Source organism: Mycobacterium sp. 852002-51163_SCH5372311 (assembly GCF_001667115.1).
In the GTDB taxonomy this organism is placed as follows: domain Bacteria; phylum Actinomycetota; class Actinomycetes; order Mycobacteriales; family Mycobacteriaceae; genus Mycobacterium.
In genome coordinates this window covers 1-115,343 of record NZ_LZIJ01000124.1, presented here as the reverse complement: position 1 = coordinate 115,343, position 115,343 = coordinate 1, and the positions used below count along the sequence as shown (strand labels likewise).

The window sequence follows — 115,343 nt, the reverse complement described above, 5'->3', positions numbered from 1 at the left end:
GCGATTCCATGCCGGCACTGCACCTGGTGCCGCTGACCGCTCTGCTGGACGTGCCGCCGGTACTGGCCACCGACGTGCTGCGCGGGCTGCGGATGGTCAAGGAGCCGGCTGAGATCGCCGCGTTGCGCAAGGCCGGTGCGGCCATCGATCGGGTGCATGCGCGGGTCCCGGAGTTTCTTCGGCCGGGCCGGTCGGAGGCCGAGGTTGCCGCCGACATCGCCGAAGCGATTGTCGCCGAAGGACATTCGGAGGTGGCATTCGTGATCGTCGGCTCCGGCCCGCATGGTGCGGATCCGCATCACGGGTATTCGGATCGTCAACTGCGAGTCGGTGACATCGTCGTCGTCGACATCGGCGGCGTCTATGAGCCCGGATACCATTCGGACTCGACGCGGACCTACAGCATCGGCGAACCCAATCATGATGTGACGCAGCAATATTCGTTACTGCAACGGGCGCAGCGGGCGGCTGTGGCCGCGGTACGTCCAGGCGTGACCGCCGAACAGGTCGACGCCGCGGCCCGCGACGTACTGGCTGAGGCGGGACTGGCCGAGTATTTCGTACACCGCACCGGGCACGGGATCGGGCTGTCGGTGCACGAGGAGCCCTATATCGTCGCCGGCAACGATTTGTCGCTGACCGAGGGCATGGCATTCTCCGTCGAACCAGGCATCTATTTCCCGGGTCGGTGGGGCGCGCGCATCGAGGACATTGTCATCGTGACGCAGGACGGCGCCCTTTCCGTCAACAACCGGCCGCACGAGCTAATTGTCGTATCCGCCAAGTAGGTTGGCGGAGTGTCAATCCTGGACCTAGCGCTGCTCCCCATCCGCATCGCGCGCCACATCGCCGACGCCCTCGTGCATCCCGCAGAGCGCCCTCCGGCGCCCCCGGCCGAGCTCGTCGTGGTCGACGGGATGCCCGAGGGCGCGCCGCCCGCCGCGCGACGGCCGGAGCCGGCACTACCCGCGCCAGCCGGATGGCCGTTCGGTGAGGACTTTCCGCGGACCTGCGGCGCCGGCCGCATAGCCCGTGGCGCCCTGTTTTGGACCGACTTTCTCTACGACGACCACGGTGCGACGGGAGTTCCGGTCGGGGACTTCAAGATTCAGGCGCCGCCGCGGGGCACATACATCTATCCGGACGGGCCAGCGGCCCGCAACGGTGCCGACATCTTCCGCGTCGCCATTGGGCTCACCGAAACGCACACTTGGTGGCGAATCGACTGGAACACACTGCTGCATGTCTCGGTGCCGATCGCGTTGTTCACCTTCGACACCGAGCGAGCGGCAACCACGTCCGGCGAGTGGCCGTTCGACGCCGGCATACGGTCGGCGGGTATTGATTTGGCGCTGCTGGTTTCGGGTAGCGGCGCTCGGCTGATGGATTTGACGACCCAGGTCGTGACGCCGGTCGAGCACAGCGTGGACATGCAATCGCGGACGTTTTTGGCGCAGGTGCCGAGGTCGCTTCTGGAACCGACCGGCAGCTGGACGGTGCGACTGGCCGCAGGGTTGGCCAACGGAGCCGGGGATGGATTCGCCGACGTGCCCGCCCTACACGGCGCGCTGCACGGACAGCCCAACGTCTACAACGTCGCATTTCGCACCAACGCGCAAGAACCGCCGCACTTGAACTTCTGGTCGGATTCCGCCCAAGCTGCGGCTCTGACCAAGGGCGATGTGTCGAAGTTCTCGGTTGCCGTGGAGTGGGATCGGCTGGCGGCCCGCGAAACAACTCCGGAGCCGGTGATCACCGGTCCGTCGACTCGGTGGTACGTGTCCTCAATCGAGCTCGGGCAGGGCGTCACCGCTGATGACATTTTGAGCACCAAACCGCAGTTCCTTGGCCGGGTGCAGCCCTATTCGGTATGCCTGCCGTCGACGTACACGCCTGGCCGTCCGCTGCCCTTGATCCTGCTCTTGCACTCGCTTGCACTTGGGCAAAACCAGTTCGCCGCGATCGATCCGCATTTGCTCAACGAAGTCTGCGAAGGACGCGACTCGGTAGTGGTCACGCCTCTGGCGCGGGGCCCGTCGACCTGGTACTTCGACACCGGGGAGCTTGACGTGTGGGAAGTGTGGGCTCGGGTGGCCGAGCAACTGGGGACCGACCCCAACCGCACTGTGGTCTCGGGTTATTCGATGGGCGGCTATGCCGCCTACAAGTTCGGGCTGACCTACCCGGAGGTGTTCGCGCAGGCCGTCGTGCTGGCCGGTCCGCCCGTATGCGGGGTGCGATTGATTCCGCACGTCGACATTCCCGCCGACCTCGACTTGGACTCACACTGCGCGCAGGAAGGCGATACGTGGAAGCTGCTGGTGAATGCCCGCTGGCTGCCGTATGTGATCGCCCACGGGTTGGTAGACGAGTTGGTGCCGTTCGCGTCGGCGGCCGAGCAGGTGCTCGAACTCGACCGGCTCGGCTACCGCCACCGGTTCACCGTTTACCCGTTGGAGGATCACATCGCCTGGGTGCTTCAGGACAAGTTCGAAGACCCGATCAAGCACATGGGAACCGGTCTGCGCCAAGCAGATCCGGGACACATCACCTTCGCCTGGTATCCGCAGCTGGTGCGGGCCGATCTTGGCATCGGGCCGGATCAAGTGTGGTGGCTGTCGGAACTGACCGCCGATGCGGCGGTGACAGCGCGGCGCGGCGCCATCGCGGAGGTCGACGCACGGTCGTATGCCCGGCCGGACCCGGCGCACACCATCCGGCATCGCCGCGGCTTCGTCCCGCACTTCGACCCGACCCCTGGGCTGTACAGCGAGCTGTTCTGGCAGGTGGGGCCACCGGTCGGTGCATTGCCGTATCTGACGCTGCGGCTCACCGGGGTCGCCAGCCTGGCAGTTGACGTCCAGCGCGCGGGGCTGGCGGCGTTGCCGTCGTCGACTATCACGGTGGCCGCCGACACCGCCACCCAGATCACGCTGAGGGCGCTTCCCCGCGGGGTCGAGGTACAAGTCGACGGCCAGCCCAGCGGCGCGACCGTCGCCCTGCCGGCCGGACACCACCAAATCAGGCTGGCCCTGGCGACGTGACTCAGCCGGCGTGGCTGCTTGCGGCGGAGCAGGCCTTGAACCAGGCGAGGTGGTAATTCGCTGTGGGCTTGTTACCGGCAATCAGAGCGTCGATGGCGGCAAGTAGTTGCCAATTGCCCACGTCGTGGGCATTTACGTGGTCGGGATAGGAGTCGAGGACGCGAGTGCTGATCGCGGCCAGATGCTCGTGCAGGAGTTCGACCTCGGAATCCAGCACTCCACTGCCAGTAGACGCCGCTTTGGCCAGCGTGTGGGCCAACCTGGGTAGTCCATCGCGCCACTGGGTTGCGTGGCCGAGCTCAGGGCCGAGTTCGTCGACCTCAGCTGCGCGCCGAGCTCGAAGCGAGGTGGGCACGGGTTCGTCTTCCTCCGGCACATGATGGATCGGGCTGTAGCCCGCAGCGACGGTGACTTCACCCAGCATGTTCTCCAAGGCGCCACGGCGCTTTGCCGGCGGCAGTAGCGTCACCGCAGCCGGCAGGTCGATTCCTGGGGGGATCCAGCCACTGGCCAGGTCGGTTGCCAGCACGGTTGTGTTGTCGGCGCGGTCTCCGGCCGCCCACGCCAGCCGCGGTTGTTGGCGAGCAACGACGGCCACCAGCCGCTCCAGTCGAGTGCGTGCTGTGGCATGGGCTGACGCTGCACCGGCGACCGCACCGCTGGCCGTCGCGACGGCAGCCTCAGTCGCCAAGTTCGATGCTGCGGGAGGCATTTTCGGCGTGGTTGACTGACGCATCACCGTGGGCTGACCAGTGCTGCCTTGCCCGGCCGACGGATGCACGGGCGCGGAGCCGGGTGTCGCCGAGGGAGCCGGCGAACTAGGAGGGGCGGGTGCTGTTGCGGCGGTTTGCATCGCCGGACGCAGGTCGGATGCATAGGCGGGCAGCGGACCCGGAGGCGCCGGGGGTGGGGCTACGGCTGGTGTGGCTGGCCCCGTGATGATCGGGGCCGCCGGAGATTCCAGAGCCGGTGCGTGCGCGACCGGCGGTGGCACCTCAAAAGCCTGGGCATGCGCGACGGCGGTCATTCCCGCAGATGGGGGTGTTGGTGGTGGCTGGGGGACCGGCGCCATGGTGTGCGACATCGGCGCTGGCGGCATTGCTTCTGGTGCTGCTGAGAAAGGCGCGCCCGCCTGAATCCCCTTGTCGAAGCTCTGGATTAAGTGCGTTGGGGAGGGGGGGGCGAGGGAGGAGGGTGGCGGGGTTGCGGCGGGTGCACCGGCTGTAGGCGGAACCGCAAACGCCGGCGATGGGGCGGTAGCGGCCTGCGGTAGCCGCGGCGTCGACATTGAGGGTGCTCCGAGCGCGCTGTGCGGAGACGCGAGTGCAGGCGCGACTGGCGCGAGATCTGGTCCTACTGGGTTGCCCAAATTGCGGGTAAGGGCCGCTGTGTGACCGGTTGCTGGTTGGGAAGGGACGGCCAAGACCGAGTTAGGACGGGTCGATGGCGCGAGATTCCTGGTAAGACCGGCCATTCCACTTTCTTGCGATGGCGGGCCAGAAGACTGCACGTGGCTGTCGGCGGGGGCTCCCATATTTCCTGTGAGGTTTGCGGTTGAACCGGGCTTGCTCAGCACTTTCCGTACCTCGCGATCGATGGAAGCGGGGTCGGGCTGTTGAAGCCAGTGGCGCAAGTCGAATCCTTGACCCTGCGCAACCTCACGCGCTGATTGACCGGTTCCCTCCTCATCGAGAACGCGCTGCATCGCATCAATGATTGCGCCTGCACAGCTTGCTGCTTTCCCGTTGGCTTGTCGCTGGTAGTCCGAAACTTTTGCAATAATATTGCCAAGTTTGATTTCCGCCGGCGCTTTCGAATTTTCAATATCTGTGATCTCCGCATTCCCTTTTACTGCCAACCCATAAAGTTCTTTTTGGAGGCTTGCAGCGCTACCGTATGCCGCGTCATAAGAAGATCTTTTTACGCCATTCTTATTGGCGATTTGCCAAGCCAGCAGTTCGCCGTGCACAAATGTGCTACGAAGGTCATCGGCGGTAATGCCCTCCTGGTGGGATAGAGGGCCTAACCTGGCATTCTCCAACTCCGAAGCGAATCTATGATATTCATTTTCGACGCTTTCGCGATGTTTCTTACCGCTGTCGATTACCGAGAGTGTCCCGTCGTCGGGCCATACATGACCCACCAGGAGAGCTGCCCACTTTCCGGGAGGCATGCCGGTCACTTGCAGAACCGTTCGACTGTTGAACTTGCATCGTCGGATGCTTGGAGCGCAGGCTGTAGCTCGGCATCTGAATTAGTAAGCCCACCCAAGTAGTTAATCACGAGTTCTTGGTACTGATTGGCCAACTTTCGGACGGCCGTCGCGAGTTCTGTTGGAGTAGCCGGTTCTTCTGACAACTTAGTCAGAAGATATCGACTACCAGCATCGAGTACCTGCCGCCCGCTCGTGGCGACTGCGAGGGCGGCAGTGGGGTCGCTGCCGCCATTTCGAGCTGAACTTAAAAGTAGGGCTCGGTGCACCTTGTCATATGAAGCGCAGACCTTCGTTTTTGCGTCGGCGATCTGTTGATCTGTGTAAGCCACGATGGGCGCGGCGCGAGAGGTGTCGTTAGCCGCTAGAGGACGAACCCACGCACCAATCGCGATACCGATCGCAATGAAAGACGCCGTCAGCGAGATAACAGCTAGCCAATGCAGTGGTCGCCTCCCCTGATCGGACGTTCCTTTCGGCCAAGGAGGTGGACCTGACGGCGCTGGAGGAAGACTCGACACGTCGTGGATCGTAGCGGGCAGCTGCAATCGCGGTAGTCACCCTTCGGCAGTGTGCCATCGAACTGTTTGCTCTGTCGTTCAGCACGAGCGCATCCGTCGAACGCAATTTCTCCAGATGCGAAATCGGTCTTAGCGACCCGAGCCAGCGTCGTCGTCGCGCTTATCCTCGGGCAACAAGATGCGCCGAGTCGCAACGGGCTTACCGTCCACGCGCTTGATCACCTCAGGCGTCGGCGGGGGTGTGGTGATCCGTCCCTGCACTGGCGCACCGTTTTTCACCGACGGGACAACGACGCGCTTCGTGTCGGCCTTCGGATCATTGCCCGGCCCAGCTCCAGCCATGCCCGGCGGCATGATCGGCATCGCGCCCATGCCACCCCGCGACGCGGTCTGCGGTTCCGGCGGGCTCGGTGCCGCCGGTGATGTCGTGTGCGATGAAGCAGGCAGAGTACCGGCGGATGAACCGGGCAGCGGAGTGAGCATTGCGGTTGGCGTCGTGGGACCGATACCGCCGCCACCACCAGAGCTGCCACCACCACCGAACTCCTCGCCACCACCGCCGGCCTCAAGCTCAGCGGGAATGGCCTCGCCTTCGGTCGCGGCTCCTCCGACGCCATGCTGCAGCGCGCCCATGCCCATTTGCATCGCCTGCTGTCCAGCCTGCGCGAGCTGCTGCGGAATCTGGCTCAGCGGTTGCAGCGCACCGCCGAGAGCGCCCGCGAAGCCACCGGCGATACCAGCCGCCATCTGCGGCATCTGCTGCAGCATCTGGGTCATCTCGCTTTGCCCGCCGACTCCGGCCAGCCGGGCGGATGACTGCTCTTCGTTGGCAGGGAATTTGGCGAGCGCGTCGGCAGCCTTGGCCTCGCGTTCGTCATGTCCCGCCAGAGCCGCCTGGTTGTCGCCGGGATCACCGCCGTTAGCGGCGATACCAAGAACCCTCAGCAGCTGGCTGATAGCCGACTGTCCCGTAGCTAACTGATCGGGCGTGATCACAGGTGGCGGCGGCATCCCACTGAGTCGTGCAAGCTGGTCGAGAACTATCCTCAGCCGTTCTTCGTCGCCGCCACTCATTGCGTCCTTCCCGACGCCACTGCGTCAACCGATACCGAAGCCCAGCCTCGCGCCGAAAGGTGATGACTGGCTGACCGAACACCGGCTGATGCTAGCGCCGATTGACCGTGCGGGTAATTCAGCGTTGCCACGACGGCGTGATCCGCATCAGGGAAGCGGAATCCGAACGGGGCCGGGGAGGGGAATTGGAAGAGACGGAAACGGGCTGGGAAGGCGAGGGAGCCCCGGGAAGGTAATGGGCGGCGGAAGTACGGGAAGCTGCAGCGCAGGCCATTGGTCACCGAAGCGTGACAAAACTTCCTGGTCGCCGATCTCCCTGTGCCATTCGAGACCGAACATCGGTCCCCATTGTCCGTCCACAAACCGAGGCCAGGACCGGACCAGCGGCGTGGTCTCTCCTGCCCGGTCGCTGTAGATCTCGACCGCCGGGAAATTCGTCACGATGCCACCAGCGACGGGACCCGACTCGGTGGGCGCAATGGCAATGCTGCCGTTCACGTCGAATGTGGTGGCCTTCGCGAGAGCTTCTCCACCCGGGGAGAATGGGTCGGCGGCGCTGTACTTGATCAAGACCGAGCCGTCGCTTTTCTGCACGGCCGATACGGAGGGGGTTCCTGCGCGAATCCCGCCGGTTTTGGTGTCGACCGATGGGTTCTGCCGGGTCACGATGATGCCGTTCTCGTAGTCGACAGTTATTGCGACCCTTGCTGACTCGGGTCCGGCCGTCGCAGAGAAGTCTCGGTTGTCGCCAAGGTTGTCGTGGCCGGGCGGCCAGTCGAACTGTGGATTCACCACAGATTCTCCAGGGATGAAGAGGTTTGTGCGGACCACGCCCTGGCCCGGCACTGGCGTGATGCGCTCGATAGCGATATTCGGCGGCACACCGCCGTTCTTCGGATCGTAGCTGTGTGAGTCGAGGGCCGCGGCAGTTTCCCAGTCGGTCGGCGACTTCGGCGGATGGCCGAAAACCTTTGTGAACGCCTCGATTTGATTCTTCTGTCGATTAACCTCGGGTTCGGCCCTAAATGGGGTTCCCGGAACGTCTAACGTCTGGATGATCTGGGGGTCATAGCCGTCGATGCGGAGTGTTGTCAGAGACGACTGCAAAGTGTCGGAGTATTTCGCGCGGATCGATTCCAGCTGCCCGACAGCATCTTCGGTGTCGCGAATGGCCTCGTGTTCATAGGCGGAATACCTTGCGTTCAGCTCGGACCTCTCAGCCGGGGTGAGGGGCATGTGCTGCTCAAGATCCCGCAACTGATCGAGCAGGTCGTCGATGTGCCGCAGCCGACTTCCAAGGGTCGCGATCTGCCCTGCTGCAAATCCCTGCGCCTCAGCCAGGACGCCGGCGATGTTTTCCAAATCGATTGCGATCCTGGGCAGTTGGCCCGCCTGCAGATGAAGTGATTGTCTAGCGCGCTCTACCTCGTCGGCATCGTTGATCGGGTGATCGCCGTTCTGGTGATTCCACGCGGCCTCAAAGTGGCGAAGCGCTTCTTCGAATTTGCTCTTGGCCTCGTCACCCGATTGCGCCGCGTTGAACAGCGCCTTGGCTATGCCGGAAATCTGCGCTGGACGGCCACTTTGAAGGCTAGCGTTGATCGCCCAGGGATCACCGTGGGCTTCGGCGATCAGATTCCGAATACTTATGTGTCGGAATCGTTGCATTGTCCCGCATGCAGCTTCGCGGCGTTGAGCTCATCCATCTCGGTGAACGCCGCGGCTGCAGCACGAACCTTGTTGCCGAGCGTGGCGAGCATTTCATGATGGGCCCGAAACGTTTTGACGTGTCGCGAGTGCGCTGCGCTGATCGCCTCGTGATAACGGTCGGCGGCAGCGAAATCGCCGAACATTCCCGATGACAAGGGCGCTCGCGACAGCTGGTCGGCTCCGTCTTGTGCATATCCACCTGCGCGGTGGGCTTGGTTCGCCCCCGAGTGCAGCCATTCGGTTTCGACAAACATCACTAGCCTTCCGGAGCTCTCGGCATTTCGATTCGCCACGGCGACAAGCGATCTAGCCGAGATGTCGCGCGTCAGCTGCCGGTGACGCTAAAGACAGGCGGTACGCGCGTCAATTCAGCAACGCACCCCGATACCGTGCTGTGGAGAAGTGAATTGCGCACGCAGTTGGTTACCGCTAGGTTGCGGCGCGATCCAAGGAACGCTGCGTCGCTAGATAGCCCTATTCAACGCGACCACGGTCAAGCAGATCCGACGAGCCCAACACCCGCTCGACGTGAACCTCGATGACCACCCGTCGCGGGTTCGGTCTCGGCGTGCGATAGCGCTGGGCGTAGCGCAGCTCGGCGTCGCGGACGGCGTCGACTTCACCGTTCACCTTGGCACGACCCTCCAGCGACAGCCACCGGGCGCCGTCGACTTGACTGAGCACCGCCACCCCGCCGCGCTCCGCATTGACCGCCTTTTGAGACCCGCCGGTGGTGATGACCCGTGCGATATGAGTCTTGGGGTCGAAGGTGAAACCCACCGCCACCACATGCGGCGAATTGTCGGCGCGCAGCGTCGTCAGCATCGCCAGATGGCGCTCGGAGAGAAAGGCAAGCGCGTCATCGGTGAGCCGGGTAGTGGTATTCGCCATCGCTCCCCACGCTAGCGCAGGTGATAATCGCAGCCGTGGACGACACGGGCGCTGGTCCGGTAGTAATTTTCGGCGGTCGCAGCGAGATCGGCATGGAGCTCGCTCGACGGCTGGCTCTCGGAGCAACTGTGGTGCTGGCGGCACGCAAAGCCGACCAGCTGGGTGAGCAAATCGACGCACTGCACGACGCCGGGGCAGCCAACGTGTACACGGTTGAGTTCGACGCCGACGATCTGGCTTCACACGGCCCGCTGGTCGCATCGATCGTCGCCGAACACGGCCCCATCGGCACCGCGGTACTGGCATTCGGGATCCTCGGCGACCAGGCTCGTGCCGAGACCGATGCCGCCCATGCCGTCGCCATCGTCCACACCGACTACGTTGCTCAAGTCAGCCTCCTCACCCATCTGGCCGCCGGAATGCGGACCGCAGGTCGCGGATCAATGGTGGTGTTCTCCTCGATCGCCGGGGCACGCGTGCGCCGCGCCAACTATGTCTACGGATCGGCCAAGGCCGGCCTGGACGGCTTCGCCAGCGGGTTGGCCGACGCGCTGCACGGCACCGGAGTGCGGTTAGTGCTCGCTCGGCCCGGATTCGTCATCGGGCGTATGACGGAGGGCATGGAGCCGGCGCCATTCTCCATAACGCCCGAGCGGGTGGCGAAAGCGACCGCGCGTGCGCTTGCCAAGGGACGGCGCACGGTGTGGATCCCATGGGCGTTGGGTCCCGCGTCTGCCGCAATGCGCCTGCTGCCGCAATTCGTCTGGCGCAGGATGCCGCGATGATCGTAGTGGTCGGTATCGGCGCCGACGGCATGGCCGGACTATCGACAACTTCGAGGTCTGAATTACAAAGAGCCACAGTTATTTATGGCTCGAAAAGACAACTCGACCTGCTCGACGACACCATAACGTGTCCTCGCCACGAGTGGCCCTCGCCCATGCTGCCGGCTTTGCAAACATTGAAAGCCGACGGCGACGACATCCACGTTGTGGCAAGCGGAGATCCGTTGCTGCACGGCATCGGCGGCACCCTGGTCCGCATGTTCGGAACCGGGAAAGTGACTGTGCTGCCGCATGTCTCGTCGGTGACGCTGGCGTGCGCCCGAATGGGCTGGACCGTCCACGACACCGAGGTGATCAGCCTGGTCACCGCGCAGCCGCACACCGCGGTTCGCCGCGGCGGGCAGGCGATCGTGCTGTCGCGCGACCGGACCACGCCGCAGGCACTGGCCGTGCTGCTCGACGCCCACGGGCGCGGTGATTCCGAGTTCACTGTGCTGGAACGGCTCGGCGGGCCGGCCGAACGCCGCCGCGACGGCCGGGCCCGAGACTGGGCCGCCGGCCCACGCGACGATCTCGACGATCTCAACGTGGTCGCCGTCCGCTACCTGCCCGACGAGCGCGCCTTCTCGTTGCCCGACGACGCCTTCGCCCACGACAGCCAGATCACCAAACACAGCATCCGGGCGGTGACTTTGTCGGCGTTGGACCCGCGGCCGGGACAGCGGCTGTGGGACGTCGGCGCCGGCTCAGGCAGCATCGCGGTCGAGTGGTGCCGAAGCTGGCGCAGCTGCACCGCGGTGGCGTTCGAACGCGACGAGCGACGCGCGCTGAACGTCGAGCTCAACGCCGCGCGGTACGGCGTCAACATCGACGTTCGCGGCAAGGCGCCGCACGCATTCGACGGTGCCGAAACGCCGTCGGCAATCTTCCTCGGCGGGGGTCTCACCCAGACCGGTCTTCTGGATGCCTGCCTCGACCACCTGGGTGACGGCGGGCGCCTGGTCGCCAACGCCGTCACTGCCGAATCGGAAGCTGTTCTGGTGCAGGCATACTCGAAGCACGGCGGTGAGTTGCGACGCTTCCAGCATTATCAGGGCGAGCCGCTGGGCGGCTTCACCGGCTGGCGTGCACAGCTTCCGATTACCCAGTGGGTGGTGACGACTCGGTGACCGTGTATTTCATCGGCGCGGGCCCGGGCGCCGCCGACCTGATCACCGTGCGCGGCCAACGGCTCTTGCAGAGGTGCCACGTCTGCCTGTATGCGGGATCGATCATGCCCGACGACCTACTCACGTACTGCCCATCCGATGCGAAGATCGTCGACACGGGTCCGCTCACGCTGGACCAGATCATCGGCGAGCTCGCCGACGCCGATGCCCGCGGTCACGATGTGGCGCGGCTGCATTCCGGGGATCCTTCGCTGTACAGCGCGTTGGCCGAGCAGTGCCGCCGACTCGACGCGCTAGGTGTCAGCTACGAGATCGTCCCGGGCGTACCGGCTTTCGCCGCGGCCGCCGCCGCGCTGAAACGCGAGCTGACCGTTCCGGCGATCGCGCAGACGGTGACATTGACCAGAATCTCGACCCTGTCGACACCTATGCCGTCCGGTGAAGACTTGGCCACCCTCGCGCGATCTGGCAGCACCCTGGTACTGCATCTGGCTGCTGCGCAGATCGACGTCATTGTCCCGCAACTGCTGGCCGGGGGCTACCGGTCCGAAACGCCCACGGCAGTAGTAGCTTTCGCGAGTTGGCCACAGCAGACCGTGTTGCGAGGCACGCTGGCCGACATCGCCGGCCAGATGCACGACGCGAACATCACCAAGACCGCCGTCATCGTCGTCGGGGAGGTGCTGGCCGCAGAGGGGTTCACCGACAGCTACCTGTACTCGGCGGCGCGGCGCAGCAGAGGGCCGCACTGATGCGGGTGCTGCTGCTCGGTGGTACTGCCGAGGCGCGAGCACTGGCTAATCGCTTGCACCCGCAGGTCGACGTCATCAGCTCGCTGGCCGGCCGCGTACCGGATCCGGCCCTGCCCGTTGGCGCCGTGCGCATCGGCGGGTTCGGGGGTGTCGAGGGCCTACGGAACTGGCTGCGGGACAAAGGCATCGACGCCGTCGTTGACGCCACCCACCCGTTCGCGGCAACCATGACCGCCCACGCCGCGCAGGTCTGCAATGAACTGGGAATCCCGCATCTGATCCTGGCCCGCCCGCCGTGGGAACCGGGCACCGCCATCGTCGTCGCATCCGACAGCCAGGCGGCAGAAACCGTTGCAAAGCAACGATATTCGCGGATATTTCTCACCACCGGCCGCTCCGGGGTCAAAGCGTTCGCCGGCAGCGAGGCGTGGTTTTTGATCCGCGTGGTCACCGCGCCGAACGCCGACTCGTTGCCGCGGCATCACCAGTTGCTGCTGTCCCGCGGGCCGTATCACTACGACGACGAGATCCAACTCTTCAGTGAGCACCGCATCGACGCGCTAGTCACCAAGAACAGTGGTGGCGACATGACCCGAGGCAAGCTGGATGCCGCTGCGGCGCTGGACATTCCGGTGGTGATGGTGGCGCGCCCGCCGTTGCCGGCCGGGGTAACAACGGTGGGAACCGTCGAAGACGCGGCCGAGTGGCTAGCGCGTCAGGGCTAACCGGCGGTCAGGTCGTCGCGATCGCTGTCGGCCAACAGCGCGTCACGGGCGCGGGCGACGCGGGATCGGATGGTGCCCACCGGGCAGCCGCACACCGCCGCAGCGTCGGCGTAGGACAGGCCCAGCAGCTGCGTGAGCAGCAGCGCCTCCCGTTGCTCGGTGATCAGACCGCCGATCATGGTGGTCACCTCGACCAGGTCTTCGAATCCCCGGGTGTGCCGAGCGACTTCGAGCACCCGTTCGGGATCGGTGCCGTGGGCGGTGCGGGGCCGCGACTGCGCGTGACGGATGTGATCGGCCACCACCCGCCGGGCGATGGCCAGTAGCCAGGTTCGGGCGCTCGAACGCCCGGAGAACCGCGGGATGGCGCCGATTGCCCGCAAGAATGTCTCTTGGGTCAGGTCGTCCGCATTGCCGACGTCCGACAGATAGGTGACAAATCGCCACACGTCTTGCTGCGTGGCTTTGATGAACGACTCGAGTGCCCGCTCGTTGCCGCGGGCTGCCGCCAGAGCCAGTGCGGTAACGGCCTCGTCGTCGCTCCGCGGGCTCATGACCATCCACCTTAAACGGGCGGGCGTGGTGAGTCTACGACTGGCTGTCGTAGCGATTGCTCAGGCCGAATTCATAGAAAGCCGTCAGGAACCAAATGACAACGCCCGCCGACCAGTAACGAAAGCACCACCTGGTTTTCGAGAGGGTAATCATGTCGCTGCGCGCTGTTGCCGAAGGATCGCGTCGATGACCGCACCGATCTGGATGGCTTTGCCGCCGGAGGTGCACTCAGCGCTGCTGAGTAGCGGGCCGGGCCCAGGCTCGTTACTGGCCGCAGCCAGCGCATGGACGTCGCTGGGCACCGAATACGCCGAGGCGGCGGATGAACTGACCGGATTGCTGGGTGCGGTGCAGGGCGGAGCATGGGACGGCCCCAGCGCGGAGCAATACGTGGCGGCGCACGGCCCCTACCTGGCCTGGCTGCTGGAGGGTGCCGCCAAGAGCACCACCGCGGCGACCCTGCACCAAACCGCGGCCGTCGCTTACACGACGGCGCTGGCCGCCATGCCGACGCTGGCCGAATTGGCGGCCAACCATGCCACCCATGCAGTCCTGGTGGCAACGAACTTCTTCGGCATCAACACCATTCCCATCGCCGTGAATGAAGCCGACTACGTGCGAATGTGGGTACAAGCCGCCGAGACCATGACCACGTACCAAGTGGTGAGCGGATCCGCGCTGGCTGCAGTCCCCGCGACAGCGCCCGCACCGCCGATCATCGCGCCCGGCGGAGAAGCTCAGGCAGCGGTAACGCAAGCGGCTGAGAATCCGCCGGCGACCTCATGGCAGGACCAGCTCGCGTCCTGGCTTTCGGACATCACCCAGAACATCCTTTGGCCCCTTGGGAAAGAGTTGTACCCAGATGGCTGGCCCATCCCGGCGGTTCCCTTTGCCAACGCGGTGTCCTCTTTTTTCATGCAAATTCCGGGCATGAGCCCAGCGCTGGCGACAGCGTTGGGCTGGTTCGTCTTTCACTCGTTGATGCTCGTCTGGCCGCTCGTGCAACTGATGCAGACAGCCCTGTTGCTGTCCCCGGTCCTGCTACTCGTCGCGGTTCCGGCAGTCGCTGCCGTAGGCGTGGGCGCCATTGTTGCCGGTGCCGCCGGTGCCGCCGGCATCGCGCTTCCGACCACCTTGCCGTCCGCAGCCCCAGCACCCGCGCCGACGGCTGCTGCGTCCGCTCCGACGCCGACCACGACCGCCGGAACGCCGGCACATACCACCAGCGCCAGTGTGTCCAGTGTCGCGCCGACTCCGGCCACCGCTTCCGGTGGCGGACCGGTCGGCGGCGGTCCGGACGTCGGCTTCGGGGGCGCTACGGATGGCGCCGGGGCCGGCATGGCCGACGCCCAATACGCGGTTGGCCTGGCGGGATTGTCATCGCGCAGCAGTGCCAGCAGTCGCACGCGCAATAAGTCGCAGGAGTCCGCGCCCGACGAGGCCGAAGAACCGGCCGCCACCGCGGCGTCGGCCCGTGAGCGGTTGCGCAGTCGTCGGCGTCGTGGGGCAGAGGCCAAAGATCACGCTTACCGCTACGAGTACATGGACCCCGACCCAGACGAATCGCCCCTGGCATCCGATGCGGGCGCGGGACCGGTTGGGTTTGCCGGCGCTGCCCCCAAGCCGGGATTTCAGCCTGCCGGACTGCTCACATTGGACGACGATGGCCTCAGCAGCGGGCCGAAGGCGCCGATGCTGCCGACCAGCTGGGGCGACGACACGCTCTAATGTGGACGTGTGACACGCCTGCTGGGGGCGGAATGCGTACCGCACGTCCACACTCGGCGACAACTGTTCGCGGCTGCTCTCTTGATTCCGCTGGCAGGTTGCGCGCGCCCCACCAGCGGTGTTCCCGCCGCGTCGACGACGCACGCCGCGCCGGCACCAGATCTGACCGGCCGCTTCGACCAGCTCGAGCGAAAGTACGGAGGTCGCCTCGGGGTGTATGTGCCCGCCGACGGTGCAGTCGCCGAGATCGCACACCGAGCCGACGAGCGATTCGCTTTCTGTTCCACCTTCAAGGCGCCCCTGGTTGCCGCGGTGCTGCAGCACAATCCACTGCCGCATCTGGACAAGGTCGTCACCTACACCCGTGACGACATCCGGTCGGTTTCGCCGGTGACCCAGCAACACGTCCAGACGGGAATGACCGTCAGGCAGCTGTGCGATGCCGCGATCCGCTACAGCGATGGCACAGCCGCCAATCTGCTGCTCGCCGAGCTCGGCGGGCCCGCCGCATTCACCGCGTACCTGCGCGGCCTGGGCGACAACGTGAGCCGACTGGACCAGGAGGAACCGGAGCTCAACCGCGACGCACCCGATGACGAGCGGGACACCACCACTCCGCGCGCGATCGCGATGGTCTTCCAAAAGCTCGTTCTTGGCGACGCGTTGCCGTCCGACAAACGGGCGCTGCTCACCGACTGGATGGCGCGCAGCACCACCGGCGCCAAACGAATCCGGGCCGGATTCCCCGCCGATTGGAAAGTGATCGACAAGACCGGATCGGGTGACTACGGCCGCACCAACGACGTTGCGGTCGTGTGGTCACCCGGCGGAGTGCCCCACGTCGTGGCGGTCATGTCCGACCGCATCAGTGGCGGCTATGAGGCTCCGTCCAATGACGCGTTCGTCGCCAACGCGGCCACGATCGTCGCGTCCGCGGTCGGCGGCTAGCCGGGATAGCGCCGCGGGGTGAAGACCCGGTCGCCGGAATCGGTTGAGTACCACTGGGTTTGCGACGATCCGATGATCAGCAGGCACCGCATGTCCACGTCGCATGGGTCCAGATCGGCGAGGCGCACCACACGGACGTCTTCGTCGGGGTCGGAATCCGCGCCTGTTACCGAGCGGCCGATGACCACGGGGGTACCGGGGTCGCGGTGGGCGAGCAGCGCGTCACGCATCGCACCCACCTGCCAGGTTCGCGACTTGGACGCCGGGTTGTAGATCGCCAGCACCAAATCCGTGGCGGCAGCGGCCTGCAGCCGCGCGGCGATCACCTCCCACGGCTTGAGCCGATCGGACAACGAGATCACCGCATAGTCGTGTCCCAGGGGAGCGCCGACCCGGCTCGCGACGGCCTGCGCCGCGGTCATCGCCGGAATGACCCTGATCTCTATGCCCGGCCACTGCTTGGCTTCCTCGAGGACGGCGGTGGCCATCGCGAACACCCCCGGGTCGCCCGACGACACCACCGCGACGGCGTGACCCTGTTCGGCGAGTGTGAAGGCCAGTCGCGCACGCGCGGGCTCGTCGGTGTTGTCGCTGGGATGGCGCCGCTGACCGTCCCGGGCCGGGATGCGGTCCAGGTAGCGGCCATAGCCGATCAGATCGGTGGCATCGGCCAGCTCGCGTCGGCTTTGCGGCGTCATCCAGTCGTGGTCGCCGGGTCCCAGGCCCACCACCGCGACCGTGCCGTTCAGCGCCCGCCGGCGCCGCTGCCTGCGACCGCCGGGCAGCATGGCCAGCGAGAAATACGGCACGCTGGTCTCGTCGACGTCGGCGGCGGCCAGCACCCGCTGCCCGGACGTGCTGGCCCGTTCCACATAGAAGGCGTCGCCAAGCTGGCCGGACGCCGAAAGTGCTTCGCGGACATTGTGATACGACCGGCCCAGTTTGAGTACCACGGCCGCGTCGGCATCGGCGAGCCGGCGGGTCAGCTCGTCGACCGGCAGTGTGCCCGGCAGCACGGACAGCACCTCGTCGCCGGCCACCAGCGGTGTGGCGACGGCAGCCGAGGCCGCGCTCACCGACGTCACTCCTGGCACGATCACCGCGTTGAACCGCTCGGTCAGCCGAGTGTGCAGATGCATGTAGGAGCTGTAGAACAGCGGGTCGCCCTCGGCGAGCAATGCCACATTGCGACCCGCGTCGAGGTGCGCGGCGATTCGCTCAGTGGCCTCGACATAGAAGTCGTCGAGCGCGCCGGCGTAGCCGCCCGGGTGGTCGGTGGTTTCGGTGGTCACCGGGTAGACGAGGTGTTCCTCGATCTGGCCGGGCCGCAGATACGGCTCGGCGATGCCGCGGGCGATGCTGCGACCGTGACGGGCGCTGTGGTAGGCCACCACGTCGGCCTCACCGATAACCCGGGCAGCCTTGACGGTCACCAACTCCGGGTCGCCAGGCCCCAGCCCGACCCCCCACAGCGTGCCCCGCTTCGTCATTCCTTGTCGGCCGCGATCGCGTTGACGGCGGCCGCGGCCATGGCGCTGCCCCCGCGGCGGCCCCGCACCACCAGATAGGACATCCCGCGCGGACGGTCCACGAGTTCCTGCTTGGACTGGGCGGACCCGATGAATCCGACCGGGCCGCCCAGCACCGCGGCCGGTGCCGGGAGGCCCCCGTCGACCAGTTCGAGCAGCCGGAACAGTGCGGTGGGCGCGTTGCCGATGGCCAGGACCGCGCCGGGCAGCCGGTCGGCCCACAGTTCCACGCCGGCCGCCGATCGGGTGGTCCGGCGGCGGGTGGCCAGCTCGGCCGCCCGCGGATCGGCGACCAGCGAGACCACCTGGTTGCCCGCGGGCAGCCGCGCGGTGGTGATGCCGGCGGCCACCATCGACGAATCACACAGCACCGGCGCGCCGTCGCGCAGGGCGGCGCCGGCCCGTGCCACGACGTCGTCGGTGTAGGCGATGTGCTCAGTCAAGTCGACCTGTCCGCAGGTGTGGATCAGCCGGACCACCACCCGCGCGACGTCGGCGGGAAAACGGGTCAAGTCGGCTTCGGCGCGGATGGTCGCGAACGACTGGCGGTAGATCTCGTCGGCGTCGCGGAGGTAGTCGAGCACTCGCCCACCTTAAGACCTGAGAAGCCGGTATCCCGTTCCGGTGGCCAGCAAGACCTCACCTGTCTGCGGGCTGCCGCAGGCCCGCTCGCAACCGACGAAGTGACGGTGCACCGGGTAAGCGGCGTCCAGCGATTCCGCCGCGTCGGCCCGCACGTCGGCGGCCGAGTGGACGCAACCGGGGCTGCCGGTGCAGGCGCTGACGTTCAGCCACGGGGAGTTCTCGTCGAACACCAGCCCCAGCGGAGCCAGCACCCGTAGTGCGGCGTCGGCGACGGGTTCATCGAGGTCGCACACCAGCACCGATCGCCACGGTGTGATAACCATCGGGGCGTCGATCGCAGCCAGGTACTCGGCGACGCGTGTGGACAGGACGCCCAACGGCACCGCGGCCCCCAGTGCGACGCGCCCGTCGTTTTGCTGGATCCAGCCGACCGGTGGCCGGGTGACCGTTGGAAACCGTGCACCCAGTGTGGTGGCGGGCAGCAATGCGGTAGGGTCGGCCAATTCTGTTACCCGCCAAGCGTTCCCGCGGATGTCGACGAATCGCAGCGCCACGCTTAACAGGGCATCGACGACGTCGTCAACCCGAACCCCGGTGTCCCGTCCGGCGAGGAGCAGCGCAACACCGTCTTGCAAAACGTGGACACCGACGTCCGCGCGGAGGCCGGACACGTCGGCTCGGCCGTCGTCGAAACTGAACCAGAACCGTCCGCCCAGCTCCGCCAGCCTGGGCTCGCCGCAGAGTGCCGCATCCAGCTCGCCGACCCACTCATGAATGTCGGGGCGCCTGCCGACTCGGCCGGACAGCGGCGACGCGACGATGTTGCGGACCCGCTCATGGGTCTCTGACGGCAGCAGCCCGGCCGCTGCTATCGCGTCAGCCGCCGCGGTGACGTCGGTGATGCCGCGCAGCTGGAGGTTGCCCCGGGCGGTCAGCTCCATGGTGCCCGTGGCCAACTCTCCCGAGACGCGGGCCAGGGTCGCCAGTTGCGTGGCGGTGACCATGCCGCCCGGCAATCGGATCCGCACCAACGCGCCGTCGGCGGCCTGGTGCACCTGCAGCGCACCAGGGCAGGCGTCGGTGTCGCGGGATCGGGGCATGGTTCACGGTACGTCGTGCGTGGATTTGACGACCACGGTGCGCAGCTAGAAGGGCGGCGGCTTGTTGCGTTCGGCGACGTGGGCGGCGTTGAGAGCGCGTTCGGCATCGATGCGTGACGCGCGGTCCTGTCGTCGGGTGCGCCGGCGGGTGGGCATCATCAAGCCCCGTAGTGCGGTCGGTTTCGCCGTTGCGGGAGTGAGCAATTCACCCGTGGGCACGCACAGACTCGGAAAGAACAGCCGGCTACCGGGGTGAGTGGTGTAGGTCTGGCCACTCGGCGAAGTCCAGACCACCCTGCCGTCAGGGCGTTGCTCGTCACGCCAGGCGGTCCAAAAAGTCTTGAGCAAGTGATGTTTTCGGCACAGGCACTTCAGGTTCGACGGGTGGGTCAGACCAAGCGGATAGGGGATCGTGTGGTCAACATCGCAGAACTCTGCGGGCTGGTCGCAATTGGGAAACCGGCAGTTCATGTCACGGCACCGCACGAACCTGTCCAGCGCCGCCGACGGACGATAGCCCGGCTCCGGTTCGACCCGGTTGCCCGGATGGATTATTGGCCTCAGCTGCGCGCCATCGCGGATCAGCTCTGCTAACAGGGGGGCGGGCACCATGCCACCGCCAGTGCTGATCAAGGCGGTGGGTTGCTTCTTGGGCGCCGCTGTTGGTGGTGCGGGCTCACTACGGGGTTCCGCTGCCGCTTCGCCCGACATTTGCGGATCGGGTTGCGCGCTTACCGCGGACGCCTCCGCGATCACGTGGACCATCACACTTTCTGCCCGCTGGTCGGGGCCGGGGCCGGCGACGCAGTCGGGGTCTCCGCAGTCACAGGCGAGCCGATCGGTCCCGGCCGCCAATGCTCCCAACGCATCGGCGCGGCGCTGCTTGAGGGTGCGCGGGTCGCGCTCGCAGACGTCTTGGGCCATCTGGGTGAGCCGCCTGTCGAGTATGGCCGCATCGGTGGCGTACAAGCGCCCCCACAGGCCGGCGGTCCCCGACTCGCCATCCGTCTGGTCGATGACGACCTCGCGGCCGCGGGCAGCGTCACGGGTGCGCCGCAACGCACCAGGGTCGTAGTAATCCACGACGGCGTCGATAGCCTGCGCGGTCTTGGTTGCCGATAGTGGGCCGAATCGGGCTGCGTCCTCGGCCAATGTCTTGTCGACCAACCGCATCGTCTCGGCGTCCTTGATCAGATCGGTGTGCCACACGATCATGCTCACCAGCCGGGCGCTGATTGCCCCCTCGGCGAAGAGCGCTGCCACTTTTGGTAGCCGATCCCGTAGTGCCACAGCCAGATACATCTGACTCGACGCCATACGGTGGCTGATGCCTTGGGCAGCGCCAACTTCAGCGGCCATGGCATCCCAGTTGTCGCACGACCAGTGGGCGCAGTCAGTGGGGCCGTCAGCGCGCCGACGTACCAGCTCGGCGACAGCTTCGAGCCTGCGCGCAGACGCAGCCGCCTCCGCCCTGGTCCACCAAGTGATCGCGGCGACCACCGCGGCATCGTCGGCGCCTGCCAGCGCCTCAACGCCAGGCCACGAGGTATCGCACATACGTTCGATCTTATCCGAGCCGGGGAACACCGGTGCGGGGTGAAGCCTGCGGTTGTGGAAAAACCCCCGACTGTGGATAAACCTCGCCTCGCCTCGCAAGCGCCAAGCACCAAGGGCCGACCCCAAGATTGAACGCCTGCCGTCCCGGGCACCCACGTGCCTGTGGAGACGATGGAGTATGCCCCAGGACGCTTGGCCGACGTTTTCGGCAATCAGACGCAGCCCACGATCCTGATCTGGCATGGCATGCAGACCAATGCCCGCGCCGCCGTCCGCCCCCTGGCGGGCTTGCTCGCCGACCGAGGCGCGGCCGTCGTGGCGCCGGACTGGAACTCCCATGCCGCCGACGGCGGCCGCGCGGATCTGCTGCGGTCGCTCGAGTTCACCCAAAGGCGTACCAGCGACAGTCTCACGCTCGTCGGGTGGTCGTTGGGAGGCGTCGCCGCCGCGCGTGTGACGCTTGACGCGGCGGACTTCGATGTCGCACTTGCCCATACGGTTTGCTTGTCCGGCGCCTTCATGGCCCCCGATCCGATTTCCGGACGGCTGGTGACCGACGGGCTGTCCGCCGAGCGCGTCGGTTCCCCTTTCACGCTGGTACACGGTCTCTCCGACGACGTGGTGCCGGCGACATCCAGCAGAGACTTCGCCGCCGCTCTCGAACGGATCGGATGGCCGGTGGACGTGGAAGAACTCGCGGCCGATCACGGGACGATCGCCGGTGCCGACTACGACCCGGTCGCAGATCGCTATGAGCCGGGCCAGAGCGACCAGGCACGAGCCGTGGCCGGCGAGGTCGCCGCTTTGATCACAGCCAAACTCGATCTCTGAGTCGCGCGCGCCCAATCGGCGTAACGTGCACGACATCGAGAGAGGTCGGGTGAAAGTCATGACGCAGCAACGCCAACTGCGAATCGCGATCATCGGGGCGGGGATGTCGGGCATATGCATGGCAGCCAAGCTGCAGGACGCCGGCATCGACTCGTTCACCATCTTCGAGAAGGCCGACGACGTCGGAGGCACCTGGCGCGACAACACGTATCCAGGACTCACCTGCGACGTCCCGTCGCGCTACTACTCCTATTCGTTTCGGCCGAACCCGAATTGGTCGCATTGGCTGCCGCCGGGTCCTGAGATCCAGGCCTACTTCCAGCAAGTGGCCGCCGAACGCGGCATCCGCAAGCACATCCGGTTCGGCACTGACGTCACCGCGGCCCGCTACGAAGACGGCCGGTGGCGGCTCACCACCCCCGACGGCGAGGAGACCTTCGACGTCCTGGTCACCGCAACCGGCGTGCTGCGGGTACCGCGTTACCCGGACATTCCCGGACGGGACACGTTTGCCGGTCCGGCCTTCCACTCGTCGCGCTGGGACCACTCGGTTTCGTTGCCGGACAAGAGGATCGGTTTGATCGGGACCGGGTCGACAGGCGTGCAGATCACCGCGGAGCTAGGCGGCAAGGTGCGCCAGCTTAAGGTTTTCCAGCGCACCGCGCAGTGGATCTACCCGATGCCGAACCCGCGCTATTCGAAGTTGGCTCAGGCGGCGCTGTCCCGGTGGCCGGGGCTGAACCGTCTGCCCTACCGCTTCTGGGGGTTCTTGATGCGGCACTGGTTCGGCCTCGCGCCGATCCGCCCGGGCTGGCAGCGCCGTCAGATCCAGGCCTGGTGTCGATGGAACCTGCGGCTGTCGGTGCGCGATCCGCAACTGCGGGCGAAGCTAACCCCCAATTACCAACCGATGTGCAAGCGTCAGGTGATGGCCGCGAATTTCTACCGTTCCGTGCAAAAGCCCGGCGTCGAGATCGTCACCGGCTCGATCGACCACATCGAGCCCCGCGGCATCGTCACCGCCGACGGCACGCTACACGAATTGGACCTGCTCGTCTTCGCCACCGGCTTTGATGCCCGAGCCTACGTGCGTCCGCTAAACGTGATCGGCGAGGGTGGGATCAGCCTGGACGAAGTTTGGGAGGACGGTCCTATGGCTTACCGGTCCGTCGCGGTGCCGGGATTCCCGAACCTGTTCATGATGATGGGCCCGCATTCGCCGATCGGTAATCAGTCGCTGGTTCCAATCGCCGAGGACCAGGCCAACTACGTGATGTGGTGGATCCAGCAGCTCCGTGATGGCCATGTGGTCGCCGCAGCGCCTACCGAAGCGGCCACCAAGCAATACAACGAAGATATGAAAGCAGCTATGCCGCAGACGATCTGGGTTACCGGCTGCAACAGCTGGTATCTCGGCAAGGATGGCCTGCCCGAGCTGTTCCCGTGGACGCCGGAGACCCATAGCGAGCTTTTGCGCCAACCCGAGCTCGACCATTTCGAAGTGCGCACCGCCTGAGAGACGTCCGGCAGCAAGGTGGCAGTGTGTGCCCGCCGAACGTGGGGGATATGCACGCGTTGCCAATGATTTTCATCCGCACCGCCCACGTTCGGCGAGTGAGCCAACTCGGAGGAGCTGGTTGCGCTTAGGACGTCCACGTTCCGATGCGTCGCGCATAGGCGGCTCGCTTGTCAGGCTGAAGGTCGCTGGTGCAGACACGATCCGTGCCCAGCGCTCGTCCCATCGCCTCCGCTATTGGTTGCGGCATGAGGCGTTGAGTCGTGAGGGCAATGCCGATCGAACGGGGAACGAACACACGGGATTTCGGCTTGGCGATCACACCGGCTATCGCCCGGGCGACGTCTTCCGGTTCGGCATTCTTGAAGCCCCTCGCGTGTCCGAAACCAGCTACCATCTCGGTATTGGTCAACGTAGGCATGATCACCGAGAAGTGCACCCCGCGTCCATGGTTTTCCAGTCGGAAGGCGTCGGTGTATCCGAGTACGGCATGCTTTGTGGCGCTATAGGTGGCCAGGCCTGCGCCCGGCAACACACTACCGATCGACCCGATGTTGACGATGTGACCGCGACCGCGGGGCAACATGCGTTGTGCTCCCAGTTTGGTACCCAGGATGACGCCGTAGATGTTGACGTCAAGCACCCTGTGGGTGACGGCGTCGGCCTCATCGACGGCGCTGCCCGCGGGCGCGATGCCCGCGTTGTTGACCAACACGTCGAGGGGACCCAGTTCGGTTTCGACGACGTCGAGGAAACCGGTATAGGACTCGCAATCCGTCACGTCCAACCGATGGCAAACCTTCAGCCCTAACCGCTCGCCTGACTCTTTGACGACAGCTTCGTCGATGTCTCCGATGGCGACCTTTGCGCCCAAACTTTCCAGAACCGTGGCCGTGGCCAGGCCGATCCCCCGAGCACCCCCGGTGATGGCGATTACTTTCCCCGAGATCTTCCCTGCGACGGACATGGCCCATAGCGTAAGCCGTCGATGCGGTACGAATGGTAGGTGGCTGAGCCTTCCATCCTGCTGTTGTCGACGTCCGACACCGACTTGATCAGCGCCCGGTCCAGCGGCAAGAACTACCGGTGGGCCAACCCGTCACGGCTGTCCGAAGACGAACTACCGGACCTGCTGACGGGCACCGCGATCGTGGTGGTGCGGATCCTCGGTGGCTACCGCGCCTGGCAAAGCGGTATCGACATGGTGCTCGCGAGCGGTGTACCGACCGTGCTGGTCAGCGGAGAACAAGCGGCCGACGCCGAGTTGACGGGACTGTCCACCCTCGCGGCCGGCATCGCCGTACAGGCCCACATCTACCTGGCCCACGGTGGCGTGGAAAACCTGCGACAGCTGCACGCCTTCTTGTCGGACACAGTGTTGATGACCGGTTTCGGTTTCACGCCACCGGTAGTGACTCCGACCTGGGGCGAGCTGGAGCGGCCGGGTACTGCGAAGACCGGCCCGACGATCGCCGTGCTGTACTACCGCGCGCAACACCTGGCCGGCAACACCGCCTATGTGGAAGCCCTGTGTCAGGCAATCGAAGGTTCCGGCGGGCGGGCGCTGCCGGTCTACTGCGCCTCGCTGCGTACCGCCGAACCAGAACTACTGCAACGCCTCGCCGACGCCGACGCCATGGTGGTTACCGTGCTCGCCGCCGGTGGCCTGAAGCCGGCGACCGCTTCGGCCGGCGGTGATGACGACAGTTGGAACGTCGAACACCTTGCGGCCCTTGATATTCCGATATTGCAGGGCCTGTGCTTGACCAGTCCCCGTGATCAGTGGCGCCACAATGACGACGGGCTCAGTCCGCTCGACGTGGCGAGTCAGGTCGCCGTACCCGAGTTCGACGGTCGCATCATCACAGTTCCGTTCTCGTTCAAGGAGATCGACGACGACGGGCTGATCTCCTATGTCGCCGACCCGGAGCGTTGCGCGCGGGTAGCCGGCCTGGCCGTGCGGCACGCACTCCTGCGCTACGTCGCGCCAGCAGACAAACGGGTGGCTCTGGTGTTCTCGGCCTACCCGACCAAGCATGCCCGCATCGGCAATGCGGTCGGACTGGACACCCCGGCCAGCGCCGTCGCGCTCCTGCGGGCGATGCGCGAGCGTGGATATCAGGTGGGCGATCTGCCCGGTGTGGATGCCTGCGACGGCGATGCACTGATCCATGCGCTGATCGAACGCGGGGGACAGGACCCGGACTGGCTCACCGAAGGGCAACTGGCCGGCAACCCGATCCGGGTGTCCGCCAACGACTATCGCGAGTGGTTCGCCACGCTGCCCGCCGAGCTCACCGATACGGTGACAGCACACTGGGGTCCCCCGCCGGGGGAGTTGTTCGTCGACCGCAGCAACGATCCCGACGGCGAAATCGTCATCGCCGCAATGCAAGCCGGCAATCTAGTGTTGATGGTGCAGCCACCGCGTGGTTTCGGCGAAAATCCCGTTGCCGTCTACCACGACCCCGATTTACCGCCCAGCCACCACTATCTGGCCGCCTATCATTGGCTGGACGCGGGTTTCGGGGCTCACGCCGTGCTTCATCTTGGCAAGCACGGCAACCTGGAATGGCTACCCGGAAAGACGCTCGGCATGTCGGCCGCCTGCGCCCCCGACGCCGCGCTGGGCAACCTGCCACTGATCTACCCCTTCCTGGTCAACGACCCTGGTGAAGGCACACAGGCTAAACGACGAGCACACGCGGTGCTCATCGATCACCTCATTCCGCCCATGGCCCGGGCCGAAACATACGGCGATATAGCCAGATTGGAACAACTGCTCGACGAGCATGCCAATGTCGCCGCGCTGGACCCCGGCAAATTGCCGGCCATCCGCCAGCAGATCTGGACGCTGATCCGGGCGGCCAAGATGGATCACGACCTCGGACTGACCGAGCGGCCGGAAGAGGACTCGTTCGACGAGATGATCCTGCATGTCGATGGCTGGCTGTGCGAGATCAAGGACGTCCAGATCCGCGACGGCCTGCACATCCTCGGCCAAACGCCTACGGGTGAGGATGAACTCGACCTGGTGCTGGCCATGCTGCGCGCCCGTCAGCTGTTCGGCGGCGAACTGGCTCTCCCGGGATTGCGGCAAGCACTGGGTCTGGCCGAGGACGGCACCGACGAACGGTCCTCGGTGGACGAAGCAGAGGCCGCGGCCCGGTCACTGGTCGCCGCGCTGCAGGCCAGCGGCTGGGATCCCGCCGCTGCCGACCGGCTCACCGACAACCCGGACGTTGCCGCGGTGCTGCGGTTCGCGGCCACTGAAGTGGTACCCAGGCTCGCCGGCACCGGTGCCGAAATCGAGCAGATCCTGAGGGCTTTGGATGGCCGGTTCATTTCTGCGGGACCATCGGGATCGCCGCTGCGGGGCCTGATCAATGTCTTGCCCACCGGACGCAACTTCTACTCCGTCGACCCCAAAGCGGTGCCGTCCCGGCTGGCCTGGGAAGCCGGTGCGGCACTGGCGGATTCGCTTTTGACCCGCTACCGCAGCGATCAGGGACAGTGGCCGCAGTCGGTCGGGCTTTCGGTGTGGGGCACCTCGGCGATGCGCACCGCGGGCGATGACATCGCCGAAGTGCTTGCGCTGCTGGGCGTTCGGCCGGTCTGGGACGATGCTTCACGACGGGTCGTCGGCCTGACACCGATTCCGCTGACCGAGCTAGGGCGCCCGCGCATCGATGTCACAGTGCGGATCTCGGGATTCTTCCGCGATGCCTTCCCGCATGTCGTAACGATGCTCGACGACGCGGTGCGGCTGGTCGCCGACCTCGACGAACCCGCCGAAGACAACTACATCCGCGCCCATGCCCAGGTCGACCTTGGTCAGCACGGCGACCAACGCCGCGCCACGACAAGGATTTTCGGTTCCAAGCCGGGTACCTATGGCGCCGGTCTGCTGCAGCTGATCGACAGCCGGAACTGGCGTGACGATGCCGATCTCGCCCAGGTGTACACGGCGTGGGGCGGATTTGCCTATGGCCGGGGCCTGGACGGTCGCGAAGCCGTCGATGACATGAATCGCCAGTACCGCCGGATCGCGGTGGCCGCCAAGAACACCGACACCCGCGAGCACGACATCGCCGACTCCGACGACTACTTCCAATACCACGGCGGCATGGTCGCCACGGTCCGAGCGCTGACCGGCCAAGCACCCGCCGCCTACATCGGCGACAACACCAGACCCGACGCGATCCGCACCCGCACCCTGTCCGAGGAGACCACCCGGGTGTTCAGAGCCCGTGTCGTCAATCCCCGCTGGATGGCCGCGATGCGGCGCCATGGCTACAAGGGTGCTTTCGAGATGGCGGCCACGGTCGACTACCTGTTCGGCTACGACGCGACGGCCGGGGTGATGGCCGACTGGATGTACGAACAGCTGACCGAGCGATACGTGCTGGATCCGGAGAACCGGAAGTTCATGGCCGAGTCCAACCCGTGGGCGCTGCACGGCATGGCCGAACGGCTGCTGGAGGCGGCCGGCCGCGGCATGTGGGCCGAACCTCAAGCGGACACCCTCGACGGGCTCCGCCAGGCGCTGCTGGAAACCGAAGGGGACCTCGAGGCCTAGTACCGCGAGCAGACGCAGAATCGCATTCCGAGAGCGTCTTCCGTGCGATTCTGCGTCTGCTCGCGGGTAACTGCGCGGTAGGTTGGCATCCGTGACACCAACTTTCGCCGACCTGGCCAAGGCGCAATACATCCTGCTGACCACCTTCACCAAGGACGGCCGACCGAAGCCGGTTCCGATCTGGGCGGCGGCCGACGGGGATCGCCTGCTCGTCATCACCGAGGCAAAGTCGTGGAAGGTCAAGCGAATCCGCAACACCCCGCGAGTCACGATGGCGGTCTGCGATATACGTGGTCGTCCGAAAAGCGAAGCCGTCGAAGGCACTGCGACCATCCTCGACAAGTCGCACAACGCCGCCGTCTACGACGCCATCGGCAAGCGGTACGGCATCGTGGGCAAGGTCTTCAACTTGTTCAGCAAGGTGCGCGGCGGCATGGAAAACAATGTGGGCCTTGAACTCAGAGTCGCCCAGCCTTAGGGCCGATGAGTACCGTTCTCGTCCCCATCCCAGACCGCGATTTCGACCCGACCGAGGTCGCGGTCAGTTGGCGCGTTCTTACCCGCAGCGGCCATCGGGTGATCTTTGCCACCCAAAGCGGTACACCCGGCGTGGCCGACGACATCATGGTGAGCGGTCGGGGTTTGGACATCTGGTCTCCGCTACCGGTAGTGGGGGCCATCCCGGTGCTGGGGCTGGCGCTACGGGCGAACAAGGACGGCCGCCGTGCGTACCGGGAGATGTTGGCATCAGCGGAGTTTCGCCATCCAGTCAGCTGGCAACAAGCCACGCTCGATGACGTCGACGCCTTGCTGCTCGCCGGCGGCCACCGCGCCCGCGGAATGCGCGCCTATATCGACAGCGACATACTGCACCGGCTCGTCGTGGACGCCTTTGCCCGCGGAATGGTCATCGGCGCGATTTGCCACGGGGTGCTGCTACTGGCTCGCAGTGTGGATCCCGCCACGGGACGCTCGGTGCTCTACGGACACAAGACCACGGCGTTGACCTGGGCGCTGGAACGCACCGCTTGGCGGCTCACCCGCATCACCCGGTTCTGGGACCGCGACTACTACCGCACCTACACCGAGGAGCCCGGCCAGCCGGACGGCTACATGTCCGTGCAGGCCGAAGTCACCCGCGCGCTGCGCAACCCCACCGATTTCTGCGACGTCGAGCGCGGATCATCCGGCTGGCGACTCAAGTCCTCCGGCATTGTGCGCGACACTTCGAGAGACTCACGGCCGGCATTCGTCGTCGACGACGGCAACTACGTGTCCGCACGCTGGCCGGGAGATACGCACACCTTCGCGACGGTCCTGTCGCGAAAGCTGCAGCAGGTGAAGTCAGCGCAGAGTTGAGACAGTGGTTTCCACCCAAAGGGAGTTTTCGGCATACGGCCCGTCGTATTGGACCGTGATCACGCTGTTCGTGATCGGCGCGGTGTTCCTGGTCTGGATTGGGCGTCGGCAGAGCGCATCGCAAGCTCGCGTCTTTGGCCGCGTCCTGGGCGGGCTCACCGCCGCGATATACGCTGCAGTGCTGATCTACTCGCTGATCCCGCCTGCCATCGACCGGTCGGTGCCGCTCCGTCTGACCGATCTGGCGACCGTCGCTGCCGCCTACGCACTGTGGTCGCAGCGGCACTGGGCTTTCGCGCTCACCTACTACTGGGGGCTGGTGCTGAGCAGCCAGGCGTTGATCTCGCCGGTTCTGAAGAGCCCGGATTTTCCCAATTACCAGTTTCTTGGTTTCTGGGCGATTCACCTGCTTGTCGTGTGGGCCGCGATCTACCTCACCTGGGGTCGAGGGATGCGGCCCGGATGGCGCAGTTACCGCGTCGCGGTCGTAGTCACGGCGGTGTGGGCAGCGACCACGTTCACGTTCAACAGCGTCGCCGGAACCAATTACGGCTTCCTCAATGAAAAACCCGCCACCGCGAGCCTGCTGGACATTATGGGCCCGTGGCCGGTGTATGTGCTTACCGCAGCCACCCTTCTCCTCATCGTGTGGGCCCTGATGACCTGGCCTTGGGAGCGGACACGGCGACACGACAAGGGGCGGCCACAGTCAGTCTGACGCCGCTATGAGCAGCGACGCCGGCCAACAAGCCGTTCACCGGACCACGTCGCCGCCCCCGGCTCCCAGGTGCTCGCCGAAGAACGCGAAGACGCGGCTCCACGCGTCTTCTGCCGCGTCCCGGTTGTAGCCGAACCCGGTGATGCGCAGCAGTGGCTGGGCCGGGAGCTGGTTGGCGAAGCTATGCCCGGCCTTGGGGTAGCTCTTGATATCGGCGGTGATGTTCTTGGCCTGCGTAACCTTGCGCAGTTTGTTGGCTGCCCCTAAACCGAGCGGGTCACGGCCGCCGAAGCTCGCCACAATCGGGCAGGCCCCGTCCAGCGTCTCGCTGAGGTTGCGCGGCAGCGGTGTGCCGTAGAACGGTGCGGAAGCACCGAACCCTTGAGGCGACATCACCAGCGCGAAGCCGCCGCCCATGCAGAACCCCGCGATACCAACCCGCCCGGTGCATTCCGGCATGCCCAGTAGGTGATCGCGTGCGGCAAGGACGTCGTCGAGCGCACGACCCCGCTTCGTCATCAGTTCGCGCATGACCCGCGTGACGCAGCGTCCGCGGCCACCGCGCGCGAACAGATTCGGAGTGAGCGCCACATAACCGCCGCGGGCGACGTGGTCGTTGATCGACTCTTTGTCCGGCCCGTAGCCGATCGCGTCGTGGATCACCACCACACCCGGCCAAGGGCCTTTACCCGGGGGAAGACTCAGCAACCCGTCGATCAATCCGTCGGGGGTATCGATCTCAATCGTCGTCATACCGTCATCTAACTGCAGCAGCGACGCGCGTCACCAGGGGAACTTGGGCTCGGCCCGCAGACGTTGGCGTCGTATGGTCCGGGGTTTGTTGCTTATCTACGTCGTCGTCGAGCTGGCGGCCATACTCGCGCTGTCGGCGACGGTCGGGTGGGGCTGGACCTTGCTGGCGCTTCTCGTCACCGCCGTTCTGGGCGTCGTGGTGTGGGTTCCGATGGCCGGGTGGCAGCTCGGCGCCCAGGTCGTGCAGCTGCGATCCGGGGTGAAGGAACCAGGCAGCGCCCTGAGCGACGGAGCGATGGTCAGCCTGGCGACGGTCCTGATTCTGGTGCCCGGACTGGTCACCACCGCCCTGGGAATCCTTTTGCTGGCGCCGCCGATCAGGACCCTCGCCCGGCCCGCGCTGGCCGCGATTGCGCTGCGCGGAGTCCAGCGCCGCATCCCATTGATCACCGACGTCCGGATGTTCGATGACGCCTCCGGCGCCACTGACCACCGCGACTACATCGACGGCGAGGTTGTCGACGTCAGGGACGTCGAGCCGGCGGTGCTACCGCCGGCGCAGGTCCGGGCCGCGCCCCACCAGCACGCCCCGTAGTTTTGCCGGTGTGACCGACATTTCCACCAAGCTGCTGGTCAACGGCCGGGTGCACAGCCCGAGCCATCCCGACGCCACCGCAATGGCGGTGCGCGGCGCGGTCGTGGCGTGGCTGGGCAGCGATGACGTCGGCCGTCGCCAATTCCCGGATGCCGACATCGAGGATCTCGGCGGCGGTTTTGTGGCGCCGGCCTTCGTCGACAGCCATATCCACCTGAGCGCCACCGGCCTGACCATCAGCGGGCTGGATCTGCGGCCGGCGAGGTCGCGCGCGCATTGCGTCCAGCTGATCGCCGAGCACGCGGCAGCGCACCCGCGTCAGCCGGTCTGGGGACATGGCTGGGATGAATCGGCGTGGCCCGAGAACGCCCCACCGAGCACCGCCGATTTGGACGCCGTCCTGGGTGACCGGCCCGCCTACCTGACCCGCATCGACGTGCACTCCGCGCTGGCATCAAGCGCGTTGCGCAACCGAGTCCACGGGTTGGCCGCGACAGCCGGTTATGACGCCGACCAGCCGCTCGTCGAAGATGCCCACCACCTGGCCCGAGCCGTCGCCCGGGACCTGCTGACGGCCGAGCAGCAGTCCGAGGCCAGAAGCGCAGCACTGCAAGCCGTCGCCGCAGCGGGCATCGTCGCGGTGCACGAATGCGCCGGCCCGGAGATCGCTGGGCTCGACGACTGGTTGCAGTTGCTCGCCCACGACCACGGCGTGGAGGTGATCGGCTACTGGGGAGAGGCGGTGACCACGCCCGCGCAGGCGCATGAACTATTGGCGCAGACCGGGGCCCGCGGGCTGGCAGGCGATCTGTTCATCGACGGTGCGCTCGGTTCGCGAACCGCATGGCTGCACGAGCCCTACACGGACGCGCCGAACTGCACAGGCACCTGCCGCCTCGAGCCGGACGCCGTTGAAGCGCACCTGCGCGCCTGCACCGAGGCGGAAGTGACCGCGGGTTTCCACGTCATCGGCGATGCCGCGGTCTCGGCGGCGGTCGCCGCTTTCGAACGCGTCGTGGCGGACCTCGGCGTGGCGGCCGTCGCCCGCTGCGGACACCGTCTGGAGCATCTGGAGATGGTTGATGCGGACCAGGCCGCAAAGCTTGGCGCGTGGGGTGTCATTGCCAGCGTGCAGCCCAATTTCGACGCCCTGTGGGGCGGTGGTGACGGCATGTACGCCCGTCGCCTCGGCACCGATCGAGGCAGCGAACTCAACCCGTTAGCGCTGTTAGCATCCCAAGGCGTGCCCCTCGCACTCGGTTCCGACGCCCCGGTGACGGGGATCGACCCGTGGGAAAGCGTGCGCGCGGCGGTCAATCACCGCACGCCGGGCAGTGCGATTTCGGCGCGGGCGGCGTTCGCGGCCGCCACCCGGGGCGGCTGGCGGGCCTGCGGGGTTCGGGACGGCAAGACCGGAACGCTGGTCCCTGGCGCGACGGCCTCGTATGCCGTGTGGGATGCCGGGGCCCTTGACGTGACCGCGCCGCACGATGCCGTCCAGCGTTGGTCCACCGATCCGCGTTCCCGGGTGCCCGCCTTGCCGCGGCTGGGCCCGACGGACGCGCTGCCGCGTTGCCGCCGAACAGTGCATCGGGGCGTTGTCATCCATGGCTAAGCACGTCCGGCGGAAACGCCCTGTCGAGCGCGACCAGGCTGTCCCCCCGGATAAAGATGAAGCGGTCATAGCCACTGCGGACGTCGGCGTGGCGACCGACGGGGCTGACCCCGAACCCATCGAGCACAGCGGCCCGGCCAACGCTGATGCTCCAGAGGCGCCGGCGCCTGACGAGAACCACGTCGACGAGGATGCGCATCCCCGCCGAACCCCTGCAGATCGAGTCCGCGCCGCGGCAGCAGCGCTGGGGCCGGCCGTGCAGGCCGCGCTGGTACCGCGGGTGCCGCGGCTGGTGGTCACCATCACAGCCGGGGCGTTGCTGTTCACCAGCTTTCCGACCACGAACTGGTGGTGGGCCGCCGTCGTCGCCTTCGCGCTGCTTTCCTGGGTGCTTACCCGGCCCGAGACGACGCTGGTAGGTGGGGCGGGCTACGGATTCCTGTTCGGGCTGACCTTCTATGTGCCGCTGCTGCCGTGGATAAGCCTGCTGGTGGGTGCCGTGCCCTGGCTTGCGTTGGCAACGGTTTCGGCGCTGTTTCCAGCCCTGTTCGGCTTGTTCGCTGTCGTGGTACGCAGGTTGCCCGGCTGGCCGTTGTGGTTTGCCGTGTTGTGGGCGGCGCAGGAGTGGTTGAAATCGACATTTCCGTTCGGCGGCTTTCCGTGGGGATCGGTTGCCTACGGCCAAGCCAGCGGTCCGTTGTTGCCGTTGGTCCAGGCCGGTGGCGTGCCGTTGCTCTCAACGGCGATCGTGCTGGTCGGATGCAGCCTCGCCGCGATCGCGCTGGAAATCGTGCTGTGGTTCAAATCCGGTGGCCAGCTACCCGGCCAGACGAACATGGCAGCCAGCAGCACCAGGCAGATACAGATTCCCGGCATCAGCACCGCGGGCGGCCGGTGGGGGGCGTGCGGCGTTCGGGTAACGCATCCGGCGATGAACCCACCGTCACCGTCGCTGTCGTCCAGGGCAACGTGCCGCGGCTCGGCCTCGACTTCAACGCACAGCGCCGCGCCGTACTGGACAACCACGTCCAGGAGACGCTGCGGCTGGCGGAGGACGTGCGTAGGGGCGCCGCGCCGCAGCCGCAATTCGTGATCTGGCCGGAGGACTCGTCCGACGTCGACCCGCTGCTCAACCCCGATGCCGGACAGCAGATCTCGGAGGCGGCCAGGGTGATCGGTGCGCCGATTCTCGTAGGCACCGTGCTCGACGTTCCAGACCGTCCGCAAGAAGCCCCCGAGTTCACCAACACGGTGATCGTCTGGAATCCGATGACCGGACCGGCCGACCGTCATGACAAAGAAATCGTGCAGCCATTCGGCGAATATCTGCCCATGCCGTGGCTCTTCCGGCATCTTTCCGGTTATGCCAACCGGGCCGGCCATTTTGTGCCGCGCACCAGCACCGATGTCGTGCAGATCGGCGGTGTGCCGGTCGGGGTCGCCACCTGCTGGGAAGTGATCTTCGACCGCGAGCCGCGAAAGGCGGTCCGCAACGGCGCCCAGCTGCTGGCCGTGCCCAGCAACAACGCCACCTTCAACCAGACGATGAGCGAACAACAGCTGGCCTTCGCCAAGGTCAGGGCCGTGGAGCATGACCGATACGTGATGGTCGCGGGCACTACCGGGATCAGCGCACTCATCGCCCCCGACGGCCGCGAATTGGCGCGGACAGATTTTTTTCAGCCGGCCTACCTGGACAATCAGGTACGCCTGAAGACCACGCTGACTCCGGCGACCCGGTGGGCTCCCATCTTGCAGTGGATCCTGGTCGGGGTGGCCGGAGCAGTCGTTCTGGTCGCAATACGGCACAATGGGTGGTTCCCGCGTCCGATTCGTCTCAGGTTGCGGTCCTCAGGCGAGTCTGACGACTCCGATGCCCGCCCGGGCGAGTCCGAGGACTCAGGTCCGTCGCCGCAGGCTGCCGCGGCGGACGAAGAAGATGCGCCCAACGCGGACATCCCGGACCTCACGGACGCTGCGCCCCCTGGGGCCGGTGATTACACTCCGCACCACACAAGCGGCGGACCGCCGCGTCATACACAGCGACACAAAGGAGCCTCATGACCACCGGCCAGCCGGGCAATCGTCCGAGCCAGCGCGTCCTGGTGATCATCCCCACGTTCAACGAGCGGGAGAACCTGCCGCTGATCCATCGGCGGCTCAGGGACGCATGCCCCGACGTGCACCTGCTCATCGTTGACGACAACAGCCCCGACGGGACCGGACAGCTCGCCGACGAGCTGGCGCAGGCTGAGCCCGGCCGCACCCACGTCATGCACCGCACAGTCAAGAACGGCCTGGGTGCGGCGTACCTCGAGGGATTCGCCTGGGGGATGAGTCGTGAGTACTCGGTGCTGGTCGAGATGGACGCCGACGGCAGCCATGCGCCCGAACAGCTGCACCGGCTGCTGGACGCCGTCGACACCGGAGCCGACCTGGCCATCGGTTCGCGCTATGTCGACGGAGGGACGGTGCGTAACTGGCCCTGGCGGCGGCTGGCCTTGTCCAAGACCGCCAACACCTATTCGCGCGTGGCGCTCGGAATCGGTGTGCACGACATCACCGCGGGCTACCGGGCATACCGCCGCGAGGTGCTGGAGGCTATCGACCTGGACACCGTCGACTCCAAGGGCTATTGCTTTCAGATCGAGATGACCTGGCGCACCGTGAACAACGGATTCCTCGTCGTCGAAGTGCCGATCACCTTCACCGAGCGCGAGTTCGGCGTGTCCAAAATGAGCGGATCCAATATCCGCGAGGCGCTTTTCAAAGTCACGCGGTGGGGCGTCGAGGGCAGACTCAACCGCGCACGGGCAGCGCGCGCCCAGACCCGTTAACCCGTCGGCCGGGCGCAACTACCCAGCGTCAGCCGCGCCGGCGCGACCTGATCAGTTCGAGGCGCTCTTTGAGCAGCTCTTCGAGTTCTTCGACCGTGCGGCGTTCCAGCAGCATGTCCCAGTGCGTGCGCGGAGGCTTGACCTTCTTCGGCTCGGGCAGGTCACCCTCGATCAAAGTGCCTTCCATGCCGTTGCGGCACAGCCAGGTGCCCGGGATGTCGGCGTCGTCGGCGAATGGAACCTCGAACTCCTCGCCGTTATCGGTGCGGTATCGGGCTATCTGACGCGGCGCCAGGTCATGGTTGCGGTCAGTCTCATAGCTCACGGCTCCGAGGCGACTGCCCCTCAGGACGCGATCTGCCATCGGCGTTACTCCTTTTGGTCCTGAGCTCTTGGGCTCGGGTAGTGGCGATTCTCTTCGCTTGGCAAACGTTGCGACGGGCGGCGCAGTTCCCGGGAGGGCGCCGGGCACGTGCGACGCGATCATTCGCGAACGCCAATGATACCGGGATCCGGGCCCGTGCCGGACTAATGTCGGCTGGCGTGACCCTTGCCAAGCGTCGCGCCAGGCCGCAACCGTGCCGCTGGTGTGGCAGGGACGTGACCGATACCGGGATGGGCCGGCGCCGCCAGTACTGCCGTCAGTCCTGCCGGCAGCGGGCCTATGAGCAGCGGGCCCTGATCAGCCGCGGTGGGACTGGCGGCTCGCTGGCGCTGCCCGCTGACGCGGTGGTGCTGTCGGCAGAGGACGCGGCTGACCTCTCAGACCGCGTTTACCAGGTGCGATGCGCGGCGGAGGATGTTGCGACCGCGCTCGACGAGGGAGCCGGGGCGACCGAATTGCGCGAATTGTGCGATGCCCTGGTCAAAGCTGCGAGGGCCGCCGACGGCTGGCGCCGGGTCGGCGTCTGACTCGGGTCGGCCGACCCGTAGAGACGCGCCCGACATGCGACTGACCATGGCCGACGGGTTCCCCGGTACAGTCGCGGCATGGGCGGCGGGTCCGGTGCAGCAGTCGCCGGACGGGAACCGCACACCTCGCCGTGTGAGCCGGTCGAGTCCTTCGCGTAGCAACTGGGAGTATCGGACGTTTTGAAATCGCGCCGGAGTTGGCCATACTCACCAGCGAGATTCTTGGGTCGGCGAGCAGCACGACAACATCCTTCGGGGTCCTTGTGGTCCGTGTGGTCCGTCGTGCGGCAAAACTTTGACTCGCGTGCGGCGGTTGAAGGCGGCCAACTTTTGGTTAACGGTTAGGCGAGGTTAGCGATGGGTGATCAACTCCAGCATGCGACCGAAGCGCTACGGAAAGCGCTGGTCCAGGTTGAACGCCTGAAGCGCACCAATCGTGCGCTGCTGGAGCGCTCGAGCGAGCCGATCGCGATCGTCGGAATGTCCTGCCGCTTTCCGGGTGGCGTGGACAGCCCGGAACGCCTCTGGGAAATGGTGGCCGACGGCCGCGACGTCATCAGCGAATTTCCGGCCGATCGTGGCTGGGACTTGGCCGGGTTGTTCGACCCGGACCCCGACGCCCGGCACAAAACCTACGCACGTACCGGGGGCTTCGTCGACGGGGTCGCCGACTTCGACGCGGCGTTCTTCGGTATTGCCCCCAGCGAGGCGCTGGCGATGGACCCTCAGCACAGGATGCTTCTGGAGCTGTCGTGGGAGGCATTGGAGCGGTCCGGGATTGATCCCAGCGGGCTGCGCGGGAGCGCGACCGGGGTCTTCGCGGGACTCATCGTCCAGGGCTACGGCATGTTGGCCGAGGAGATCGAGGGTTACCGGCTCACCGGCATGACGTCCAGCGTGGCTTCGGGGCGGGTGTCGTATGTGTTGGGGCTGGAGGGCCCGGCGGTGTCGGTGGATACGGCGTGTTCGTCGTCGTTGGTGGCGTTGCATATGGCGGTGCAGTCGCTGCGGTCGGGGGAGTGCGATCTGGCGCTGGCCGGCGGTGTCACCGTCAACGCCACCCCCGACATTTTCGTCGAGTTCAGCCGCATGCGTGGGTTATCCGCAGACGGCCGGTGCAAGGCATTCGCCGGCGCGGCCGACGGCACCGGATTCGCCGAGGGCGGCGGGATGCTCGTGGTGGAGCGGTTGTCGGATGCGCAGCGGTTGGGGCATCCGGTGTTGGCGGTGGTGCGTGGTTCGGCGGTAAATCAAGATGGTGCGTCGAATGGGTTGACGGCGCCGAATGGGCCTTCGCAGCAGCGGGTGGTGCGGGCGGCGTTGGCTAATGCGGGGCTTAGTGCGGCCGAGGTTGATGTGGTGGAGGGCCACGGGACCGGTACGACGTTGGGTGATCCGATTGAGGCGCAGGCGTTGTTGGCGACCTATGGGCAGGACCGCGGCGAGCCCGGAAAAGAGCCCCTGTGGTTGGGGTCGATCAAGTCGAATATGGGTCATACCCAGGCTGCGGCGGGGGTGGCCGGGGTGATCAAGATGGTGCAGGCGATGCGCCATGAGGTGTTGCCGGCGACGTTGCACGTGGATGTGCCGTCCCCGCATGTGGATTGGTCGGCGGGGTCGGTGGCGTTGTTGACCGAGGCGCGGCCTTGGCAGGGTGGTCGGCCGCGCAGGGCCGCGGTCTCGTCGTTCGGGATCAGCGGCACCAATGCGCACGTGATCGTGGAAGCGGCCCCGGCGCAGCAGCGCAACGCCCGCGAATCCGCCCTGCCGGTGGTGCCGTGGGTGATCACGGCGAAATCGTCGGCTGCGTTGCGGGCTCAGGCCGCGCGCTTGGCTGAGCATGTGCGTGCCGACGACGACCTGGACGTCGCCGATGTGGGGTGGACGTTGGCCGGCCGTGCGGTGTTCGAGCATCGGGCCGTCGTCGTCGGTGGCGACCGAGATCGGTTGCTGGCCGGGCTGGACGAGCTGGCCGCAGATGACTTGGGGGCCTTGACTTCCGGCGTTATTCGCGGCGATGCCCAGCCCGCCGGAAAAACGGTATTCGTCTTCCCCGGCCAGGGCTCGCAATGGCTGGGCATGGGCATCGAATTACTCGACACCGCACCGGTATTCGCGCAGCAGATCCAGGCCTGCGCCGACGCCTTCGCCGAATACGTGGATTGGTCGCTGACCGACGTCTTGCGCGGTGCTCCCGGCGCGCCGGGGCTGGATCGGGTGGACGTCGTGCAACCGGCGCTGTTCGCGGTCATGGTGTCGCTGGCCGAACTGTGGAAGTCGGTTGGGGTGCGGCCGGATGCCGTAATCGGGCATTCCCAAGGCGAAATCGCCGCCGCGTACGTCGCCGGTGCGCTGTCCCTGCGCGATGCCGCGCGGGTAGTGACGTTGCGCAGCAGACTGCTGTGCAACGTGGCCGGCCCCGGTGGCATGCTGTCCATCGCGTGCGGCGTCGAGCGGGTGCGGGAGTTGTTGGCGCCCTTCGCGGATCGGGTCGGTATCGCCGCCGTCAACGGCCGGGCCGCGGTGGTGGTGTCCGGTGAAACGGCTGCGCTGGACGAGCTGATCGAGGCTTGCGCCCGCCAGGAGTTGCGCACCCGCCGGATCGATGTGGACTACGCCTCGCATTCGGCCGAGGTCGAGGCGATCCGCGGTGAGCTCATCGATGTCCTGGCCGCCATCGAGCCGCGCCCCACACGTACCGCCTTCTTCTCGACCGTGACCGGAAGTCGCTTGGACACAGCCGAATTGGGCGCCGAATACTGGTACCGCAACATCCGCCAGACCGTCCAATTCGACCTGGCGGTACGCAGCGCGTGCGAGCACGGTTATCGCACCTTCATCGAATCCAGTCCCCATCCGGCGCTGATCGCCGGAATCGAGGACACCGCCAACGATTGCACCGGCAGCGCCGACGGCGACGCTCGAACCGGGGCCGCCATCGTCGTCCCCACTCTCGGCCGTGACGACGGCGGACTCGAGCGGTTCCTGACGTCGGCGGCCGCCGCCTTCGTGGCGGGGGTGAGCGTGGCATGGCGCGGCGTGCTCGACGGGGCGGGCTTTGTCGAGTTGCCGACGTATGCCTTTGACAAGCGGCGGTTTTGGCTCTCGGGCGAGGCAACGGCCGTCGACGCATCGAGCCTGGGTCTGGGCGCTGGCGAGCACCCGTTGCTCGGCGCTGTGATGGAGCTGCCCGCAACAGCCGGCGTCGTATTGACGGGCCGGCTGTCGCCGAGTGCGCAGGGATGGCTGGCCGATCACGCCGTATCGGGTGCGGTGGTGTTTCCCGGGACCGGCTTTGTCGAGTTGGCGATCCGCGCCGGCGATGAAGTCGGCTGCTCGGTGGTCGACGAGCTGACATTGCGGGCGCCGTTGATGCTGCCGGTGTCGGGATCCGTTGCGCTGCAGGTAGTAGTGGGCGCCGCCGACGAGGCGGGACAGCGCAGTGTCTCGATCTACTCCCGCTTCGAAGCGGATGCCGCGTGGGTCTGCCACGCCGAGGGCACCCTGACGTCCGGCTCGGTGGAGCCGGCGGTGGAGTTGTCGGTGTGGCCGCCGGCCGGCGCGGTGTCGGTAGACGTGACCGACGGCTACGAGCGGTTGGCCGCGCGCGGCTACGGATACGGCCCTGCGTTCCGCGGCCTGACCGCGATGTGGGCCCGCGGCGACGAGATGTTCGCTGAGGTAAGCCTCCCGGAGGCAGCCGGCGGCGTCGGTGGGTTCGGAATACACCCCGCACTGCTGGATGCGGCTTTGCACACAGCAGTGATAGCCAACCCGGACGCCGAGCTGGTCCTGCCGTTCTCCTGGCAGGGCGTGTCGTTGCACGCGGCGGGTGCATCGGAAGTGCGGGCGCGAATCGCGCCGTCGGGCCCTTCCGGGGTTCGCATCGAGTTAGCGGACCGGCTGGGGTTGCCGGTGCTGTCGGTGACTTCGATGGTGGCGCGTCCGGTGAGCGAGCAGCAGCTGCTGGCCTCGATGTCCGGCTCTGGGCCCGATCGGCTGTTCGAACTAATTTGGTTGCCCGCGTCGGTGACTCCGGGAACTGCCGCGTCTTCTCTCGAAGTGTTCGAATCCGTTGCAAGTGAAGCTGATCCGGTAGCAGACGCCTATGAGCGCACGCACCACGCTTTGGCCGCCGTGCAATCGTGGCTGACCGATCGGGACTCCGGGGTGCTGCTGGTGGCGACTCGGGGCGCCGTCGCGGCGGCGGGGGAGGACGTTACCGACCTGGGGGGCGCCGCGGTATGGGGCTTGGTGCGCTCCGCGCAGACTGAGCATCCGGGCCGCATCCTGCTGGTGGATTCCGATGCGCCGCTGGACGATCACGCCACCGCCGCGGCCCTGGCGGCCGGTGAGCCACAGGTGATACTGCGCGGCGGGCAGGTCTACACCGCGCGGGTGCGTGGCAGCCGCGCGGTCGACGGCATCCTGGTTCCCCCGGAGGACGTGCCGTGGCGGTTGGGTATAAGCAGCGCAGGCACTTTCGAGAACCTGCGGCTGGAACCGGTTCCCAACGCCGATGCGCCGTTGCAACCCGGGCAGGTCCGGGTGGCGCTGCGCGCCATCGCCGCGAACTTCCGCGACATCATGATCACCCTGGGCATGTTCACCCATGATGGGTTACTCGGCGGCGAAGGTGCCGGCGTCGTCGTCGAAGTGGGTCCCGGAGTCACCGAATTCGCGGTCGGCGATTCGGTGTACGGATTCTTCCCGGACGGCCACGGCACCCTGGTCGCCGGCGACGTCCGCATCCTGCAGCCGATGCCCGCCGACTGGTCCTACGCCGAAGCCGCCGCGATCTCAGCGGTTTTCACCACCGCGTACATGGCGTTCGTGCACCTCGCCGATGTCAAACCGGGGCAGCGAGTTTTGGTGCACGCCGCCGCGGGCGGGGTGGGCATGGCTGCCGTGCAGTTGGGGCGGCATCTGGGCTTGGAGATATTCGCCACCGCCAGTCGCGGCAAGTGGGACACCCTGCGGGCCATGGGGTTTGACGAGGATCACATCTCCGATTCACGCAGTCTGGAGTTCGAGGACAAGTTCCGTGCGGTCACCGGCGGGCGCGGTATGGACGTGATATTGGACTCGCTGGCAGGCGAATTCGTCGACGCGTCGTTGCGGCTGGTTGCGCCCGGCGGGTTGTTCCTGGAGATGGGCAAGACCGACATCCGCGACCCCGATGCGATCGCGCAGGAATACCCGGGTGTGCGATACCGCGCCTTCGACCTCTTCGAGCCCGGACGCCCGCGGATGCACCAGTGGATGCAGGATCTCGCGGAACTGTTCGATTCGGATGTGTTGCGCCCGTTGCCGGTGACGACGTTTGACATCCGGCGCGCCGAGGCGGCGTTGCGGTATCTGAGCCAGGCACGCCATATCGGCAAGGTCGTCATGACTTTTCCTGCTGACCAGGGCGGCGCGCTGGGCAACGGCACAGTGTTGATCACCGGCGGCACCGGTATGGCGGGTTCGGTGCTGGCCCGCCATGTGGTGGCGCATCACGGGGTGCGGCATCTGGTGCTGCTGGGCCGGCGCGGACTGGATGCGCCGGGGGCGCACGAACTTTCGGTTGAGCTGGGCGCTGCCGGGGCTCTGGTGCAAGTGGTGGCCTGCGATGCGGCCGATCGGGCGGCGCTGGCCAAGGTGATCGCCGATATCTCCGTGCAGCGCCCCCTCTCGGCGGTGATTCATGCCGCCGGGGTGCTCGACGACGCGGTAGTGACCTCGCTGACTCCCGAGCGGGTCGATGCGGTGTTGCGGGCCAAAGTGGATGCGGCATGGAACCTGCACGAGCTGACCCGCGGCCTGAATCTCTCGGCGTTTGTCATGTTTTCGTCGATGGCCGGCCTGGTGGGCTCGTCGGGACAGGCCAACTATGCGGCGGCCAACTCGTTCTTGGACGGCCTTGCCGCGCACCGGCGCGCACACCGGCTGCCCGCCGTGTCGCTGGCGTGGGGGCTGTGGGACCAGGCCAGCGCCATGACCGGAAGCCTGGACGCCGCCGACCTGGCCCGGCTGGGCCGCGATGGCATCCTGGCGCTGTCCTCCGGCGAGGCGATGGAACTCTTCGACACCGCGCTGATCGTCGACGAGCCGTTCCTGGCGCCGGCCCGAATCGATCTGGCCGCGTTGCGGTCTCACGCCATCGCCGTACCCCCGATGTTCAGCGATCTGGTCAACGCACCCGCCCGGCGCAGGGTCGACGACTCGCTGGCGGCAGCAAAATCCAAATCCGCTCTGGCGCACCGTCTGCACGGCCTGCCAGAAACCGAACAGCATGCTGTGGTGCTGGATCTGGTGCGCTCCCACATCGCCACGGTGCTGGGCACCGTCACCCCCGAGGCGATCGACCCGGACAAAGCGTTCCAGGACTTAGGGTTTGACTCGCTGACCGCGGTCGAAATGCGCAATCGGCTCAAAGCTGCTACCGGGCTTGCACTTTCACCGACGCTCATCTTCGACTACCCGACTCCCAACGGCCTGGCCTCCTACATGCGCGCCGAACTCGCGGGTGCCCCACAAGAAATCAAGCACACACCCGCCGTGCACGTCACAGGCGACGACCCGATCGTGATCGTCGGCATGTCCTGCCGCTACCCGGGCGGAGTGGAGTCCCCCGAAGACCTTTGGCAGATGCTGGCCGAGGGCCGTGACGTGCTCTCCGAATTCCCCGGCGACCGCGGCTGGAACCTGACCGACCTGTACAACCCGGATCCCGACGTTGCGGGCTCGTGCTACACCCGCAGTGGCGGCTTCGTCGACGGGGTCGCCGATTTCGACCCGGCGTTCTTCGGTATTGCGCCCAGTGAGGCGTTGGCGATGGACCCCCAACAACGCATGTTCCTCGAACTGTCGTGGGAGGCATTGGAACGGGCGGGCATTGATCCGAACCGGCTACGGGGCAGCGCCACCGGTGTGTTCGCCGGCGTGTATACCCAGGGCTACGGCATCGGTAATGAAGATGCCCTGAAGGCATTGGAAGGCTTCCGGCTGACCGGCCAGTCGACCAGCGTGGCTTCGGGGCGGGTGTCGTATGTGTTGGGGCTGGAGGGCCCGGCGGTGTCGGTGGATACGGCGTGTTCGTCGTCGTTGGTGGCGTTGCATATGGCGGTGCAGTCGCTGCGGTCGGGGGAGTGCGATCTGGCGCTGGCCGGCGGTGTCACCGTCAACGCCACCCCCGACATTTTCGTCGAGTTCAGCCGCATGCGTGGGTTATCCGCAGACGGCCGGTGCAAGGCATTCGCCGGCGCGGCCGACGGCACCGGATTCGCCGAGGGCGGCGGGATGCTCGTGGTGGAGCGGTTGTCGGATGCGCAGCGGTTGGGGCATCCGGTGTTGGCGGTGGTGCGTGGTTCGGCGGTAAATCAAGATGGTGCGTCGAATGGGTTGACGGCGCCGAATGGGCCTTCGCAGCAGCGGGTGGTGCGGGCGGCGTTGGCTAATGCGGGGCTTAGTGCGGCCGAGGTTGATGTGGTGGAGGGCCACGGGACCGGTACGACGTTGGGTGATCCGATTGAGGCGCAGGCGTTGTTGGCGACCTATGGGCAGGACCGCGGCGAGCCCGGAAAAGAGCCCCTGTGGTTGGGGTCGATCAAGTCGAATATGGGTCATACCCAGGCTGCGGCGGGGGTGGCCGGGGTGATCAAGATGGTGCAGGCGATGCGCCATGAGGTGTTGCCGGCGACGTTGCACGTGGATGTGCCGTCCCCGCATGTGGATTGGTCGGCGGGGTCGGTGGCGTTGTTGACCGAGGCGCGGCCTTGGCAGGGTGGTCGGCCGCGCAGGGCCGCGGTCTCGTCGTTTGGGATTAGTGGCACCAATGCGCATGTGATTGTGGAGTCTGCCCCGGTGCAGCCGGCGCGGCAGGTCGCTGCGGTGCGGCCGGTGGTGCCGTGGGTGATCTCGGCGAAGTCGGTTGCGGCGTTGGCGGGGCAGGCGTCGCGGTTGGCCGAGTATCTGCGCGCGCGTGATGAATTGGACATCGCGGATGTGGGCTGGTCGTTGGCGGGGCGTTCAGTGTTTGAGCATCGGGCGGTCGTGGTGGGTGCGGATCGGCAGCGGTTGCTGGCCGGGTTGGACGAGCTGGCCAACGATGATCTGGCTGGGTCGGTTATTCGTGGCTGCGCGACACCGGCCGGCAAGACGGTATTCGTCTTCCCTGGCCAGGGTGCCCAAATACTTGGCATGGGAAGGGATTTGCACGCCGTATACCCGGTGTTCGCCGAGGCGTTCGACACCGTCGTCGGCGAACTCGACCGGCACCTGTTGCGCCCCTTGCGGGACGTGGTGTGGGGCAGCGACGAAAACCTGCTGAATACAACCGAATTCGCCCAGCCCGCACTGTTCGCGATGGAAGTCGCGTTGTTCCGGCTGCTGGAATCGTGGGGTGTGCGACCCGATTTCGTGATGGGCCACTCGATCGGCGAGTTGTCGGCGGCGCATGTGGCGGGCGTCCTGTCGCTGGAAAACGCGGCCGTCCTGGTGGTCGCTCGCGGCCGCTTCATGCAGGCACTCCCGCCAGGTGGGGCGATGATTGCCGTCCAGGCCACCGAAGAAGAGGTGCGGCCGCTGCTGAGCGACGAAGTCGCCATCGCAGCCGTCAACGGCCCGGCATCGGTGGTTATTTCGGGCGCCGACGACGCCGTCGTCGCCGTCGCCACCAAGCTGCGGGCGGATGGCCGCAGGGTGCACCGCTTGGCGGTCTCCCATGCCTTCCATTCGCCGTTGATGGATCCGATGATCGATGAATTCGGAACCGTCGCTGCCAGTTTCGCCGTTGGTCAGTCCACGATTCCCATCGTGTCGAATGTCACGGGACAGCTGGCCGGCGAAGACTTCGCGTCCGCCGCGTATTGGAAGCGGCACGTGCGTGAGGCGGTTCGGTTCGCCGACAGTGTCCGCTTCGTACACGAGGCCGGCGGCAATCGCTTCCTCGAAGTCGGACCCGGCAGTGGCCTGATGGCCTCGCTCGACGAATCGCTGCCCGACGCTGCGGTCACGGCGATCTCCGCCCTGCGCAAGGACCGACCGGAACCGCTGACCCTGATTAGCGCTGTCGCGCAGGGGTTTGTCGCCGGCATGGACGTTGATTGGCGCGCCGCGCTGGGTCCGGCCAACTTCGTGGAGTTGCCGACGTATGCCTTTGAGCGGCGGCGGTTCTGGCTGTCGCCGTCCGAAGGCTCAAAAGCGAGCGCCGCGGGGCTGGGCCTTCAGGCCAGCGAGCATGCGCTGCTGGGCGCGGTGGTGGAATTGCCGGCCTCGGGCGGGGTGGTGCTGACGGGTCGACTGTCGCCCAGCGCCCAGGGCTGGCTCGCTGACCATGCTGTCGGTGGGGTCGTGTTGTTCCCCGGCGCAGGATTCGTGGAATTGGTCATCCGCGCCGGCGACGAAGTCGGTTGCGGCATTGTCGACGAGCTGAATCTGGCGGCGCCGTTGGTATTGCCCGCCGCGGGATGGGTGGCCATCCAGGTGGTGGTCGGCGGAGCAGACCAGACGGGTGCCCGGGCGGTGTCGGTGTTCTCGCGTGCCGAGACGGGTTCAGGCTGGCTGCTGCATGCCGAAGGTGCGCTGAGCGCGGGTTCGGTCGCGCCCGCCTCGGACCTGTCGGTGTGGCCCCCCGTGGGTGCGGTCGCGGTGGACGTCGGCGACGGATACGAGCGATTGGCCGAGCGCGGGTACGGGTATGGCCCGGCGTTCCGCGGTTTGACAAACATGTGGCGGCGCGGCGATGAAGTGTTCGCCGAAGTGGCCCTGCCGGAAGAAGCCGGGGTATCGGCGGCCGGGTTCGGAGTCCACCCGGTGGTGCTGGATGCCGCACTGCACGCGGTGATCCTGGCCGCCGAAGACGGCGGCACTGAAGGCACCGATGACGCAGAGGCGCCGGGCTCGGTGCTGGTGCCGTTCTCCTGGCAGGGCGTGTCATTGCATGCCGCCGGCGCATCGGCGCTGCGGGCCCGGATCGTGCGGACAACCCCGTCGGCGGTGTCGATCGAACTCGCCGACGGGTTGGGATTGCCCGTCCTGTCGGTGGCCTCCATGGTGGCCCGCCCGGTGACCGACCAGCAGCTGAAAGCGGCGCTGTCGGGTTCGGGTGGAGACCGGCTGTTCGAGGTGGTCTGGTCGCCGGCGCCAGCCAATTCAGACGGGGCCGCCGACGCCACCCCCGCGTACCACGTCTTCGAGTCCGAACCGGCGAACGGCGATCCGGTGACTGGTGTGCGGGCGGCGACAGCTGCAGCGCTGAGCGCCGTGCAATCCTGGCTGGCAGAACCACATTCGGGAACCTTGGTCGTACTCACCCGGGGTGCGGTTGCCCTACCGGGGGAGGACATCGCCGATCTGGCGGGCGCGGCGGTGTGGGGCTTGGTGCGGTCCGCGCAGACCGAGCACCCTGGCCATATCCTCTTGGTGGATTCCGATGCGCCACTTGACGATGCGGCAATAGCCGCGGCCTTTGGGGTGGGCGAGCCGCAGGTCGTGATGCGAGGCGGCCAACCGCACATCGCGCGGGTGCACGCCAGTCGTGCGGTGGACGGCGTGCTGGTGCCTCCGGACGGCCGTGCCTGGCGGCTGGGGATCACCGGCGCAGGCACGTTCGAGAATTTGCGGCTGGAGCCTGCACATGACGCGGAGGCGCCCTTGGCGCCGCGGCAGGTCCGCATCGAAACCCGGGCCATGGCAGCCAACTTCCGCGACGTCATGATAGCCCTGGGCCTCTACCCTGACCCGGCCGCCGCAATGGGCGTCGAGGCATCGGGCGTCGTCCTGGCAGTCCCAGAAATCAGTGAAACCGGGCCCGATGCAACCCGTTTCGCGGTCGGTGACCGTGTTGCAGGTCTGTTCCCGGACGGCACCGGCACCATCGCCACCACCGACGAACGGCTACTGCTAAAGGTTCCTGCGGAGTGGTCCGACACCGACGCCGCCACGGCACCCGTCGGTTTCGCGACGGCTCACTACGCACTCTCCACCCTGGCACAGGTGCAACCGGGTCAGCGGATCCTGGTGCATGCGGCGACCGGAGGGGTCGGGATGGCTGCCGTGCAGCTGGCACGACACCGGGGCCTCGAGGTGTTCGCCACCGCCAGCCGTGGCAAATGGGACACGTTGCGAGCCATGGGTTTTGACGAGGAACACATCGCGGATTCGCGCAGTCTGGAGTTCGAGGACAAGTTCCGTGCGGTCACCGGCGGTCGCGGCATGGACGTAATATTGGACTCGCTGTCAGGCGAATTCGTCGACGCGTCGCTGCGACTGGTCGCACGCGGCGGCGTGTTCCTGGAAATGGGCAAGACCGACATCCGCGAACCCGCTGAAGTCGCCGAAAATTACCCCGGCGTGCGTTACCGCGCCTTCGACCTCTTCGAGGCGGGACCGGACCACATCCAGCGGATGCTCACCGAACTGGCCGACATGTTCGACGCCGGAATCTTGCGGCCCTTGCCGGTGACCGCATTCGACATCCGCCGAGCCCCTGCGGCATTGCGGTATCTGAGCCAGGCGCGGCATGTGGGCAAGGTCGTGATGACCGTACCCGATAGCTGGGCGATCGGAACGGTCTTGATCACCGGCGGCACCGGCATGGCAGGGTCGGCGTTGGCCCGCCACGTGGTGGCGCGTCACGGCGTACGGCGTCTGGTGCTGGTGAGCCGTCGCGGCCCGGACGCGCCCGGGGCGCAGGAACTGGCGGCCGAACTCAGCGCTGCCGGTGCACAGGTGCAGCTGGTGGCCTGCGACGCCGCCGATCGTGAGGCGCTGGCCAAGGTGATCGCCGATATCCCGGTGCAGCATCCGCTGTCCGCTGTCATCCACGCTGCCGGAGCGCTCGACGACGCCGTGGTGACTTCGTTGACGCCGGAACGGATGGAGCTGGCGTTGCGGGCCAAGGTCGACGCGGCGTGGAACCTGCACGAGCTTACCCGGGACCTGGATGTCTCTGCGTTCGTGATGTTTTCGTCGATCGCGGGCCTGGCCGGCGCGGCCGGCCAGGGCAACTACGCCGCCGGCAACTCGTTCCTGGACGGGCTGGCAGCACACCGGCAAGCTCGCGGCCTGCCGGCGGTATCGCTCGGTTGGGGTCTGTGGGATCAGGCCAGCGCGATGACGGGTGGGTTGGAAACCGTCGACTTCGCCAGGCTGGCCCGGGACGGCATCGTGGCGATGTCATCGGATGAAGCCCTCCAATTGCTGGACACGGCAATGATTGTGGCTGAACCGTTCATGCTGCCGGCACGCATCGACCTGGTTGCGCTGCGCGCCAAATTCGACAGCGGGACGTTGCCGCCGATGTTCGTCGACTTGATCAATGCGCCGGCTCGGCGGCAGGTCGATGACTCATTGGCCGCCGCCAAGTCGAAATCGGCTCTGCTGCAACGCCTGGAGGGATTGCCGGAGGACGAGCAGCATGCGGTGCTGCTGGACCTGGTGCGTTCGCACATCGCGACCGTGCTGGGCAACACCACTCCCGAGGCCATCGATCCCGACCGGGCGTTCCAAGAGCTCGGCTTCGACTCGCTGACCGCAGTGGAAATGCGCAACCGGCTCAAAGCTGCTACCGGACTTGCGCTTTCGCCCACGCTCATCTTCGACTACCCCAACTCCGCCGCCCTGGCCGGTTACATGCATCAAGAACTGGTCGGCGACACGTCGCAACTCGCCCCGGCAGCAGCGCCCGGGGAAGCCGAAATCCAACGGGTGGTCGGGTCTATTCCGGTCAAGCGTCTGCGGCAGGCGGGCGTCCTTGAGTTGTTGCTCGCGTTGGCAGACGAGGCCGAGGGGCACGCCCAGGCCGGCGGATCGCGGCGAGGGGCTGAAGACGTCAAGGACATCAAGGACATCGCCGACATGGATCTCGACGATCTGGTCAACGCGGCGTTCATGGACGACGACGAGTAGGCATGGACAGCCAACAGCTACACGAGGTTACTCGGTGAGAATCGCGGTCACCGGGGCCAGCGGGGTGCTCGGCCGCGGCCTGGTCGCCCGGCTGCTCAGCCAGGGCCACCATGTCGCAGGAATCGCCCGCCATCGGCCCCGAAGTTGGCCGAGCACAGCCGAGTTCGTCGCCGCGGATATCCGCGACGCCGCCGCCGTCGCGCGCGCCGTCGCAGGCGCGGATGTCGTCGTGCACTGCGCCTGGGCGAGGAGTCCCGGACCAGACGAACGGATCAGCGAGAAAGTCAACCTCGAAGGCACCCAAAACGTCCTTGACGCGATGGCCGGCAGCGGGCGGATGGTGTTCGTCTCCTCAGCGCATGCTCTCGATCCAGCTGTAGCCGAAGGACGCTGCAAGGCCCGGGTGGAGAAGATGCTCGCCGACTCCGGCGCGCACTGGGTCGCGATCCGGCCCGCGCTCATCGTCGGCCGAAACGTCGACAACTGGGTCCGCCGGGCGTTGGCGTTGCCGGTGCTTCCCGACATCGACGGGGCCGCGGACCGCCCTGTGCAGGTCGTCCACCTCGACGACGCCCTTCGCCTGCTGACCCGCGCCGTCCTGAACCCCGAAACAAGCAGCGGTCCGGTCAATTTGGCTGCCCCCGGCGAGCTGACATTTCGCGAAATCGCCCGGGTACTCGGCCGTCCTGTCATGCCACTGGCGGCGGTGCCGTCAGGACTGCGACGACGGGTCACCTCCTTCGCCGAACTGGAACTGATACAAAGGGCCCCGGCGCTGGACACCGCGCGGCTGCGCGACGAGTGGGGATTCCGAACCGCCTGGAACGCCGATGAATCCGTGCAAGACTTCGCGCTGACGGTGCGTGGCCGCGTGACCGTCGGTCGACGGGTGGTGTCACTGCCGTGGCGCATGGCCAACATCTCGGATCTGCCCGCCCCCGATGCACCGGCCGACGACGGTGTGGTGCCCAGATTGGCGGGGCCAGAAGGGGTTAACGGAGAATTCGACACGCCCATCGATCCGCGCTTCCCCACCTATCTGGCGACCAATCTGTCGGAGGCGCTGCCCGGTCCCTTCTCGCCGTCGTCGGCGTCGGCGACCGTACGCGGCCTGCGGGCGGGCGGCGTGGCCATCGCCGAGCGCCTGCGTCCGGGCGGTGTGGTACAGCAGGAAATCGCGACGCGAACCGTTGCGGTGTTCGCCCATCGGCTTTACGGCGCAATCACCTCGGCGCATTTCATGGCCGAAACGGTGCCATTCGCCAAGCCCACGACGATCGTCAGCAACAGCGGATTTTTCGGCCCCAGCATGGCGTCGTTGCCGGTCTTCGGCGAGCATCGGCCGCTGTCCGAATCCGGGCGGGCGCGCAGACAACTGCGCACCCTCCGGAACATCGGGGTCTTCGGTGTCAACCTGGTGGGCCTGAGCGCCGGATCACCCCGTGACACCGAGGATTTCGTCGCCGACGTCGATCGCCTGGAGCAACTCGCCGGCGGCGACCTCACAGCACTCGACGATCGCCGCCTGCTCAGCCTGATCTTGTTGGCACGCGACCACGTCGTGCACGGATGGGTACTGGCGTCCGCGTCATTCATGCTGTGCGCAGCATTCAACGTGCTGTTGCGCGGCCTGTGCGGCCGAGACACCACGACGCCGGCAGGACCGGACTTGGTGAGTGCGCGGTCGGTGGAGGCGGTGCAGCGGTTGGTGGCTGCCGCGCAACGCGATCCGGGTGTGATGCGGCTGCTCGGCGAACCGGGGGAGCGCCTGGACAAGCTGGCGGTCGAGGCACCCGAGTTTCATGCCGCGGTACTGGCCGAGCTGGCGCTGATCGGTCATCGCGGTCCGGCGGAAGTCGAGATGCTGTCGACCAGCTACGCCGACGACCCCGAACTGCTGGTGCGGATGGTGGCCAAGGCATTGAGCGCGCCACCGGCACCGGAACCACGACACCCGGTGATTCCGTTGCGCGCCAAGCCCGTTGCGACGCTGGCCGCACGTCAGCTGCGCGACCGGGAAGCCCGTCGCGACAAGATGGTGCGCGCGATCTGGGTGCTACGCGGACTGCTGCGCGAATACGGACGCCGGTCGGCTGACGCCGGTGTCTTCGCCAAACCGGACGACGTGTTCTACCTGTTGGTCGACGAGCTGGACGAATTCGATCGGCTCCCAGCAGACGTCACTGAATTGGTGGCCCGCCGGCGTGTCGAACAACGCAGGCTGACCGCCGTCGTTCCCCCCACGGTATTCAGCGGAAGCTGGCAGCCGTCGATCCCGTCGTCGCCGGCGCTGACCGCCGGGGACACGCTGCGCGGTGTCGGCGTGTGCGGGGGCCGGGTACGCGGCCGGGTGCGGATCGTGCGGCCCGAGACCATCGACGACCTGCTGCCCGGCGAGATCCTCGTCGCCGAGGTCACCGATGTCGGATACACCGCCGCCTTCTGCTACGCGGCGGCCGTGGTGACCGAACTGGGCGGCCCGATGTCGCACGCCGCCGTGGTCGCGCGCGAGTTCGGGTTTCCGTGCGTGGTGGACGTGCAGGGAGCCACTCGGCACCTGCCACCGGGAGCGCTCATCGAGGTCGACGGCAGCACCGGCGAGATCCATGTGCTCGAACCGGCAGCTAGCGAGAACTCCCACAACTCCACGCTCAGCAGCTGAACGCGATGCCGACGCCGTCGGGTGGCGGCACCGACCGCAGGCAACCGAACGGCTCGATGCCGGCGCTGCTGAACCGCGCGGCCGACTGGTGGGCGTAGTTGACGCAGAAAACCCCGGCCCGATCGGCGCGGCAACGGTAGTCACCGAACGCCAGCGAGTCGCCGGCTGCCAATTGCGACCCGTCGCCGTACAGGAACGGGCCTGGATCGGCGCGCACCGACCCCACCTGCAGGATGATGCCGTCGAAGTCCACCCAGCCGCTCTTCCAGTCGCCGTACGCCGTCTCGGGTTTGGGCGGAGGACTGTTCAGGCTGATCAGGCAGGACAGCGTGCCGTCGGTGTGTTTGGAGTCCGTCATGCAGGTCACCGGCCGGCCCGTGTCGGATTGCCCCGATGGCAGAACGAACGCGATGTCGGTGCCGAGCTGGGTGCTGATGCCGGCCCGGCTCGCGCTGTGGTAACCGCCGGGGTCGACGGAATGACCAGCCTCGATCCAGGCAATGACGTCGGAGATCGGCGCTCCGGCGGCGGGTGCGGCCGATGGCGTCGCCGGTTTACTCGCCGTCCCGCTGGCGGAAGCCCTGGTAGGGGAAGTGGGAACGCTGGTTTGCGGCTGCCCGGAACGGTCGCCGACCGGGTGCGAGCATCCGGCAACCAGCAACGACAGTGCGACCAGCGCGGCGATCCGCATCCCGCCAGGCTAACCGCCGCGGGCGGATTTGCGGCGCTCCCGAACGCTTTGCATACGCAGTGTCGGCTACCGTCGGGGATATGCACGAGCGCACAGTCCGCGCACACACAGCGTCCGGCATCGTCGAAGGGTTCACCCGCGACGGCGTGAACCGATGGCGATCCATCCCCTACGCACGGCCACCGATCGGGCCGCTGCGACTCGCGGCGCCACAACCTGCCCAGCCCTGGTCCGGCGTTCGCCACTGCCACGGCTTCGGCAACTGCGCGCCCCAGCAACGCCGCTACACGATGCTCGGTGTGGGCAGGTACCAGCCGATGAGCGAGGACTGCCTGACCCTCAACGTGGTCACACCCGAAGCCACCGCCCGCGAACCCCTGCCGGTCATGGTCTTCATCCACGGCGGCGGGTATTTCCTGGGTAGCTCGGCAACACCGCTCTACGACGGTGCCGCGCTGGCCCGCCGCGGTTGTGTCTACGTGTCCGTGAACTACCGGCTCGGCGCGCTGGGATGTTTGGATCTGTCGTCGCTGTCAACACCGGAGATCACCTTCGACAGCAACTTGTACCTGCGGGATTTGGTGCTGGCGTTGCAGTGGGTCCGGGACAACATCGCGGGATTCGGCGGCGATCCGGACAATGTCACCATCTTCGGCGAGAGCGCGGGCGCGTGTATCACCGCCACGTTGCTGGCGGTGCCCGCCGCCAAAGGGCTATTCGCCCAGGCGATCTCGGAGAGCCCGGCGTCGGGACTGGTGCGGTCCAGAGAGATTGCGGCGGAGTTCGCGAACCGGTTCGCCGAGCTGCTCGGCGCGCGCAAGGACGACGCCGCCGACGTGCTGATGCGGGCATCCGCCGCGCAACTGGTGGAAGCGCAACACCGTCTGATCGACCAGGGCATGCAAAAGAGGTTGGGCGCCTTTCCGATTGGTCCCGTCTTCGGCGATGACATGCTGCCGATGGACCCGGTCGAGGCGATGCGCTCCGGAAGCGCGCACCCAGTACCGCTCATTGTGGGCACCAACGCCGAAGAGGGCCGGTTGTTCACCCGCTTCCTGCCAATGCTGCCGACCAACGAATCGATGGTCGAAGAACTGCTCGCCGACGCCGAACCCGATGCCCGCCAACGCATTACCGCCGCCTACCCGGATTACCCCGCGTCGTCGGCCTGCATCCAGCTCGGCGGTGACTTCGCCTTCAGCTCGGCGGCGTGGCAAATTGCCGAGGCGCACGGCGACCACGCGCCCACCTATCTGTATCGATATGACTACGCCCCGCGGACGTTGCGCTGGTCAGGGTTCGGAGCGACCCACGCCACCGAACTGTTCGCCGTCTTCGACATCTACCGCACCAGGTTCGGCGCGTTGCTCACCGCGGCGGCCGATCGGCGCACCGCGTTGCGGGTCAGCAATCAGGTACAGCGACGGTGGCAGGCGTTCAGCCGCACCGGGATTCCCGGCGACGACTGGCCGGCCTACACCCGAACCGACCGTGCCGTGATGGTTTTCGACCGCAAGTGCCGCGTCGAGTTCGACCCGCACCAGCACCGCCGGATGGCCTGGGACGGCTTCTCGCTGGCACGCTGATCCTCATGGCCCCCAGCCCCGAGCAAGACACCCACATCATCGAACGGCCGGGCGATCTCACCGCGCCATGGCTGACCACCACGATCGGCGCCGGAACCGTCGCCGATTTCGCCGTAGAGCGCATCGGCACCGGACAGATGAGCGAGTGCTACCGCGTCCTACTGACATATGCGGACCCACAAGCCGAACCGGGCCGTCCCGCGTCGGTAGTGCTGAAGGTCGCGGCAACCGACCCGGTGAGCCGGCAGACCGGCCTGGCTCTGGGCCTTTACGAGCGTGAAGTCCGCTTCTACCGCGACATCGCGCCACGGCTCTGCGGGCCGATAGCGCCGTGCTACCACGCGATGGTCGACGCGTCGACGGGCGCATTCGACTTGCTGCTCGGCGACGCCGGCCCGGCGGTCGTCGGCGACGAAATCGCCGGCGCCACAAACGAACAGGCGGCAATCGCCGTCGCCGAATTGGGCCGCTTGCACGGCCCGCTGCTGGGAGATGAGGCCCTGGCCGAAGCGCCGTGGCTCAACCGCGAGGCTCCACTGACCCAGGCGACGATCACTGCACTCTATGCCGGCTTCGTCGACCGCTACGCCGACCGGATCGCCCCGGCCCACCGCGTGGTGTGCGAAGCCCTGGTCGCCTCATTCGACGCGTACCTCGCGCAGGAGGCGGATCGTGCCGCTGAGGGCGGCGGCATGCAGGGCCTGGTGCACGGCGATTACCGGCTGGACAACATGCTGTTCGGCCAGGCGGGGGCTGACCGGGCGCTGACCGTGGTCGATTGGCAGACCGTTTCGTGGGGTCCGGCGCTGACCGACCTGGCGTACTTCTTGGGCTGCGCCCTGCCGACGCCGGATCGTCGCGAACAGCACGACACATTGCTGAGGGCCTATCACGAGCCGCTCGGTCCCGGCGCCCCGATCACGCTCGCCGACGTCCGCGAGGGAGTGCGGCGGCAGAGCTTTTTCGGGGTGATGATGGCGATCGTCTCGTCGATGCTGGTGGAACGCACCGATCGGGGCGACCGGATGTTCATGACGATGCTGCAACGGCACTGCGACCACGTGCTGGACACCGACGCGTTGGCAACTTTGCCTGCCCCGGCGGCACCGGAGCCGCTGCGGCCGTCGGAGGACGACGAACTCGCTCATACCGCGACGGCCGAGCCGCTGTGGAGCGAGAGCTGGTACGCCGACTTCGTCGATGCGGCACAGGGATTGGGTGGCTGGTTCCGGGTCGGGCTGGTCGCGAACCAGCAGATGGCGTGGGTGCACGCACTGCTGTGCGGACCCGACCTGCCGACCGTCGCGCTCGTGGAGGTCGAAGTCCCGCTGCCCGAAGACCCGTGGGTGCTGCGCGGAGGCGCCGTCGAAGTCGGCCACTCGGCCGGCTCGCCGCTGCGGACGTATCGCGTCGAACTGCGCGGACGGGGAGAGGCTTATCCCGACCCGTCGGCCTTACTGCGCGGCGAACCCGGCTCTCCCGTCGAGGTGGCCATGAATTTGGAGTGGATCACCGACGGCGTCCCGTACAAATACCGGGTGACCACACGCTACGAGATTCCGTGCATTGTCTCGGGGACAGTCACCGTCGACGACAAGACCTACCGCATCGACTCGGTTCCCGGACAGCGTGACCACTCCTGGGGAGTACGCGACTGGTGGAGCATGGACTGGATGTGGAGCGCGCTGCACCTGGACGACGGCAGCCATCTGCACGGGCTGCAGGTCAAGATTCCGAACACTCCCGCGATGGGCATCGGCTACTTACAGGCCCCCGACCGGCAGGTCGCCGAGCTGCAGACAGTGAACACTCGAGAAGCCTTCGGCGCCAACGGATTACCGCAACATACGACGCTGCATCTGGGCCCGAGCGGCGGCGCGGCGAATATCGACGCCGACATTGCCGTAGTCGCGCACGCGCCCGTGCTCCTGACGTCCATCGATGGACGGGTGAGCCACTTCCCGCGGGCCTGGGTCAGCGTCAGCACCGCGGACGGGCGCACCGGCGTCGGCTGGATGGAATGGAATCGCAACCAGACTTGAGCACATGTCCAAGACAGTCGTGGTGATGGGTGTCGCCGGCTCGGGCAAGTCGACGGTGGGTGCCGCTCTCGCGCGACGGCTTCGGGTGCCCTTCGTTGACGCCGACAGCCTGCACCCGCCGGCCAATATCGCGAAAATGACCGCGGGGCAACCGCTCGACGACGACGATCGCTACCCCTGGCTGGAACGGGTCGGTGACTGGCTGGCCGACCATGCCGACGGCGGCGTGGCGAGTTGTTCGGCGCTCAAACGCAAGTACCGCGACCAGCTGCGCCAGCACTGCGCGGGCACCCGGTTTCTGCACCTCAGCGGTTCTCCAGAGATGATTCAGCGCCGATTGGCTGGCAGACCAGACCATTTCATGCCTGCCGAGCTGCTGCGGTCGCAATTCGATGCCCTGGAACCGCTCGGTGAAGACGAGGCGGGGGTCACCGTCGATGCCGGCCTGGACGTTCAGTCCATCGTCGAGGCTTTCCCCGCCGGCGCCGCGCCGGATGCCGAACGCTAGCTAGCGCAAACGGCGCTTGACCTTACGCCGGAGTTTGCGGGTGCGGCCATCGCTGCCCACTTCGTCGATACGGTCCCGCGCGGCATCGGCCCATGCACTGCCACGCGCCACCGCCGTGTCGGCGAACTGGCTGCCCTGGTGGCGTGCGGTATCGGCGAGGTCCAGCCCGCGCTCGCGGGCAATCTCGGCGAGGTCCAGCCCGCGTTCCCTGGCGGCTTCGGCCAGGTCCAGCCCGCGTTCCCGGGTGGTTTCGGCGAGGTCCAGGCCACGCTCCCGGGCGGTACGGGCCAGCTTCTTGGAGCGCTTGCGTGCTTTCTTGGCCAGCGGCGCGCTGCGTTCGGCGGCGGTGCTGGCCAGTTCGCGGCCACGTTCGAGCGCGGCTTCGGCGTACGGCGCGCTGCGTTCGGCTGCGGTGCTGGCCAGTTCGCGGCCACGCTCGAGCGCGGCTTCGGCATATGGCGCGCTGCGTTCGGCCGCTGTGCTGGCGAGTTCGCGACCGCGCTCGGCGCCGGCCTGCAGGCCGTGCACGATCCTCTCGCCGAGGTCCGAGTCGAGCAGGCCGTCGTCAGAACCAGGCAGCGCCGAGGTCACCGCCCCAGAAAGCCGTTCGGCGGCCCGGCGACCGCGCCACCCCAGCGACGGCTTGCCCTCGGTATCGGCCGAGGCGATGATCAGCCCGCCCAGCAGGCTGACGTCGGCCAAGAAAGCACGCCGCTGCTCGGCTTTGCGGTCGGGATCGGATTCAGTCCAGAACATGTGCGCGCCGAGGTTGGCGGGTATCACGGTCAGCGCCAGCGCGGCCGAGGCGACGCGGGGCATCCGGCCGGCGGCCAGCAGCAGCCCGCCGCCGATCTGGACGGCCGCGTTGATCTTTGCGAACGTCTCGGGGTCGCTCGGAACGTTGCTGCTCACCGCATCTGGCATGGAACGCAGGCCGTCTACCGCAGGCGCGGCGGCTTGCGCCGCCCGCTTGGGGTTGAGCAGGGAATCCACTCCCTGGCCGATGAACACTGCCGACAGCATGGGTCGCGCGATTCTACGGATCAACATTGCCGTGGATTACCCCACTGGCTGACTGGCAAACAATCCCAGGACTGCAGGTGGCAGGGCTATCTCGAGCCTCTCCCGAGGCTAGGGTTGTCGTGTGCGGGCCCTGATCATCGTCGACGTGCAGAACGATTTCTGCGAAGGGGGTTCGCTGGCGGTCACCGGCGGCGCTGCGGTGGCCCGCGCGATCAACAACTACCTGGCCGGTGACCCGGGTTATCAGCATGTGCTGGCTACCAAGGACTTCCACATCGACCCGGGAGACCATTTCTCTGACCGGCCCGACTTCTCGTCGTCGTGGCCACCGCATTGCATCGCCGACACCCCGGGTGCGGAGTTTCACCCCGACCTCGACACCGGCCCCATCGAAGTGGTCTTCCGGAAAGGCGCCTACGACGCCGGCTACAGCGGCTTCGAAGGCGTCGACGAGCACGGGACCCCGCTGCGCGAATGGCTGCGCCAGCGCGAAGTCGACCAGGTCGACATAGTGGGGCTGGCCACTGATCACTGCGTCCGGCGCACCGCCGTGGACGCCGCAAGAGCCGGCTTGGCCACCCGGGTTCTGGTGCACCTGACAGCTGGGGTGTCGGCCGATACCACTGAAAAGGCTCTGGTGGAGATGCGCGGAGCCGGCGTCGCGTTGGCCGGGAGCGGCTGATGGCAGCACCGAAGAATCGCGACGATCTGTTGGCCACAGTGGAGCGATCCCCGCAGGCAGCCGCCGCGCACGACCGCAACGGCTGGGTGCAGCTGTTCACCAGCGACGCCCAGGTCGAAGACCCGGTGGGATCGCAGCCGCACGTGGGGCATGAGCGGATCGAGCGCTTCTATGACACCTTCATCGGTCCGCGGGACATCAAATTTCATCGTGACCTCGATATCGTTTCCGGCTCCACCGTGTTGCGCGATCTCGAACTGGAGGTGGCGATGGGTCCGGGCGTGACGATGTACATTCCCGCGTTTCTCCGGTACGACCTCCGAGAGGTCAACGGCGAGTGGAAAATCGCCCGACTACGGGCTTATTGGGAGTTGCCTGCCATGATGCTGCAGTTCCTGCGATCCGGACGGTCCGCGCTGGCCCCTGCCGTGAAACTGTCCAGAGGTTTGTTGAGCAATCAGGGCGTGGGTGGCGCCGCGGGTTTCCTGGCGGGCTTTCGCCGTCCGGGCGCGCGCCACAAGCGCCTGGTGGAAAATTTCCTGCAAGCCGTCGCGCGGGCCGACAAGTCCGCGGCGCTGCGTGCGCTATCCTCCACTGCGCCAATTACTTTGGGCGACGGCGAGCCGTTTGACATCATCGAACTCATCGAACAACTCAAAGGTTCCAGCTGGACCAAGATCAACGGCGCGGGACCTACGGTCACGGTCGGGCTCAACTCGACTCACGGGCGCGGCATCCTGTTCGCCGACACGGCGGGGCGGGGCAACAGCATCAACCGGCTTCGCTACTTTCCGGCCTGATCGCGCTGCTGGCCATGGCTCAACGCCGAACACTGCTCAATGGGCCACCATCAGCGCCAGCGACGCCGTCGACAGCAGTAAGTAGGCGCCCGGAAAGGCGATGTTGTAGAGAACCTTGGCCCTCAGGTGGGTCACGACCGCGCCGACGAAGAACAAAACCAGACCGGCCGCGGCGGCAATTCCCAACGCCCGCAAGCCAAGAAGCCCGATGACCAGTCCGACGGCACCGGCCAGTTTGGCCGCCCCGAGTGCCGGTAACCACGGCCGCGGCACACCGACCTCGGCCGAGTTGGCCAGCACGAAATCGGCAGGAACGAAGTCGGCTATGGCGATTCCCGCGGTGACGACGGCGGTGGTGGCCGTGACCGCGATGAAAACGGTGTCTATGGTCATGGTGTTGGTCTCCTCTGCAGGACATCGGTTGAAGGTTGTGTCGTCTTCTTGACGACTCCTGCGCTGGAAAGGTGACCCATGCAAGCACCGAAAGATGTCGCCGAGTTGGCGCGACGGTTCGATGCGGACCGGCGACACCTCAGATCGGTCGCGTTCCAGCTGCTCGGCTCCGTCGCCGACGCCGACGACGCGGTGCAATCGGCGTGGCTGAGAGCCAGCCGCTCGGATTTCGGCGTCGTCGACAACCTCACCGGCTGGTTGACGACGATCACCGCGCGCGAGGCCCTTGACCAGCTCAAAGCTCGCAAGCGTCGAGCCGAGTGGCCGCTGGCGGGGCCGGAAGAACTGGACCGAGTGACCGGGAGAGTGGCCGCACCGGCCGACGAGGACGCATTACTGGTGGACTCGGTCGGCCGCGCGCTGCTCGTCGTTCTCGATCGGCTCTCGCCCGCCCAGCGGGTGGCTTTCGTGTTGCACGACGTGTTCGCCGTGCCGTTCGAGACCATCGCCGATCTTTTGGACCGGTCGCCTGCGGCCGCGAAAAAGCTCGCCAGCCGGGCCCGTGGTCGAGTACATGCGGATCGTGTGGCTCAGCCGCCGCGGATGGCCAAGCACGTCGAGATCGTCGACGCGTTCATGGCGGCCTCGCGCGGTGGTGACATTGCGACGTTGCTCGATCTGCTGGCCCCCGACGTCGTCCGCCGGGTCGACCGCGTGCTGGTTCCCGACCTGGATCCCGACCTTGTGCCGACGGAGCTGCGCGGGGCCAGGGAGGTCGCCGAGGAGACCCGACTGTTCGCCCAGCGCGCGCAGCTGGGTGCCGTGCTGTTGATCGACGGAGTCCCGGGTATTGCAGTCGCACCGGCAGGACGCGCGCACACGCTGCTCCGGATCGGGTTCGACGACGACGACCGGATCCGCTCAATCGACATCACCGCCGATGTGCACCGGGCCGTTCTCACGTTGCCGGGCTGACGATCCTCAGGCAGACCACAGCCCAGTCCGGTACCAAGGTTCTCAAACGCTGGCGGGTTGACCAGCGACGGACCAGGATCGGGACATCATGTTCGATAGGCCGTTCGGACGCAGGAGCCTGCTGCGGGGAGCCGGTGCGCTCGCCGCGGCGTCGCTTCCGTCGTGGGCGGCCGGCTGCGCTCCCGACGACGATGCGTTGACCTTTTTCTTCGCGGCCAATCCGGACGAAGCCGCCGCCCGGATGCGTATCGTCGACGAATTCCAGCGCCGCCATCCGGGGATCAAGGTTCGGCCGGTGCTGTCCGGGCCGGGGGTGATGCAACAGCTGTCGACGTTCTGCGCCGGCGGCAGGTGCCCGGATGTGCTGATGGCGTGGGAGCTGACCTACGCCGAACTCGCCGACCGCGGGGTGTTGCTGGACCTCAACACCTTCCTGGCGAAGGACAAAGCGTTCGCAACCCAACTGAAGACCGACAGCATCGGAGAACTCTATGAAACGTTCACGTTCAACAGCGGCCACTACGCGTTTCCCGAGCAATGGTCGGGCAACTATCTGTTCTACAACAAACGGCTGTTCGCCGAGGCCGGGGTCCCGTCCCCGCCCGCCACATGGGAAAAGCCATGGAGCTTCGGCGAATTCCTCGAGGCCGCGAAGGCCCTCACCAAACGGGACCGATCGGGCCGGGCTACCCAATGGGGATTCGTCAACACCTGGGTCTCGTTCTACTCCGCGGGCTTGTTCGCCATGAACAACGGTGTGGCGTGGGCCAATCCGCGGACGAACCCGACCCATCTCAACTTCGGTGACGACGCGTTCGTCGACGCCGTGCAGTTCTACGCCGACCTGTCCAACAAACACAGGGTGGCGCCCAACGCGTCGGAGACACAGTCGATGTCAACGCCGGACCTGTTTGCGGTCGGCAAAGCGGCGATGGCGCTGGGTGGGCATTGGCGCTACCAGACATTCATCCGCGCCGAGGGGCTCGATTTCGACGTCACCTCGTTGCCGATCGGTCCGGGGCGCAAGGACCGGCCGGCCTGCTCGGATATCGGGGCGACCGGGCTGGCCATCTCCGCGAGCAGCCGACGCAAGGAACGGGCCTGGGAATTCGTCAAATTCGCGGCCGGCCCGGTCGGCCAGGCCTTGATCGGTGAGTCCTGCCTGTTCGTCCCGGTACTGCGGTCGGCCTTGAACTCCGACGGATTCGCCAATGCTCACCGCAGGGTCGGCAACCTCGCCGTGCTCACCGAAGGGCCCGCCTACTCGGGCGGCCTGCCGATCACTCCGGCTTGGGAAAAGGTCGTCGCCTTGATGGACCGCAACTTCGGGCCGGTGCTGCGCGGAACCCGGCCGGCGACATCGCTGATCGCGCTATCGCGCGCCACGGAAGAAGTCCTGCGAAACCCATGACATCGACCGACACCGCCGCCGCGCCCGCCGTCGCGAAAAGGCGCTCGTCACGCCGACGCGCGTGGGCGGGCCGGATGTTCGTCGCACCCAACCTGGCGGCAGTGACGGTGTTCATGTTGTTCCCGCTCGGCTTCTCGCTGTACATGAGCTTTCAGCGATGGGACGTGTTCACGTCGACGAAGTTCGTGGGACTGAAGAATTTCCACGAGTTGTTCACTTCGGATCCGCTGTTTCTCATCGCATTGCGCAATTCGGTGATCTACACCGTCGGGACCGTGGTGCCGACGCTCCTCATCAGCCTCTTGGTGGCCGGGATGCTGAACCGAAAAATCAAGGGTATCGGCATCTTTCGGACCATCGTATTTCTGCCGTTGGCCATCTCGTCGGTGGTGATGGCGGTCATCTGGCAATTCGTGTTCAACACCGACAGCGGGCTGCTCAACATCATGCTCGGCTGGGTCGGAATCCACCCCATCCCATGGCTGGTCGAACCCAGGTGGGCGATGGTTTCGCTATGCCTGGTCAGTGTGTGGCGGGCCGTGCCGTTCGCCACCGTGATCTTGCTGGCGGCGATGCAGGGCGTTCCGGAAACCGTCTACGAGGCGGCCAAAATCGATGGTGCGGGCGAAGTTCGGCAGTTTGTGTCCATCACGGTGCCATTGATTCGCGGGGCGATCTCGTTCGTGGTGGTCATCTCGATCATCCACGCGTTTCAGGCGTTTGACTTGGTCTATGTCCTCAACGGCGCCAACGGCGGACCGGAAACCGCCACTTACGTCCTGGGGATCATGCTGTTCCAGCACGCGTTCTCGTTCCTGGAATTCGGCTACGCCTCCGCACTGGCGTGGGTGATGTTCGCGATCCTGCTGGTGTTGACCGTGCTGCAATTGCGGCTCACTCGGCGGCGGTCTTGGGAGGCTTCCCGTGGTCTCAGCTGAGCGTCCTGAGCGCGTACTGACCCGCAAGGTTTTGCGTGCGGTTCTCGTGTACACCGTTTTGCTCGGCATCGCATGGTGTGCCTTGTTTCCGATCGTGTGGGCGGTGTCGGGTTCACTGAAGAAGGAAGGGGAGATCAGCGAGCCTAGACTGCTGCCCGCTCACCCGCGCTGGTCCAACTACTTAGAGGTATTTCAGTTGATGCCGTTCGGCCGGATGTTCTTCAACACCGTGCTCTATGCCGGATGCGTCACCGCCGGGCAGGTGTTCTTCTGCTCGCTGGCCGGATATGCCTTCGCACGACTGGACTTTCGCGGCCGCGACGCGTTGTTCGTCTTGTATCTGGCCACGCTGATGGTTCCGTTGACGGTGACCGTCATCCCGCAATTCATCCTGATGCGGATGGTGGGTTGGGTCGACACTCCCTGGGCGATGATCGTGCCGGGCTTGTTCGGCAGCGCATTCGGCACCTACCTCATGCGGCAGTTCTTCGCCACCCTTCCGGCCGATCTCGAGGAAGCGGCGATACTCGACGGTTGCTCCCCATGGCAGATCTACTGGAGAATCCTGCTGCCTCATGCCCGGCCCGCGGTGATGGTGCTGGCCGTACTCACGTGGGTCAACGTGTGGAACGATTTTCTGTGGCCGCTGCTGATGCTGCAACGCAACAGCTTGGCCACGCTGACTCTTGGTCTGGTTCGGATGCGGGGTGAATATGTGGCGCGGTGGCCGGTGTTGATGGCCACCTCGATGCTGATCCTGTTGCCGTTGGTCATCATCTACGCGATCGCCCAGCGATCCTTCATCCGCGGCATCGCCGTCACCGGATTGGGCGGCTGAGATGGCTTCGGTAAGTTTCGAGCAGGCGACGCGCACGTTCCCCGGTACGGGGCGACCGGCGCTGGATCGCCTCGATTTGGCTGTCAGCGACGGCGAATTCGTCGTTCTGGTCGGGCCATCCGGTTGCGGAAAGACGACGTCGCTGCGGATGGTCGCCGGTTTGGAAACCGTGGATTTCGGGGCCATCCGCATCGGGGACCGCGACGTCACGCATGCCGATCCCAAGGACCGCGACGTCGCCATGGTCTTTCAGAACTACGCGCTGTACCCACACATGACGGTGGCGCAGAACATGGGTTTTGCGCTGAAGATCGCCAAGACCCCTAGGAGTGAGATCAGCGACCGGGTGCTGGCTGCGGCGAAATTGCTTGACCTGCAACCGTATCTGGATCGGAAGCCCAAGGACCTTTCCGGCGGGCAACGTCAGCGGGTGGCGATGGGGCGTGCGATCGTGCGGCGTCCCCAGGTGTTTCTGATGGACGAGCCGCTGTCCAATCTCGACGCCAAGCTGCGGGTCCAAACTCGCAATCAGATCGCGGCATTGCAACGCCAACTCGGCACCACAACGGTGTACGTGACCCACGACCAAGTGGAGGCCATGACGATGGGCGATCGCGTTGCCGTCCTCAACGACGGCGTGCTGCAGCAGTTCGCGGCGCCTCGCGAGCTTTACCGCAATCCCGCCAATGTGTTTGTCGCGGGGTTCATCGGGTCCCCGGCGATGAACCTGTTCACCATGCCTGTCGTCGAATCGTCTGTGGCGCTCGGAGATTGGCTGATCCAGTTGCCCCGCGAGATCGCGAGTTCGGCAGCCGAAGTTGTCGTCGGGGTGCGCCCCGAGCATTTCGAATTGGGCAGCGTCGGCGTCGAAATGGAGGTCGACGTGGTCGAGGAACTGGGCGCGGACGCTTACCTGTACGGGCGGATCACAGGTTCGGGTAAGGTGATCGGCCAACCGATCGTCGCGCGCGCCGACGGGCATAACCCGCCCGAGAAAGGCACTCGGGTGCGCCTGCATCCGCACCCTGGACATCTGCATTTCTTTGCGGTGGATGGCCGCCGGATGCTGCGCGAGCGGGTCGCCCCACCTTCTCGCGAGCAGACGTAGAATCGCACAATTTCGTGCCCAAACGTGCGATTCTACGTCTGCTCGCGCACCGGTGACCCGGCACTACACCCGACTTGTGGCGCGTCGCAACGATGTTTTGCCCCAACGCTTCTACTATTTCCGCGTGCTGGATCGCTATGGAACCGACGTCCTGGCGCCTGGTAGGCGCAAACCGCGTTCGACGGAACAACCCGCCGAGATCGGTCTGGTTGTCGAGGACGTCGAGAGTGGGTACGTCGGCGCGGTGGTCCGTGTCGAATATGGCCGCCTCTACCTGGAAGACCGGCGCGGCCGCACTCGCGGCTTTCCCCTGGGGCCCGGCTATCTGCTGGAAGGGCGTCCGGTCATCCTGACGCGACCACGCGGTGCGGCGCCTGCCGGCCAGGATCGGACGGCTTCGGGATCGGTCGCGGTGCCGGGTGCGCGCGCACGGGTGGCCCGCGCCAGTCGGATCTACGTCGAGGGCCGCCATGACGCCGAACTCGTCGCGCAAGTATGGGGCGAGGATCTGCGCATCGAGGGTGTGGTCGTCGAGCAGCTTGGTGGGGTAGACGACCTGGTGGACCTCGTGGCCGAGTTCGGGCCCGGTCCGCGGCGCCGACTGGGCGTTCTCGTCGACCACCTCGTCTCGGGGTCCAAGGAGGCGCGGATCGCCGACGCGGTTCGCCGCGGACCGGGCGGGACGGACACCCTGGTGGTCGGCCACCCGTATGTCGACATCTGGCAGGCCGTGAAGCCGCAGCGGCTTGGCCTGACGGCCTGGCCCAGCGTGCCGCGGCACATGGAATGGAAACACGGCGCATGCCATGCCCTCGGCATGCCGCACGCCGGCCAGGCCGACATAGCCAGGGCCTGGCGGCGCATCCGTTCGCGCGTGCGCGACTGGAACGATCTGGAGCCGGCGCTGATCGGCAGGGTCGAAGAACTCATCGACTTTGTCACGGCGGCGTAAGCTCGCGGGGATCGCCGCAGTCGGTGGCGAATTCGTAGTCGAGTAGATTTCAACCAGGACTGCATGCGGCCGGCGGCGCAGTGTGCACGGCAAGGAGCGAGATGCTGGACCCGACAACGAAATACGGGATACTAGTCGGCGTCGACGGATCAGCGGAATCCGATGCGGCGGTAGTGTGGGCCGCTCGTGAAGGTGTCATGCGCAACGTGCCTGTCACGCTGTTCCATGTTGTCGCCCCGATAATTGTCGGCTGGCCAGTGGGCCGACTCTACACGGAGATGCCGGACTGGCAGAAAGACGATGCACAGCGCGTCATCGACCGGGCCCGCAAGGCGTTGAGCACGAGCTTGGGTGACTCCGCGGGGCTACAGGTGCGCACCGAGCAGGCCTACTCCGCCGTATCGCCGACTCTGGTCGAGGCTTCCCGGGAAGCCTCGATGATCGTCGTCGGCAGTGTGGGGATGAGCGGGTTAGGACGACTGCTGCTGGGCTCGGTAAGTACGGCGGTGCTGCAGCACGCGCATGGCCCAGTCGCGGTTGTGCACTCCGACGGCGGCGTACCACCGCGCACCGACGGTGCGGTCGTGGTGGGCATCGACGGGTCGGCGGCGTCGGAGACCGCCACGGCGTTGGCGTTCGACGAAGCCTCCCGCCGAGGGGCAGAGCTTGTCGCCCTGCACGCCTGGAGCGATGTCGGCGTGTTTCCGGTGCTGGGCATGGACTGGCGCGATCGCGAACGCAACGGAGAGGAAGTGCTGGCCGAACGCCTGGCCGGTCGGCAAGAGCAGTACCCGGACGTCCAGGTACGACGAGAGCTGGTCTGCGACACGCCCGCCCGTTGGCTGCTCGAGCAGTGTGAGAGCGCGCAACTTGTGGTGCTCGGCAGTCGCGGCCGCGGCGGATTCCCCGGGATGCGCCTGGGCTCAGTGAGTTCGGCGGTAGCCCAGGCAGCAAGAATTCCGGTGATCGTCGCGCCCGCCAAAGGTATTTAGTCCCTGCAAATAGGGGATTTCGGCATAAGTGGTCACCCTCGCAGCTCGGTAGCCTGTGGGGGTGGTCGAAATGTCGTCAGCGATAAGGCCCCTGGGGATAGTCGTCGGCGCCGACGGCTCACCCGCTTCCAATGCAGCCGTCTGTTGGGCGGCGCGTGAGGCCGCGATGAGAAACGTTGCGCTGACCGTCGTCCACGTGGTCAACACCGCGGTCGCGACCTGGCCGCCGATCCCGTACCCCGAGACGCTGGGCCTATGGCTGGATTCCGAGGGCCGCCAGGTTATCGCCGACGCCATCAGAATCGCCGAAGACACAGCGCGTGCCAACCGGAAGATCACGATCAAGACTGAGGTCGTATATTCGACCCCGGTGCCGGCTCTGGTTGAAATGTCCAGTAACGCTGAGATGTTGGTGGTGGGCTGTTCAGGCCGGGGTCTGCTGGCCCGCGGTCTGCTCGGTTCGGTCAGTTCCAGCGTGGTGCGCCACGCGCACTGTCCCGTCGCGGTCGTCCGCGACGAAGACCCGCTGATGCCCTATCCGCGGCGCGCCCCCGTGCTGCTGGGAATCGACGGTTCGCCGGCTTCGGAACTCGCGACGGCGATCGCGTTCGACGAATCGTCGCGCCGTGGGGTCGACTTGATTGCGCTGCACGCGTGGAGTGACGTCAGCGTGTTCGAGCTTCCGGGCCTGGATTGGTCGGCGGTGCAGGCTGAGGCGGAACGCAGCCTGGCCGAGCGCCTGGCCGGCTACCAGGAAGGTTATCCGGACGTGACGGTACACCGGCTGGTCGTCTGCGATCGGCCGGCGCGGCAACTCGTCGAAAAGTCGGACTCCGCACAGCTTGTCGTCGTCGGCAGTCACGGTCGTGGTGGTTTGACCGGCATGCTGCTGGGTTCGGTCAGCAATGCGGTTGTGCATGCGGTACGAATGCCGGTGATTGTGGCCCGACCGTCTCCAGCTTGACGTAGGCGTAAGAATTCCACGGGCGCCCGACGTGAAACGTGGCGAAGAAGGGTTCAATTGCGCGTGCGTCTCACCCGGGACGCTACAGCTGCGCACAAGGCTGCGGTGTCGCGTCCGGCGCACATGATCGTCCGGTCGGGACGTACGACCGCGGCGGTTGCTCGTCCGCGGCGCAGCCACCGTTGCAGTTCGCTGCCGGGTTGGGCAACCAGCACGGTGACGTTGCGCTCTAATAGGTTTGCGCTGTCGCGCCGGCTCAGGGGACTGGCGGTGATCAAGGCGAAACCCGTGCCGAGTACGTCGTCGAGCCTCTGGCCTTGCGGCAGTGCAGGATTGGGACATAATGTGCCGGCAAGCTGACCCGGCCGGCGGGACTTCAGCACCAGTTTGGAACGATGCAGTGCCGGCGTGGCGGAATCGACCACCTTGTCGCGCAGACCCGGGACCAGCCGCAGCCGGGGCAGTGCCACTCGGCGCAGCAGGTCGCCGGCTCGGCCGCCACCGGTCATCGACCGGCCGACAGTGAGCGCGAGGCGAATCAACTGACGGGTGTGCGGCTTGCGCTCTTGCTCGTAGGTGTCGAGAACGTCTGCCGCGAGGGTGCCGTGATAAACCCCGGCCACCTTCCAGGCCAAGTTCACGGCATCCCGTATGCCCGCTCCCATGCCCTGACCGATGAACGGAGGAGTGAGGTGGGCGGCATCGCCCAGGATGAAAATGTTGCCGCGACGCCAGCGATCGGCGAGCTGGGCGCGAAAGGTGTACTCCGCGACGCGCAATAGCGTCAATTCGCCGTCCTCGACGTCACCGATCCAGGGGGCAATGAGCGGTCGCAGGCCAGTCAGTGTGGCAAAGTCAGCGGCATTTTCGCCGGCCAGCAACCGAAACTCCCATCGATAGCGGGCATGTCCGATCCGCATGTAGGTACCCGCGCGAACCGGATCGCACACTTGATACACGCCATCCCACTGGTGTAGGTCGGCGTCGGTGTCCACGTCAACGACCAGCCAGCGCTGTTCGAACTTCAAATCCTGCATTGATGCACCGATCTGGTTGCGCACCATGCTGTTAGCGCCGTCGCAACCCAGTAGGTAGTCGGCCTCCACTACCTGAACCTGTCCGTCGGTGCGGTCGACGAACGTGATGCGCGCGGAGCCATCCTGGTCGTCTATGTCAATCACCTCAGCGTTGCCGCGCAATTCGGCTTTCCGGTAGCGCTTGAGGTTTGCCCGCAACAACCCCTCCAACTCCGGTTGGTCGAACATGTTGGCCTGCGGGAAACCGTGGACGCTGCGCGACGGATCACGGCGGAATTCGGCAAGGACACGAAAACGATGTGACTGGTTGTCGAGTAGCCGCAAACCGAGCGTGGGGCGTGAAATCGCGGAGAATTCGTCGGCCATGCCGAGATGGGCTATAACGCGGTAGATCTCATCGTCCAGATGTACGGCGCGGGGCTGCGGGTACACGCCCGGCCAACGGTCGAGAACGAGGCACTCGACGCCGTACTTCGCCAGTAGTGTGGCGGCGGTGATTCCGGTCGGTCCGGCGCCTACCACGACGACGGGCACATGCCGAATCGCGTCAACGCTCATGCGAATCGCACTGTGGCGCGCTGAGTTCCGAGGTTGATGCTTCCGTCGTCGGTCGCCACCGACGCCTCCACAACATCTCCGTGCTTGAGATACTTCGGGTTGTTGGCCTGGCTTTTGAAGAACGCCTTCCATTTGACGGCCGGTGGCAAGAGGTTACCGATGATCTGGACCGGCTTCGGCGGCGCACTCAGGGCGGTGCCGACGGGAGTTCCGGTGAGCAGCAGGTCACCCGGCGCGAGTTCCTGGAACTGAGTGAGCGACTGAAGCGCCTGCAGCGGCCGATACAGCATGTCTCCTTCGACCAGTGCGTTTTGCCGCTCTTTGCCGTTGACACTCAGGCGCAACCGCAGCTCGCCGAAACGCTTGAGCTCGTCGGGGCTCAACAGCACCAGCTCCGGGCCGACTGGGGTGAACGTCGGATACGATTTGGCCTCGTAGAACTGAGTCTGGGGGAGCTGGATGTCGCGCGCCGATATGTCGTTGGTAACAACCAGGCCGGCGATGAACTCGGCGAGGTTCGCATCGGAAACCTCTGTCCCAACGGGCATTTTGCGACCGATGACTAACCCGATCTCCACCTCGTAGTCCAGCAGCGAAACATGACGGGGCTTGACGATGTCATCGAACGGTCCGTTGATCGAGGCAGAAGCCTTGCGGAAAAAGGTCAATGGGATCGTGGCCGGGTCCATGCCAGCGTCTCTGACGTGCGACTCGAAGTTGGTCATCTGAGCCACCACCCGGCACGGCCTGGTCACCGGCGAGACCAGCTGCAGACTGTCCAGATCGACAGCGTCGGCGCCGGCGGCGTCCACCGCGGCACGGTCGTCCAACAGCTGACCGGTCGTGGTCGCCGTGGTGTCGATCCGCGCGGCTCCGTGCGGGGTCTTGACCCACCAGGCGTCGGCGGTGCGAAGTACGGAAACGGTCACGATGTCGGCACTTTCAGTAGGCCGGTAAGGCGGTTGATATCGAACTCATTGCTTTGGCGAAGCGCCCTCATGATCGAAACGACTTCGTGACGAGCCGATCTGGGGTTGGTCCCAAGAAAGTCCTTGGTCACAGGCGGACCCCATTGGGCTAACCCGGATGCGGTGAAGGGAGCCCAGCCCGGTTCGAGCGTGTTGTCGAACATGTCGCCGTCGGTGAAATGCTCGACGAGGAAGCCGTCGGGATCGCGCCAGTAGTCGAAGATCTGACTGCCCTGGATATGCCTGCCGATTCCCCAAGACCGGAAATAGCCACGGTCGCTGAGGTATTCGCCGCCTGCGGCCAGGGCGTCAAGATCGCTGACCTGATACGCCGAGTGGACGTAGCGACTAGCCGGACCCAAAGCTATCGCCAACGTGTGGTGATCCGCCGGTTCCGACCCGCGATCGCAGCGGATAAAACTCAGCGTCGGACCCCGACGGCGCTGGCCCGGAAAGAATAGGAAGTCGCTGACGATCATCCCCAAGTTGTCCAGATACCAGTCCAGCGACTGCAGGTATTTCGTCGACTGCAGCACCACGTGGCCCAGGCGCTGCACCCGCGCCGGCGCGTGCGGGGGACGCTGGGTGGCGTTGGTGCGCAGGGTTTCGTGCCCGAAGTTGAAGATGTGCGGTTGCTGTGCCGGAAGTTCCGGCAGGTGATGCATTCCCGCGACCACCCGCACCAGAACCCCGCTGGGGTCGACCAAGTCGACCGACAGGCCACCCACACTGTCCGGCAGCGGTCGGGCGGTAGCGCCAGACGCCTCTGCCAGACGCAGCACGTCGACCTCGTCGCACGCCCGAAAGGCAACGCCGGTAAACCGCGTGCGTTGGCCGCGGCGCACCATCATGCACGGCGCACCCGCGTCGGTACCGCGGAGCTGAAGTTCGGCTGGGTCGCGTCGTGCGGTCTGGAAGCCGAAAGCCCGGGCGAAGGCCTCGGCGCGGATCAGGTCGGGCTTCTCGAACTCCAGCCAGGCGATGTCGGCGACTTTGATTACCGGATTCCGCGACCGGCCTGGGTGTTCACCTCGGAGACCTCCCTGCTCGCTGTGCAGATCCTTGTGTTGGGCCCCGCGGGAGCCGACCATCGGTGTCATCGCTTCTCCGATCACGCTAACTGACGAAATCGTCACATACGCGGCCACGCTCAGTCAATAGATTCTGACGAATTCCTCAGAAGTGAGGCATAATACCAAGATCTGGTTGTGGAATGGAGGCCACGATGAGCGCCAGGTCATACGAGTCAGCGCCGCCCAACCGGCTGGAGCGCCGGAAACAGCGCACCCGGTCGGCGCTGGTCAAGGCTGCCCAACAGTTGATCGCCGAAGGCAAAACGAATGTCCCTGTCCTCGAGATCACCCGGGCCGCCGATGTGGGGATGGGCTCCTTCTACAACCACTTCGAGAGCAAGGAGCAGTTGTTCGAGGCGGCTGTGGCAGATGTGCTGGACGCGCACGGTACGCTGCTCGACGAGCTCACCGCGTCGATCGAAGACCCTGCTGAAACGTTTGCCACCAGTTTCCGGTTGACGGGGCGGCTTTTACGCGAGCGTCCGCGGGAGAGCGAAATCTTGCTGGCCAACGGACCGGCGTTGCTGTCGTCGGATCGTGGTCTGGCCCCCCGTGCCTTGCGGGACATCGAGGCTGCCGCCGCGGCCGGGCGGTTTCGGATCGCAGACCCGCAATTGGCATTGGCCACCGCTGGTGGCGCGTTGTTAGGGCTCGGTGTGCTGCTGCGGGAAGATCCCGATCGTGAGGCCGCGTCGGCGGCCGACGCGATGACCGAAAACGTGTTGCGCTTGTTCGGGCTCAGTGCCGACGAGGCGCATGCCGTCTGCCAACGGCCACTGCCGGACCTCGGCTCCTATTGACGGTTTCGATTGTGTACTGAGGGCGTTCCGTGTGACTGTGGGGCGCGAATCCTTCGCGAACTTCCGCCCAGCTTGCACGCCCAAAGCCCAGGATTCACGCCCAGAGCCCAAGACTCACATGGAAACCCGGCGCGACGGCCACATGGTCGATACGTCAACACCGACCTGCCGGGCGCGGCGCCTGAACCTTCGGGCGCAATGCCGCCAGCAGTACACCGCAAGCGAAGAGCAGCGCGGTCACCCACGAAAAGTGGCCATCGGGGGCAAAACCTTTGGCCGCGAAGAACGCCAGCCCATACGCCGCGGTCGCGGCACCGGCCAGGGTGACCGGTTCAGCCCAGCGTTGCGTGATCGGCACACCGAACATGCGCAGGGGAGCCGCGAAAAAGCCTCGGCCCCACCACAACAGCACCAGTTCGATTGCCGTCACGAAGCTGAGAATCATCACCCACCCCAGCCGCGCCAGCCACCACTGGGCGGTTCCCTCGGCCGGTTGTGGCAACAGTCCGGCCGGGTAGGCGACAACCGCCACAATGACAACGGGAATCATGTGCCACAGATACAGGGCCATGATGTTGTTGTTGGCCACGGACAACACCCGCCGCACACGGGCGGGACGCAGGGCGCGGTTGAGCGCGGGCGCAAGCATTATCGCGATTCCGGCTTGTGCGCACGCGAACGCCAGCATCGCCGCCGAGGGCGGCTCGCCGTTTTGCACGGGTTGACCGGGAACGCCGATCATGCTGACCGGGTACGGCCCGAGCCCGATCAGCAGCGCCAGCGCGAACGCCGACCCGACAGCGAGTAACACGGCTCTGCGGCCGGCCAATAGCCCTTCGTGCCAAGCGATTCCGAGTTGGTAGAGGGCGCCCCAGCACAGGAGGTAGTTCAGCCAGCCGATGTAGGGCACATGGGCGCCCACCGACGCCGCGTCCACCACCGCGACCCCCACCGCCAGTGCCGTCGGCACCCACAATCCCCAACGGCGATGTGCCGCAACGGCAACGGGCGTCAGCGACACCACAATCAAATAGACCGCAAGGAACCACAGGTGCATCGCGACTGCCCACCCGGCATATGACAGCGTGGAACCGTCCACGCCAACGACGTCGGCGACCTCCACGATCGCCGACACCATCCCGACGTACACCGCGGTCGGCCCCAGCACTCGGGCCAGCCGGTGCCGAAGCCACACCGGGCGCTTCATGCCCTCGCCGCTGCGATGCGTCCACGACACCGCACCGGCGTAACCAGCCACCAGAAAGAACACCGGGACCGCCTGGAAGGGCCACGTCAGCCATTGCGTCCAGGGCTGATCCACAAGAGGGTTCTGGCGGCCGAATTGTCCGTCCTGATAAGTCACCGACCCGGCCAGCCAGTGACCCAACACGATAAGGATGACGCCAGATACCCGGTAGTAGTCGACAGCGAGGTCGCGGACCGGCCGAGCAGTGCTCACGCGGTCCATCACATCGCCGGGGGGTCAACGCGGTGCACGAGCGTCACGGTACCCGTTCGTCCGCAGTGGGGCACAGGCGCGCAACGCCTCATTGCCGCGCCAAAACATTCGCTGACGGTCGTCATTGACAGCTGGCAATGAAATTCGTAGAGTGCAACCATGGCCACGACGACCTCCGCTGCACAATCCGCTTCGCCGGTTATGCGGGCGCGGGATGCACAGCGGCTGCAGACTCGGGCGCGGGTGTTCGAGGCAGCGCTGGCAGAGATCGGGAAATCTGGCTTGTCCGGTGCGGACGTCGCGGCGATCGCCTCGGCGGCGGGAGTGTCACGCGGTACCGTCTACTTCCACTTCCCGACCAAAGAGCACGTGCTGGTCGAACTGGAGCGGGCTGAAGAGTTCAAGATCGTGTCGAAACTCAACTCGCCAACCGAAAATCCCGATCTGATGTCGGTGTTGAAGCTGCTGGTGCGCCAGGTCGTCGCCGCGGAGCGACGGTTGGGGCCCTTGGTTTTCCGAGACATGCTGGGCCTGCACTTCTCGCCCGCGCGGCCCGTCGAAGATCAACTAGGGGAGCACCCCCTGGCCGAGTTCGTCATCCGCGTAATCGGCCAGGCACAGGCTGCGGGACGGGTACCGCAGGATGCCGATGCAGGTGAGCTCGGCGTGATTTTCCTGACCGGCCTATTCGCGTTGCTGGCCACCGGCATATCAGCGTCCCGGGCGCGAACCGCGCTGCTGGATCGCTATGTGACGACCGTAATCAAAGGAATGGAGAAGCGATGAGCGCTATGGGCATTGACGGTTACCGCGTTTACCTGGCGCGCCGCGACGGCGAGGCGGATCTGCTGAATCGCCGCCTGGCCAACCGCGAGGAATTCTTCGCCGCGCTCGAAGCCGACCCGGTCCGCTCGGCGCGTCGCATCGATCGAGAAGTGTTCGCGCGCAATCTTTCTCGTCGCCGGCCCGAACCGGGTGTCGGCCGGGACATGCTGTTCCTGTTGGCCACCGCGAAGCTGAACCAGGCGGAAAGGTTCGGTGTGGGGTTGGGGGAGACCTATGGGCGCAACAGTGGTGACGACACCCTACCGGAGCGGGTGTACATGGAACTCGAGGAGCACTATCACACCCGTCTGCTCGCCTACGTGCTGGACATCTTCGGTCTGCCATTCCACGTGAACCCGCCGCCGCTGATCATGCGTCAGTTCGTCAAGCTCAATGTCTTTCTGCCCGAACGCTTAAGCTTCGCCGTCGTGGGCGCCGCGGAAATGGCCGGCTGCGTGATGTTCGACGAGCTGCGACGTATCGGCGCCGAGTTGTTCGCCGACGAACCGGATGTCGCCGCCCGGATCGAGCGGCTCTACAACGACATCCTCACCGACGAGATCGGCCACGTCGGCTACTGCGCGGCGCGTTGCACTGCCGCGGAACGGGCATTGATGCGCCGGCTCTACCCGTTCATCGGACGCCTGTTTGCTCGCCAAACTGCCGAGATCAGCCTGCTCATTGATCCGGCCAAACTGCGGGCGCGGCTGGGCCGGCCGTTCGACATCGAGGAGCTCGCGTCGGGTCTGTCCAATGACGCCTGCGTTGCGGCCTATCCCTAAAATTTACGCACCAGCGCGGCGGCGCGTACGTCGTCGCCGACCGTGAAGTGCATGCGCAGGGTGTCGCGGTGACGCTCGGAATGGATGGTCACCGACTCGCCTAGTTTGATCGGGCTGCGGTATTCGAGCACGGCGCGATACGGCACGTTTTCCAGTTCCGTTGCCTGGCCGAGGATCTCGTGCACGCCATGCCAGTAGATGGTGTTGTTGACGTGTTCGAAATGGTCAATGTCGGTGCGACGCAGCGGAAATGGCGTAACGGTGCCGTCTTTGCCATCGCAGCCCATACCGACCGGCTCGGTGAGCCACGGACGCCACCTGAGCCGGTGGTTGTCGGTGGTGCTACCGAAACGCGCGATGCAATCCTCGGAAAGACGCGAGGGGGTCAGGGTGTCTTTGTTCATGCAGATCCAGAAACCCTCGGTCTCTATTCGTCCGCCGTCGGAACCCTGCAGCTGAACGCGCATGTTGCACCAGCGCGTGGAAAGCGCTGCACACCAACGGCGGAAGGTGATGTCATTCGGAATTTCGATGGGTTGCACGACGTCGATGACAGTTCGCAGGACGATCCAGTGCGGATGGACGTCGGCCAGTTTGGCATCGGCGAGGTGTTCGGCGCCGACTTCCTGGATGTAGCGCGCCACGCCGTCGAGGCGCAAGCGTTTGCGTTCGTCGATATCCGTTGTGGCCAGTCGCCAACCGGTTTCGTAGACGTACCCCGAGTTGGGCAGTCCGACGAGTGGCATGTCCGGCTCGGGGATTTCGGACACGGTCGCTCCTCTAGCGTTGCTCATCTGTGATTTCGAGACTGTGCTCGCTCAGCAGCTTTTCCAGTTGCTCCATGGCGGTATCGAGTTTCGCCTGGAACATCGACACCACGCGCGCCCGCACCCGCGGCTTGTCCGACAGCGGCGGGAGCAGTTCGGCGAGCAGGTTCAGGCGTGCCGTGCTGAGCCAGTCGGTCAGTTCTTCGTCGTCCAGCCAGCGACGCTGGTTGCGCAGATCGGAGTGGGTCAGCCGCATCCAGTCCAGGTCGCGATCCGGGTGCGGAATCGGGGTGCAGAGTTCGTTTTTCAGCTCGTCAGTGTGGTAGGCCGTTTCGACGTGGGCGATGAACGCGGCGCTGAACACCTGCTGGCAACCCCGCACCGCCTGCAGGGTGAGGTGGTCGCCGTCGAAAACCGGCTTAGCCGGACGCTGCGGCGCCCCGTCGGCTGTGCAATCGATATACAGGGCCGACGGGGACGACGTGATCGATCCGCCGTCCAGGACGATCGCGGTGGGCTCGATGTGTTGGACGTGGCCCATCCTGACGATGTCCTTGATGCGGCGCAATTGTTCGAACTCCAGCCGAGACACGATCGCACACCGATACATGGTCGGCCGTATCGAGGGGTCGAGCCGCAACAAAGTTCCGGCGCTTTCCAGCCGATCGAATAGATCGTCGGTTGACGTCGCCGCCGCGATTGCTTCGAGAGTCGCGCCGTAGCTGTCCCGGAACTGCTTGATGAACGTCGGGCCCGGCTGCAGCGTCGCCCGGTCCATCATCCAGGAATCGCGAGGCATGATCCAGGTCAGCTTGTCTGGACTGACGCCGTTTCGCAGTAGCCACAGACAAATATCCATGCCGGTTTTGCCGGCGCCGACGATCACGTACCGCTCGCGGGGAGCGTATTTCGGGAGGTCGTTAGGGGGAACGCAGTCGATGCCGGGTGCGACCGAATAGGGAGCGGGTCGCATCGATGGCACGATCGCGCGCAAGTAGGTCGCGTCGACGACTCGCTTATCTACTGTGACGACATATTCGGTACCCGCCATCGTCCGGAGCCGCCCGTCGCCGAGGTACTGGCTCATCGGGAAGTATTCAACCCGGCCGGTGGGAAGAAATTGCTGCTGCATGACCGCGTCGAAGTAGGCGCATATCTCGCCGACCGGGGCGAGTTCGCCCAACCCCTTGTTCCAGCCGACGGCGTCGATCCTGTTGTCGCCCAATGCCCTTGAATTGACACCGTAATAGGCCGACGGTTGATGCAGTCGCACGAACGGGTAGGCGGCGTTCCAGTGTCCGCCCGGTTGGTGGGAACGGTCGACAATCACCACGCGTGCCTCGGATTCGGTGACCAGCGTGTCCGTGAACGCCATTCCCATGGCTCCGGCACCGATCACCAGGTAGTCGGCCTCGATGCTCTTCGCCGGCACCGTCATAGGCGCCCCCTTCTATGCGGTGCGATCTGGTAAGGACACAGGGTAGCCGGTAGCCCGCGTGGAATACGAATACATGCTGCGGCCGGGGCGGCTTGTACACAGGGTTTTGCCGGTCTCGCCATCGAGTGTTGCTGGGAGATGTGTTTGCCGGCAACGCCTTACAGGCCGAGGGTGTGGTCGACTACATTGCGTCAGTCCGCGCCGGCCAGCGCTGCGGCGCCATACTTGTCGGCGATCAGCCTCCACGGGTCGGCATACGGACCGCGGCGTTCGGCGCGGCGCTGCATTCTCAGGGCCGCACGCATCGCGGGGCGCAAGATCGGGCCCAGCAACCGCAACACCACGCGCAGGCGGCCCTGCGATTCGGCCAGCCAGGCCACGGACTGTTGCCAGTCGTGCTGTTGGAACTCGAGCAGCGCCTGCGATTCGGTGGTGTCGAACCAGCCGGTGAAAGCCCAGCCACGATCATCCGTCGGGTCGCCTGGCAGGCTGGCCGAGGGACCGAGGCGGCCCACGCCGACGGCGGCCATGATGTCGTCCTCGATGTCGCGATACAGCTTCACGTACGACTCGTTGCCGCCGATGAGCAGTACCTTGCCGGCGACGCTGGCGCCGCGGTCGACGGCATTGGCGAATGCCAGGGCGGCATCGCGCGAATCCACCATGTGCATGCGGTTGTCACCGGGCGTAGCCCGCACCAGCAGCAGATAATCGCCGTCGAAGTGGGCGTCCGGCGACATGACCCCGCCCAGCCGCAGCAGCGCGTACGGTAGACCGCTTGCGCGTACCGCGGCCTCCGCCAGCACTTTGTCCTCTCCGTACTGATCGATGGGGTCCACGGGGGTGTCAGGCGTGATCCGCTCCGGATAGCGGTAGGGATTGCGCGACCCGTACACCGCGGCGCTGGACGCCATCACGAACAGCGGCGCGGCGGGCAGCGACGAGGCCGCTGCCAGGAGGTTTTCGGTCCCACCCACATTGACGCTTCGGGCCAGCGCGGGATTGCGGTATGACGGCGGCGAGACGATCGCGGCAAGGTGGACGATGGCGGCGGGCTGATGGGTCAGGACCAGCTCACGCACTGCCTGCGGATCGCGCAGGTCGATATAGGCCGGAATCAGGCGCCCAGGATGCGCGGACAGCTTCTTCTCGACCGCGGCCGTGCCGTCGGTACGCAGGTCCATCGCGATGACGCTACGTCCCCTGTCCAGCAATATCTGGGTGCAGCGTCGGCCGATCTGTCCGAACGCCCCGGTGACCAGGACCGTGGTGGCCGTCATGCGGAACCGGGGGAGGCGTGACATTTCACGCAGAAACTGTAAACCATCTGCGGCAGCGACGACAGGTAGCGGTGACACGGCGGCACGGTCCGGTACAGTGCTTAAAGCACTGCTGGGCGATCGCCCAGCAACGGCGTGGCGGGAGGTCATCAGCGATGACGCGCATACGAATCCGACACCGTGGCCGTTGAGAGGGTCGAGGAATTCCGTAGCCGCGCCAGGTCCTGGCTGGCGGCGAATTTGCCGCGGCTGGATCCCGACAATCCGGCGATTCGCACGCGCGACGGAGAAGACACCTGGGTGCGCGCCCGGGAACTCCAGCGAATCCTCTGGGACGGAGGATTCGCCGGAATCTGCTTTCCCCGCGAGTACGGCGGGCTTGGGTTGGGCTACGAGTACAAGAAGGCGTTCGACGCCGAATCTCTCGACTACGAGACGCCGCTCATTCTCAACGTTCCGTCGTTCGCCATCTGCTGCGCGACGATCCTCGACATGGGCAGCGAAGAGCAGAAGCGGCGTCACATCAGGGCCGCGCTGCGCGGCGACGAAGTGCTGGTGCAACTGTTGTCGGAACCCAGCGGAGGCTCGGACCTCGCCGGCGTCATCACCCGCGCCGACCGCCGAGACGGACGCTGGATCATCAACGGCGCCAAGACGTGGAGCACCTGGGCGTTCGCCGCGGACTACGGCCTGTGCCTGGCCCGCACTGACTGGGCAGTCCCGAAACACGACGGGCTGACGATGTTCCTTGTGCCGCTCCGACATCCCGGAATAACGATCAATCGCATTCGGCAGGTCAACGGCTCGACTGAGTTCTGCGAAGAGTTTTTCGACGACGTCGACGTCGGTGACGACGCCGTGGTAGGGGAACCGGGCAAAGGGTGGGCGGTCGCATCGCGGCAGCTGTACCACGAGCGCCGCACCATGGGCGACGGCTCGGAGTACACCAGCGGCCCCGGAATCGCTGAGGCGCAGGATGTTTCGATCGACCTCATGTCGGTGGCCCGCAGTGCGAAGCGGAGCGAAAGCGAACACGTCCGGGAGCTGGTCGGCCGGGCCCTGGTCCACCGCGCCGTGCACGGGCAGCTCAGCGAGCATGTTTTCCACGCCGTAGCGAGTGGGGCACTGCCACCCGCTGCCGGATCAATAATCCGGTTGTATATGGCTGCGGTCCACAACGTCGAAACCGATGCCGCGCTAGAGGTTGCCGGCTCGGCGGCCGTTGTCGACGATGAGGCGGGGCTACTCGATGTCGGCACTCGCTATTTGGGACGCCAGATCGCCGGCATCGGCGGTGGTACCACCGAGATGGCGCGCAATGTGATCGCCGAGCGGGTCTTGAACCTTCCCCGCGAATACGCCGCTGACCGTGGCGTGCCGTTCAACCAGGTGCGGCGAAACAGGCTCAGTTGACGCTGCGTCCTTGGCGACGAAGTGCGAGTAGGGCGCGCCACCGGCGCAAACTCAAGTGATCGCGTCCGCCTTAGTAGTGTGCATACATGACTGCCGACGAGCAGTACTTCGACCTCGGCGCCTACCACCGACCGATCGACACCCCTTCCGCGCAAGCGCAGATCTGGTTCGACCGCGGAATGGTGTGGGCCTACGCGTTCAACCATGAAGAGGCGATCCGCTGCTTCGAGCGGGCTTTGGAACTCGACGAGGATCTGGCCATTGCGCGATGGGGAATCGCGTATTCGGTTGGCCCCAACTACAACAAGGCGTGGGAGGCGTTCGACCCGGTTGAACTGAGTTCGTCACTCGCACGCGCGCGCAGGGAACTCCGGCTCGCCGCACGGGGCCGGGCCAGCCCCGTCGAACGTGGGCTCATCACCGCGCTCCATGCGCGATTTCCGGGTGGCGACCCGAACGATGCTGATGCGCTGCAGTCCGGTCTTGTCGTCTACGCCGACGCAATGACGGCGCTTGCTGCGGCGTATCCCGACGACATCGACGTGCAAGCGCTGGCCGCTGACGCGCTGGTCAATGTGACGGCATGGGCCCTGTGGGACACCGGTACCGGTGAGCCCGCACCCGGCTCACGCGTGGTCGAGGCCGCGCGGATCCTCGAGAATGCACTCGAGCGGCCCGCTGGTCGCGAACACCCGGGAATACTGCACCTGTATTTGCACACCATGGAGATGTCCCCGATCCCCGAAAAGGCAAAGCCGGCCGCCGACCTATTGCGCGACTTGGTTCCCGACGCCGGCCATCTACAGCACATGCCAAGCCACATCGACGTCCTGTGCGGCGACTACCACCGCTCGGTGGAAGCGAATGTTGCTGCAGTGCAGGCGGACCGGCGCTTCGTACGCCGCGAGGGCCCGTTGAACTTCTACTCTCTCTACCGGGCGCACGATCTGCACTTCGTCGTGTATTCGGCGATGTTTCAGGGGCAGTCGCAGATTGCGTTGCAGGCGGCCGATGAGCTCTCCGGCCAGCTCACAACCGAACTGCTGTCGATCGAGTCCCCGCCGATGGCCGACTGGCTCGAGGCGTTCGTCCCGTTGCGAACTCATGTGCTGGTGCGGTTCGGACGTTGGGATGCGCTGATCGCGCAGCCTTTTCCGGATGACCGCCACCTGTACTGCACCACCGCCGCGACGATGCACTACGGACGCGGGATCGCGCTGGCTGCGACCGGCCAACTCGCGCAGGCACACGCCGAGCGCGCGTCGTTCATCCAGGCATATGAGCGAATTCCGGACTCCCGGTATCTGTTCAACAACACCAGCAGGGATATCCTGGCTGTGGCCGCTGCCATGTTGGACGGTGAGATCGCCTACCGTGCAGGGAATTTCGACGAGGCATTCGGGCATCTGAAGCGCGCGGTCAATCTCGACGATGCGCTGCCCTACGACGAGCCATGGGGCTGGATGCAGCCCACGCGCCACGCGTATGGTGCATTGCTGCTCGAACAAGGCCACGTCGAAGAGGCGGCTGCCGTGTATGCCGTCGATCTGGGTGTGGACCCGGTGTTGGCCAGGCCGTGTCAGCACCCCCGGAACGTGTGGAGCCTGCACGGCTATCACGAGTGTCTGCAGCGGCTTGGCCGTACCGCGGAAGCCGCTGTCGTCGGCGAAGAACTCGAGCGTGCCGCCGCGCACGCCGACGTGCCGATTCGCGCGTCGTGCGCATGCCGGCTCGACGTCATGGGTTGCTGCGATGAATGACATACCAGCTCAACCAAAGTGACAGGCGCTGGATGAGGAAGCAGGAGCCGCATCAGCCACGTCGTCGCCTGGGAAGGTCACAATTCCGTGAGCCGGGTAGGCCCGGAACTCGTCGCCGGGTTTACCGGGCGCGCCGTACGGGCAGCCGTCACCTTATGACGCACGACGCAGACAAGCTGAGCAAGGAACCCACGCCCGATGACGCCGAAGACAACGCGTTCTTCCCGTCCCCGTATTCGCTGAGTCAGTACACATCGCCGAAGACCGACTTTGATGGAGTGCAGCACAAGGACGCCTACACCGCAGGTAAGTCGAAGGTGCTGATGATTGCGACCGAGGAGCGCTATGTCTTGTTGGAAAACGGCAAGATGTTCTCGACGGGCAACCATCCGGTCGAGATGCTGCTTCCGTTGCACCACATCATGGAGACGGGTTTCGACGTGGACGTCGCGACGATCGCCGGCTACCCGGCCAAGCTGGAACTCTGGGCCATGCCGCGCGAGGACGAGGCTGTTCTGGCAACATACGACGCGCTGAAACCAAAACTGAAGCAGCCCAAGAAGCTTACCGATGTCGTCGCCGACGAGCTCGGCCCGGGTTCCGACTATCTCGCCGTCTTCATCCCGGGTGGGCACGGGGCCGTGGTCGGGTTGCCGGCCAGTGAATCGGTGGGGCAGACGCTGCGCTGGGCGTTGTCGAACGACAAGCTCATCATCACCCTGTGTCATGGCCCGGCAGCGTTGCTCGCGGCGTCGCTGGGCGAGCACGAGTCGCCCTTCAAGGGATACGAGCTCTGTGTGTTCCCCGACGCGCTGGACCAGGGCCCGAATCTCGAAATTGGTTATCTGCCAGGACATTTGCAGTGGCTGGTCGCGGATCTGCTGAGCAAACAAGGTCTGACCATTCGCAATGACGACATGACCGGCATGACTCACCGGGATCGGAACCTGCTGACCGGCGACAGCCCTCTGGCGTCGAATGCACTCGGCCGGCTTGCCGCCGAGGCTCTGTTGGAGAATATCGGGGCTGACTGAATCACACAAAATTATCGACGAAGGATATTCAATTGGCCAAAAACGACAAGAGCGAAGCTTCTCCGTCCGAATTGATAGACGCCAGGATCACGGACTTGGGCGACTGGCGAGGCGAAATACTTTCGCGCATCAGAGAACTCATCAGGCAGGTCGATCCAGATGTGGTGGAGGAGTGGAAGTGGCGAGGAGTCCCGGTGTGGTATCACGACGGGATGATCTGCACCGGTGAGACATACAAGAAAGTCGTGAAAATGACCTTCGCGAAGGGCGCCTCGCTAGAGGACCCCGCAGGTCTCTTCAACGCCAGCCTCGATGGCAACACCAGACGCGCCATTGATTTCGAGGAGGGCGACAAGATCGATGAGACGGCGCTGAAGGAACTCATCCGCGCGGCCGTAGACCTGAACGTGCAGAAGGCCTGAGGACTGCAGGCACGGCTGATCCGGATGCGAAGCCGCGCGTCTACCGGCGTGCTTTGCGAGTCGCTGAGCTTTGAGCTTGCGCTATTTCTCCGAGTGTGATGACGCCCTGGGTAATCTGCGCGGCGAGGTCGCGTTGGTCGGCTTTGAGTTGTTCGGCAAGGTTGGCGGTAAGCGCGAGCGTGGCGAACCCATGGCTGAGCGACCAGCCCGCCATTACGAGCGCACGGACGTCCTCTTCTGACACCGGTGCAGACCGGTGGGCGGTCAGACTGGCACGCGCACTCCCGTAGAGAATGCCGAAGGCGTCGTCCCGCGCCGCCACCAAGTCCGGGTCGTCGACGCGATACAGATAGGGACGAAACATCACCTCGAAGTAGCCGGGGTGAGTGAGCGCGAAGGCGATGTAGGTTTGGCCGCCGCGCAAAAACCCATCCGGTCCGCTCGCGGTGGGGCCGATCATCTCGGCGGAAAGCCGAAATCCTTCGGCGGCCACGGCCGTGAAGATTCCGGTCTTGTCGCCGAATTGGTAGGCAAGCGCGGCGTGGGAAACACCGGCCCGGCGTGCGATGCGCCGCATGCTCACTGCGGCCACACCGACCGTTTCGACTTCTTGCACGGCGCCGTCAACGGCAGCGCGCTCGAGCTGCCCGTGGTGGTACGGCCGTTTCTCACCGGTTGTCATCGAGTGACACCCTACCGAAATGATCTGACCATTGATAAGTTTGTTGGGAACCGGCAGACTTACCACCGGTAAGAATCCGCTGGTTCGGCAAGCGAGGGGGAGCCGTGTACGACGTCGTGATCGTGGGCGCCCGGTGCGCCGGCGCACCATTGGCCACCATGCTCGCGCGGCGCGGCCTGCGGGTGTGCGTGCTGGACCGGGCGCGGTTTCCCAGCGAAACACCGTCTACACATGTGATCCAGCCATGTGGCGTCGAGGTTCTCGACGAGCTTGACGTCCTGCACGCCGTTCTGGCTCACGGCGCCGTGCCACTGGATCGATTCACGCTGGTCTACGAGGATGTGCGCATTGACGCGAGCCTGGACGCGGTTGACTTCGCCATACCTGGCTTATGCGTGCGCCGGGTCACCCTGGATGCGCTGCTGGTAGAGGCCGCGGCTGCGGCGGGCGCCGACGTGCGCACCGGGTGTCGGGTGACCGGGGTGCTCGCCGACGACACCGGCCGCGTGACGGGCGTGCAGACAAACGACGGCCCGGTGCGGGCCCGGCTGACCGTAGGCGCCGACGGGCGCCGTTCAGTCGTCGCCGCCTCCACCGGAGCCGCCGAGTACCTGGTCACCCCGCCCGGACGGATACCGGCGTGGGGCTACTTTGCCGGCGTCGCAGACACCGAAGGGCGATTGCGGATCGGCAGGAGAGGCGATCTGGCTTTTCTCGCCAGCCCGACCGACAGCGGCCTCTACATGGCCGGAATCGGTATTGACGTCGCCAGGGCCGGCGACTTCCATACCGACCGAAAGCGCAACTTCGCCGCGGGTCTGGCGCACTGGCCGGAACTGGCCGATCTGCTGGCAGGGGCGCAGCGGCAAGGCCCTATTCGCGTGATGACCGACTGGCACGGTTACTTTCGTCGCAGCGCGGGCCCCGGATGGGTTTTGGTCGGTGACGCCGGACATTTCAAGGACTTCACTCCTGCCCAGGGCATCGCCGACGCGCTGCGCCAAGCGAAAACACTCGCCGAATCCATCTCTACCGGCCTGGACCACGGCGAGGCGGATGCTCACCTGCGGCGGTGGTGGCAATGGCGCGACCAAGACGCCTATGCGATGTACTGGCTCGCAAGGGATATGGGGGTGGCGGGCCCGTCGACGCCACTGATCACCAGCATGATGCGGCAGATCGCCGGCAGCGAGGCCGCCACCCGGCAACTGCTGCGAGTGCTCAACCACGAACTGCCCCCGGCAAGGCTGTTCACGGTTGCCCGACTCGCGAGGGCGGCGGTCGGCGCACTGCGTGATCAGCCACGCCAAGTCCCCGCCACCCTCCGCGAGATTGTCAGCACGGCCAAGCGCGAGTTCTTGCGCACGGCAGCGCGTTACGGGCTGGACAGCCGCCGGCCGCGATCCACGATGCGACGTGAGCGTTTCCGGCGCCGCCGCCACTTGGCCGTCGAGACCGCGGCATGAGAGCCTGTGTTCAGTTCTATCCGGGCGCAGGGGGCAGCGATGAAACGTTCTAACGCGAGACGCTTTTGGTGAATCGCCAACCCGCTCAACATGTCCCTGATTCGCATCGCCCCCTGGTGGGTCGTTCTGGAAACCGTCGGCCGGCGCACGGGCAAGCCCCGGCAGGTGCCGTTGGCGCGCGGACCGCAAGATGGCGATTGCGTGTGGTTGATCTCGGTGCACGGCACGCAATCGGATTTCGCACGGAACATTGCGGCCGAACCCCGCGTGCGGCTGCGGATCCGCGGCCGATGGTCGCCGGGCACGGCGTCGATCGAGCCCATGGACTCCAAAATATTGGCTCGCTTCAATTGGTATGCACGCCAAGGGCCTAAGCGTTTGGGGATCGACCCCAAACTGCTTCGCGTTCAGCTAGCGAGGCGCTGAATCGTTTACCTTCGCGGGCGACGGGGTGACCGTCGCGCGACGAGTTGCGGAGTCAAGCAGGTATCGCTCCACCATGCGGTGGATGGGGCCCACCAGGCTCCAGATGATCCGGGCGCTCGGGTGCTCGTACTTCACCAGCGTCGACAACACCAACTGACCCGGCGAAGTGAGCGCGACGATCCTCGGCGTCAGGATGCGGCCGCAGGTACCCAGCACTCCTTCGGACGCTTCGCTGTGCAAGATCTCGAAACCGATTACGTGGCCGGGCAGACCGGAGGGTGCCAGCTGGAACCCGAGCACATGCCGGTGGATGGGCCGAACAACGGTGCGCATCAATAGGCCATGGGATTCTTCGATCGCGCGTGCCCACTGCTCGGGAGTGCGCACAATCGGCGTACGGGCGGCATAGGCGTCGGCGTAGTCCACCCGATCCAGACCGGACAGCGACGTCATACGTTCAGGAACAGGGATTCGGTAGACCATCAAAACCTCGCCGATATTAGTTTACTTACCGTATAGTATATAATTTGCGGGGTGGCTGCAAGGACTCGGGGCCGGCCTCGCGATCCGGCCATTGACCAGGCGATCCTCGCTGCCGCGCGTGAGCTCTTGGTGCAGGTCGGCTATACCGGATTGTCGATGGAGGCCGTCGCAGCCCGCGCTGGTGTCACCAAGCCGACGATCTACTTGCGGTTCCCCACCAAGCCCGTCCTGGTGTTCGAGGCGGTTTTCGGCAAGACCAAGTCCAAGGCCATGCCCGATACCGGCAATCTGCACGACGACCTGAACCAGGCCTATTCCTGGGCTGTCGACGAATTCGCTGCGCCCGAAGCGCGAGTGGCACTGCCCGGACTTCTCACCGAAATAGCCGCGAATCCCGAACTGGCACAACTCATTCGCAGCCGGCTGATCGAGCCGGAGTACGGCCGCGTGCACGGGCTGCTGGAACGGGCCCGTGGGCGAGGTGACGTCCGGGACAGCGCCGATCTCACCCTTGTCATCGATGCGTTCCTGGGCACCGCACTCGCCCGAGCCCTCGTCGTCGACCGACCGATCGACCGTGCCTTCGGCGACGACCTCGTCGACCTACTCATCAACGGCCTGGCAGCTCCGCCGCCGACCCCCGGACGACAGCGGGACCGGCCGAGCAGCCGCGTCACTCGCGCACAGCGTTCAGGCGATCGAGATACGTAGTGAGCCGATAACGCGCTGTAGGGTTAGACATCCTCGATGCGGTTAAACAGACGTTCGTGGCCACCGACGAGGTTCGACTGAGATGATGGCGCGACACGGCGATGGACTGCGGCAGCTCGCGCTGGTCGAACCTCGCTGTCAGTGCCTGGTTGTGACGGAAGTGCGATATGACCGCTAGCGATCCTGTAGAGGACCGTCCCGAAGCGATCACGCTTGGCCTGCATGACGTCGCGCCGACCCACCTGATGGGCGCGATGGCCAGGGACGTAGAGCTCGAATTGGGTTGGGGCCGCCTCATCTTCGGCCAGACCTTCGCCGATCCCGACACCGTGGCGGAGGCGCTGCGACGGGAAGCCCCGGGCCGGCGCGACATCTGCATCTACGCGCGCGAGGCCCATGTGATCGTCGCCAAAGCCCCGAACGAGCTTTTCATCGATCCCAGCCACACCTATCGGCTCCGCTTCTCTGATTCGCCGCCGCAGGAAGGCCAGGCGTCGTCGCTTCCGGGCGTGACGATGCGCACGCTGAACGACCGAGAAGATGCCGATGCCATGAATCGGGTGCTGGTCCGCTGCGGAATGGTTCCGGCACCCGTGGACACGATTTGGCACAACCATCTGCATGCGGACGCGGTGACATATCTGCTTGCGGTGCGTGACGACGACGGCGCCGTGGTGGGCACTGTAACTGGCGTCGACCACGAGTTGCTCTTCTCCGATCCGGAGCACGGGTCCAGCATGTGGACCTTGGCCGTGGATTCAGCCGCCGGGCTGCCCGGGATCGGCGAAGCCCTGACCCGAAAGTTGGCTGAGCACTTCCGGAAACTGGGCCGCGCCTATCTGGATCTGTCAGTCGCGCACGACAACGCCGCCGGAATTGCCCTCTACGAGAAGCTGGGTTTCCGGCGGGTTCCGGTGTTGGCCATCAAGCGGAAGAACGCGATCAACGAGCCGTTGTTCACCCCCACGCCGGCGACGGTCGACGACCTCAATCCCTACGCACGCATCATTGCCGAAGAGGCGCTGCGACGGGGAATCCGGGTGGAGATACTTGACGCCGAAACCGGCGAGATGCGACTCACCCTCGGTGGCCGCAACGTGATCACCCGAGAGTCGCTGTCCGAGTTCACTTCCGCGATCGCCATGTGCCGGTGCGACGACAAGCGCTTGACCCGGCGACTTGTCGCCGCGGCCGGGATTACCGTGCCGCGTGCCCGGCTCGCAACCTTCGACGACGAGGACTACGCCTTTGCGAGGGAAGTGGGGGAGGTCGTCGTCAAGCCCACCCGCGGAGAACAGGGCAAAGGCATCACCGTCGGTGTTAGCGCCGAAAACGGTCCCGACGAGCTCGCCGCCGCGCTGGCGCACGCGCGTGAGCAACATCCTGAGGTGCTGCTCGAACAGATGGTTGCCGGGGACGATCTTCGGTTGGTCGTGATCGACGGCCGGGTCGTTGCCGCCGCATTGCGGATGCCTGCCGAGGTGATTGGCACCGGCAAGCACAGCGTGCGGGATCTGATTGCGGCCGAGAGCCGCCGGCGGTCCGCGGCCACCGGTGGTGAGTCCCAAATCCCACTCGATGACGCCACCGAGGCGACAGTCGCGGAAGCCGGTTGGACACTCGACGACGTGCTGCCTGAAGGAACCCGGTTGCAGGTCCGCCGGACCGCCAACCTTCATCAGGGTGGAACAATCCACGATGTCACGGCCGAAGTGAACCCAGAGCTGTGTCGCGTTGCGGTGGCAGCGGCTGAGGCGATCGGTATTCCGGTCACCGGCATCGACCTACTTGTCCCGGATGTCACCGAAGCCGAATACGTCTTTATCGAGGCGAACGAGCGACCGGGGTTGGCCAATCATGAACCACAGCCCACCGCAGCGGCTTTCGTTGATTTCCTATTTCCGGGCAAGCACGGGCAATCGCCGGCCTGGACACCAGAGAACGCGGACTGACGGACCGTGCAATGGCCGTCGACTCGCGTGACGGTAAAGCGCGCCGGCGACCTGTCCGGGGCACAGGCGTAGGTGTATTGACCTCATCGAATCTGTATGTCGTCGTTGGGTGTCAGCTCTCGTCGAATAGCTGTGGTGGCCATGTTCTAGGGCTTATGCAGGCTGGCATTTCATCGCGAGAATGGTCCCAGTCGGAGTAGACCTTCCACCTCAACGGTCGGGCAAACACGGTGGACTTGTTGCGGAATGTCGTCCCGCAAAATGTCGTATGGCCATCGTCGTCACCACCAAATATTGTCTTATCGAACGTGGCAGTTGCGGCCAAACCGTCGAATGTTGCTTCGCTGAACACGGTTGTCCCGCGAAACTCAGTGCCAATAAATTCGGTATTCGAAGCGCCGAATCTCGCTCGGACAAACGAAATTAAGCCTTTATTGAATTTTGTCGCTTTAAATGTGGCGGTCTCGCCGCTGAATTCTACCCTATTGAACGAGGTGGAGTCGGAGAACGTCGCTGCTTCGAACGATGTAAGCTGCGCGCTGAATTGCGCCTCATCGAACATCGACATAATTGCACTGTCAAATCTCGCCCAGTCGAACGTGGCGGCCTTACCGGTGAACTTGGCTTCGTTGAAACTCGTCGTGGCTGCTGTGAACTGCGCCGCGTCGAATTTGGTCGCAGCGCTGCGGAATTCCGCCCCAGTGAAGCTCGTCGTTGACCCGCTAAATTTTGTTCTCACAAAGGAGACTGTCTCGCCGCTAAAGATTGATTTTTCGAATAAGGTTTTCGGAGCATTTAACAACGTGGTCTCGGACGATGTCTGCTGACCACAGAACGTCGCATCTCCGAACTCAGTAATGACGCTGCTGAACTGCGCGTTACAGAATGACGTAAGCTTAGCGGCAAATGTTGCTTTTTCAAATGTGGTGGAGCTGCCGGAGAACTTCGCGCCATCGAAAGTCGTATGCTCGGTGGCGAACTCGGCCCTCTCGAAAGTAATGACAGACTTGTCTCCCGCACACATAATTCTTTTAAACGAAGCATTGAAACAGTTGAACTTGGCCCCGGCGAACGATGTGAACTTTGCACTAAACTTGGTGTCGTCGAACGAGACCATCGTCTTGTCGCCACTAAACTTCGCATTCTTAAAGAAGGCGTACCCGCCGTTAAACAACGCGTGGTCGAAGCTAGTGAACCCGGTAAACCTCGCGCCGCCAAAAGCAGTTTTCTCACCGCTGAACACCGTCTCCTCAAAGTTAGCGTCCTCGAATAAGGCGGTCGTGAAGTCGAAATCATGTAAGGACCAATTGACTTCGGCACTTTTTCGTAGGTGCGCGGCTATGACGCTCACGATGGTTTGCCGGACCTCGCGATCGTTCTGCCGGATGATTTGATGCCGGGCTTCCTCGGATCCTGCCGCGCCTCCGGAAGGACGAGTCGTGGTGACCAGTTCGGTGACGTGGCTGTCCCCCTGTGCGGGGTCGTAAGGTAGCCGGAGGTAACCACAGAGGACGTCGATGCATTGTTGGCGGCGAAGAAATGTGGTTTTCCGCTCGTCGGCCACACCGGCCATGGCATAGACGCCGGCTATGCGCACCGCCGGGTCGGGGTTGCCAAGTTGTGCGGCGGCGGCGCCGAAGCGTTCGACGAATCGGCCTTCTTCGAGATCTTGCTGGCGGCGGTAGGCAACGACAAGGGCAACTGCCCCACCAACTCCAGCGACGGCGGTAAGCGCGGTTTTAAGGACGTCTGCGCGGTTCGCGGGCTTCGTATTGTCGATCCCGACAACCTGCTCGAAAACGGCAAAGCCTAGCCATATCAGGGCTGCACCGATGATTACCGCGGATGTGACCGCGACGGACAGCGGAATATTGCGGCGACGCCTACGCTTACGGCCAGCATGGCTTCGCCACCACTCGGCATACAACGGAAGCTGTCTTGGCGCCACCCGAATATCCAAGCACACAACATCTACCTGCCTCTGCATAATGGAGCCAATCAAACCTCCAGCCTTACGACAGAATAGGACGTAAGCCTGGGTAAGTTCACCGAGTCTCAAGCAAAAGGGTGCGCTTCAAGACGCCAATAATGGTGTGTGGGTGGTGACTGGTCGGGTTCCTCATCATGAAGATGGGTCACGAGGTAGCACCTGGGGGCGCAGCACTGGCGCTCATAGGGGCAGTGGCGAGCGATCTCATCACCTCAGTTCATGATGCGAAACAGCGTTTGGGGATTTATGTAGATACCGCGCGACTGGTTCAATAAAACTGTGAAGTTTTAAGGCACCACTCAGGTAATCGATTCAGTGTGCAAGTCGATCAACAGCGAAAATTACCAGCTTTACAATTTCAATGTACATACCTGGTTTGTAAGCGGACAGCGGGGCAACCACACCCAAAGTTCTGCGTGCCACCAGTACCGTCAGATCATTGGACCACAACAGAGTGTTTGGATACAGCGGCACCGAACAATGGTCGTGGTCAGTACTCTCCCGAGATCGTCGTCTCATGTCCCGATGGGCCGCTCATTGCATATCCCGGGCGTCCGTTCGGGGTAGCCGTGGTCGACGGTCGGGTAGTTGCCGCGGCATGGCATCCATGCCGTCAGCGTGTCATTCTGCCGGGATCCATCGCCTACTGCCCGCGTGCCGGATCAGCGTCGCCAGGAACCGCAACGCCAGGACTCGGGTGCGGCATTCACCCAGCACTCTCTCGGCGAACGGTCGCAGCGGATGGTTAGTCCAAAATGGCACGCCACCAATCTTCACACTCGACTGCACCCGCTCCCGCTCCGACGGGACGCGTCGCTGCTCGTGCTCACAACGCACCTCGTCGTGATCGGCGTAGGCTCCGCCGCTTTGACCCGCAGGTCAGGGGATGTGGGCGGGGTAGGCGTGGATGAGGGCAGTGGTGAGTTTGGGGACGGCGTGGGTGAGCGCGTGTTCGGCGTCGTGGGCGATGCGGTGGGCGTCGGCCAGGCTCAGTTGCGGCTCGATGTCGAGTTCGGCGTCGGCGTGGAGTTGGTGACCGATCCAACGCAGCCGGACGCTGCGAACGGCGCGGACGCCGGGCCGGGCAGCGAGGGTGGTTTCGGCGGCGTCGACCAGTGCGGGGTCGACACCGTCGAGCAGGCGGCGGAAAACATCGCGCACGGCGATCCGCAGGACGGCCAGGATGGCGAAGGTGATCACCAATCCGATGAGGGGGTCGGCGATCGGATAACCCAGGGCGACGCCGCCTGCGCCCAGGAGTACGGCCAGGGAGGTGAATCCGTCGGTGCGGGCGTGCAGGCCATCGGCTACCAGGGCGGTCGATCCGATGCGGCGACCGACCCGGATGCGGTAGACAGCTACCAGTTCGTTGCCGGCGAAGCCGATGAGTCCGGCGGCCGCGACCCAGCCGAGGTGGTCGATGGCGGCGGGGTGGACGAGCCGCTGCACGGCTTCGTAGCCGGCGATGACGGCTGACGCCGCGATCATTGCTACCACGAACAGACCGGCGAGATCCTCGGCGCGACCATATCCGTATGTGTATCGCCGTGTGGCGGTGCGGATTCCGAGAGCGAAGGCAATCCACAGCGGGACGGCGGTCAGGGCGTCGGAGAAGTTGTGGATCGTGTCGGCGGCCAGTGCTACCGATCCTGACACGATCACGATGGCGACCTGGATGGCCGCGGTGATACCGAGCGCGATCAGGCCGATCTTGACCGCGCGGATGCCCGCGGCGCTGGACGCCAGGGCGTCGTCGATGCTGTCGGCGGCGTCGTGGCTGTGCGGGGCGAAAACCTCGGCGATTCTGCCGCGCAGGCCTTTCGGGTGATCGTGATCATGACCGTGCCCGTGCGGACGGTCAGGGGAATCGCCGTGGCTATGGCCATGGCTATGGCCATGGCTATGGCCATGGCTGTGGGCGCTGGAGCAGGTGTCGGTATGTGTCACCGGCGCCCGGTCTTTCGCGTGTGGGTCGTGGTGATGGGGTGCACGACCGCATCGCCGCGGTGATGGGCGGGCACGCCGGGGCCGGCGTGCTCGGCGTTGTAGACGGCGTCGGTGACCAGTTGTCGGACGTGCTCGTTTTCCAGGCTGTAGAACACCGTCGTGCCCTCGCGGCGGGTGCGGACCAGCCGGGCCATCCGCAGTTTCGCCAGGTGCTGCGACACCGACGGGCCGGGTTTGCCGACATGGTCGGCGAGCTGGGTGACCGACAGTTCCTGGCCGGTCAGTGCCCAGAGGATCTGGATGCGGGTGGGATCGGCAAGCATCCGGAACACCTCGACCACCAGCGCGGCCTGATCGTCGTCGATCCGATCGGGCCTATTATCTGCGTTCATACGCAGATAATAGACCAGTGTCCTGTCCGCTCCAAGAACAGATCTTCGCGAGGCTTCTTTGGACAGACGAGATGGATACCTGCCGCTGCTGTGATGAGCGAACCGGGCTGGATCTACGCCGACTTGCCGCCACCATGCGAAATCATCAGGGCCGCAATTAAACTCGCATCAGTTAATTGGTAGCAGTGTGTGCTTGCGAAGTGCAGTTCTTGCGAAGGGGAGTCACTGCGAGCCGATCAGCTCGTCAGTACTTCACTCGGAAATTGCCGACCAGTTGGATCTTGTTGCTGTCAGGGTCGGTGATCGGGCACAGTCGTACACCTTTGTTGGCGTTGATGATGTCACCCGCGTCTATACCTATCTCGCGCAGTTCACGAGCACCTTCCTCGATATCGGACACGGCGAGGTTGAGCATCCCGTTGCCGGCGCGCTGAGGGTCCTCCGTAACTTGCACCCACCCGCCGTCGGTGACCTGCCATTCCACAAGGTTCGACATCGGATTGTTGTCAGGTCCGCGGCCGAAAAGTTTTGTGTACCAAGACTTACCCGTCTCGATGTCGCTAACCGCAAGCACTGCAAGCACGTAATCAACTTGAGCCATGATCAGCTCTCCTTTGCCCTAGTGGTCGTTTACGAATTCCGCAGCAAGAGTGTCCAATTGCTTGGCGGTTCCATGCTCACGCCAATCTGGTTGCTCCTGGCCGGGCAGATACATACCGTGCTCGGTCAGTATCAGCAGGGTGCCAGCGTCCTCTGCTTGAAATTCGATACTGGTGACGGAGACGGTCGACAGCCGATCTCCGGTGTGCAGCGTGGACGTGGTGAGAATTCGTTCGTTGGTCACGATCTCGGCGTACTGCGCCTTGTAGGTCAACGGACGGCCCTGTGGATCGGACCCCTTGACCGTCTCGAGTCCTCCGACGATGAAGTTCTGGGAGTGCTCTGCTCCCTGAGCCATCCAGCGCTTGCGCGCCTCCGGATTTGCCCATGCCTCGAACACCCGCTCCACTGGGGCCGGGTAGCGCCGTTCCAGCGTGAACGTCGAGTGTGTAACTCCCATAATCACTTTCCCTTCAGGTAGTCATCGAGCTGATCGAGCTGCTGTTCCCATTCCGTGCGTTGTCCGCTGAGCCAGCGCTCGGCTTCACGTAGTGCGTTCGGTTCGATCCGGCAGCTGCGTACGCGACCGACTTTTTCGGTGATGATGACGCCCGCATCTTCAAGCACCTTCAGGTGTTGCATGACCGCGGGCAGGGACATCGCGAGTGGCTCGGCCAACGCCTTCACCGGCGCCGGCCTTCGGACGAGCCGTTCCACGATCGTCCGGCGGGTTGGGTCGGCGAGTGCGTGAAAAACGCGACCTATCCGATCAAACCCAGATTGGTTAGGCATGTACTTAACTATCGACGCGTCAAGTAGAAAAGTCAAGTACCTGCTTAACTATGTTAGAGGCGTTGTCGCGCGGTGAATCTGGAACCCTGCGTAATTCTGCGTCGCCAAGTCTGACGGCCGCGGCACCTTCATGTGCGCTCGCGATCCATCGGCGCAAGTCCGTAAGGCGTGCCGGGGGGTGGTAAGAAGCTCGACCGACTGGGAATCCAACGCGGCGCTTCGATAGCCCGTGCGACACGGATGATTTCGTCACTGTGACGTAATGATGGGCGCCACGTGGGGGCCAGGGTGGGTGGTCGATGGCAACCATCGCGATGGTCCTCTAGGGCATGCTCAAGGTGTCGCTGAGGTGATCGAACCGAACGGCGACCTCGGTATATGCGCAGCCGAAACGAGTAGCCCGGCAGGAAGTTGATCTGGCGAACTGGGCGTGCCGACGTGCTCGGATCAACCAATTATCAAGAGTTGCAGCCCTTCACCAAATGTAACTCGGGCGGCGCCTCTATGCCGATAAGCGACACTATGTCAGGTAAGCGAGGCGGTCTTCGGGTGCCTTAGCGGCTTTCGCCACTGCGGTCCTCTCCTAGCGCCTTTGATCAGCACGCGGCTGGGCGTGCCGAAATTTGTCGTACTCGAGTGCAATGCTCATGTCATGTCCTCGAACGCGACGTCAGTCAGCGCCGACGCGCGTCCTGGCACACGTCTGGAGGTGCTCTTCGAGGAACTGTCGGAGTTGACCGGTCAGCGCAATGCGATCGATGGACGCATCGTCGAGATCGTCGCCGAGATCGATCGCGACGAACTGTGGGGCGCTACCGGGGCGCGGTCTGTCGCGGCGCTGGTGGCCTGGAAGACCGGCTCGTCACCGAGCAACGCCGCAGCGATCGCGACCGTGGCACACCGGCTCGAATCGTTTCCCCGCTGCGCCGAGGAGATGCGTGAAGGCCGCTTGTCGCTAGACCAGGTTGGTGTGATCGCGCAGCGAGCGGGCGACGGATCCGACGAGCACTATGCGAAGCTGGCAGGCGTTGCCACGGTCAGCCAGCTGCGCACCGCCATCAAGTTGGAACCGCGCTCCGAACCCGGTCCTCGTCCCGAACCGCAGCCAACGATCACCAAAACCACCAACGCAGAGATCGACTTCTGGCGCATCGCACTCCCGCATGCCGAATCGGCAACGTTCGAGGCCGCACTGCAGTCGCATCGTGATGCGCTCATGGCAGAGTGGACACGCGACCGCGACAGTAGCAGCGGCAAGCCTGATCAACAGCCCCCGATGCCGACCCAGACGGATGCGTTCATGCGGCTGGTCGAGACTGGCTGGGATGCTGAGGTGCAACGTCGACCGCATGGGCATCGGACCACGGTGGTGGTGCACTTAGATGTCAAGCAGCAGATCGGCGCCCTGCATCTGGGCCCATTGTTGTCGGAATCCGAGCGGCAGTACCTGACGTGCGACTCCACCTGTGAAGTGTGGTTTGAACGGGAGGGCGAAGTGATCGGCTGTGGCCGATCGACCCGCACGATCAGCCGTCGGCTCCGCCGCGCACTCGAACACCGCCACCCCACATGCGCCGTTCCCGGTTGCGGAGCCACCCGCGGACTGCACGCCCATCACATCCGGCACTGGGAAGACGGCGGCATGACCGAGCTGAACAACCTGGTGCTGCTGTGTCCCTATCACCACCGTCTACATCACCGAGGCATCATCACCATTACCGGACCAGCCAGCCACCTTGTCGTCACCGACAGCAACGGCCAGGAACTCCACCCAGGATCGCTGGCCCGTCCACCCAGCAGCCCGGCGCCCTCGGTCGCACCCTGCCCCGGACCGACCGGTGAGCGAGCCGACTGGTGGTGGTACGAACCGTTTCAACCGCAAGCACCACCAACGACCAACTAGGCCGGCAACCATGCAGGGCGGCCGACCCCTAACGATTTCGCAGAAGACATGCGTTTTTGCTATAGGTCCAGGACTATGCGCAGCGCCGCATCAACGCGGCGCATCTCGTCGAAGCTGAGGAATCCAACGCTCTTGCCGAGCCGACCCGGGTTAACCGCTGCTGCCTGCTCGGCAAGCACGCGTGTGTTCATGCCACCGATTTCGACCTCGGGGCGAAAGCTTGCGGCACGAGCTGACGTGGACGTCGGTGCGACCAGCCAGGTCGACAGCGGCAGTTGATCCGATTGGACTACGACGGCATAGCGAGCGCCTGTTTGCTCGTGACCGCGGCTCCCCCGTCTGGCATGCAGCCCAAAGACCTCACCACGCACGCAGGGTCTCCATGTCGCGTAGCACCTGCATGGCCTCACGGCGGTCCGACTCGTCGTCGGCAAGCCTTTCCGCCTCGGCGCGAATCGCCGCGCTGGCCTTCCGTCGTGCGGCATCGATCAGAGCGGACCGCACGGCCGCGGATACGGGCGTGCCGTCCTTGGTCAAGACCTCGAGCGCCTTCGACGTGTCTTCGTCGGGCCGGAAGGTAATCGTGTCGGCCATGTTAGCAGTGTACGACGTTTTGTAAGACAATCGCCGGTCCGCATGAGCATCTCCTCCGCGTCGGCGCGATCCGCCGCGCCGATTTTCCAACGTGCCGCATTGATGAGAGGCCTGCTCCCCCGACGGGCGATTCGTCACCGACTATGCCTGTGCGCAAACCCCGGTCTATGGACGTGGCCGTTGCAGCTGAGTCAGGTTTGGCGGGTCCGTAGGCCGTCGCTCACAGTTGCTAAGTAGGTTGCAAGCAGCCTGTCGATGGCCTCGGGGCTTGCGTGTAGGTCTCCAGGGCGCCATGCGAGCGCGAGTAGGCCGTTCAGTGTTGCCCACAGTGCGGTGGTGACGTCATCGGGATCGAGGTCTGCGCGAATGATGCCGGCTTGCATGCCTTCGCGGATCACTTCGGTGAGCCGAGCGTTTTGGGTGCGGGTGAGCTCGGCGATGCGCTCGACCGCAGCGGGCTCATTTGGCGGCTCGGCCAAGATCCGAAACTCGTGGGGACGTTCGCGAGCGAAGCGTGCGTAGGCCTCTGCGGCTAGCAAGATGCGGTCCTCCACGCTTCCTTGTGCACTGTAGGCGGCGTCCATGTAGACACGGCTCTCTTCGAGCGCCTGCTCGGCTACTGCTGTCAGGAGCGCGGAGCGCCCGCCGACCCGGTTGTAGATGGTCTGCACCACCACGTCCGCCTTTTCGGCGACCGCCTCGAGGGTGAGAGCTTCGACGCCCTGGGTGGCGATGATCTCCCGAGCAGCGTCAAGCACGGTGCGACGGTTCTCGGCAGCTCGTTGCTGCGTCCTGGTCATCGAGGTAGGCCCAACGGGGGTGGCGGCAGCGCTCACATCGATACTGTAACCCATACAACAGTTGGAAGTACTTCCAATGTTTGTATAACTTCCATTACAGTCGACGGCATGACACGAACAGACCTCACCTTCACCTCCGGCGACGGATCCTGCGTCGCATGGCTCTACACGCCCGCCCAGCACTCCGCAGACAATCCCCGGCCCGTGATCGTGATGGCCCACGGCCTCGGCGGCGTCAAGGAGATGCGCCTGGACGCCTTCGCCGAGCGGTTCACCGCCGCCGGCTATGCCTGTCTGGTCTTCGACTACCGCCACTTCGGCGCCAGCTCCGGCCACCCGCGCCAACTGCTCGACATCAACAAGCAACTGCAGGACTGGCGCTCCGCGGTCGCTTACGCGCGCACCCTGAAGAGCGTCGACCCCGACCGGGTCGTCGTGTGGGGTACCTCGTTCGGGGGCGGACACGTGATCATCACCGCGGCCCAGGACAAGCGCATCGTTGCCGCGATCTCGCAGTGTCCGTTCACCGACGGGTTCGCCTCCGCGTTCGCCATCCCGCCTCTGAGTTCCGTCAAGGTCACCGCCCGCGCCCTGCGCGACGTCATTGGGGCCCGACTCCGACGGCCGCCGGTCATGGTCCCGACCTACGGCCCACCCGGATCAACCTCGCTCATGTCGACGCCCGACAGCGTCGCGGGCATCACTGCGCTCATCCCCGAAGGGCAATACGTCCCCAACGACGTGGCCGCACGCTTCGGCCTCGACATCGTGCGACACTTCCCCGGCCGTCAAGCGCGCAACGTGGACTGCCCGATCTTCTTCGCCATCTGCGAACGCGACACCGTCGCTCCGCCGAAACCGACCCAGCAGTACGCCGCCCAGGCACCCCACAGCGAGATCAAGCTGTACGACGCCGGCCACTTCGACATCTACATCGGCGACGCTTTCGAGCGCAACGTCACCGACCAACTCGACTTCCTCACCCGCCACGTCCCCGTCCACTGACCAAACTCTTTACCGCTCAAGGAGATCGATCCAATGACCAAGTACAACCTCGTCGGCCGCACTGTCCTGGTGACCGGGGCCGCCAGCGGCATTGGCGCTGCCACCACGCGCACGCTAATTGCCGCCGGCGCCAATGTCGCCCTCCTCGACCTGCACCAGGGCCCAGTCGACTCGCTCGCCGCCGAGCTCGGGCCCAAAGCCTTCCCGATCGCCGCCGACGTGACCGACCTAGCCGCCATGGAGGGTGTCGTCGCGAAGGTCATCGAGCGCTTCGGCTCGCTCGACGTGTGCTTCGCCAATGCCGGCATCGCCGCTGCCAAACCCACCACCATCCAGTCCAGCTCGGTCGATGAGTTCGAGCGGATCGTTGAGGTAGACCTGCTCGGCGTCTGGCGCACCGTCCGCGCCTGCCTGCCCGCGATCACCCGAGCGAACGGCCACATTCTGCTGACCTCATCGACCTACGCCTTCTTTAACGGCACCGGCAACGCGCCGTACGCCGCGTCCAAGGCCGGCGTCGAAGCCTTCGGCCGCGCCCTGCGCGGCGAGCTCGCGGGTACCGGCACCACCGCAGGCGTGCTCTACCCCGGCTGGGTCGACACCCCGATCATCCACGCCTCGCACAGCGACAAAGTCACCCAAGAGCTCATCCGGATCGGTAACCCGGGCCCCCTCGGCCGCCCCGTGCAGCCCAAGATCATCGCCGATGCCGTGGTCCGCGGAATCGAGAACCGCAGCCCACGCGTCTTCGCGCCCCGGCGCTGGGTACCGCTTTCCGTCGGTCGCGGCCTGCTGGCGATCCTCGGCGACGCCCTGCTTGACCAACACGAGCGCATGCACGAACTTCTGCGGCAGATCGAACGCTAACCGAAACATCACCGGAGAAAGGACAGGCACGTGAAGGACTTCAAGGACAAGGTCGCCATCGTCACCGGGGGCGGGGGCAACGGCATCGGCAACGCCCTGGTAGTCGAGCTGGCCAAGGCAGGCGCCCATGTTGCGTTCTGCGACATCGCCAACTTGGAGAAGACCGAGCAGGAAATTGCCCGGTACGACGTCCAGAGCTACAGCGAGAAGGTCGACATCGGCGACAAGCAGGCCGTCACGACGTTCGTCGACAACGTCGTGGCCACGTTCGGCCGCATCGACATCCTCATCAACAACGCCGGTATCGCCCTCGGCGACCTGGCATTCGAGGAAGCCAGCGAGACAGACCTCGAGAAGATCACCAACATCAACTACTGGGGCGTCATACACACCACCCAGCGCGCCTACCCACACCTGCTGAAGAGCCCCGAGGGCGCTATCGCCAACGTCTCCAGCACTCAAGGCATCCTCGCCGCCCCCTACCTGGTGCCTTACTGCACAACCAAGTTCGCGGTCCGCGGCTTCACCGACAGCCTCCGCGCGGAGCACAAGATCCGCGGCATCAAGAACGTCACCGTGCACACCGTCCACCCAGGGGCGGTTGCCACCGACATCACGCTCAACGCCGACCACCACGGATCCAGCACGGCGACGTTCCACGACCATCTGCAAAGCAAGGGCGTTACCCCACAGCAAGCGGCACAGACAATCCTGACCGGTATCCGGAAGAACGCCGGCCGCATCATGGTCAGTGACGCCCGCCCACAGGACTACCTGGCCCGATTACTGCCCACCGCAAACATCCACGTCATCAGACTGATGCTGAAACTAAAGGGCGTCTCGCCACGCTGACACTGCCCGAGCCCGCCCCAGACCCGCCGAGATGCGTTCGCGGCCCAGCTATGCGCGCATCTAGTCATAAAGATGATTATTCAAGATTTGACAAAATCGCGTTGGTCACTAAGCTCCAGTAGTAATCAAATAATTGAGTATCCCGCGCCATTCATGTTGCGAATCAGATTCTGCGACAGGCTCGGATGCGACGCAGATGTGCGGGTACTGGTACGACCCAGTGTGGGTCGTCATCTGGCAGCAGAAACATTGAGGAAGGAACGGGTGGATCGATGGCACTTCGTCATGCGGTACTGGCTGCGTTGGTCGACAACGGTGCCTCCGGCTATGAATTGACGAAGATTTTCGACATGTCGGTGGCCAACTACTGGTACACCTCCCCTCAGCAGCTGTACGCAGAACTGACCCGGCTGGAAGAAGGCGGGCTCATTGCCGGCCACGAAGTCGTGCAGGACAAGCGCCCCAACAAGCGAGTGTTCACGATCACCGAATCGGGACGAGAAGCACTGCGCGACTTCATCGATATCACATCGAAGCCCACCTTCATTCGTGACGATCTCCTCGTCAAAGTGCATGCGGCCGAAGCAGGCGACCTGGCTGCGCTCATCGAGGACCTCAACGAACGCGCGTCTCAAGCCGAGGCGAAAGCCGACCTCATCGAAGGGTTGCTCGAGAAACTGCGCGGAAATCAGACGGAAGCCGACTTCCTCGTCGACAGCCCTCGCGTCGGCCCCTACCTCACCGGCCTTCGCGGGATCAGTTTTGAACGCGAGAACGCAGCGTGGTGCCGCCGTGTCGCCGAAGTGCTAACGGCTCGGCTCCAGACCAAATCCGCGGCGACCCTATGACATTCACCTACGTAGCACTTGGGGACAGCCAGTCTGAAGGCGTGGGCGACCTGCCGTGGCCTGATGGCCGCCCGCGAGGCTGGACGGATCGGCTGGCGGCTGCACTGGCCGACAACTACGACCCGGTGTGGTATGCCAACCTCGCGGTGCGCGGCAAGCGTGCCGCAGCGGTACTTGCAGAGCAGTTAGGTCCAGCGAGCAAACTGCAGCCCGACCTGGTGACGGTCACCGCCGGCGTGAACGACGTGCTGAGGCCATCTGTCGACGTCGCCGAGGTCGTCGACATTCTGGACCACCTCGCTGCCGGCCTCTCCACCGTTGCCGCGACGACCATCCTGGTCAAAGCGCCGAACTTAGCCGGTCTGTCGATACCGGGACGACTGCTCGCCGGGCGCCTTAATGCGCTCAACGCCGGAATCGATCAGATCGCACGCCCCCGGGGCGTGCTGGTGTTGACCGCACCGGACGGCTCGGTTTTCGAGGACTTGCGCGCCTGGTCACCAGATCGCCTGCACCTGAGTGCGCTCGGGCACCAGCGGCTGGCCCGCGGGGCCGCACACCTGCTTGGGTTGCCGGGACAGCCCGACTGGTTCGCACCGGCAGCCGGCTTACCGCCGCGGCGGACGCCGTGGACTGAGGCGAGATGGGCAATTGACCACTTCGCACCATGGGTCGGACGACGACTGCGCGGCATCTCCTCCGCCGATGGTCGCGCAGCCAAACAACCTGAACCTCAACATGTTTCGACCCTTCCCACACATGGGCAAAGCTGACAACAATAAGGAAAGGACCCGCATGGGCCACTACAAGAGCAACGTCAGAGACCTGGAATTCAACCTGTTCGAAGTACTCAACCTCGGCGAGATCCTCGACTCCGACGCATACGGCGACCTGGATTCCGATGTCGTGCGGACCATGCTGGCCGAAGTGCGACGCATCGCTGAAGGGCCGGTCGCCGAGCCGTTCGCCGAAATCGACCGCAACCCACCGACATTCGACCCGCACACGCACACCGTGCGCCTGCCCGAAAGCCTGAAAGCCGCCTACCGAGCCGGCTATGGCGCGGGCTGGGAAAAGATCGGCATCGCCGAAGAACTCGGTGGCACGCCGATGCCGCGCCCGGTCGTATGGGCGCTGGTCGAGATGCTGATGGGCGCCAACCCTGCCGCCCATATGTACGCCAACGGCGCCTGGTTCGGCGACGTGTTCTTCCGGCACGCCACTGAGGAACAGAAGCGGTGGGCGCAGATTTGGGTGGAACGTGGTTGGGGATCGTCGATGGTGCTGACCGAACCCGACGCCGGTTCAGACGTCGGTGCGGGCCGTACCAAGGCGATTGCGCAGCCAGACGGATCGTGGCACATCGAAGGCGTGAAGCGGTTCATCACCTCCGGCGACTCCGGTGATCTGTTCGACAACATCGTCCACCTCGTGCTGGCCCGGCCGGAAGGCGCGGGCCCCGGGACCAAGGGTCTGAGCCTGTTCGCAGTGCCGAAGTTCCTGTTCGACTTCGAGACGGGCGAACTGGGTGAACGCAATGGCGTGTACGCCACCGGCCTGGAGCACAAGATGGGCCTCAAAGGCTCGGCCACTTGCGAGCTCACCTTCGGCGGCCACGACCGGCCGGCCAAAGGCTGGCTGGTCGGCGAGCGACACGCCGGCATTGCCCAGATGTTCGACATCATCGAGATCTCACGAATGATGGTCGGCACCAAGGCGATTTCGACGCTGTCCACCGGCTATCTCAACGCGCTCGACTACGCCAAGCAGCGGATCCAGGGTGCGGATCTGACCCAGATCGGCGACAAGACCGCCCCGCGGGTTTCGATCATTCGCCATCCCGACGTGCGTCATAGCCTGATGATGCAAAAGGCTTACGCCGAAGGGCTGCGCGCGGTGTACATGTACACCGCAGCGCACCACGACGCTGATGTCGCACACCATGTTTCGGGCGCGGACGCCGACCTCGCGTTGCGCGTCAACGACCTGCTGCTACCGATCGTCAAAGGTGTCGGTTCTGAGCGGGCTTATCAGTACCTCACCGAGTCTTTGCAGACCCTTGGCGGATCGGGCTATCTGCAGGACTACCCGCTGGAGCAATACATTCGGGACGCCAAGATCGACTCCCTCTATGAGGGCACCACGGCCATCCAGGCGCAGGATTTCTTCTTCCGCAAGATTGCCCGCGATCGAGGCGAAGCCCTGTCGCATATCGTCGGCCAAATCCGGGAGTTCCTCGGAGCCCAGGACGCCACCGAACGCTTGAAGAACGAGCGACAACTCCTGGAAGCGGCACTAGGCGATGTCGAGACGATGACTGCGACGCTGACCACGCTCCTGCTGGGAGCCGGCGAAAAACCGACCGAACTGTACAAAGTTGGCCTCGGCTCGGTCAGATTCCTGCTGGCCGTCGGCGACCTTCTTGTCGGCTGGCAGTTACTTCACCAAGCTCAGATCGCCCTATCCAAGCTCGACGCCGGTGCGGCCGGCTCCGACGGCGACTTCTACCGCGGCAAAGTGGCCGTCGCGCAATACTTCGCCTGCACCGTCCTGCCGGGTCTCGCTGCCACCAGGGCCGTGCTCGGTGCCCTCAACGGTGAGCTCATGGACCTCGACGACGCGGTGTTCTGACATGCCCGGCGCCGAAGTTCAAATGCTGACCAAAACGCGCCCAGATATTGGCCCATTGCAGGCCCTGCTCGCAACCATCAGTAACAAATGGGTCACTGTAGTTTTCGAACTCCTCACCGGCGCAGACGAACTCAGTTATGGTGAGCTGCATCGCCAGACCAAGGGCGTCTCCCGCAAGATGCTGTCAGCGACACTGCGCGATCTCGTACGAGACGGACTCGTACGGCGCCGTGCGGACACCCGCGCTGTGCCGCAGCGCGTCTACTACCGCCTAACTGATCTGGGTCAATCCCTCTCCGTCACCCTCGATGACCTCCGCATGTGGGCCGACGCCCACCTGGAAGTCATCGCGGCGGCGCGGCGAAGCTACTACGGTTCTGCCGAACAAGGACGTGAACGGAGCGGATCGCCACGACCTCACGCCGACCGAGCACCACACGTTGTGAGTGGGGACGGATTTGGCGGGCGAGGCAAATAAGGGCGCAAGACGTGGCCGAAGCCCCAGTCGCGTCTAGGTGCAGGGATATTGGCCGTTGAGCCGACAATTCGACGGTGGCACGTAGGAACCAGTCAGCACGCCTCTTAGACCGCCTGTGGCTGAACCACCCGGCGCAATGATGCGATTCCAATTCGCAGGGGTGAGCACATAGTGCGTGCCAGATTGGGTGACGGTGCTATTCCACGTGTGCGAGACCGATTCTGTTGCCGGCAAGTCGAATTCAAGCTTCCAATCGGTTAGCGGCACCATGCTCGAGTTGGTGATCGTGAAGTGGGCGATGAAGCCTGTCTGCCACGTCGACGACACCGATAACGTGGCCGTTGCCGCAGCCGCATGAGCTACGGGGGTGACGGCGAGTCCGAGGATGGCAACTATCAATGCCGACACGGTTACGTGAAGCGCTGTGCGCCAGCGTTTAACGTAATTGTCCAGTCCGGCCATAGCAGCCAACACTAAAGCCAAACACGCGCCGTCGACCCACGCGTCGCGCGTACGCTGCAGTACCTTTGCTCAACCGAAACCGTCGTGAAATTTCGACCCTTTCCGCGCAGTCCTCCGGCGTCTCAATAGGGCAAGGGCCGCCAGCCGCAACCGGGGATCGCCCAGTGGCCGATTCGGTCTGGCGTGTATGCGGTACCCGCGGTACTGTGTTCTCCAGTACCCAATACCAGCGGTATCGCACCTTGATTTCCTAGCGAGGTCCGTTGATGAGCAAGCGCGCAGAACTGCATCCCCCACGTTGGGCGCCCACTTTCGTGCGATGGCACCACACCCGGGTGGGCTGGTTGCGATCGTGGCAGTTGTCACTCAAGGCGCTATGGGCCGGCTACCGGCACACCATCTACGACTTCGCCGCCGAGTTGCCCGGCCAGGACGACATCCTGGTGGCCCGCGCGCCGCTGGCGAAGTTCGTGATTGTCCGCAATCCCGACATCGCGCGCCACGTACTTGTGTCCAACCAGGACAACTACGCCAAGAACGCCGAATACGACCTTCTCGCCGTGGCGTTCGGTCGCGGCTTGGTCACCGATCTCAATGACGAACAGTGGCAACGTAACCGACGGTTGGTCCAGCCGCTTTTCGCCAAGCGCCAAGTCGATCGCCTGGCCCCGCAAATGACCGCCGCGGCGGTAGATGCCGCCGAACGCTGGCAGGCCTACGCCCAGGCCGGCCGCCCGATCGATGTCGCGGCCGAGATGAACTACCTGACGATGGACATCATCGCCCGCACGATGTTCGGCATCGATCTAAGTGGGGAACTCGCCGAGCGGATGCGGCTCGACTTCGCCAGGCTACTAACACTTTTCGGATACGGATTCATCGGCGGAGTGGCCCGGCCGCTGCGTTTGCTGTCTGATCGGCTTGGTCGACACGGTCCCGATCCGCTCGCGGCGCGATCAACGCGATTGGCCATCAACGCGCTTCGGGTTGGCGCCAGCGTCACTGCGCCGCGCACCATGCGCGGCCTCCGCCGAATCGAGCGGTTCATCGACGAGCTGATCACCGACTACCGCAGCCGGGCAATCGATCGCACCGACAATCTGCTGGCATTGCTGATCGCCGCGGAGGACCCGGAAACCGGTTACCGCTACACGGATGTCGAGATCCGCGACGAACTGATGACCTTCCTGGGTGCGGGTTTCGAAACCACCGCCGCCGCACTTGCATGGACGTGGTATCTGTTGTCGCAGAACCCCGACGCGCGCGCCCGGCTGGGACGCGAACTCGACGAAGTGCTGTGCGGACGCGAACCCACCGCCGCGGACGTCGACAACCTGCCGTGGACTCAGGCGGTCGTGGCGGAGGCGATGCGCGTGTACCCGCCCATCATGGGGCTGGCCCGGGTGGCCAGGCACGACGACGTGCTCGGCGACTACCCCATCAAAGCGGGCACGCATGTCGCGATCCTCATCCACGGCGTCCACCACAATTCGCGGGTATGGAATGAGCCCGGCACCTTCGACCCGGCACGATTCCTCAAAGAGAATTTCGACCCGTCGCTACGCCGGGCGCACATTCCGTTCGGTGCCGGCAAGCGCATGTGTGTCGCATCCGGATTCGCCACCCTGGAAGCCATTCTCGCGATCGCCGCCTTGGCCCAGCGGTTCGAGCTTGACTTGCTGCCCGGCCAACGGCTGCGGCGAGAACTGACATTCACCGGCGGACCCGACGGCCCGCTGATGATGTCGGTGAGGCCGCGGATAACCGCGCGCGCGACGTTGACGGGCTAGCCGTCCTCCCACCCGGTACCCTCCGGCAACGCCTCCCGCAAAACGCCACGGGGTGAGGTCGGCGGTTCAGACTCGCGCTGGACGGTCGGCAGTCCTGAGTCGCGGTTTGGGCCAAGCGCCGGCTGTTGAAGTTCTCAATCGGAGAACCAACCAAGCAGTGCGTGCGAGTTGCCAACTCTTTGTCCCGAACGGCTGACTGCCTGAAATCTGGGTCTGGGCGTACTCTATTTACCCAGCGGCCTAAGTCCAGTGGGCGGATGCTGCACTTTGTGTCATGGTCAAGGCAGCGCCCTGGCACACCTGGTCTTTTTCGCTGGAGCGTAGACATGACGACGGCAGCACACCTCGATCTCGGTGACTTCCTGCATCCGGCGTTGTTCTATCAGTCGCGGCGGGAGTATTTGGACGGCCTGTTGCCTTTTATCACCGAGGGTCTGGAGGCCGGCCAGCCGGTGCTCGTGGCAGTACCCGGACCGAATCTGGCGCTGTTGCGCGACGCGTTGGGCTCCGATGCGGCCGGCATCACCATGGCAGACATGACCGACGCGGGCCGCAATCCCGGCCGAATTCTCGGGGGCGTGCTCAGCGCCTTCGCTGACAAGCACGCTCCCCAGCCGGTCAGGATGATCGGCGAGCCGATTTGGCCGGGTCGGTCGGAGGTGGAATATCCAGCGTGCGTGCAGCATGAGGCGCTGATCAACAACGCTTTCGCTGGACGCGACCTAGCAGTGCTCTGTCCATACGACGTCGCACGTCTAGAGCCCGCTGTGATCGAAGATGCCCGCATCACCCACCCGGTGCTCTGGCAGGCCGGAATGGCCGGGGAGGACAGCGCCGCGTTCGCGCCCACAGCGGTTTGGGAGCGCTACAACCGCCCGCTGGCCAGCGGCTCGGCGGCAGTCACCTACACCGTGGACCGGCTCGCGGATCTCAGCGGTGTGCGTCAGTTCAGCGCCGTGTACGGCCAGTGGTTCGACCTGCCGTCGCACATAACCACCAATTTGCAGCTGATCGCCAACGAGCTGGCTACTAGCAGTCTCGAGCACAATGGGGCGCCATGCCAGCTGGCGTTGTGGCAGCACGACGGTCATCTGATTTGTGAGGCTCGCGACAACGCGCACCTCGACGACCCGCTTGCCGGGCGGCGGCCCTATAGCAGCGACACCGTGCGTGGACGCGGACTATTTGTCGTCAACGGACTGGCCGATCTGGTGCGTATCCACACGACCGAGGGGCAGACGACCATCCATGCCTACCTGAAGCTGGACCCTGCCTGACTGGTGCGCACGGCTGGCGGTGTCAGCATTCCCTGGGGCGGGTATGGGATTGCACGGGCTCGCATCGATGAAGGTCGGTGCCCGAACATGTGAAGCCGATCGGAGCGATTATGACCGAACCCGACAACGAGAACTTCACGCGTGCGCAAGAGCTAGAGAACATCGTGGATGAGCTCGACGAGAAGGTCGCCGGGGAGCGCGAAGCCCAGGGCGTGCCCGGCAAACCGAGCGATCGTGAAAAGGCTGCAACCGAAGGCTCGGAGACGGAGCCGCCGGATTAGAGTCGGGTCCCACTCCCCTTCTCCGGCGGCTGTCCGACAAAGGCCTCGTCATCGCGCGCGGTCGCGGTAATCAACTCCGCATGCACCGTGCGACCGAACTTCGACCGCATCAGCCGGTGGGCCGCGGGAACCAGCACGCCGTGCAGGACCGGATACTTTTGCCGCAGCAATCGTGCGGCCTGCCGATACTCAGCGCCGTCCAACAGGTGCACGCGCCCAGGCTGGACGGATCCCGTCGGCTTGCCCGATGCGGTAGCCGGCCCGAATTCGACATACGCATTGCGGCGGATGCGGCGCACCTTGATCGCCCGCTCGAAACTGCGGAAGTAGGCCCGTTCGCCGTCCACCACGATGCTGACCGGACTGGAGCCGGCGGTGCCGTCTTTGCGGAAGGTGGTGAGGCTGATCGTTTTCTGCCGCACGAACGGCGCCAGCGCCGGGTCTGTGGCGGTGCCTACTTTGCCCAGCACGTAGCCAAGTTGGCGTAGCCGCAGCACGAATGCCACAACGAGCGCCGCTGACGCCACGCCCAGCAGCCAGGCTTGAGCCGGCGAACCCCCCAGGTCGAGATCCACCACGTGGTTCACGGTGTGCACCGTGTTCGCCACGATGAACCCCGCAAGCGCGGTCGCCAATGCGTCGGCCCAGATGAGCGCAAGCAGCAGCGTGATACCCAGCCCTAGCTGGAAGGCCCCGACGTCGTGCAGGAAATGCAGGTGAGTCCCGAAGCCGACGGCAGCTGCGAAGGAGCGCGGTCCGACCAGGCACCAGGTCCCGATGCCGGCGGTCGCCAGGCCCACCAGGCCTGTCACTGCGGTTAGGTATATCTGCGCCAGCGCGCCCGAGCGTTTCATGATCCCGCCTTTCGAAATGAGGGCTTTGTTCTAACCGGTAGACGGGCCAGCGCATCGATACGTGACAGTCACCAGAGCGCTGATGGGCGCTGGCGGAGTGCGAGTGCCTATCGACTACCGTCGACGACATGTCTGAAGTCTCCGGTACTGAGCGAATCGACGACGTCGCTGCCGGCGACATCGTCGTCATCGTCCGCGGCTCCTCGGAACGGCCCTACAAAGTGGTGTTCAAGGACGTCACCGAAGGCGGTTATGTCGTCACGTTCCAGGACGACGGCGGTGAAACGTTTCAGCTCGATTTCGACGCCGGCGATATCGTCAGGACCTCGTTGCAGTCGAAGTGGGAATCCGCGCAGAGTCCCACCCCGCACGCCGAAAGTTGACCCGGTCGCCGGCTATCCGCGACCCAGCCAATTCGTCGGCCGCTATTTGCGCTTGGTGCTGCAATTTCCGCGTTAGGCTCCTCGATGTCACGGTTCATCCCGCATCAGGAGCTCACCATGAAGGTAGACGAGCAGGGAATTGGCAAAGACGTTCGCCGGCTACGCGAATTCCACGCGTTCGACAAGTTCTCCGATGACGAGCTGGAACGCATGGTCGGAGCGGCGCATCACATTACGCGTTCAGCGCCGTGGCCGCTGATTCAAGAGCAGACGCCCTCGGACTCGTGCTACATCCTGCTCAGCGGCGAAGTAGGTGTGTACGTCGGCGACGACCGCATTGCTGTGTTGGGGCCCGGCGAGGTGATCGGCGAATCTGCGCTCCGCCGTGGGAAATTGCGTTCTGCGACGGTGACGACCACTGGGGCCGCCGAGGTGCTGCGCATCGAGCGCGATGATCTTGCCCGCTTGCTCGACGACATACCCGCGCTGCGCGAAACCATGGACGCGACCGCGGCACAACACGTGCCCGTCACGCCGCCCCCGAAGCCGAAACCGGCACGATCCAAGGTGAACGCCTCAGTCTCGACGGATTTGGTCGAGCGCTTCGAGCAGGCCGTCGACGCCGCCGGTGTGAGTGTCGCAGCGGCGCTCGAGGATGCGCTTACTCAATGGATCGAACGGAACAGCAAAAAGTAGCCAATAGGCGCTGACTCATTCCGCCTCGGCGATGAGGTCGGCAAGCGTCAGAATCCGTTGCGCGTCTCGCACGTGCAGGCTCTCGATCATGCGACCATCGACCGTTATCACGCTCTGCCCCGCCGCCCTGGCCTCCTCGTAGGTCGCGACGATTCTGCGTGCGTCGGCCAGCTCTTGCTGCGTGGGACCAAACACCTCGTTGGCCGGGACGATCTGCGAAGGATGGATGAGGGTCTTGCCGTCAAACCCCATCTCGCGACCTTGTCGAGCTTCCGCTCGGAAACCGGCGTCGTCGCTGATGTTGTTGAACACGCCATCCAAGACGACCTTTCCGGCCGCCCGGGCACCCAACACCGCCAGGGCCAAGGCAGCAATGACGGGTGCGCGCCCCGATACGTGCAATCCGTGTAACTCATTCACCAGATCGTTCGTGCCGACCACCAGCCCAGCCAAACGCTCGCTGCCGGAGGCGATCTCCTCTGCTCTCAGGAAGGCGCCAGGCGTTTCGATCATGACCCACAATTGCATCGACTCCCCCGCGCCGAGTGTGTCGAGTGCGGCGGTCAATGCTCGAACCTGTTCGCCCCTTTCGACTTTGGGCACGAGCACTCCGTCGGCGGACGACCTAGCCGCCGCTCTCAGGTCGTCGTCGTGCCATTCGGTTCCCAGGCCATTGATCCGCACCACGACCTCACGAGGGCGGTAGCTTGCTGACGATACCGCCTCACACACCCTCTCCCTCGACTCGGCTTTGGCGTCGGGCCCGACGGCGTCCTCAAGGTCGAAAATCAACATGTCCGCCGGCAGTGTCTTGCCCTTCTCCAACGCCCGGACGTTGTTGCCCGGCAAATAGAGTGCGGATCGGCGCGGGCGCAGTGTGGGTGCCATGGCGATGTTCACTTTCTTTGGCAACTCGGCCGGGAGATACCACCGTGTGCTTTTGGCAGCAGAACCATTGCATGTTCTCGCAACCGATTCCGGCCAACGACGGCGGGTTGCCTGACCGGTCGGCTCGACCGCTTTACTGATCAAGTGGACCCACGATTGCGCGCGGAGCTGACCCGAGTCCTCGAGAACGCCGGGCCGGGTGCTGATCACGCCGCGATCGCGCTGGGCGACGGGCCGATCAGGCAACGACTGAGATCGTCAATGCTTGCGTTGGCTGAGTCCCGCGGGCCTGGCAGTAGTACGTGCCCATCCGATGCCGCTCGAGCCGTCGAGGGCGAGAACTGGCGCGATTTGATGCCCGAGGCTCTTGAGATCGCCCGCGAGTTGGCCGAGTCAGGCGACGTGCAGATCACGAAGCGCGGCCACGTCCTTGACGTCCTTGACGCCAGCCGAGACTGGCGTGGCCCCATCCGCATCCGAATCAGACGCCGATGACGCTCACTGCGCCTTGATCATTACGTGAGTCAGCTCAGACATCGGGTGCTCGCCGGCCTATCCGGCGGAACGCACACCATGCGTGCTGAAGAAATCCGCCCAAGATACGACCTCAGGATGCTGTTTGAGCAGTGCTCTGCGCTGCCGCTCGGTCATGCCGCCCCAGACGCCGTACTTGACGTGGTTATCGAGTGCGTGGGCTCCGCACTGCTGCACGACCGGGCAGTCACGACAGATAGCCGCGGCCTTGCGTTGCGCGGCCCCCTTCACAAATAGTTCATCGGGATCCGTTGTCGCGCAGCGGGCTTTCGCAACCCAAGCGCGGTCTTCGGTAGGCATTGCATGTGGATTGTTGTTTGCCCCCACGAGGTTCAATCGCCGCGCGGCCGGCCTGCTTTCTGGCACCGAAGCCGTTCCCTTCCTCCCGGTCGCACGTGCGACCGCCACCTGCGGGCGGAACCTGAATGAGAGCCGAACCACACTCTGCCCGTCAGTGTGATCTAGATCTCACCTGCGCTTCCAAGTTATAGCCGGTGCGCATCGATTGCGCAACGGGCTTCTGGCACAGCCGTACCTGACCATTGCGGCCCCGGGGTCGCCGGCGCCCGCGTGTACCGCCGCGCCGGTCTGGTGGTTTCTTCCTCACCGGCGGTGGACACAACGTGGTTAAGCGCGTAACTTCGGCCACGCGTCGAGTCGCGGTGAGGCAAGAAGGAGATGCCCATGACGGTTCAGGCTGTACTGGACGAGGTCCGTGAACGACCCGGTACCGGTGACGTGATTCCGGTGGTCGATCCCGCCACCGAAGACCAGATCACCGAATTCACCGACTGCGGGCCCGAGGCCGTCAACGAAGCGGTCGCTCGCGCGAAAGCCACCGCCGATTCCGGAGTGTGGTCAGGCCTGCCCGACTACGAACGGGCCAAAGTGCTGTGGCGCGTGGCCGACCTGATCGACCAAAACGCAGAGCTTCTCGCTGAACTCGAAATGCTCAATGCCGGCATGTATCCCGCGCAGGCGCAGATGCAGGTGAAGGTCGGCGGCGAATGGTTCCGCTATTACGCGGGCTGGTGCACGAAGATCGACGGCATCGCCCGCGACGTGAATACCGGCGGTCTGACCGGTGTCGACTCGCACATGCACACCTATACGTTGAGGGAACCCTACGGCGTGGTGGGCCTGATCTTCCCGTGGAACGGCCCGGTCTTCAACTTCTGCGCCAAGCTCGCGCCATCGCTGGCGGCCGGCTGCAGCAGTGTCGTCAAACCCGCAGAGGAAACGCCACTTTCGGCGCTCGTGCTCAACAGAATTTTGGCCGAGGCGGGGGTGCCCGACGGGGTGGTGAACCTGGTGAACGGTTACGGTCACACCGTCGGCGCGGCCATCACCGCGCATCCCGACGTCGAGAAGGTCGCCTTCACCGGGTCGACGGAAGTCGGCAGGGAAATCGTGCACGCCGCGGGAAGCAGCAACCTCAAGAAAGTAACGCTGGAGCTCGGGGGCAAATCCCCCGTGCTGATCTTCGACGACGCCGGCCTGAAGAGGGCCATGACCATGGCGGCGTTCGGCGCGTTCGTTCACTCCGGGCAGGCCTGTGTGTGCGGGTCGCGCATCTTTGCGCAACGCGGCGTCTACGAGCGTGTCGTGGAGGGCATTGCCGGGATTGCGAATACGTTGCGGCTCGGCGGCCCGAAAGAAGAAGGCACCATGATCGGTCCCTTGATCAGTCAGAAGCAACTCACGCGAGTGCTCGGCTATCTCGAACAGGGCAAGTCCGATGGCGCCGAGTTCGTCACCGGAGGGCACCGCCTGGACCGGAAGGGATACTTCGTCCACCCCACCGTCGTCACCAAGGTCAATCCCGACTCGAGCAGATTGTTCCAAGAGGAGATCTTCGGACCCGTTGTCACCGTCCTGCCGTTCGACGACGAAGACGAGGCCGTCGCGCTGGCGAACAACAGCACCTACGGGCTGGCAGCAACGGTGTGGACCAAGGATCTCGGCCGTGCGCATCGGCTCGCCAAGCGCCTCAAGGCCGGAACTGTGGGATTGAACTGCCAGATGCAGTACGACCACTCCATGCCGTTCGGCGGGTACAAGCAATCGGGGTGGGGCCATGAATCGGGTAAGGCGGGCATCGAGACCTACCTGCAGGACAAAATCGTGTGGGCGCAGATGTAGGCGCCTCGCTCACCTGCTGGATTAACTTATCGGCACGCGTCTTCGCTGCCCCCGACGACGGCGCCGTTGGCGGTATGTCAGCATTTCCCAATGATTGAACGCCGGGTTGCCCGCATCGTTGGAGTCTTGGTTGTGACGGCGTGGGCGCTGCTGAGTGCGCCCCTGTCCAGTCCCGGCGCTTCAGCTGATCCATGCTCCGACGTCTCGGTGGTTTTCGCTCGGGGCACCCATCAGGAGCCTGGGCTGGGCAATATCGGCCAGGCCTTCGTCGACTCGCTCACCGCGCAGGCTCAGGGGCGGTCAGTCGGCGTCTACGCCGTCAATTACCCGGCAAACGACGACTACCACGCGAGCGCGACAGCCGGTGCAGACGACGCGAGTGGGTACATTCAGAACACCGTCGCCAGCTGCCCGAACAGCAAGCTTGTCCTCGGCGGCTATTCGCAGGGTGCGACCGTGATCAACCTGGCGAGCACACAGATGCCGGCCTCGGTGGCCGACCATGTCGCCGCGGTCGCTCTCTTCGGCGAGCCGACCAGCGGATTTTCCAGCATGCTGTGGGGCGGCGGCCCGTTGCCCACAATCAGCCCGCTGTACGGCGGAAAGACCATCAGCCTGTGCGCTCCCGACGACCCGATTTGCTCCGGCGGCGGGAACATCATCGCGCATGTTTCCTATATCGAGTCCGGGATGACCAACCAGGCTGCCACGTTCGCGGTCAACAAGCTCGGTCCAGCGCGCTAGCTGTACCCGGCCATAACGTTGGTTACAGGCGGCTGATGGGTGGAAGGTCGCCGAGTGCGCTGTGGCGGCGTTGAGTGTTGTAGAACTCGAGCCAGGGCGCAAGTGCTCGGGTGCGTTCGGCGTTGGAGGTGAAGACCCGCCGGTAGGACCACTCGATTTGAAGAGTGCGGTTGTAACGTTCGACCTTGCCGTTCTGCC

General features: G+C 65.2%; 99 protein-coding genes and 2 pseudogenes (1 of these 101 running past the window's edge). 61 read left to right on the top strand and 40 right to left on the bottom strand.

Annotation, left to right across the window (positions count from 1 at the left end; all coding sequences use genetic code 11):
* Together A5791_RS15915 and A5791_RS15910 are read left to right on the top strand one after the other, a co-directional pair.
* On the top strand, positions 1–788 hold the 3' portion of the coding sequence (locus tag A5791_RS15915; RefSeq protein WP_067238567.1) for a Xaa-Pro peptidase family protein. Its footprint begins 343 nt before the window's first position; 788 of the gene's 1,131 nt are visible here — the last part of the coding sequence; the start codon falls outside the window, past its left edge; it ends in the stop codon at positions 786–788.
* Between the two features lie 9 nt (positions 789–797).
* Positions 798–3,044: a prolyl oligopeptidase family serine peptidase gene (locus tag A5791_RS15910; RefSeq protein ID WP_067238565.1), complete on the top strand. Its 2,247-nt coding sequence runs from the start codon at positions 798–800 to the stop codon at positions 3,042–3,044.
* 1 nt (position 3,045) lies between these two features.
* Here the strand turns inward: A5791_RS15910 and A5791_RS15905 are convergent, their stop codons facing one another.
* From A5791_RS15905 to A5791_RS15885, 5 genes are all read right to left on the bottom strand, one after another.
* Entirely contained in the window at positions 3,046–3,735 is a 690-nt protein-coding gene (locus A5791_RS15905) for a DUF5631 domain-containing protein (protein ID WP_067238704.1), read from the bottom strand.
* A gap of 2,171 nt (positions 3,736–5,906) precedes the next feature.
* Positions 5,907–6,851 carry a hypothetical protein gene (locus A5791_RS15900; protein WP_067238561.1) on the bottom strand — a complete coding sequence of 315 codons (945 nt, stop codon included), beginning with the start codon at positions 6,849–6,851 and terminating at the stop codon, positions 5,907–5,909.
* Between the two features lie 147 nt (positions 6,852–6,998).
* Complete coding sequence (locus A5791_RS15895; protein ID WP_067238558.1) at positions 6,999–8,519, bottom strand: hypothetical protein; 1,521 nt, start codon at positions 8,517–8,519, stop codon at positions 6,999–7,001.
* Positions 8,498–8,815 carry a DUF2563 family protein gene (locus A5791_RS15890; protein WP_067238555.1) on the bottom strand — a complete coding sequence of 106 codons (318 nt, stop codon included), beginning with the start codon at positions 8,813–8,815 and terminating at the stop codon, positions 8,498–8,500. Before A5791_RS15890 ends, A5791_RS15895 begins: the two co-directional genes overlap by 22 nt.
* Before the next feature lie 220 nt (positions 8,816–9,035).
* Positions 9,036–9,452 (bottom strand): F420-dependent biliverdin reductase, encoded by a 417-nt coding sequence (locus A5791_RS15885; protein WP_067238551.1) that lies wholly within the window; start codon positions 9,450–9,452, stop codon positions 9,036–9,038.
* 35 nt (positions 9,453–9,487) lie between these two features.
* Here A5791_RS15885 and A5791_RS15880 point away from each other — a divergent pair, with 35 nt between their 5' ends.
* From A5791_RS15880 to A5791_RS15865, 4 genes are read left to right on the top strand one after another with little or no spacing between them, the layout of a single operon-like run.
* The gene (locus A5791_RS15880; RefSeq protein WP_067238697.1) at positions 9,488–10,237 is read left to right on the top strand and encodes an SDR family NAD(P)-dependent oxidoreductase; all 750 of its coding nucleotides are present in this window, start codon (positions 9,488–9,490) and stop codon (positions 10,235–10,237) included.
* On the top strand, positions 10,234–11,406 hold the full coding sequence (locus tag A5791_RS15875) for a bifunctional cobalt-precorrin-7 (C(5))-methyltransferase/cobalt-precorrin-6B (C(15))-methyltransferase (protein WP_067238549.1): 1,173 nt from the start codon (positions 10,234–10,236) through the stop codon (positions 11,404–11,406). Before A5791_RS15880 ends, A5791_RS15875 begins: the two co-directional genes overlap by 4 nt.
* A complete protein-coding gene (cobM, locus tag A5791_RS15870) occupies positions 11,403–12,158 on the top strand; it encodes a precorrin-4 C(11)-methyltransferase (protein WP_067238694.1) in 756 nt (251 codons plus the stop codon). The genes A5791_RS15875 and cobM overlap by 4 nt, the downstream gene beginning before the upstream one ends.
* Positions 12,158–12,883: a cobalt-precorrin-6A reductase gene (locus tag A5791_RS15865; protein WP_067238546.1), complete on the top strand. Its 726-nt coding sequence runs from the start codon at positions 12,158–12,160 to the stop codon at positions 12,881–12,883. Before cobM ends, A5791_RS15865 begins: the two co-directional genes overlap by 1 nt.
* Here A5791_RS15865 and sigC read toward each other — a convergent pair.
* Complete coding sequence (sigC, locus tag A5791_RS15860; protein ID WP_067238700.1) at positions 12,880–13,437, bottom strand: RNA polymerase sigma factor SigC; 558 nt, start codon at positions 13,435–13,437, stop codon at positions 12,880–12,882. The genes A5791_RS15865 and sigC overlap by 4 nt on opposite strands.
* A 187-nt stretch (positions 13,438–13,624) precedes the next feature.
* On the opposite strand from sigC, the gene A5791_RS15855 reads away from it, so the two are divergent.
* Both A5791_RS15855 and bla read left to right on the top strand, forming a co-directional pair.
* On the top strand, positions 13,625–15,166 hold the full coding sequence (locus A5791_RS15855) for a PPE family protein (protein ID WP_067238543.1): 1,542 nt from the start codon (positions 13,625–13,627) through the stop codon (positions 15,164–15,166).
* Between the two features lie 21 nt (positions 15,167–15,187).
* Positions 15,188–16,114, top strand: coding sequence for a class A beta-lactamase (gene bla, locus A5791_RS15850; protein WP_067238691.1), 927 nt, complete (start codon positions 15,188–15,190; stop codon positions 16,112–16,114).
* Here the strand turns inward: bla and A5791_RS15845 are convergent.
* The 4 genes from A5791_RS15845 to A5791_RS15830 are packed head-to-tail and all read right to left on the bottom strand — an operon-like array spanning position 16,111 to position 20,885.
* The gene (locus A5791_RS15845) at positions 16,111–17,604 is read right to left on the bottom strand and encodes a precorrin-2 C(20)-methyltransferase (RefSeq protein ID WP_067238539.1); all 1,494 of its coding nucleotides are present in this window, start codon (positions 17,602–17,604) and stop codon (positions 16,111–16,113) included. The two genes, bla and A5791_RS15845, sit on opposite strands and share 4 nt — an antisense overlap.
* Positions 17,601–18,227: a precorrin-8X methylmutase gene (locus tag A5791_RS15840; RefSeq protein ID WP_067238536.1), complete on the bottom strand. Its 627-nt coding sequence runs from the start codon at positions 18,225–18,227 to the stop codon at positions 17,601–17,603. Before A5791_RS15840 ends, A5791_RS15845 begins: the two co-directional genes overlap by 4 nt.
* A 9-nt stretch (positions 18,228–18,236) precedes the next feature.
* Positions 18,237–19,328, bottom strand: coding sequence for a precorrin-3B synthase (gene cobG, locus A5791_RS15835; protein ID WP_067238533.1), 1,092 nt, complete (start codon positions 19,326–19,328; stop codon positions 18,237–18,239).
* 45 nt (positions 19,329–19,373) lie between these two features.
* Positions 19,374–20,885 carry an HNH endonuclease signature motif containing protein gene (locus tag A5791_RS15830; RefSeq protein WP_067238530.1) on the bottom strand — a complete coding sequence of 504 codons (1,512 nt, stop codon included), beginning with the start codon at positions 20,883–20,885 and terminating at the stop codon, positions 19,374–19,376.
* Between the two features lie 162 nt (positions 20,886–21,047).
* Between A5791_RS15830 and A5791_RS15825 the strand changes: the two genes are divergently transcribed.
* A complete protein-coding gene (locus A5791_RS15825; protein ID WP_197504700.1) occupies positions 21,048–21,716 on the top strand; it encodes an alpha/beta hydrolase in 669 nt (222 codons plus the stop codon).
* Between the two features lie 58 nt (positions 21,717–21,774).
* Entirely contained in the window at positions 21,775–23,232 is a 1,458-nt protein-coding gene (locus A5791_RS15820; protein ID WP_067238684.1) for an NAD(P)/FAD-dependent oxidoreductase, read from the top strand.
* 127 nt (positions 23,233–23,359) lie between these two features.
* Here A5791_RS15820 and A5791_RS15815 read toward each other — a convergent pair whose 3' ends face one another.
* Positions 23,360–24,199, bottom strand: coding sequence for an SDR family oxidoreductase (locus A5791_RS15815; protein WP_067238526.1), 840 nt, complete (start codon positions 24,197–24,199; stop codon positions 23,360–23,362).
* Between the two features lie 39 nt (positions 24,200–24,238).
* Between A5791_RS15815 and cobN the strand changes: the two genes are divergently transcribed.
* The 4 genes from cobN (at position 24,239) to A5791_RS15795 (ending at position 29,888) form a co-directional block, all read left to right on the top strand.
* Positions 24,239–27,811 carry a cobaltochelatase subunit CobN gene (cobN, locus tag A5791_RS15810; protein ID WP_067238523.1) on the top strand — a complete coding sequence of 1,191 codons (3,573 nt, stop codon included), beginning with the start codon at positions 24,239–24,241 and terminating at the stop codon, positions 27,809–27,811.
* A gap of 91 nt (positions 27,812–27,902) precedes the next feature.
* Positions 27,903–28,289 (top strand): PPOX class F420-dependent oxidoreductase, encoded by a 387-nt coding sequence (locus A5791_RS15805; RefSeq protein ID WP_067238520.1) that lies wholly within the window; start codon positions 27,903–27,905, stop codon positions 28,287–28,289.
* A gap of 5 nt (positions 28,290–28,294) precedes the next feature.
* Complete coding sequence (locus tag A5791_RS15800) at positions 28,295–29,170, top strand: type 1 glutamine amidotransferase domain-containing protein (protein WP_067238516.1); 876 nt, start codon at positions 28,295–28,297, stop codon at positions 29,168–29,170.
* Positions 29,171–29,174: 4 nt separating this feature from the next.
* A complete protein-coding gene (locus tag A5791_RS15795) occupies positions 29,175–29,888 on the top strand; it encodes a TIGR02206 family membrane protein (RefSeq protein WP_067238512.1) in 714 nt (237 codons plus the stop codon).
* A 36-nt stretch (positions 29,889–29,924) separates the two neighbouring features.
* Here A5791_RS15795 and A5791_RS15790 read toward each other — a convergent pair whose 3' ends face one another.
* Positions 29,925–30,641 carry a dienelactone hydrolase family protein gene (locus A5791_RS15790; protein WP_067238508.1) on the bottom strand — a complete coding sequence of 239 codons (717 nt, stop codon included), beginning with the start codon at positions 30,639–30,641 and terminating at the stop codon, positions 29,925–29,927.
* A 73-nt stretch (positions 30,642–30,714) separates the two neighbouring features.
* Between A5791_RS15790 and A5791_RS15785 the strand changes: the two genes are divergently transcribed.
* The 4 genes and pseudogenes from A5791_RS15785 to A5791_RS27745 all read left to right on the top strand — a co-directional run.
* On the top strand, positions 30,715–31,236 hold the full coding sequence (locus A5791_RS15785) for an FxsA family protein (protein WP_067238504.1): 522 nt from the start codon (positions 30,715–30,717) through the stop codon (positions 31,234–31,236).
* A gap of 10 nt (positions 31,237–31,246) precedes the next feature.
* A complete protein-coding gene (locus A5791_RS15780; RefSeq protein ID WP_067238501.1) occupies positions 31,247–32,851 on the top strand; it encodes an amidohydrolase in 1,605 nt (534 codons plus the stop codon).
* A pseudogene (gene lnt, locus A5791_RS27750) lies at positions 32,844–34,763 on the top strand (apolipoprotein N-acyltransferase); the annotation flags it as partial. The gene A5791_RS15780 and the pseudogene lnt, both read left to right, overlap by 8 nt.
* A gap of 98 nt (positions 34,764–34,861) precedes the next feature.
* Positions 34,862–35,726 (top strand): annotated as a pseudogene (locus tag A5791_RS27745) (polyprenol monophosphomannose synthase); the annotation flags it as partial.
* On the opposite strand, the gene rbpA reads toward A5791_RS27745, so the two are convergent.
* Positions 35,717–36,052, bottom strand: coding sequence for an RNA polymerase-binding protein RbpA (gene rbpA / locus A5791_RS15760; protein WP_067238490.1), 336 nt, complete (start codon positions 36,050–36,052; stop codon positions 35,717–35,719). The pseudogene A5791_RS27745 and the gene rbpA sit on opposite strands and share 10 nt — an antisense overlap.
* 167 nt (positions 36,053–36,219) lie before the next feature.
* Here rbpA and A5791_RS15755 point away from each other — a divergent pair, with 167 nt between their 5' ends.
* From A5791_RS15755 to A5791_RS15745, 3 genes are all read left to right on the top strand, one after another.
* Positions 36,220–36,600 carry a hypothetical protein gene (locus tag A5791_RS15755; protein WP_082966954.1) on the top strand — a complete coding sequence of 127 codons (381 nt, stop codon included), beginning with the start codon at positions 36,220–36,222 and terminating at the stop codon, positions 36,598–36,600.
* A gap of 357 nt (positions 36,601–36,957) precedes the next feature.
* Entirely contained in the window at positions 36,958–49,494 is a 12,537-nt protein-coding gene (locus A5791_RS15750; protein WP_067238484.1) for a type I polyketide synthase, read from the top strand.
* 34 nt (positions 49,495–49,528) lie between these two features.
* Positions 49,529–52,156: a sugar epimerase family protein gene (locus A5791_RS15745; RefSeq protein WP_067238481.1), complete on the top strand. Its 2,628-nt coding sequence runs from the start codon at positions 49,529–49,531 to the stop codon at positions 52,154–52,156.
* Here the strand turns inward: A5791_RS15745 and A5791_RS15740 are convergent.
* On the bottom strand, positions 52,146–52,847 hold the full coding sequence (locus A5791_RS15740; RefSeq protein ID WP_067238478.1) for a hypothetical protein: 702 nt from the start codon (positions 52,845–52,847) through the stop codon (positions 52,146–52,148). The two genes, A5791_RS15745 and A5791_RS15740, sit on opposite strands and share 11 nt — an antisense overlap.
* Positions 52,848–52,927: 80 nt before the next feature.
* Here A5791_RS15740 and A5791_RS15735 point away from each other — a divergent pair, with 80 nt between their 5' ends.
* Genes A5791_RS15735 through A5791_RS15725 form a run of 3 tightly spaced genes read left to right on the top strand, consistent with a single transcriptional unit; the run spans position 52,928 to position 56,983 of the window.
* Entirely contained in the window at positions 52,928–54,433 is a 1,506-nt protein-coding gene (locus tag A5791_RS15735; RefSeq protein WP_067238474.1) for a carboxylesterase/lipase family protein, read from the top strand.
* A 5-nt stretch (positions 54,434–54,438) separates the two neighbouring features.
* Positions 54,439–56,475 carry a phosphotransferase gene (locus A5791_RS15730; protein ID WP_067238469.1) on the top strand — a complete coding sequence of 679 codons (2,037 nt, stop codon included), beginning with the start codon at positions 54,439–54,441 and terminating at the stop codon, positions 56,473–56,475.
* 4 nt (positions 56,476–56,479) lie between these two features.
* Positions 56,480–56,983: a gluconokinase gene (locus A5791_RS15725; RefSeq protein ID WP_067238466.1), complete on the top strand. Its 504-nt coding sequence runs from the start codon at positions 56,480–56,482 to the stop codon at positions 56,981–56,983.
* Here A5791_RS15725 and A5791_RS15720 read toward each other — a convergent pair whose 3' ends face one another.
* Complete coding sequence (locus A5791_RS15720) at positions 56,984–58,033, bottom strand: DoxX family protein (RefSeq protein WP_067238464.1); 1,050 nt, start codon at positions 58,031–58,033, stop codon at positions 56,984–56,986.
* A gap of 94 nt (positions 58,034–58,127) precedes the next feature.
* Between A5791_RS15720 and pncA the strand changes: the two genes are divergently transcribed.
* Both pncA and A5791_RS15710 read left to right on the top strand, forming a co-directional pair.
* A complete protein-coding gene (gene pncA, locus A5791_RS15715; RefSeq protein ID WP_067238461.1) occupies positions 58,128–58,688 on the top strand; it encodes a pyrazinamidase PncA in 561 nt (186 codons plus the stop codon).
* On the top strand, positions 58,688–59,488 hold the full coding sequence (locus A5791_RS15710; protein WP_067238458.1) for a ketosteroid isomerase family protein: 801 nt from the start codon (positions 58,688–58,690) through the stop codon (positions 59,486–59,488). The genes pncA and A5791_RS15710 overlap by 1 nt, the downstream gene beginning before the upstream one ends.
* A 36-nt stretch (positions 59,489–59,524) precedes the next feature.
* Here the strand turns inward: A5791_RS15710 and A5791_RS15705 are convergent, their stop codons facing one another.
* A complete protein-coding gene (locus A5791_RS15705) occupies positions 59,525–59,881 on the bottom strand; it encodes a DoxX family protein (protein ID WP_197504699.1) in 357 nt (118 codons plus the stop codon).
* A gap of 78 nt (positions 59,882–59,959) precedes the next feature.
* On the opposite strand from A5791_RS15705, the gene A5791_RS15700 reads away from it, so the two are divergent.
* The 8 genes from A5791_RS15700 to A5791_RS15665 all read left to right on the top strand — a co-directional run bounded on the left by A5791_RS15700 (position 59,960) and on the right by A5791_RS15665 (position 68,059).
* Positions 59,960–60,856 carry a sigma-70 family RNA polymerase sigma factor gene (locus A5791_RS15700; protein WP_067238454.1) on the top strand — a complete coding sequence of 299 codons (897 nt, stop codon included), beginning with the start codon at positions 59,960–59,962 and terminating at the stop codon, positions 60,854–60,856.
* Positions 60,857–60,944: 88 nt separating this feature from the next.
* Positions 60,945–62,267 (top strand): sugar ABC transporter substrate-binding protein, encoded by a 1,323-nt coding sequence (locus A5791_RS15695; protein ID WP_067238451.1) that lies wholly within the window; start codon positions 60,945–60,947, stop codon positions 62,265–62,267.
* A complete protein-coding gene (locus tag A5791_RS15690; protein WP_067238448.1) occupies positions 62,264–63,205 on the top strand; it encodes a carbohydrate ABC transporter permease in 942 nt (313 codons plus the stop codon). The genes A5791_RS15695 and A5791_RS15690 overlap by 4 nt, the downstream gene beginning before the upstream one ends.
* 16 nt (positions 63,206–63,221) lie before the next feature.
* Complete coding sequence (locus A5791_RS15685; protein ID WP_369828085.1) at positions 63,222–64,043, top strand: carbohydrate ABC transporter permease; 822 nt, start codon at positions 63,222–63,224, stop codon at positions 64,041–64,043.
* A 1-nt stretch (position 64,044) separates the two neighbouring features.
* On the top strand, positions 64,045–65,151 hold the full coding sequence (locus A5791_RS15680) for an ABC transporter ATP-binding protein (RefSeq protein ID WP_067238444.1): 1,107 nt from the start codon (positions 64,045–64,047) through the stop codon (positions 65,149–65,151).
* A gap of 124 nt (positions 65,152–65,275) precedes the next feature.
* Positions 65,276–66,103, top strand: a complete 828-nt coding sequence (locus A5791_RS15675; protein ID WP_067238676.1) for a DUF3097 domain-containing protein — start codon at positions 65,276–65,278, stop codon at positions 66,101–66,103.
* A gap of 101 nt (positions 66,104–66,204) precedes the next feature.
* Positions 66,205–67,095, top strand: coding sequence for a universal stress protein (locus tag A5791_RS15670; RefSeq protein WP_067238443.1), 891 nt, complete (start codon positions 66,205–66,207; stop codon positions 67,093–67,095).
* 70 nt (positions 67,096–67,165) lie between these two features.
* Positions 67,166–68,059: a universal stress protein gene (locus A5791_RS15665; protein WP_067238672.1), complete on the top strand. Its 894-nt coding sequence runs from the start codon at positions 67,166–67,168 to the stop codon at positions 68,057–68,059.
* A 53-nt stretch (positions 68,060–68,112) separates the two neighbouring features.
* Here the strand turns inward: A5791_RS15665 and A5791_RS15660 are convergent, their stop codons facing one another.
* From A5791_RS15660 to A5791_RS15650, 3 genes are read right to left on the bottom strand one after another with little or no spacing between them, the layout of a single operon-like run.
* Positions 68,113–69,654, bottom strand: a complete 1,542-nt coding sequence (locus A5791_RS15660; protein ID WP_067238440.1) for a bifunctional 3-(3-hydroxy-phenyl)propionate/3-hydroxycinnamic acid hydroxylase — start codon at positions 69,652–69,654, stop codon at positions 68,113–68,115.
* The gene (locus A5791_RS15655; protein ID WP_067238436.1) at positions 69,651–70,583 is read right to left on the bottom strand and encodes a fumarylacetoacetate hydrolase family protein; all 933 of its coding nucleotides are present in this window, start codon (positions 70,581–70,583) and stop codon (positions 69,651–69,653) included. Before A5791_RS15655 ends, A5791_RS15660 begins: the two co-directional genes overlap by 4 nt.
* Positions 70,580–71,713, bottom strand: coding sequence for a VOC family protein (locus A5791_RS15650; RefSeq protein WP_369828084.1), 1,134 nt, complete (start codon positions 71,711–71,713; stop codon positions 70,580–70,582). The genes A5791_RS15655 and A5791_RS15650 overlap by 4 nt, the downstream gene beginning before the upstream one ends.
* Before the next feature lie 134 nt (positions 71,714–71,847).
* Here A5791_RS15650 and A5791_RS15645 point away from each other — a divergent pair, with 134 nt between their 5' ends.
* Positions 71,848–72,495 (top strand): TetR/AcrR family transcriptional regulator, encoded by a 648-nt coding sequence (locus A5791_RS15645; protein ID WP_067238666.1) that lies wholly within the window; start codon positions 71,848–71,850, stop codon positions 72,493–72,495.
* Positions 72,496–72,649: 154 nt separating this feature from the next.
* Here the strand turns inward: A5791_RS15645 and A5791_RS15640 are convergent, their stop codons facing one another.
* A complete protein-coding gene (locus tag A5791_RS15640) occupies positions 72,650–73,963 on the bottom strand; it encodes an acyltransferase (protein WP_067238433.1) in 1,314 nt (437 codons plus the stop codon).
* Between the two features lie 150 nt (positions 73,964–74,113).
* Here A5791_RS15640 and A5791_RS15635 point away from each other — a divergent pair, with 150 nt between their 5' ends.
* Positions 74,114–74,740: a TetR/AcrR family transcriptional regulator gene (locus tag A5791_RS15635; RefSeq protein ID WP_067238430.1), complete on the top strand. Its 627-nt coding sequence runs from the start codon at positions 74,114–74,116 to the stop codon at positions 74,738–74,740.
* Positions 74,737–75,561, top strand: coding sequence for a hypothetical protein (locus tag A5791_RS15630; protein WP_067238427.1), 825 nt, complete (start codon positions 74,737–74,739; stop codon positions 75,559–75,561). Before A5791_RS15635 ends, A5791_RS15630 begins: the two co-directional genes overlap by 4 nt.
* Here the strand turns inward: A5791_RS15630 and A5791_RS15625 are convergent.
* The 3 genes from A5791_RS15625 to A5791_RS15615 all read right to left on the bottom strand — a co-directional run bounded on the left by A5791_RS15625 (position 75,558) and on the right by A5791_RS15615 (position 79,046).
* Positions 75,558–76,307, bottom strand: a complete 750-nt coding sequence (locus tag A5791_RS15625) for an acyl-[acyl-carrier-protein] thioesterase (RefSeq protein ID WP_067238662.1) — start codon at positions 76,305–76,307, stop codon at positions 75,558–75,560. The two genes, A5791_RS15630 and A5791_RS15625, sit on opposite strands and share 4 nt — an antisense overlap.
* Positions 76,308–76,341: 34 nt before the next feature.
* Complete coding sequence (locus A5791_RS15620) at positions 76,342–77,766, bottom strand: NAD(P)-binding protein (protein ID WP_067238424.1); 1,425 nt, start codon at positions 77,764–77,766, stop codon at positions 76,342–76,344.
* Between the two features lie 191 nt (positions 77,767–77,957).
* Positions 77,958–79,046: an NAD(P)-dependent oxidoreductase gene (locus A5791_RS15615; RefSeq protein ID WP_067238659.1), complete on the bottom strand. Its 1,089-nt coding sequence runs from the start codon at positions 79,044–79,046 to the stop codon at positions 77,958–77,960.
* Positions 79,047–79,226: 180 nt separating this feature from the next.
* On the opposite strand from A5791_RS15615, the gene A5791_RS15610 reads away from it, so the two are divergent.
* From A5791_RS15610 to A5791_RS15595, 4 genes are all read left to right on the top strand, one after another.
* Complete coding sequence (locus tag A5791_RS15610) at positions 79,227–80,459, top strand: acyl-CoA dehydrogenase family protein (protein WP_067238422.1); 1,233 nt, start codon at positions 79,227–79,229, stop codon at positions 80,457–80,459.
* A gap of 86 nt (positions 80,460–80,545) precedes the next feature.
* A complete protein-coding gene (locus A5791_RS15605) occupies positions 80,546–82,219 on the top strand; it encodes a tetratricopeptide repeat protein (protein ID WP_067238419.1) in 1,674 nt (557 codons plus the stop codon).
* Between the two features lie 155 nt (positions 82,220–82,374).
* A complete protein-coding gene (gene hchA / locus A5791_RS15600) occupies positions 82,375–83,253 on the top strand; it encodes a glyoxalase III HchA (protein ID WP_067238416.1) in 879 nt (292 codons plus the stop codon).
* Between the two features lie 32 nt (positions 83,254–83,285).
* Complete coding sequence (locus A5791_RS15595; RefSeq protein WP_082966953.1) at positions 83,286–83,675, top strand: DUF1801 domain-containing protein; 390 nt, start codon at positions 83,286–83,288, stop codon at positions 83,673–83,675.
* Positions 83,676–83,715: 40 nt separating this feature from the next.
* Here the strand turns inward: A5791_RS15595 and A5791_RS15590 are convergent, their stop codons facing one another.
* Positions 83,716–84,357, bottom strand: coding sequence for a TetR/AcrR family transcriptional regulator (locus A5791_RS15590; RefSeq protein ID WP_067238412.1), 642 nt, complete (start codon positions 84,355–84,357; stop codon positions 83,716–83,718).
* A 104-nt stretch (positions 84,358–84,461) separates the two neighbouring features.
* Here A5791_RS15590 and A5791_RS15585 point away from each other — a divergent pair, with 104 nt between their 5' ends.
* Entirely contained in the window at positions 84,462–85,823 is a 1,362-nt protein-coding gene (locus A5791_RS15585) for an NAD(P)/FAD-dependent oxidoreductase (protein ID WP_067238409.1), read from the top strand.
* A gap of 90 nt (positions 85,824–85,913) precedes the next feature.
* A complete protein-coding gene (locus tag A5791_RS27740; protein WP_082966951.1) occupies positions 85,914–86,249 on the top strand; it encodes a nitroreductase family deazaflavin-dependent oxidoreductase in 336 nt (111 codons plus the stop codon).
* Here the strand turns inward: A5791_RS27740 and A5791_RS15575 are convergent.
* Positions 86,235–86,702, bottom strand: coding sequence for a hypothetical protein (locus tag A5791_RS15575; RefSeq protein WP_067238402.1), 468 nt, complete (start codon positions 86,700–86,702; stop codon positions 86,235–86,237). The two genes, A5791_RS27740 and A5791_RS15575, sit on opposite strands and share 15 nt — an antisense overlap.
* Before the next feature lie 81 nt (positions 86,703–86,783).
* On the opposite strand from A5791_RS15575, the gene A5791_RS15570 reads away from it, so the two are divergent.
* Complete coding sequence (locus A5791_RS15570) at positions 86,784–87,443, top strand: TetR/AcrR family transcriptional regulator (RefSeq protein ID WP_082966950.1); 660 nt, start codon at positions 86,784–86,786, stop codon at positions 87,441–87,443.
* A 167-nt stretch (positions 87,444–87,610) separates the two neighbouring features.
* Complete coding sequence (gene ngg / locus A5791_RS15565) at positions 87,611–89,395, top strand: N-acetylglutaminylglutamine synthetase (protein ID WP_067238395.1); 1,785 nt, start codon at positions 87,611–87,613, stop codon at positions 89,393–89,395.
* A 112-nt stretch (positions 89,396–89,507) separates the two neighbouring features.
* Here the strand turns inward: ngg and A5791_RS15560 are convergent, their stop codons facing one another.
* The 7 genes from A5791_RS15560 to A5791_RS15530 form a co-directional block, all read right to left on the bottom strand.
* Positions 89,508–91,355, bottom strand: a complete 1,848-nt coding sequence (locus A5791_RS15560; protein ID WP_156661354.1) for a pentapeptide repeat-containing protein — start codon at positions 91,353–91,355, stop codon at positions 89,508–89,510.
* A 651-nt stretch (positions 91,356–92,006) separates the two neighbouring features.
* Positions 92,007–92,147, bottom strand: coding sequence for a hypothetical protein (locus A5791_RS26520; RefSeq protein WP_156661351.1), 141 nt, complete (start codon positions 92,145–92,147; stop codon positions 92,007–92,009).
* 117 nt (positions 92,148–92,264) lie between these two features.
* Positions 92,265–93,200, bottom strand: a complete 936-nt coding sequence (locus tag A5791_RS15550; RefSeq protein WP_197504703.1) for a cation diffusion facilitator family transporter — start codon at positions 93,198–93,200, stop codon at positions 92,265–92,267.
* 128 nt (positions 93,201–93,328) lie between these two features.
* Positions 93,329–93,724, bottom strand: coding sequence for a metalloregulator ArsR/SmtB family transcription factor (locus tag A5791_RS15545; protein WP_067238384.1), 396 nt, complete (start codon positions 93,722–93,724; stop codon positions 93,329–93,331).
* Between the two features lie 244 nt (positions 93,725–93,968).
* Positions 93,969–94,325 (bottom strand): VOC family protein, encoded by a 357-nt coding sequence (locus A5791_RS15540; protein WP_067238382.1) that lies wholly within the window; start codon positions 94,323–94,325, stop codon positions 93,969–93,971.
* An 18-nt stretch (positions 94,326–94,343) separates the two neighbouring features.
* Entirely contained in the window at positions 94,344–94,784 is a 441-nt protein-coding gene (locus A5791_RS15535; protein ID WP_067238380.1) for an SRPBCC family protein, read from the bottom strand.
* A 2-nt stretch (positions 94,785–94,786) separates the two neighbouring features.
* Positions 94,787–95,116, bottom strand: a complete 330-nt coding sequence (locus A5791_RS15530) for a helix-turn-helix transcriptional regulator (protein ID WP_067238377.1) — start codon at positions 95,114–95,116, stop codon at positions 94,787–94,789.
* A 652-nt stretch (positions 95,117–95,768) separates the two neighbouring features.
* Between A5791_RS15530 and A5791_RS15525 the strand changes: the two genes are divergently transcribed.
* The gene (locus A5791_RS15525) at positions 95,769–97,019 is read left to right on the top strand and encodes an HNH endonuclease signature motif containing protein (protein ID WP_067238655.1); all 1,251 of its coding nucleotides are present in this window, start codon (positions 95,769–95,771) and stop codon (positions 97,017–97,019) included.
* Between the two features lie 59 nt (positions 97,020–97,078).
* Here A5791_RS15525 and A5791_RS15520 read toward each other — a convergent pair whose 3' ends face one another.
* The 3 genes from A5791_RS15520 to A5791_RS15510 form a co-directional block, all read right to left on the bottom strand.
* Positions 97,079–97,390, bottom strand: coding sequence for a type II toxin-antitoxin system PemK/MazF family toxin (locus tag A5791_RS15520; protein WP_067238375.1), 312 nt, complete (start codon positions 97,388–97,390; stop codon positions 97,079–97,081).
* On the bottom strand, positions 97,380–97,613 hold the full coding sequence (locus A5791_RS15515) for a hypothetical protein (protein ID WP_067238370.1): 234 nt from the start codon (positions 97,611–97,613) through the stop codon (positions 97,380–97,382). Before A5791_RS15515 ends, A5791_RS15520 begins: the two co-directional genes overlap by 11 nt.
* Before the next feature lie 191 nt (positions 97,614–97,804).
* Positions 97,805–98,413 (bottom strand): TetR/AcrR family transcriptional regulator, encoded by a 609-nt coding sequence (locus A5791_RS15510; RefSeq protein WP_067238652.1) that lies wholly within the window; start codon positions 98,411–98,413, stop codon positions 97,805–97,807.
* Between the two features lie 108 nt (positions 98,414–98,521).
* On the opposite strand from A5791_RS15510, the gene A5791_RS15505 reads away from it, so the two are divergent.
* The 7 genes from A5791_RS15505 to A5791_RS15475 all read left to right on the top strand — a co-directional run bounded on the left by A5791_RS15505 (position 98,522) and on the right by A5791_RS15475 (position 105,094).
* Positions 98,522–99,418, top strand: coding sequence for an alpha/beta hydrolase (locus tag A5791_RS15505; RefSeq protein ID WP_082966949.1), 897 nt, complete (start codon positions 98,522–98,524; stop codon positions 99,416–99,418).
* Between the two features lie 33 nt (positions 99,419–99,451).
* Positions 99,452–100,285 (top strand): short-chain dehydrogenase/reductase, encoded by an 834-nt coding sequence (locus A5791_RS15500; RefSeq protein WP_067238367.1) that lies wholly within the window; start codon positions 99,452–99,454, stop codon positions 100,283–100,285.
* A 30-nt stretch (positions 100,286–100,315) separates the two neighbouring features.
* The gene (locus tag A5791_RS15495; RefSeq protein WP_067238365.1) at positions 100,316–101,137 is read left to right on the top strand and encodes an SDR family oxidoreductase; all 822 of its coding nucleotides are present in this window, start codon (positions 100,316–100,318) and stop codon (positions 101,135–101,137) included.
* A gap of 272 nt (positions 101,138–101,409) precedes the next feature.
* Positions 101,410–101,985: a PadR family transcriptional regulator gene (locus A5791_RS15490; protein WP_067238363.1), complete on the top strand. Its 576-nt coding sequence runs from the start codon at positions 101,410–101,412 to the stop codon at positions 101,983–101,985.
* A complete protein-coding gene (locus A5791_RS15485) occupies positions 101,982–102,758 on the top strand; it encodes an SGNH/GDSL hydrolase family protein (RefSeq protein ID WP_067238361.1) in 777 nt (258 codons plus the stop codon). Before A5791_RS15490 ends, A5791_RS15485 begins: the two co-directional genes overlap by 4 nt.
* A gap of 22 nt (positions 102,759–102,780) precedes the next feature.
* Positions 102,781–104,616, top strand: a complete 1,836-nt coding sequence (locus A5791_RS15480; RefSeq protein WP_067238646.1) for an acyl-CoA dehydrogenase — start codon at positions 102,781–102,783, stop codon at positions 104,614–104,616.
* Position 104,617: 1 nt separating this feature from the next.
* Positions 104,618–105,094: a helix-turn-helix domain-containing protein gene (locus A5791_RS15475; protein ID WP_067238359.1), complete on the top strand. Its 477-nt coding sequence runs from the start codon at positions 104,618–104,620 to the stop codon at positions 105,092–105,094.
* Positions 105,095–105,127: 33 nt separating this feature from the next.
* Here A5791_RS15475 and A5791_RS26055 read toward each other — a convergent pair whose 3' ends face one another.
* On the bottom strand, positions 105,128–105,556 hold the full coding sequence (locus A5791_RS26055) for a cellulose-binding domain-containing protein (RefSeq protein WP_082966948.1): 429 nt from the start codon (positions 105,554–105,556) through the stop codon (positions 105,128–105,130).
* 266 nt (positions 105,557–105,822) lie between these two features.
* Between A5791_RS26055 and A5791_RS15465 the strand changes: the two genes are divergently transcribed.
* The 3 genes from A5791_RS15465 (at position 105,823) to A5791_RS26825 (ending at position 108,904) form a co-directional block, all read left to right on the top strand.
* Complete coding sequence (locus A5791_RS15465; RefSeq protein ID WP_082966947.1) at positions 105,823–107,346, top strand: cytochrome P450; 1,524 nt, start codon at positions 105,823–105,825, stop codon at positions 107,344–107,346.
* A gap of 326 nt (positions 107,347–107,672) precedes the next feature.
* Entirely contained in the window at positions 107,673–108,623 is a 951-nt protein-coding gene (locus tag A5791_RS15460) for an anti-sigma factor RsbA family regulatory protein (protein WP_067238349.1), read from the top strand.
* 110 nt (positions 108,624–108,733) lie between these two features.
* Positions 108,734–108,904, top strand: a complete 171-nt coding sequence (locus tag A5791_RS26825) for a hypothetical protein (RefSeq protein ID WP_231995914.1) — start codon at positions 108,734–108,736, stop codon at positions 108,902–108,904.
* On the opposite strand, the gene A5791_RS15450 is transcribed toward A5791_RS26825, so the two are convergent.
* Positions 108,901–109,761, bottom strand: coding sequence for a PPOX class F420-dependent oxidoreductase (locus A5791_RS15450; RefSeq protein ID WP_067238342.1), 861 nt, complete (start codon positions 109,759–109,761; stop codon positions 108,901–108,903). The genes A5791_RS26825 and A5791_RS15450 overlap by 4 nt on opposite strands.
* A 125-nt stretch (positions 109,762–109,886) precedes the next feature.
* On the opposite strand from A5791_RS15450, the gene A5791_RS15445 reads away from it, so the two are divergent.
* A complete protein-coding gene (locus A5791_RS15445) occupies positions 109,887–110,141 on the top strand; it encodes a hypothetical protein (protein ID WP_067238339.1) in 255 nt (84 codons plus the stop codon).
* Positions 110,142–110,225: 84 nt separating this feature from the next.
* Positions 110,226–110,837 (top strand): cyclic nucleotide-binding domain-containing protein, encoded by a 612-nt coding sequence (locus A5791_RS15440; RefSeq protein ID WP_231995912.1) that lies wholly within the window; start codon positions 110,226–110,228, stop codon positions 110,835–110,837.
* A 15-nt stretch (positions 110,838–110,852) separates the two neighbouring features.
* Here the strand turns inward: A5791_RS15440 and A5791_RS15435 are convergent, their stop codons facing one another.
* Positions 110,853–111,725 carry a CoA ester lyase gene (locus tag A5791_RS15435; RefSeq protein WP_067238336.1) on the bottom strand — a complete coding sequence of 291 codons (873 nt, stop codon included), beginning with the start codon at positions 111,723–111,725 and terminating at the stop codon, positions 110,853–110,855.
* 144 nt (positions 111,726–111,869) lie between these two features.
* On the opposite strand from A5791_RS15435, the gene A5791_RS15430 reads away from it, so the two are divergent.
* On the top strand, positions 111,870–112,220 hold the full coding sequence (locus A5791_RS15430) for a DUF3253 domain-containing protein (RefSeq protein ID WP_255397687.1): 351 nt from the start codon (positions 111,870–111,872) through the stop codon (positions 112,218–112,220).
* Between the two features lie 57 nt (positions 112,221–112,277).
* Here A5791_RS15430 and A5791_RS15425 read toward each other — a convergent pair whose 3' ends face one another.
* On the bottom strand, positions 112,278–112,625 hold the full coding sequence (locus A5791_RS15425) for a WhiB family transcriptional regulator (protein WP_369828083.1): 348 nt from the start codon (positions 112,623–112,625) through the stop codon (positions 112,278–112,280).
* A gap of 318 nt (positions 112,626–112,943) precedes the next feature.
* Between A5791_RS15425 and A5791_RS15420 the strand changes: the two genes are divergently transcribed.
* Positions 112,944–114,401: an aldehyde dehydrogenase gene (locus tag A5791_RS15420; RefSeq protein WP_067238636.1), complete on the top strand. Its 1,458-nt coding sequence runs from the start codon at positions 112,944–112,946 to the stop codon at positions 114,399–114,401.
* A 90-nt stretch (positions 114,402–114,491) separates the two neighbouring features.
* A complete protein-coding gene (locus tag A5791_RS15415) occupies positions 114,492–115,145 on the top strand; it encodes a cutinase family protein (protein ID WP_067238328.1) in 654 nt (217 codons plus the stop codon).
* Positions 115,146–115,167: 22 nt separating this feature from the next.
* On the opposite strand, the gene A5791_RS15410 is transcribed toward A5791_RS15415, so the two are convergent.
* Positions 115,168–115,343: integrase core domain-containing protein (locus tag A5791_RS15410; RefSeq protein ID WP_156661238.1), on the bottom strand; the 176-nt coding region annotated here is incomplete at its 5' end.

Excerpts from the sequence above, each read along its gene's own strand:
- A5791_RS15695 (WP_067238451.1), top strand. The coding sequence starts at position 60,945 with ATGTTCGATAGGCCGTTCGGACGCAGGAGCCTGCTGCGGGGAGCCGGT.
- A5791_RS26825 (WP_231995914.1), top strand. The coding sequence starts at position 108,734 with ATGACCGAACCCGACAACGAGAACTTCACGCGTGCGCAAGAGCTAGAG.
- A5791_RS15445 (WP_067238339.1), top strand. The coding sequence starts at position 109,887 with ATGTCTGAAGTCTCCGGTACTGAGCGAATCGACGACGTCGCTGCCGGC.
- A5791_RS15465 (WP_082966947.1), top strand. The coding sequence starts at position 105,823 with ATGAGCAAGCGCGCAGAACTGCATCCCCCACGTTGGGCGCCCACTTTC.
- A5791_RS15440 (WP_231995912.1), top strand. The coding sequence starts at position 110,226 with ATGTCACGGTTCATCCCGCATCAGGAGCTCACCATGAAGGTAGACGAG.
- A5791_RS15660 (WP_067238440.1), bottom strand. The coding sequence starts at position 69,654 with ATGAGCGTTGACGCGATTCGGCATGTGCCCGTCGTCGTGGTAGGCGCC.
- A5791_RS15535 (WP_067238380.1), bottom strand. The coding sequence starts at position 94,784 with ATGGGAGTTACACACTCGACGTTCACGCTGGAACGGCGCTACCCGGCC.
- rbpA (WP_067238490.1), bottom strand. The coding sequence starts at position 36,052 with ATGGCAGATCGCGTCCTGAGGGGCAGTCGCCTCGGAGCCGTGAGCTAT.
- A5791_RS15525 (WP_067238655.1), top strand. The coding sequence starts at position 95,769 with ATGTCCTCGAACGCGACGTCAGTCAGCGCCGACGCGCGTCCTGGCACA.
- A5791_RS27740 (WP_082966951.1), top strand. The coding sequence starts at position 85,914 with ATGTCCCTGATTCGCATCGCCCCCTGGTGGGTCGTTCTGGAAACCGTC.
- ngg (WP_067238395.1), top strand. The coding sequence starts at position 87,611 with ATGACCGCTAGCGATCCTGTAGAGGACCGTCCCGAAGCGATCACGCTT.
- A5791_RS15485 (WP_067238361.1), top strand. The coding sequence starts at position 101,982 with ATGACATTCACCTACGTAGCACTTGGGGACAGCCAGTCTGAAGGCGTG.
- A5791_RS15435 (WP_067238336.1), bottom strand. The coding sequence starts at position 111,725 with ATGGCACCCACACTGCGCCCGCGCCGATCCGCACTCTATTTGCCGGGC.
- A5791_RS15460 (WP_067238349.1), top strand. The coding sequence starts at position 107,673 with ATGACGACGGCAGCACACCTCGATCTCGGTGACTTCCTGCATCCGGCG.
- A5791_RS15480 (WP_067238646.1), top strand. The coding sequence starts at position 102,781 with ATGGGCCACTACAAGAGCAACGTCAGAGACCTGGAATTCAACCTGTTC.
- A5791_RS15630 (WP_067238427.1), top strand. The coding sequence starts at position 74,737 with ATGAGCGCTATGGGCATTGACGGTTACCGCGTTTACCTGGCGCGCCGC.
- A5791_RS15540 (WP_067238382.1), bottom strand. The coding sequence starts at position 94,325 with ATGGCTCAAGTTGATTACGTGCTTGCAGTGCTTGCGGTTAGCGACATC.
- A5791_RS15690 (WP_067238448.1), top strand. The coding sequence starts at position 62,264 with ATGACATCGACCGACACCGCCGCCGCGCCCGCCGTCGCGAAAAGGCGC.
- A5791_RS15415 (WP_067238328.1), top strand. The coding sequence starts at position 114,492 with ATGATTGAACGCCGGGTTGCCCGCATCGTTGGAGTCTTGGTTGTGACG.
- A5791_RS15705 (WP_197504699.1), bottom strand. The coding sequence starts at position 59,881 with ATGACCATAGACACCGTTTTCATCGCGGTCACGGCCACCACCGCCGTC.
- A5791_RS15895 (WP_067238558.1), bottom strand. The coding sequence starts at position 8,519 with ATGCAACGATTCCGACACATAAGTATTCGGAATCTGATCGCCGAAGCC.
- A5791_RS15720 (WP_067238464.1), bottom strand. The coding sequence starts at position 58,033 with ATGTTGATCCGTAGAATCGCGCGACCCATGCTGTCGGCAGTGTTCATC.
- A5791_RS15740 (WP_067238478.1), bottom strand. The coding sequence starts at position 52,847 with ATGCGGATCGCCGCGCTGGTCGCACTGTCGTTGCTGGTTGCCGGATGC.
- A5791_RS15625 (WP_067238662.1), bottom strand. The coding sequence starts at position 76,307 with ATGCCACTCGTCGGACTGCCCAACTCGGGGTACGTCTACGAAACCGGT.
- A5791_RS15515 (WP_067238370.1), bottom strand. The coding sequence starts at position 97,613 with ATGGCCGACACGATTACCTTCCGGCCCGACGAAGACACGTCGAAGGCG.
- A5791_RS15865 (WP_067238546.1), top strand. The coding sequence starts at position 12,158 with ATGCGGGTGCTGCTGCTCGGTGGTACTGCCGAGGCGCGAGCACTGGCT.
- A5791_RS15420 (WP_067238636.1), top strand. The coding sequence starts at position 112,944 with ATGACGGTTCAGGCTGTACTGGACGAGGTCCGTGAACGACCCGGTACC.
- cobG (WP_067238533.1), bottom strand. The coding sequence starts at position 19,328 with ATGCCCCGATCCCGCGACACCGACGCCTGCCCTGGTGCGCTGCAGGTG.
- A5791_RS15590 (WP_067238412.1), bottom strand. The coding sequence starts at position 84,357 with ATGACAACCGGTGAGAAACGGCCGTACCACCACGGGCAGCTCGAGCGC.
- hchA (WP_067238416.1), top strand. The coding sequence starts at position 82,375 with ATGACGCACGACGCAGACAAGCTGAGCAAGGAACCCACGCCCGATGAC.
- A5791_RS15680 (WP_067238444.1), top strand. The coding sequence starts at position 64,045 with ATGGCTTCGGTAAGTTTCGAGCAGGCGACGCGCACGTTCCCCGGTACG.
- A5791_RS15750 (WP_067238484.1), top strand. The coding sequence starts at position 36,958 with ATGGGTGATCAACTCCAGCATGCGACCGAAGCGCTACGGAAAGCGCTG.
- A5791_RS15545 (WP_067238384.1), bottom strand. The coding sequence starts at position 93,724 with ATGAACGCAGATAATAGGCCCGATCGGATCGACGACGATCAGGCCGCG.
- A5791_RS15735 (WP_067238474.1), top strand. The coding sequence starts at position 52,928 with ATGCACGAGCGCACAGTCCGCGCACACACAGCGTCCGGCATCGTCGAA.
- A5791_RS15885 (WP_067238551.1), bottom strand. The coding sequence starts at position 9,452 with ATGGCGAATACCACTACCCGGCTCACCGATGACGCGCTTGCCTTTCTC.
- A5791_RS15500 (WP_067238367.1), top strand. The coding sequence starts at position 99,452 with ATGACCAAGTACAACCTCGTCGGCCGCACTGTCCTGGTGACCGGGGCC.
- A5791_RS15815 (WP_067238526.1), bottom strand. The coding sequence starts at position 24,199 with ATGTCCGTCGCAGGGAAGATCTCGGGGAAAGTAATCGCCATCACCGGG.
- A5791_RS15475 (WP_067238359.1), top strand. The coding sequence starts at position 104,618 with ATGCCCGGCGCCGAAGTTCAAATGCTGACCAAAACGCGCCCAGATATT.
- A5791_RS15505 (WP_082966949.1), top strand. The coding sequence starts at position 98,522 with ATGACACGAACAGACCTCACCTTCACCTCCGGCGACGGATCCTGCGTC.
- A5791_RS15755 (WP_082966954.1), top strand. The coding sequence starts at position 36,220 with ATGTCGGCTGGCGTGACCCTTGCCAAGCGTCGCGCCAGGCCGCAACCG.
- A5791_RS15725 (WP_067238466.1), top strand. The coding sequence starts at position 56,480 with ATGTCCAAGACAGTCGTGGTGATGGGTGTCGCCGGCTCGGGCAAGTCG.
- A5791_RS15650 (WP_369828084.1), bottom strand. The coding sequence starts at position 71,713 with ATGGTCGGCTCCCGCGGGGCCCAACACAAGGATCTGCACAGCGAGCAG.
- A5791_RS15730 (WP_067238469.1), top strand. The coding sequence starts at position 54,439 with ATGGCCCCCAGCCCCGAGCAAGACACCCACATCATCGAACGGCCGGGC.
- A5791_RS15890 (WP_067238555.1), bottom strand. The coding sequence starts at position 8,815 with ATGTTTGTCGAAACCGAATGGCTGCACTCGGGGGCGAACCAAGCCCAC.
- A5791_RS15800 (WP_067238516.1), top strand. The coding sequence starts at position 28,295 with ATGAGTACCGTTCTCGTCCCCATCCCAGACCGCGATTTCGACCCGACC.
- A5791_RS15830 (WP_067238530.1), bottom strand. The coding sequence starts at position 20,885 with ATGTGCGATACCTCGTGGCCTGGCGTTGAGGCGCTGGCAGGCGCCGAC.
- A5791_RS15790 (WP_067238508.1), bottom strand. The coding sequence starts at position 30,641 with ATGACGACGATTGAGATCGATACCCCCGACGGATTGATCGACGGGTTG.
- A5791_RS15640 (WP_067238433.1), bottom strand. The coding sequence starts at position 73,963 with ATGGACCGCGTGAGCACTGCTCGGCCGGTCCGCGACCTCGCTGTCGAC.
- A5791_RS15900 (WP_067238561.1), bottom strand. The coding sequence starts at position 6,851 with ATGAGTGGCGGCGACGAAGAACGGCTGAGGATAGTTCTCGACCAGCTT.
- A5791_RS15820 (WP_067238684.1), top strand. The coding sequence starts at position 21,775 with ATGACGCAGCAACGCCAACTGCGAATCGCGATCATCGGGGCGGGGATG.
- A5791_RS15700 (WP_067238454.1), top strand. The coding sequence starts at position 59,960 with ATGCAAGCACCGAAAGATGTCGCCGAGTTGGCGCGACGGTTCGATGCG.
- A5791_RS15845 (WP_067238539.1), bottom strand. The coding sequence starts at position 17,604 with ATGACGAAGCGGGGCACGCTGTGGGGGGTCGGGCTGGGGCCTGGCGAC.
- A5791_RS15490 (WP_067238363.1), top strand. The coding sequence starts at position 101,410 with ATGGCACTTCGTCATGCGGTACTGGCTGCGTTGGTCGACAACGGTGCC.
- A5791_RS15875 (WP_067238549.1), top strand. The coding sequence starts at position 10,234 with ATGATCGTAGTGGTCGGTATCGGCGCCGACGGCATGGCCGGACTATCG.
- A5791_RS15510 (WP_067238652.1), bottom strand. The coding sequence starts at position 98,413 with ATGACCAGGACGCAGCAACGAGCTGCCGAGAACCGTCGCACCGTGCTT.
- A5791_RS15785 (WP_067238504.1), top strand. The coding sequence starts at position 30,715 with ATGGTCCGGGGTTTGTTGCTTATCTACGTCGTCGTCGAGCTGGCGGCC.
- A5791_RS15605 (WP_067238419.1), top strand. The coding sequence starts at position 80,546 with ATGACTGCCGACGAGCAGTACTTCGACCTCGGCGCCTACCACCGACCG.
- A5791_RS15645 (WP_067238666.1), top strand. The coding sequence starts at position 71,848 with ATGAGCGCCAGGTCATACGAGTCAGCGCCGCCCAACCGGCTGGAGCGC.
- A5791_RS15670 (WP_067238443.1), top strand. The coding sequence starts at position 66,205 with ATGCTGGACCCGACAACGAAATACGGGATACTAGTCGGCGTCGACGGA.
- A5791_RS15530 (WP_067238377.1), bottom strand. The coding sequence starts at position 95,116 with ATGCCTAACCAATCTGGGTTTGATCGGATAGGTCGCGTTTTTCACGCA.
- A5791_RS15635 (WP_067238430.1), top strand. The coding sequence starts at position 74,114 with ATGGCCACGACGACCTCCGCTGCACAATCCGCTTCGCCGGTTATGCGG.
- A5791_RS15855 (WP_067238543.1), top strand. The coding sequence starts at position 13,625 with ATGACCGCACCGATCTGGATGGCTTTGCCGCCGGAGGTGCACTCAGCG.
- sigC (WP_067238700.1), bottom strand. The coding sequence starts at position 13,437 with ATGAGCCCGCGGAGCGACGACGAGGCCGTTACCGCACTGGCTCTGGCG.
- A5791_RS15620 (WP_067238424.1), bottom strand. The coding sequence starts at position 77,766 with ATGACGGTGCCGGCGAAGAGCATCGAGGCCGACTACCTGGTGATCGGT.
- A5791_RS15575 (WP_067238402.1), bottom strand. The coding sequence starts at position 86,702 with ATGACGTCGCTGTCCGGTCTGGATCGGGTGGACTACGCCGACGCCTAT.
- A5791_RS15615 (WP_067238659.1), bottom strand. The coding sequence starts at position 79,046 with ATGACGGCCACCACGGTCCTGGTCACCGGGGCGTTCGGACAGATCGGC.
- A5791_RS15665 (WP_067238672.1), top strand. The coding sequence starts at position 67,166 with ATGTCGTCAGCGATAAGGCCCCTGGGGATAGTCGTCGGCGCCGACGGC.
- A5791_RS15710 (WP_067238458.1), top strand. The coding sequence starts at position 58,688 with ATGGCAGCACCGAAGAATCGCGACGATCTGTTGGCCACAGTGGAGCGA.
- A5791_RS26055 (WP_082966948.1), bottom strand. The coding sequence starts at position 105,556 with ATGGCCGGACTGGACAATTACGTTAAACGCTGGCGCACAGCGCTTCAC.